Here is a 113252-nt window from a genome sequence, read left to right as displayed (position 1 = left end):
CGGTCGCTACATCTCCGCGCTGACGTTCGGCAACGTGCACGGCGTCTACAAGCCCGGCAACGTCAAGCTGCGCCCCGAGCTTCTCGGCGAGATCCAGGAGGGCATCGCCGCGAAGTTCGGCACCGGCCCGAAGCCGCTGGACCTCGTGTTCCACGGCGGCAGCGGCTCGACCGACGAGGAGATCGCGCTGGCGGTCGCCAACGGCGTCGTCAAGATGAACATCGACACCGACACCCAGTACGCCTTCACCCGCTCCGTCGCGGGCTTCATGTTCGCGAACTACGACGGCGTGCTGAAGGTCGACGGCGAGGTGGGCAACAAGAAGGCCTACGACCCGCGCGCGTGGGGCAAGATCGCGGAGTCGGCGATGGCCGCTCGCGTCGTCGAGGCCACCCGGCAGCTCGGCTCGCACGGCAAGTCCCTCGCCGCGTAGCGCCACCCGCGCAGCGGATCACCGGATGCCCCGGCCCGGCCCTCTCGGGGGGCTCGGGTCGGGGCATCCGTCGTCCGGATCAGTCGGCGCCGGCCACATCGGCCCGCATGAGGACCTTGCCCGAGTTCACCGAACGGATCTCCACCGCCGCGATCTCGTCGGGGCTGAGGGCGGTCCCCGCGCTCAGCCGCGCGGTGGCGCCCGGCAGTGCCTGCCAGCTCGACACCTCGCTCGTCGTGCCGTCGACGGCGGTCACGATCAGCGCATAGGGCCAGCCCTCGCTCCCCTCGCCGTCGGTCTCGCCGTAGCTGCACACCATCTCGATGCGCGTGCCCCACGCGACGCCGGTGAGTTCGACCGTCGCCGTCACCGGCACGTCGACCACAGGCTCGAGCGCGATCACCCGGGCGGGCGCGGGCGACACGATCGACGTCGTCACCGCCAGCACCACGGCGACGATCACCGCGGCGGCGGCGGTCAGTCCGCCGATCCACCAGCCGCGGCGGCGGCGTGCCTGTCGCGTCCCGATGTCGATGACGCGGGCCCGGGAGGCGGCATCCGGCTCCTCCTCGACGACCACGGCCACCGGTGCGGAGGCGAGCATCGAGTCGGCGCGCTCGGCCGCGACCCGCGACAGCAGGCCGATCGTCGGCGCCACGTCCGCGATCGCACCGCGGCAGAGATCGCACTGCTCGAGATGCGTCTCGAATGCTCGTCGATCGGCCGGGCTCAGCGCCCCGAGGACGTAGGCGGCGTCCCAGTCGGCGAAGCGTGCGTGCTCGGCGTTCATCGCGTCACCCCCTTCTCCTGCAGTGCGAGCCGCAGGGCCCGCAGGCCGTAGTGGAGGCGCGACTTGACGGTGCCCTCCGGGATCTCCAGCTCGGCGGCCATCTCGGCGACCGTGAGTGCACGGAAGTAGGCGCGGATGACGACCGCGCGGTGGTCCACCGAGAGCGCGGCGAGCGCCTCTTCGATGAGGATCGTCTCGAACAGGGCATCGGTCGCGTCGGCCTGGACCCTCTCGGGCACGTCGTCGACGACGATCTCGCGGCGTCGGCGCGCGCTGCGCACGTCGTCGATCACGAGGTGCCGCGCGACCGTGAACATCCACGAGCGGGTCGTGGCCGGTTCCTGCGCGAGGATGCGCGGGGTGCGCCACGCCCGCAGGAGCGTCTCCTGCACGACGTCGTCTGCGCCCGCACGATCGCCGGTGAGGTGCACGACGTAGCGCCACACCGGACCCGCATGCGCGTCGTACAGCGCGGCGAGTCGCTCCGCATCGTCAGCCGTCATGTCCACCTCCCGCAGGAGACACGAGGACCGGCATCGGAGAGTTCACCCGCGGGCGTTCGCCCTCGCTTCCCCGAGTATGGGGCTAGCGGATGCTGCTCACCAGCGCATCCCACACCGCAGGGTCGTTCATGAGGGGCACGAGCATGAGCGTCGCCGACACGAAGGTGAAGACGACGCCACCGACCAGCGGGATCCACCAGCTGATTCGACCGCGCCGCAGGCTCATCCACGACAGGGCCGCCGTCACCAGCCATCCGACCGCGAGCACGAAGGCCGCCGCGATGCCCCAGGGACGCCCCGCGGCCGGGTCGGACAGCTCCGCGTCGACACCGAGGATGCCGAACATCGTCTCGGCGTAGGACGCATAGTCGATCAGCGCCGGGAACGACGAGATCACGGTGACGAGTCCGTAGGCCAGGAGGGCGAACGTGACGATGCGGTCGATCGGCCGCGACCGACGGGTGCCCGCCTCCGCCGGCGTGGCGACCGGCTGAACCGCCGGTGCCGGGGCGACCGGCTCGTCGAGCACCGGGGCGGGCTCGTACACCTGCCCGATGTCGGGCTGCGCGATCCGCGCCCGCTGCTCCTCGGGAGTCGCGTACTCGCCGTACTGCGGGCGCGGGCGCGGGTCGGGGGTGGCGGTCATGCCCGACCCCGCCCGCCGAGGGCGCGGTCGTCGCGCTTGCCCGCGGCATCCTGGCGGAGCTCCTTGGGGAGCGAGAACAGGAGGTCCTCCTCGGCGGTGCGCACCTCTTCGACATCGCGGTACCCGGCGCCGGCGAGATCGGCGAGGACCTCGTGAACGAGCACCTCGGGCACGGACGCGCCGCTGGTGACGCCGACGGTCCCGACTCCGTCGAGCCAGGCCTGGTCGATCTCGTCGGCGTAGTCGACGCGATACGCGGCCTTGGCACCGTATTCGAGGGCGACCTCGACCAGTCGCACGCTGTTGGACGAGTTCGCGGAACCCACCACGATCACGAGATCGGCGTCCTTGGCGACCTTCTTGATCGCGACCTGGCGATTCTGGGTGGCGTAGCAGATGTCGTCCGACGGCGGGTCCTGGAGCTGCGGGAAGCGCACGCGCAGGCGACGGACCGTCTCCATCGTCTCGTCGACGGAGAGGGTCGTCTGCGACAGCCAGACGACCTTCGACGGGTCGCGCACCTCGATGGTGTCCGCCTCGTCGGGAGAATTCACGACCGTCACATGATCGGGCGCCTCCCCCGCGGTGCCCTCGACCTCCTCATGACCTTCGTGGCCGATGAGCAGGATCTCGAAATCGTCGCGCGCGAACCGCACGGCCTCGCGATGCACCTTGGTCACGAGCGGGCAGGTCGCGTCGATGGCGAGCAGGCCGCGATCGGATGCCGCGCTCACCACCGCGGGCGACACCCCGTGCGCACTGAACACGACGTGCGCGCCTTCGGGGACTTCGTCCACCTCCTCGACGAAGATGGCGCCCTTGCTCTCCAGCTCGGTGACGACGTGGATGTTGTGGACGATCTGCTTGCGCACGTAGACGGGAGCGCCGTAGCGCTCGAGGGCCTTCTCGACGGCGATGACCGCCCGGTCGACACCGGCGCAATAGCCGCGCGGCGCGGCCAGGAGCACCCGCTTCTGTCCCTGGACAGGGATATCCTGGAGACGTTCACGCCGCCGCGGCACGCGCGGTACGGGCATGCTCACAGGTCGGTTCCCCACAGTGCTGCTGCTCACCCCACGAGTCTACGGGCGGCCGCTGTGCGCGGGCCGAGCGACGACATCCGGTCACGAGAGGACTTGATGACGACCTTCCAGCCCGAGCAGGTGCCCGGCGAGGCTCCGCCCGCCGATTCGGTGCGTCCGAAGGACTCCACACCGCAGATGCCGACGTCGGTGGCGCGGCTCAACGAGACCATCCGGGGATTCATCCAGACGTGGGGCTCCGTGTGGGTCGAAGGCGAGATCACGTCGTGGAATCAGCGCGGCGGGAATGTCTTCGGGCGGCTCAAGGACAACGTCACCGACTCCACGATCGCGTTTCGCATCTGGTCCTCCACCCGCGACCGCCTCCCCACCGATCTCAAGGTGGGCGACCACGTCGTCGCGTGTGTGAAGGCCGACTTCTTCGTCAAGACCGGCGACTTCAGCTTCGGCGTGTCGGCCATGCGCCACGTGGGCCTGGGCGATCAGCTCGAGAAGCTCGAGCGCCTCCGTGCGCAGCTGCGGGCGGAGGGACTGTTCGATCCCGCACGCAAGCGGCCGCTGCCCTTCCTGCCGCACACGATCGGGCTCATCACCGGCGAGAACTCGGATGCCGAGAAGGACGTCCACCGCAATGCCGAGCTGCGCTGGCCGCAGGTGCGCTTCCGCACCAAGTACGCGGCCGTGCAGGGCGAGCGCTGCGTGCCGGAGACCATCGCCGCACTCAAGGCCCTCGACGCGGCGCCCGATGTCGAGGTCATCATCATCGCGCGCGGCGGCGGCGATCCGCAGACCCTCCTCGGCTTCAGCGACGAGCGGCTCGTGAGAGCCGTCGCCGCGGCATCCACTCCCGTCGTCAGCGCCATCGGCCACGAGAACGACCATCCTCTGCTCGACGACGTCGCCGATCTGCGCGCCTCGACCCCGACCGACGCCGCGAAGCGCGTGGTTCCCGATGTCGCGGAGCAGCGCGCCCTGATCGCCCAGCTGCGCTCGCGACTGACCGGACGCCTGACCCAGCGCGTCGGCCACGACATCGCCCAGCTCGAGCAGCTGCGCTCCCGGCCGGCGCTGCGCGCGCCGGAGTCGATGCTGACCGCACGATCGCACGAGATCGAGCTGCTGGTCGGCCGCGGTCGCTCCCGGGTGGACCGCGGCCTCGATGCCCAGGTCCGGCGCACCGCCGAGCTGCGCGCGACGCTGCGCGCCCTGTCGCCCGCCTCGACGCTGGCCCGCGGGTACGCCATCGCGCATCTCGCGGACGGCGTCATCGTGCGCGACGCGGCGCAGGCTCCGGCATCCGTTCCCGTCGTCGTCACCGTCGGACGCGGCTCGTTCGCCGCCCGATCCGAGGGTGAGATCGCCGAGACGGCGCCGTCCCCCGCGCACAGCGGCCCCGACGGCGGCACCGCGACGCCGATCTAGGATGGAAGCATGACCGAGTCGAGCGGAGCCGCGAGCGACATCGCCACCCTGTCGTTCGAGCAGGCCCGCGACGAGCTCGTGCGCGTCGTGGCCGAGCTCGAGCAGGGTGCGCCGACGCTCGAGCACTCCCTCGCGCTGTGGGAGCGCGGCGAAGCCCTCGCCGCCCGCTGCGACGAATGGCTCCTCGGCGCCAAGCGCCGGCTCGACGCCGCCCGGCCGGCCGCCGCGAACGCACCGGCGGAGGGGGTCTGATGGCCCAGTCGCCCCGCATCGTCGCCGAACTCGGCCGCCCCGAGACCCCCGACGAGACCGCCGCGCGCAAGGCGGAGTCGTCCCGCGTCCACCGGGCCAGCCAGAACACGCGCAACCTGGTCGCCGCGCTCATCGTCACGATCGCGGTCGTGATCGTCATCATCCTGGCCGTCCCTCGCGGCACGCCGCCCGAGGCGGCGCCGATCGACGTCGCCGCCGTCGCGCAGCAGATCTCCGCGGCCGAGGAGCGCCCGATCATCGCCCCCGACGCACCGGATTCGTGGCGCGTCAACGTCGCCGCCGTCGAGGGCGACGGCCCGCGCGCCTGGACCCTCGTCTACGCGGATGAGACCTGGTTCCTGCGCGTCGCCCAGGGCTTCGACGCCGACCCGGCATGGCCGACCCGCATGCTGTCGGGCGCGAGCACCGACGGCACCGTCTCGATCGACGGCATCGTGTGGGATCGCTACGACATCGCCGACCCCTCGCGTGCGGGCAACATCTCGGTGGCCTTGGCCACCCAGGCAGGCCCCGACACGGTCCTGATCTACGGAAGAGCCGACGAGGAGACGCTCCACCGGGCGGCCGCTGCGGCAGCGCCCGAGGTCGAGCGCCTGCGCGAGGAGGCAGAGTGAGCGAGCATCCGACGCCGCGGAGAGTGTGGCACGAGATGGCGCGGGGCAATGCCCGCTTCGTCGCCGGCGAGCCCCGCCATCCGCGACAGGACGTCGAGCGCCGCCACGACCTCGCCGCCGGCCAGCGTCCGCGCGCCGCACTGTTCGGGTGCTCGGACTCCCGACTCGCGGCAGAGATCATCTTCGACAAGGGCCTCGGCGACCTCTTCGTGGTGCGCAATGCCGGTCAGGTCATCTCCGACTCGGTCATCGGCAGCCTCGAATACGCCGTCGCGGTTCTCGACGTTCCGCTGATCGTGGTGCTCGGCCACGACGAATGCGGCGCGGTCAACGCCGCGATCGACAGCACGCGAGCGGATGCTCCTGCCCTGCCCCCTCACATCTGGCGCCAGATCGCACCCATCGTGCCCGCGGTGCGCCGCGTCGTGCGCGCGGGCTCCGTCGACGGCGTGCCGCCGATGACGATCGACCACGAGCAGGTCGGCCGCGAGCACCTGCGCGACACCGTCGGCGAGCTGCTGCATTCGTCCGAGCTCATCAGCGACGCCGTGGCCGAGGGCCGGCTCGCGATCGTGGGCGCCAACTACCGACTCGCCGAAGGAACCGCGGTCCCCGACATCATCGTCGGCGACGCCGGGGACGACGACGCCTGATCACACTCGCCACCAACGGAGGAACGACGAAGTGACCGACATCGAGTACCGCATCGAGCACGACACGATGGGTGAGGTGCGCGTCCCCAAGGACGCCCTGTACGCCGCGCAGACGCAGCGCGCCGTCGAGAACTTCCCCATCTCGGGGGATCCGCTCGAGCCCGCCCAGATCGTCGCGCTCGCGCGCATCAAGAAGGCCGCCGCACTCGCCAACAAGGAGCTCGGCACTCTCGACGGCGCGATCGCCGACGCGATCGCGCGCTCCGCCGATCGGATCATCGCGGGTGAGTTCGCCGACCAGTTCCCGATCGACGTCTACCAGACGGGCAGCGGCACCTCCTCGAACATGAACATGAACGAGGTGCTCGCGACTCTCGCGACACAGGACCTCGGTCAGCCCGTCCACCCGAACGACCACGTGAACGCGTCCCAGTCGTCCAACGACGTCTTCCCCACCTCGGTGCACATCGCGGTCACCCAGGAGCTCATCGACGATCTCATCCCCGCGCTCGACCACCTCGCCGTCGCCCTCGAGGCCAAGGCCGAGGCGTGGAAGACCGTGGTGAAGTCGGGCCGCACCCACCTCATGGACGCGACGCCGGTGACGCTCGGTCAGGAGTTCGGCGGCTACGCCCGCCAGATGCGCCTGGGCATCGAGCGCGTGCAGGCGGTGCTCCCCCGCGTCGCCGAGGTGCCGCTGGGCGGCACGGCCGTCGGCACCGGCATCAACACGCCTCTCGGATTTCCGCAGAAGGTGATCGAGCTCATCGTGAGCGACACCGAACTGCCCATCACCGAGGCCAAGGACCACTTCGAGGCCCAGGCCAACCGCGACGGGCTGGTCGAGGCATCCGGGGCCCTGCGCACCGTCGCGGTCTCGCTGACGAAGATCAACAACGACATCCGGTGGATGGGTTCGGGCCCGAACACGGGGCTCGGCGAACTGCACATCCCCGACCTGCAGCCCGGCTCCTCGATCATGCCCGGCAAGGTCAATCCCGTCGTGCCCGAGGCCACGCTCATGGTGTGCGCACGCGTGATCGGCAACGACGCGACCGTCGCCTGGGCAGGGGCATCGGGCTCGTTCGAGCTCAACGTCGCGATCCCGGTGATGGGCACCGCAGTGCTCGAGTCCATCAGCCTGCTCGCCAACGCGTCGCGCCTGCTCGCCGACAAGACGATCGACGGGCTCGAGGCGAATGTGGAGCGCACCGCCGCCTACGCGGGGATGTCGCCGTCGATCGTCACGCCGCTCAACAAGCTCATCGGCTACGAGGCGGCGGCCAAGATCGCCAAGCACTCCGTGGCCAAGGGCATCACCGTCCGCGAGGCCGTGATCGACCTCGGCTACGTCGCGCGAGGCGAACTCACACTCGAGCAGCTCGACGAGAAGCTCGACCTGCTGTCGATGACTCACCCAGGCTGAGCCCCCGCCCGTGTCGCCGAAGGCCGCGTCGCGGGATAATCGCAGGGTGGCTCGTTCGTCACCCCGCCTCATACCCGCGCGCGTCAGGATCCTGGCAGCGATCCTCGCTGTGGCGTGCGTCGGGCTGGCGATCGTGGGCAGCGTCACCTTCCTCGTGCAGCGCGAGCGCGTCATCCAGGAAGTCGACCATCGCCTCCGGGCTCAGATCGACGGTCTCCGCACGTTCGCCGACCCCACCGCGGCGGAGAGCGCGGACGGCGCGACCGACCCTGCCGACGGCGCGGCCACGGCGAGCGAGATCGTCGACGTCCGCGATTTCGACACGCTCGACGACTTTCTCCGTGCCGCCATCGCGACCTTCGTTCCGGCTCGCAATGAAGGCACCGTGGCCGTCATCGACGGCGTGCCGCGCTACCGACCGGGCACGCTGTCGGGGTTCGACGTCTCGGAGAACGCCGTCCTCATCGACCGCGCCGTCGAGGAGACCGCCGACGGCGAGACGACGCGCGGTACGGTCACGACCGAGGAAGGATCGCTCCGCTACATCGCGGTGCCGGTCTCGAAGCCGGACGACGACCGCGAGGGTCTCTACATCCGTGCGGTGGACATGGGTGCCGAGCTCGAACCGGTCACCGCGGCCATGGCCACGTACATGATCGCCGCCGTGGCCGTGCTCGCGGCGATCGGCGTGGTCGGCTGGTTCGTCACCGGACGGCTGCTCTCCCCCATCCGGCACATGCGCGAGACAGCGGACGCCATCACGATCACCGACCTGTCGCCGCGGCTGACGACCTCCGGGAACGACGACATCTCCGACCTGTCCCGCACGGTCAACTCGATGCTCGACCGCATCGAGGGGTCGGTCGACGTGCAGCGCCAGCTGCTCGACGACGTGCGGCATGAGCTGAAGACGCCCATCACCATCGTGCGCGGGCATCTCGAGCTGATGGATCCGGGTGACGCGGGCGACGTGGAGACGGCTCGGGAGATCGGCATCGCCGAGCTCGACCGGCTCGCGCGGCTCGTCGAGGACATCGACCTGCTCGCGGCGGCCGAAGGCGACTCGTATCTGATGGGCGATGTCGACGTGGCCGCGCTCACGGCGCGGGTCGGCGAGCTCGTCGCGGTCATCCCCGGGCACACCTGGACGGTGGTCGCGACGGCCAGCGGCCTCACGCGCGGCGATCCCGATCGACTCCTCCAGGCGTGGCTGCAGCTGGCCGACAATGCGGCGAAGTACACGCCCGAGGGGTCCGCCATCGAGATCGGCAGCGAGATGGAAGCCGACGGGGCTCACCTGTGGGTGCGGGACCACGGACCCGGCATCCCGCCGGCGGCCCGCCACCGCATCTTCCGGCGCTTCGACCGCGCCTCGGGCAAGCGGTCGGTCGGCGGGTCGGGCCTCGGCCTGGCGATCGTCGATGCCATCATGAAAGGCCACTCGGGCACCTGCGTCGTCACCGACACGCCCGGCGGCGGCGCGACCTTCACGATCCATCTGCCAGCCAGGGCAGCCGAGCTCCCCGCTCCGGTGCGAGCGGGCGACGTCCTTCAGCGGGAGACATCGTCATGACAAGGATCCTGATCGTCGAAGACGAGCCGCGCATCGCGTCGTTCGTGAGTCGCGGACTCGAGTCGGCCGGCTACGAGACAGTGCTCATCGAAGACGGCGCCGAGGCCCTCGCCGCGGCACTGCGCGGTGACGCCGATCTGATGCTGCTCGACGTCGGGCTGCCCACCATGGACGGATTCGAGGTGCTCCGCGAGCTCCGGGCTCGAGGCTCGGTCCTTCCGGTCATCATGCTCACCGCCCGCTCCAGCACGCGCGACACGGTCGAGGGACTCGATGCGGGCGCGAACGACTACGTGCCGAAGCCGTTCACGTTCGAAGAGCTCCTGGCCCGCGTGCGGTCGCGTCTGCGCGAGACCACCCCGCAGCTGGGCGTGGCCGTGTCGCACGGCGATGTCGTGCTCGACATCCTTGCGCGGCGTGCCACGGTCGATGGCCGCGAGATCGACCTCTCTGCGCGCGAGTTCGCCCTCGCCGAACAGTTTCTCCGCAACCCCGGCCGAGTGCTCAGCCGCGAACTGCTCCTGAGCCGGGTGTGGGGGCTGGACTTCGACCCCGGCTCGAACGTCGTCGACGTCTACGTCCGGTATCTGCGAGGCAAGCTCGGGTCGGACCACATCATCACCGTGCGGGGCGCCGGCTACCGCTGGGAGTGACGCCGCGGCCCACGAAGAAGCCCCCGGCGCTGGGGGACGCCGGGGGCTGGGAAGAGCCGGATTGGGGGATCCGGCTTCTATCGATCGCGCCACTGCTGAGAGTCGCGCGAGCGATCCTTCTTCGCGCCGTGACCGTACCCTTGGGTTCGGTCACGTGCGGTCGCACCCGCGGTCGCGGGGCGCTCCTTCGAGGAACCGGTGACGGCTCCCCAGGTCTTCTCGTCGGATGCGGTCGAGGGCGACTCCGCGCGTCCGGCGTCGGATCCGCCCGACGCACTCTGCTCTCTCCGGTCGTCGGAGTCACGGGAGCCCTCGGTCTGGACGCGGTCGGCCAGTGCGCGTTCGAGCCGCGTGATCAGAGTCTTGATCCGCTCTTCGCTCCACCCACGGCTTGCCGCCCACGCGCGCACGGGATCCCATGAGCTGGATGCCGCGGCCTGGGCGAGCGCCTCGTCGAGCGTCGGCGGGACCGACGGGCTCGCAGGCTTCGTGGGCGTCTCGGCGACCGGCGACGGGGTACTCGGCACGACCTGGGCATCGGGGGCCGGTACCACTTCCGCCTGGGAAGGCGACGGCGCGGGCTCCGCCGGAGCCTCGGACTCGACGGGCTCGGGCGACGGGGTGGGCGCCGCGGTGGCGACCGGCGTCGGTGCCTCGGCAGCGGGCTCTGTGGGAGGCGGGGCGGACACCGGCACGACGACCGGCGCGACGTCGACCGGGGATCCGTTCGAGTTCGAGAGTGCGACGGAGTTCGTGAGGGCGACGACGCAGATGACCGTGACGCTTGCGGCGACGGTGGCCATGCCACCGACAGCCAGCATCGTCCGACTCTCCACTTCGGCCTCCCCATGCCGCAGCGCCCACAATGGCACCACATCCATGGTGTCAGACCGATGATGCCGCCACGCCGGGTGGGCGTGAGACTTTCCTCATGGGGGAAAGCGATCTCCGACCCTCGCCGGAGGAAGAGGGGCCGGGATGCGGCATCCCGGCCCCTCCCCTGGACCGACGTCAGGCGAGCTCGCCGGCCTCCAGCAGATCGGTCACGAGGGCGGCGATGGCGGACCGCTCGGAGCGCGTCAGCGTGACGTGCCCGAACAGGCCGTGACCCTTGAGCGTCTCGATGACCGACGCGACGCCGTCGTGGCGACCGACGCGCAGATTGTCACGCTGTCCGACGTCGTGGGTGAGCACGACCCGGGAGTTCTGTCCCATGCGGCTCAGCACCGTCAGGAGGACGTTGCGCTCGAGCGACTGGGCCTCGTCGACGATCACGAAGGCGTCGTGGAGCGAGCGTCCGCGGATGTGCGTGAGCGGCATGACCTCCAGGAGCCCGCGCTCCACCACCTCTTCGAGCACGTTCGAGGAGACCACCGAGCCGAGCGTGTCGAAGACCGCCTGTCCCCACGGGTTCATCTTCTCGGCCTGATCGCCGGGGAGGTATCCCAGCTCCTGGCCGCCCACCGCGAAGAGCGGACGGAACACGATGATCTTGCGCTGCTGCTGTCGTTCGAGAACCGCCTCGAGTCCGGCGCACAGAGCGAGTGCGGACTTGCCGGTGCCGGCACGACCGCCGAGCGAGACGATGCCGACCTCGGGATCGGTGAGCAGGTCGATCGCGATGCGCTGCTCCGCCGAGCGGCCGTGGAGTCCGAAGACCTCGCGGTCGCCCCGCACGAGCTTGTACGCGCCGTTGCCCGTCACTCTGCCCAGGGCGGACCCGCGCTCGGAGTGGATGATGAGCCCGGTGTTCACGGGCAGCCCGCGCACATCGTCGCTCGAGGCGACCTCGCTCTCGTAGAGGTCGGAGATGTCGTCGCCCGAGACGTCGATGGTCGCGATCCCGGTCCATCCGGAGTCCACCGCCTGCTCGGCGAGATACTCCTCGGCGATGATGCCGAGAGAGGCGGCCTTCACGCGCATCGGCAGGTCCTTCGAGACGACCGTGACCTCCTGGCCGTCCGAGGCCAGGTGCATCGCGACAGCCAGGATTCGGCTGTCGTTGTCGCCCAGGCGCATGCCCGAGGGCAGCACGCCGGCGTCGGTGTTGTTGAGCTCCACGCGAAGGGTGCCGCCCTCGCCGACGGGGACCGGGAAGTCGAGTCGGCCGTGCTCCACGCGCAGCTCGTCGAGATGCCGGAGCGCCTGTCGGGCGAAGTAGCCGATCTCGGGATCGTGCCGCTTTCCCTCGAGCTCGGTGATCACCACGACGGGGATCACGACGTTGTGCTCGGCGAAGCGGAAGAACGCCCGCGGATCGCTCAGCAGCACCGAGGTGTCGAGCACGTACGTGCGGAGATCCGTATCCAGATCGTCCGGCTGCTCGACCCGCTGACTGTGCTGCTCGTGTGGTGCTCGTGTGGTCACAACCCACTCCCGCCCCGGGTGGAGAACCCGGCAGTCACGAGTCGACCTGGGTCACGAGTCGTGGTCCGAACGGCCGACTCGAACGGGCACCGTGCCCGATGTGATGAACGTACGTCCGCGTCGTGGCATCCCCGGTGCACGACACGCGCAGGAACGTGTCGGGCAGGTTAATTCCCGGATGCCGCGCCCGCGGCATCCGCCCTCACCAGACGCGCGCCGCCGAGAACGCGGCGAGCGCGTCGCCGAACAGGCGGAGCGTGTTCGCACCCGTGCCCACGTGCGGCGCGACGCGCACGAGACCCGCGCGCACGGTCACCGTGAGTCCGTGGTTGGCGAGCGAGGCGGCCAGCGGCGCGGCATCCTGCGGGGCGGGGGCGAGCGTCACGATGCCACCGCGGCGCTCCGGCTCGCGGGGCGTCAGCACGGGCACCTCATAGCGGTCCGCGAAGTACATCACGTCGCCCGTGCGGGCGGCGAGCTCGTTCTCGATCGCCGCCACTCCGACGTCGGCGATCTCGTGGAGCGACGTCGACAGCCTCGCAGCGGCCAGGCTGTCGATGCCGCTGACCGTGAAGGCACGGGCCGAGGCGGCGGGCGGCGGGACACCGTCCATCGGGAGACTGTCATCGATGCCGCGGTACCCGGACAGCACCGGCGCGATGCGCTCGAGGGCCCGCTCGCCGTACCACGCGAACCCTGTCCCGCGTCCGGCGCGAAGCCACTTGTATCCGTTTCCGCACACCACGTCGGCGGCGGTGTACTCGACATCGACCGTGCCGAAGGCCTGGACGGCGTCGACGATCAGCAGGCGGTCGCCGATGACCTCGCGGATGCCGCCGAGATCCGCCCGGAAGCCGGTCCGGAAGTCCACCAGGCTCACCGCCACCGCCTTGGTGTCGTCGGTGAGCCCCTCGCGAACGATCTCGGGGGTGATGAACCCGTCGGCCGGCTCGAGCCACTGCAGGTCGATCGTGCCCAGAGCATCGGCGGCCCGGGTCGCCGCGACGGTCAGGCTGGGGAACTCGGCGCGACCGAGGAGAAGCCCACCGGCCAGACCGTAGATCGCCTGCATGAGCCCGTACGACGTCGAGGGCTGCAGGACGACCTGCGCGGCATCCGTGCCGATCAGCGTCGCGATCAGCTCACGCGCCTCGCGCACGTGGTCCTCGACCAGATCGATGCTGCTGCGCCGACCCGAGCCGAGGAGCTCGGTGTCGGCCTGCGCCTCCGCGCGCACGGCGGGCGAGAGCGGTCCGAACGCAGCCCAGTCGAGATATCCCGGTTCCCCATCGAACGACGCCAGGAATGAATCCAGATCCGTCACGGACACAGTCTGGCACGGTCGCCGTCGCACCGGGCCGCGGTGTCAGCTGCCGTAGCGGCGGTCGCGCGAGGTGAAGTCTCGGATCGCGCGCAGGAAGTCCACTTCGCGGAGGTCGGGTCCGAGCGCCTCGACGAAGTAGAACTCCGAGTGCGCGGACTGCCACAGGAGGAAGTCGCTCAGGCGCTGCTCGCCCGACGTCCGGATGACGAGGTCCGGATCGGGCTGTCCTCCGGTGTAGAGGTGCTCGCCGATCTGCTCCGGAGTGAGGCTCGCGGCGAGCTCCTCCAGCGACCCGCCCTCACCGTCGTGCTGAGCGATGATGCTGCGCACGGCGTCGACGATCTCGCTGCGCCCCCCGTACCCCACGGCGAGGTTCACGTGGAGGCCGGAGTTGTCCTTGGTGCGCTCCTCGGCATCAGCCAGCACGCGTGCGAGCTCGGGCGGAAGCAGATCGGCCCGTCCCACGTGCTGCACCCGCCAGTCGCGCTCGAGCGACAGCTCATGCGCGAGCTCGGCGATGATCTCGATGAGATCGGAGAGCTCCTGCGAGTCCCGCTTGCGCAGGTTGTCGGTCGACAGCAGGTACAGCGAGACCACTCCGACGCCGACGTCGTCGCACCACTCGAGGAACTGGCGCATCTTCGCGGCGCCTGCCCGATGACCGTGAGCTGCCGACTCGTACCCGAGCTGCCGGGCCCAGCGCCGGTTGCCGTCGATCATCATCGCGACGTGGTGCGGCACGGCGCGGCGCTCGAGGCGACGGCGGAGCCGATTGATGTAGAGCCGGTAGAGGGGGCCTCTGCCCTCGTTCGACCGTGCGCGCGCCACACGCCTACGCTACCGCCCTGCCGATCAGCGCCCTAGCGTGGTACGCAGTCTCAGCCTCCTGGGCACTCAGTATGTTCCGGTCGCGGCATGCTCCGAGGCCTAGTCTTGGTGCATGAGTCGCCGCAGCAGAACTCCGCAGGGCCCCGAGGTTCCCGTCCTGCCCCTGATGGACGCAGCCGCCGTCGACGCCGCCAACCCCGAGCTCAAACCCACCTGGCGCGGGTGGATCCACGCGGCCACGTTCCCCGTTGCGATCGTCGCGGGCATCGTGCTCATCTCCTTCGCACAGGGGGCACCCGCCAAGACGGCGTCGGCCGTCTTCATGGCGACGTCGCTTCTCCTGTTCGGCAACTCGGCCCTCTACCACCGTTTCAACTGGGGGCCGACGACCAGGGCGGTGCTCAAGCGCATCGACCACGCGAACATCCTGCTCCTCATCGCCGGCACCTACACGCCGATCGCGGTGCTGGCGCTTCCACCGGAACAGGGCGCGATCCTGCTCGTCGTCGTGTGGTCGGGGGCCTTGGTCGGCATCCTGTTCCGCGTCTTCTGGATCAACGCGCCCCGCTGGCTCTACGTCGCGCTGTATCTCGCGCTGGGCTGGGCCGCGGTCATGTACCTGCCCGATCTGCTGCGTGCGAGCGCGATGATGATGATCCTCGTCGCGGTCGGCGGCCTGCTCTACACGGGCGGTGCGATCGTGTACGGCATGAAGCGGCCCAATCCGTGGCCCGGCCACTTCGGGTTCCACGAGATCTTCCACGTGTGCACCGTCCTGGCCTTCCTGTGCCACTGGACGGCGTGCCTCATCATCGCGCTCGAGCCGTACTCGCCGTCGCTCGGACTCCCCGGCTGATCGGGGCGGAATGACCGGTGGCGCGCGTCAGCGCTGCGGACCGTCGCCCGTGTCGATGCCCGGCTCTCCGGGATCGACGCTCTGGTCGTCGGTGTCCGTCGCCGAGGCCGCGCGGGCGGCCTGCTCCTCGGCCTCGAGCTCTTCGTTGATGTCGGCCCGGACACGACCGCGGCGGATACGACGGTTCATGTCCCACACCAGGAGGATGACGGCGATCGCGACGAAGACGATCGCCACGAACCCCCATACGCCGGGCGTCACCGTCTCGGGATCGGGGAGCGTCGGCGTCGGGCTGGGCGTCACCGTCGCCGCGGCGCGCGCCAGTGCGGCGATCGCATCGTGCATGGGAGATCCTCGTTCTGCCCGGATCGGGTCATCGGGGTGGCGACAGCCGCGCTCCGGAGCGCATAGCCTGGAATCCCAGCCTAATCTTCCGACGGACCCACGATGACGACACAGGACATGCTCGACGAGCGCTACGGCCGCACGCGGTCGCCCCGGCGCCGCTGGGTGATCGGAGCTGCTGTCGCGCTGGGAGCGATCGTGGTCGGTCTGTTCGTGTGGACGACGGTGTCGAACTCGCTGGACGCCGTCGACGTGGACACCACCGGATTCGAGGTCGTCGACGAGCACTCCGTCATCCTCAGCTTCCAGTTCACGGCGCCGATGGGCCGCTCGGTCGCGTGCGCCATCGAGGCGCAGGACGAGGAGCACGGCGTGGTGGGCTGGCGGGTCGTCGAGCTGCCTCCCTCGCAGGAGCATGCGCAGGCGTTCCGCGAGACGATTTCCACCACCGCCCCGGCCACCACCGGTTTTGTCAACGCCTGCTGGGTGACGTAGTCTGGCCCGACTGAAATCGATAGACGCCCTGGCCGGAGCCGGGGCGTTCGGTTTATCGCCAGTCCCCCGCCGACCGAAGGAGTCAGCCGTGTCGAACGACGCCCCCGTGACCTTCCTCACGCAGGATGCCTACGACCGCCTCGTCAGCGAGCTCGAGCGGCTCTCGACCACGGGTCGCGAAGAGATCGCCAAGCGCATCGAATCCGCGCGCGAAGAGGGCGACCTCAAGGAGAACGGCGGCTACCACGCCGCCAAGGACGAGCAGGGCAAGCAGGAGGCCCGCATCCGCACGCTGCAGCACCTCCTCAAGACGGCGACGGTGTCCGAAGCCCCCGAGTCCACCGGCGTCGTCGAGCCCGGCACCGTGATCACCGCCATCGTCGCCGGGGGCGAAGAGGTCTTCCTCCTCGGCAACCGTGAGATCGCCGTCGGCTCCGAGCTCGACGTCTACAGCGAGGCCTCTCCCCTGGGCGCCGCCATCCTGGGCCGCAGCGAAGGCGAGAAGACCTCGTACACCGCACCGAACGGCCGCGAGATCTCGGTCGAGATCGTCAAGGTCGAGACCTACAACGGGCAGTGACCCGTCGGGCCGCCGCCGCGCCTAGTCCTGCGTGACCGTCGGCGCGTAGCCGGCCTGCTCCAGCACGGAGATCACGTGCGCGCGGTGCTCCACGCCGCGCGTCTCGACGCTGAGCTGAAGGATCACCTCGCTGATCTGCAGTCCCTGTCCGTGGCGGGTGTGGAGCACCTCGATCACGTTGGCCCCCGCCTGCGCAAGGAGCTCGGACACGCGGGCCAGCTGACCGGGGCGGTCGGGAAGCGGGATCTGCAGCGTCATGTAGCGCCCGGATGCTGCGAGGCCGTGCGCGACGACGCGCTGCAGGAGGAGCGGATCGATGTTGCCGCCCGAGAGGACGGTGACCGTCGGGCCGGTCGCGTGCACCTTCCCGGCGAGGATGGCCGCGACACCCACGGCACCGGCCGGCTCGACGACCTGCTTGGCGCGCTCGAGCAGCACCAGGAGCGCACGGGCGATGTCGTCCTCGGTCACGGTCACGACCTCGTCCACCAGCTCGTCGATGATCGCGAAGGGAAGGTCGCCGGGTCGCGCGACGGCGATGCCGTCCGCGATGGTGGGTCGCGTGGCGACCTCGAGCGGACGCCCCGCCGCGAGCGACGCCGGGTAGGCGGCGGAATTCTCGGCCTGTACGCCGATGATGCGCACCGTGCGTCCGACGGCGGCCGCACGTGCCTTCACCGCTGCCGCCACGCCCGCCACCAGCCCGCCGCCGCCGATGCCGAGCACGACGGTGTCGAGGTCGGGCACCTCGTCCATGAGCTCGAGGCCGAGGGTGCCCTGTCCGGCGATCACGTCGGGGTGGTCGAAGGGGTGGATGAACACCGCGCCGGTCCGCTCGGCGAACTCCGCGGCCAGTCGGAGCGGCGTCTCGACCGTCGCACCCTCGAGGATGACCTCGGCGCCGTACCCTCGCGTGGCGAGGAGCTTGGGCACCGGGACGCCGAGCGGCATGAAGATCGTGGCCGCGATGCCGAGCGACTGCGCGGCGAGGGCGACGCCCTGAGCATGGTTGCCTGCGGATGCCGCGACGACGCCACGCGCGCGCTCCTCGGCGGTCAGGCGCGAGAGACGGTAGGTGGCACCGCGGATCTTGAACGACCCGGTGCGCTGGAGGTTCTCGAGCTTGAGGTGCACCGGAACGCCCAGCAGCTCGCTGAGGTGCTGTGACTCGTCCAGCGGCGTGCGCGTGATGACGCCGTCGAGGGTCGCGGCCGCGTCCTCGATATCGGCGAGGGTCGGCGGTGCCAGCGGATGAGTGGCGGGCGAGGTCGTGCTCACGGGTGGGTTCTCCTCGGGCGCGGAACAGTGCTCCAGATCAGGTCGCCCGTCGGTTTTCGACCGGTCTCCCAGGCCCGTTGACCGAGGTATACGGCGACGACGTTGACGAAGGCCGCCAAGGGCACGGCGAACAGCGCACCGGGGATGCCCGCGATCATCGCGCCGCCGGCGACGACGAGGACCACGGCGAGCGGATGCACCTTCACGGCCGAGCCCATCAGCAGCGGCTGAAGCACGTGACCCTCGAGCTGCTGGACGCCGAGGACGACGACGAGCATCCACAGCGCGATCCAGGGGCCGTTGTACACGAGCGCGAGGAAGACGGCGACGGCGCCGGTCACGACCGCGCCGACGATGGGCACGAAGGCGCCGAGGAAGACCAGCACCGCGACCGGAATGGCCAGCGGGACGCCGAGGAGGAACGCGCCGAGGCCGATGCCGACGGCGTCGATCGTCGCGACGAGCAGCTGCGTGCGCGCGTAGTTGACGACGGTCACCCAGCCGGCGCGGCCTGCGCCGTCCGCGGCCGGCCTCGCCTTGCCGGGGAAGAGCTTGAGCGCCCACCGCCAGATGCCGGCACCGTCGGCGAGGAGGCAGAGCAGGATGAAGAACGCGAGGACGCCGCCGGCCAGCACATGCCCGACGGTCGAGCCGATGGCGAGGGCGCCGGACCACAGCAGCTCGGCCTGCTGCTGCACGAAGGCCCAGCCTTGCATGAGCAGATCGTCGATCTGCCCCTCGGTGAGGTGGAGCGGACCGTCGATGAGGTACTGGCGGAAACGTTCGACCGCCTCGACCGTGCTCGCCTGGACGGATGACCACTGGCGGGCGATCTGCCAGGCCACGAGCCAGAGCAGTCCCCCCACGATCGCGATGGTTCCGACGACCACGATGACGATGGCGAGCCAGCGGGGCACGCGGTGGCGCAGCATCCAGGTGAATGCGGGCCACAGCAAGGCGGCGATGAGGATCGCCACCAGGAGCGGGATCACCAGCAGCTTGAGCTGGATGACCAGCCACACCCCCACGCCGATCGCCGCGGCGATGACCAGGAGACGCCACGAGTACGCCGTGGCGATGCGCAGCCCGCGCGGCATGCTGTCGGCGAGCTCCGTGGATACCACGCGCGTGCGGTCGCGGAGGGCGTCGAACAGCGAGCCGCGGGGCTTGTCGTCGGGGCCGCTCATTCGGCCAGTCTAGGCGCGTCGCATTCCGCGCCGGTCATGGGTCCTGCGCCCGATGGCGGCCCCGCAGAGGTGTGTCGGAGCCGCTGGCTATGCTGACCCGCGTGAAGTCGTCCCTGAGCGCGGCCGAGGCGCGCCGCATCGCCCTCGCCGCGCAGGGGTTCGCGCGGCCCCGCCCCGCCGCGGCGGGCACCCGTCAGCTCAACGTCGCGCTCGCGCGCATGGCGACACTGCAGATCGACTCCGTCAACGTCTTCGCGCGGTCGCACTACATGCCGCTGTTCTCGCGTCTCGGCCCGTACGACCCTGCCGCGCTCGACCGACTGCTCTTCGCCCATCGATCGCCGTACGTGGAGTACTGGGCGCACGTCGCCGCGTTCATCCCGGCCGCCGACTGGGGCCTGTTCCGGTTCCGCATGGACGATCTGCGCGCCAAGTACGGCACGAAGGCCGACGGCTTCTTCCAGAGCAACCGTGAGATCGTCGACTGGGTGCGGGCAGAGCTCGCCGACCGAGGACCGCTGCGGCCGGCGCAGATCGAGCACGACGCCAAGCGCGGAGCACGCGGGCCGTGGTGGGACTGGGACGTCGTGAAGAATGCGCTCGAGTATCTGTGGATGTTCGGCGAGGTCGCGATCGCCGGCCGCCGCGGCTTCGAGCGGCGCTACGGCCTGGCCGCCGACGTCATCCCGGCCGACGTGCTGGCCGCACCGGTGCCGCGGGAAGAGGCGATCCGCGAGCTCGTCCGGCGCGCGGCCGTCGCGTACGGCGTGGCGACGGCCGCCGATATCGCCGACTACTGGCGCATCGCCAACCGGCCCGCGGTGCTCGCCGCCCTCGCCGATCTGACCGATTCCGGTGAACTGCTGCCCGTCACCGTCGACGGGTGGACGGTGGCCGGACGCCCGGCGAAGGCGTGGCTGCATCGCGACGCACACGTTCCCCGCCGCGTCGATGCGACCGCGCTGCTCACCCCGTTCGACCCGGTCGTGTGGTTCCGCGATCGCGCCGAGCGCCTGTTCGACTTCGAGTACCGCATCGAGATCTACACGCCGGCCCCTCAGCGCCGATACGGCTACTACTCGCTGCCGGTGCTCGTCGGTGACGACGTGGTCGGGCGCGTCGACCTCAAGGCCGACCGTGCCGCGTCGACGCTGCGTGTGCAGTCGGCCTGGTGGGAGCACGGCCGGCCGGCCGACGCCGCGGCCCGCGTCGCGGACGAGCTCCGCGCCGCGGCGCGCTGGCAGTCGCTCGAGAGCATCTCGGTGTCGCGGTGGGGCGATGCCGTGGACGACATCGCCGACGTGCTGCCCGAGGCCTCCCGCCACGACACCGGTCCCTCCGAGCCGGTCGCGCTCGCCCCTGAGGAGCCCGCTAACGTGGAGCCGTGAAGCGCGGAGCGGTCATCGGCATCGTCGGCGTGGTCGCGGTCGCAGCCACCGCCGTCGGCATCTGGTGGTTCCTCTCACGGCCTCCCTCGGCGGAGGCGGCGGCGGACGATTACCTCCGCGCCCTCGAAGCCGGCGACTACGCGGTGATCGAGAGCATGTCGGCCTCCCCTCTCGACGACACGGTCGCGGCCGCCTTCAAGGGCGCCGAGTCTCATATCGCCGACGCGCGGGTCGTTCAGCTCGAGGCAGGGGCGGACGGCCAGGCGACGGTCCTGGCCGAGGCTCTCCTCGGCGGCGAACAGTACGACCTGGCCTTCGCCCTGAGGTCGCACGACGGACGTTGGCTTCTGACTCCGCAGTCCCTCGCCACAGTGCGCGTCGACACCACCTTCGGCGGCGCGCCGGGCGGCGGCGATTCCGTCTGGATCGGCGAGGCTCTGGTCCCGACAGGCACCGACGTCGCGATGCTGCCGGCCGCCTATGTCGTCGAGGCAGCCCCCCGCGGCATCCTCTCCGGCAGCACGACCGTCGCGGTCTCCGGTGAGGGAGATGCCGAGACTGTCACGATCGACACGGCGCTCACCGCCGAGGCCACCGCGATCGCCCAGAAGCAGCTCGACGCCTACCTCGACGCCTGCGCGGCACCGGCGGCCGACGTACCCGACCACTGCGGGCTCCGTGTGCCGTGGGCCGCCGATCTCACCTCGCTCAGCGGCATCGCGTTCCGCATCGACGAACGACCCATCCTCGAGCTGTCGGCCGACGGCAGCGGGTTCGACGCGACCGGCGGAACGATCGTGGCGACGGCCACGGGCGCGTCGCGCGCCGGGGGGACCCGGTCGTTCACGTATCGTGCAGACGACTGGGCCGTGCGGGGAACGGTCGCTTTCGTCGGCGATGAGATGGTGCTGTCGGTGCGCTGATCACGCCTCGGGCAGACCGCGGACCTCGAGCCCCAGCCAGCGCGCCAGGTCACGGATCTCGTGGTGCACGGCCTCGCTGGTCGAGAGGTCGAAGGGTGTGTCCTCGTGGATCGCATTCACCACGAGCACGCCGCTCTTGCGGTCGGCCTTCGCGTCGAGCTTGCCGACGAATCGGTCGCCGTGCAGGATCGGCAGTGCGAAATAGCCCCATCGTCGCTTCGAGGCGGGCTTGTACATCTCGAGCAGATACTCGTACTCGAACAGGTCCTCCAGGCGGCGTCGGTCGAACACGAGGCGGTCGAAGGGCGACAGGAGCGCGGTCCGGGGTGCGAAGCGATCGAGGTCGGCCAGTGCCGCCCGGTCGACCCGCCACGTACCGGAGACGCCCTGCACGGCCGCCTCCTCCCCCACGCTGGCGACGTCGACGGGCTCGACCGGCTGGGCGATGCTCTTGGCGCGGGCGATGCCCAGCGACGTCAGGCGGCGCTCCGCGCGTTCCCTCGCGGCATCCTCAGGAGCGAGGGCGGGTGCGTCGCTCGGATACACGCGTTCGGCGAGATCGAACAGACGCCCGCCGGCGTCGCGCGCGGCGATCGCCACGTCGCCGTGCAGCACCAGCATCTCGAGCATCTGCAGCGTGTTGCGGTTATTCGTCCAGCCGGACGATCGCCAGGAGACCTGCGCGGTGTCGGGGATGTCGGGCGGCCGCAGCGGACCGTCCGCGCGAAGCCGGTCGAGCACCTCCTGACGGAACACGGCGTTCGCCGTCAGCCATTCGCGCGCTTCGCGGGACTGCGGACGCACGGCCATCTCGGGACGCAGGAGCGGCAGATCGGCCATCGTGCGATAGAAGCCGCCCCACTCGAAGATCGCGCGGTCCTCCTCGACGAGCCGGGCGAGATCGGCAGGCTGGTACGGCCATCCGAGCCGCGACCAGAGGATGAGGTCGGCGCTGGGCGCGATCGCCGCAGTCGGCTCGATGTTGACGACCGTCAGGGCGTCGACGGTCTCGACGATGCCCGCGGGCCGGTCGGCGCTGAGAAGCTGAGCGCGCACCGCGATGCGACGCGCCTGCTCCCTCGTCAGCTCGAGCGTCAGAACTGCACCCTCGGCGGCTCGGAGATCGCGGCTCCGTCGATGACCTCGAAGAACTCGCGCTCATGGAACCCGAGGTTGCGGGCGAAGAGGTTGTTCGGGAAGACCTTGATCTTCGTGTTGAGCTCGCGTACGCCGCCGTTGTAGAACCGGCGGGAAGCCTGGATCTTGTCCTCGGTGTCGACGATGGACTGCTGGAGCTGCAGGAAGTTCTGACTCGCCTGCAGCTGCGGGTAGGCCTCGGCGACCGCGAACAGGGAGCGCAGCGCCTGCTGCATGTGGCCCTCGGCGACTCCCGCGGCGGCGGGACCTGCGGAGTTGAGCGTCTCCGCTCGCGCCCTCGTCACGTTCTCGAAGACCGCTTTCTCGTGCGCGGCGTACCCCTTCACCGCCTCGATGAGGTTCGGCAGCAGGTCGGCGCGGCGTTTGAGCTGGACCGTGATGTCGCTCCAGGCCTCGTCGACGCGGACGTTGAGCTGAACGAGCGAGTTGTAAGTCGCCCACAGGTAGATGCCCGCGATGACGATCAACGCCACCACGATCACCACCGGGATCAGCACTTCCCACATAACCGTGACTCCGTTCGAGGTTTCCCTCATCCTAGCCACGGCCGTGGTCGGCGCATGCGCCGGTGTCTCCGACTCTCAGCCGTTACCCACCGAGCACGCGATCGAGATAGGGATTGGCGAACAGGCGGCCGGGATCGAGCCTCTCGCGGAGGGCCGTGAAGTCGTCGAACCGGGGGTAGCGCTCTCGCAGGATCGCGGCATCCAGCGTGTGCATCTTTCCCCAGTGCGGACGGCCGTCGAACCCGAGCATGATCTGCTCGACGGCTTCGAAGTACTCGGTCGGGTCCTCGCGCCAGTACCGGTGCACGGCGATGTAGGCCGATTCGCGACCGTGGGCCGTCGAGAGCCAGCGATCGTCGCCCGCGGCGAAGCGCACCTCGACGGGGAACGAGATCCGCCAGCCGCGCTCGTCCACGAGCGCGCGCATCGCCTCGAAGGCAGGACGCACGTTCTCGACCGGAAGCGCGTACTCCATCTCTCGGAAGCGCACCGACCGTTCCGTCGCGAAGACACGGTGCGAGGCATCCGTGAACTCCCGATTGCCCCACATCTTCACCGAGAGCCGGTTGATGCCGGGGATCGTCGCGGGGATGGTCTTGGCGACGGTGCACGCCACCTGGTGCAGCCCGTTGCCGACGAGGGTGTCGTCGACCCACTTGCCCAGTGTCGGGAGCGGATGCCGCGGCGCGCTCTCCGGAAGGCGGGTATTCGTCTTGGTCATCGCCCGGTCGGTGTGCGGGAACCAGTAGAACTCGAAGTGGTCGGCCGCGGCGACGCGGTCGTCGAGGCCGTCGAGCACCGCGATCAGGTCTTCGGACTGCTCCACAGCGTGGAGGACGAACGCGGGCACGCACTGGATTGTCACCTCGACGAGGATCCCCAGCGCGCCGAGGCCGAGGGCGACAGCGGGGATGAGCTCGGCGTTCTCGTCCTCGTTCACGACGAGGAGGTCGCCGGATGCCGTCACCAGCGTCGCGCCGAGGACCTGGGTCGCGATGCCGCCGAAGCGGGCGCCCGTGCCGTGCGTTCCCGTCGAGATGGCGCCGGAGATCGACTGGCGGTCGATGTCGCCGAGGTTCTCCATCGCGAGCCCGTACGGTGCCAGAAGCGCCGGGATCTCGTGCAGACGCGTTCCCGCGCGCAGCGTGACACGCGATCGTTCGACGTCGACGTCGACGAGGCCGCTGAGGTCCGTGAGGTCGAGCAGTGCGCCGGGCGCAACGGCGATGCCGGTGAAGCTGTGCCCCGCGCCGACCGCCTTGACCGGGATTCCCTGGGCGGATGCCGCCGACACCGCACGTCGGACTGCCTCCGTCGAGCGCGGGAACTCCACCCGCCGCGGTCGCACGGACTCGGAGCGTCCCCAGTTCTGCCACGTGCCGCCCGGTCGTGTCACAGGAATGCCTTTCCCTCGCCGCGGTACGTGGGGACCTCGTCGACGATGTCCGCGCCGTCCACGACGTGGTAGCGGTCGACGCGCTCCGCGAGCTCGCCGCTCTTGGAATGCCGGAACCACACGCGGTCGCCGACCGCGAGGTCGCGCGCCGCGGCTCCCTTGAGCGGTGTCTGGACCTCTCCGGCACCCTCGCGCGGCATGGTCTGGAGTCCTGCCGGCCACACCGGCAGCGGCTGGCGCGACGCAACCGGGGGCCCCGAGGCGATCCATCCTCCTCCGAGGACCGTGGCGATGTCGTCCTGCGGCTTGCGCACCACCTCCAGCGCGAAAGCGGCGGCCGGTGCGAGATCGAAGGATCGGTAGCCGTCGAACAGGTGCCCGGCGAGCAGTCCGCTGCCCGCGGTCAGCTCGGTGACCGATTGATCGGATGCCGTGTACTCGAGCGAGCCGGTTCCCCCGCCGTTGACGAACTCGAGCGGGGCGATGTCGCGCAGCGCCGCGACGATCTCGCCGCGTCGCTCGAGCAGCTCGGCGGACGAGCGCCGCTGCATCCAACGGATCATCGCGTCGCCGGAGCCGGTCGCATCACCCTGCCCGGCGATCTGGGCCTCGTACATCATGAGTCCGACGAGCCGGAAGCCCGGACGGGCCGCGATGGCCCGGCCCAGGGCCGACACCTCGCCCGGCTCGTGCACGGGCGAGCGGAAGACGCCGATGTGGCCCAGGGCCGGTGCGCGCCAGGAGGCGTCGGCGTCGATGGCGAGCCGGATCTCGGGGCGGGTGCCCGGCGCCGCGACCGCGTCGATGAGGTCGAGCTGCGCGAGATCGTCGACCATGAGGGTCACCCGCGTGGCGGCGCGCTCGTCGGCGACGAGCGCGGCGATCGCACCGCGGTCGGCCGTCGGATAGCCCAGGACGACGTCGTCGTGGGTCTCTGCGAGCCACAGCGCCTCGGGAAGCGTGAACGCCAGGATGCCGTGATAGCCCGCCATCGCGAGCGTCGCGTCGATCGCCGCGCGCACGCGGACGGACTTGCTCGCCACCCGGATGGGCACGCCTCCGGCGCGCACCACCATGTCGAGCGCGTTGTAGCGCAGAGCGGGAAGGCTGAGGGTGGCGACGGGTCCGGAGATGCCGGACACCGCCTGGGTCAGGGCACCCCAGAAGGACGCTGGATCCTTCCAGGGCTCCGTCGCCGTGTTCGAGGACAGCAGGTCGAGGCTCATACGGCCCGCTTCGGGTGCGCGCGCATGGGCCCCAGCCTAAGCCCCGCGGCGGTCGGCATCCGACCGGCTGTGGAAGGACGGCCGGGCGAGCCGGGCGCGAGAAACGTGAGCACGTACCCCCGCTGGGGCTCGAACCCAGACTGAAGCGATTTTAAGTCGCCTGCCTCTGCCGATTGGGCTACGGGGGCGCCGCGCGAGCGGACGCCTCCACGCTACCGGTCAGCTCGCAGCGCCGGCCTTCGCGGTCTTCTTCTCTGCCTTCGCCTTGTCGGCCTCGATCGCCTCGGGCTTGTCGGCCGCCTTGCCGGCGCCGCGGGGCTCGGCGGGCGGGGTGACCGCGGGCTGGGCCGGACGCGGACGGGCCGCGAACTCCTCGAAGACGTAGCGCGGGTTCTGCACGGCCTCGAGGTTGACCATGTCGCGGCCGAGCCAGAAGTTGTTCCACCAGCCCCACAGCACGCGCCACTTGCGCTCCCACGACGGCATGGCGAGGCCGTGGTAGCCGCGGTGCGCGAGCCAGGCGATCGGTCCCGTGAGAGCGAGCTTGCCCGACTGGAAGACGCCGACCCACAGGCCCAGACCCGCGACCGCGCCCATGTTCTTGTGGAAGTACTCGCGGGGAACCTCGCCGCGGAGCACCGCGACCAGGTTCTTGGCAAGAAGCTTGGCCTGACGAACGGCGTGCTGCGCGTTGGGGACGCAGTAGCCGCCCACACCACCGCCGGACAGATCCGGCACGGCCGAGACGTCACCGGCGGCCCAGGCACCCTCGACGACCTCTTCGGCCGAGCCCACCCGCAGGTCGGTGCGCGTCCGGATGCGGCCGCGCTCCTCGACGGGCAGGTCCCCGCCGCGCACGACGGTCGGGTTGGCCATCACGCCGGCGGTCCAGATGATGAGGTCGCTCGGGATGGTCTCGCCCGTCGAGAGCTCGATGTTCCCGTCGATGGCGCCGGTCACCTGCGTGTCGAGGTGCACCGCAGCACCGCGGTGGGCGAGGTTCTTCAGCACCCATTCGCTCGTCTTCAGCGACACCTCGGGCATGATGCGGCCCATCGCCTCGACGAGGTGGAAGTGCGTGTCGTCGAAGGTGAGCTCCGGGTAGCTCTTGACCAGCGAGGACGCCAGTGAGCGGAGCTCGGCGAACACCTCGATGCCGGCGAAACCGCCACCGACCACCACCACGGTGAGGAGGCGGTCCCGCTGCGGACCGGGGGGAAGCGTCGACGCCTTGTCGAAGTTCGACATCAGACGGTCGCGGATCGCGACGGCCTCTTCGATCGTCTTGAGCCCGATCGCGTTGTCGGCGATGCCGGGGATCGGGAAGGTGCGCGAAACCGCACCGGCGGTGACCACGATCTGGTCGTACTCGAACTCGTAGGGCTCGCCCGCGATCGGGGTGATGGTGGCGACCTTGTTCGCGTGGTTGATGCCGGTGACCTTGGCCGCGACCACGCGGGTCCGCTTCAGGTGGCGGCGCAGCGCCACCACCGAGTGGCGGGCCTCGATGGAGCCCGCGGCGACCTCAGGCAGGAACGGCTGATACGTCATATAAGGCAGCGGGTCGACGACGGTGACGTCCGCCTCGCCCTTGCGCAGGTGCTTCTCGAGCTTCCAGGCCGTGTAGAAGCCTGCGTATCCGCCACCGACGATGAGGATCTTGGGCACGGTGTTGGTCACGGTTCGGAGGCTCCCCCTGTGTCAGCGGCTCGGCGCGCGGGACGCCAATCGGATGCGTCGGACAGCTGCGGTGACGCCGAGCGCCACCAGTATAGCCGCCACCGTGGCGACCGAGAGCGGCAGCGTGCCGTAGAGGACGGTGTCCCGGGAGGGGAGCAGAGGCGATGCCGCGCGCTCGAGGGCATCGGCCGGAGGCAGTGGCGCAACCTCCACGGTCTCGGCGGGTCGGGTGGGCGCCGGATCGCTCTGCGCACGACGGTAGACGCGGATCCACTCGGCCAGGCTCCCCATGGGATTCTCCGTGACCGTCGGCACCGACGCGGCCACGGCGGCCGCGGCATCCACCAGTCCGTAGCCGTACAGCGGATCGGGCACCGCGGTCGCTCCGGCGGCCGGGCGGGCCGTCTGGATGATGCGGTTGATGACGTTCTCGGCGTCGAGGCCGGGATGCGCCGCGCGGACCAGCGCGGCGACGCCGGCGACGATCGGAGCGGCGCCGCTCGTGCCGTTCCACAGCACGAGCCGCCCGTCCGCCGAGACCCCGACCAGGTTCTCGCTCGGCGCCGAGACGCCGAGAGTGATCCCCTGCGTCGATGCCTCGACGCTCGCCTTCCCGTCGGGGTCCACGCCCGCGACGGTGAGCACGCCGGGGATGGTCGCCGGAGCGCCCACGCGGGTGGTGCCGCTCCCCCGGTTGCCGGCGGCGACGATGACGACGACGTCGTGGTCCATGGCGTACAGGAACGCCTCGTCCCACGACTCGTCCCAGTCGGGGACGTTCGTGGTGAGCGACATGTTGATGACGTCTGCGCCGTTGTCGACCGACCAGTGGATGGCCTCGGCGATCTGCTCGGTGAAGCTCTTGGTGGCGGACGATCCGAAGCCCACTGACACGGACAGGAGATCGGCCTCGGGCGCCACGCCGATCATCCCGGCATCCGGACCGGTTCCGCGTCCTGCTGCGAGCGAGGCCACCCAGCTGCCGTGGTTGGAGTCGACGGCGCCGACGGGTGTGCGGCCGTCCGGGGTTCCGACGCCCGAGACATCCGTCCCGCCGACGACCGCGCCCTCGAACTCCGCCGGACCCTTGCCGATGCCGGTGTCGATCACGGCGATCCTGACGCCCTTGCCACGGGTGGTCTGCCAGGCCTTCTCGATGCCGTACTGCTCGAGCCAGTACTCCGCCGCTCGGACCGCGTCGTCCTCCGCCGCCGCCGGGACCGCACCCAGGACGGCCGCAGAGGCGGGCGCGGCACCGAGCAGGGTCAGCGCGACGGCGGACGCGGCGATCGCCGCGAGAAGGCGGCGGGTCATCCCGCCGTCCCGGGCTCGGCGCACACGCACCGCTGCGGGGACCACGAGGATCGTTCGAGCGCGCGGTCGCCGATCGGGTTCACTCCCGGGCCCGCGGCCAGGGCGTGACCGGCGAGGGCGTGCAGGCATTTGACGCGCGTCGGCATCCCACCGGCCGAGATCCCGTCGATCTCGTCGACCTCGCCGTACGCCGCACGGTCGGCGAGGTAGGACTCGTGGGCCCGCGCATAAGCGGCCTGGAGTTCTTCGTCGGCCCCGAGCTCGTCGCTCAGCTCGCGCATGATGTGCTCGGCCTCGAGCACCGACATGGCCGCCGTCGCGGCCGGGTGGGTGAGGTAGTAGAAGGTCGGGAACGGCGTGCCGTCGGGCAGGCGCGGAGAGGTCGCCACGACGGTGGGGTTGCCGCAGACGCACCGCGCGGCGATGCCCACGGCGCCCCGCGCGGGTCGGCCGAGCTGCGCGCGCAGCACGGCGAGGTCGGCGTCGCTGACAGGGGGGAACGGCACGGTCGTCACGTCGGCAAGGCTACCGGCGGCGGCTGGGACACCGCTGGACCGCGGAGCGATCGGCACGTCCCGCTTCAGGGCGTGGTCGACGGCGTGGGCTCCTGGTCGGGAACCCCGATCGTCGGCGCCTTCACGGTCTGCGAGAGCCCGGCCACGGTCACCGAGCGCACGAGCTGCGACATCCAATCGGTGCGCGTCTGCTCGACGTCCTCGCTGACCGGGGATTGCTCCTGGGGTGCGAGCTCGGGGGGCAGATCGTTGTCGACGAGGTAGACGACCTCGCCCGGGCGGACGTAGTAGAGCCGCTCGCGCGCCTGCGTCGTGATGTACGCCGGATCGCTCCAGCGCTCGCGCTGGGACTCGAGCTCGGCGACCTGTTCGCCGCTCAGCTCGACGGCGGCTTCGAGCGCCGCGATCTGCTGCCGCTGGTCGACGTAGGTGCCGATCGTGGGCACGAGCACGAATGCCGCGAGCACCACGAGACCCAGCATGATCACCATGAAGCCGGACAGTCGGATGCCGCCGAGCCACCCGCGGACATCGACCGGGCGACGCTGTGCGCGAGGCCGGGAAGGACGGGAAGGGGGAGCCGTCGTCTTCGCCACGGCTCCCCCTCTCGTCAGTGCCTAGCTCGTGAAGCGCGGGAAGGCCGCACGGCCGATGAACGTCGCCGCGTCGCCCAGCTCCTCCTCGATGCGCAGAAGCTGATTGTATTTCGCGACCCGCTCGCTGCGCGCGGGCGCGCCGCTCTTGATCTGACCCGCGCCGGTGGCCACGACCAGGTCGGCGATCGTGGTGTCCTCGGTCTCGCCCGAGCGGTGCGACAGCATCGCCGTGTAGCCCGCGCGGTGCGCCATGTCGACGGCGTCGAGCGTCTCGGACAGCGTGCCGATCTGGTTCACCTTGACCAGCAGCGAGTTCGCGACGCCGCGCTTGATGCCGTCGGCCAGGCGCGTGGGGTTGGTCACGAACAGGTCGTCGCCGACGAGCTGGGTCCGGGTGCCGAGCGCGTCGGTGAGGGCCTTCCAGTTGTCCCAGTCGTCCTCCGCGAGCGCGTCCTCGATCGTGACGATCGGGTAGTCGTTCACCAGCCCGACGTAGTACTCGGTGAGCTCGGCGGCGGTCCAGTCCTTGTTGTCGAGGCGGTAGACGCCGTCGTTGAAGAACTCGGTCGCCGCGACGTCCAGGCCGAGGGCGATGTCGCTGCCGGGCGTGAACCCGGCCTTCTCGATCGCCTTCACGAGGAAGTCGAGACCCTCGCGGTTGCTGGGGAGGTCGGGGGCGAACCCGCCCTCGTCGCCGAGGCCCGTTGCGAATCCCGCAGCCTTCAGCTCGCCCTTGAGGACGTGGTAGACCTCGGTGCCCCACCGCAGCGCCTCGGAGAACGTCTCGGCGCCGATCGGTGCGAGGAAGAACTCCTGCATGTCGATGCCGTTGTCGGCGTGCTCGCCGCCGTTGATGACGTTGAACAGCGGCACGGGAAGGATGTGCGCGTTGGGTCCGCCGAGGTAGCGGAACAGGGGCAGGTCGGCCGAGTCGGCCGCCGCCTTCGCGACCGCGAGGGACACGCCGAGGATGGCGTTCGCGCCCACGCGGCCCTTGTTGTCGGTGCCGTCGACCTCGATGAGGATCTCGTCGACGATGCGCTGCTCGCTGGCGTCGACGCCCTCGATCGCGGGGCCGAGCTCGTCGATGACGGCCGCGACCGCCTTGAGCACGCCCTTGCCGCCGTAGCGGCTCTTGTCGCCGTCACGCAGCTCGTATGCCTCGAAGGCTCCGGTCGATGCGCCGGAGGGGACGGCCGCGCGCTGGACGATCCCGTCGTCGAGAAGCACCTCCACCTCGACGGTCGGATTTCCGCGCGAGTCGAGAATCTCGCGTGCGCCTACAGCCTCGATCAATGCCACGGGAAAGCTCCTAGTTCGTGGGCGGGTGGTGATGGGGAGCGTCGTCGGTCCGCGATCGAGTCTAGTGATGGGGATGCTCGGGTCACAGGCATCCCGACATCGACCGTCGTCTCACACCACGATCGCGATCGCGACGCCGTCCCAGCCCTTGAGATCGAGCGTCTGAAGGGCCGTGGCGTCGAACCGGGGATCGCGCCCGAGCATCTCCAGCCCACGCTGCACGCCGATGATCAGCGGGTCCTCGGTCGCCGGGTTGGCCACCTCTCCCCCGCGCACGGTGTTGTCGACCACGACGACCGTCCCCGGACGCCCGAGGCGTGCGGCCCAGTCGAGGTAGATCGTGTTGGACTCCTTGTCGGCGTCGATGAAGACGAGGTCGAACGGCGCGCCGCCTTCCAGCGTGGGGAGCACGTCCGCGCCGCGGCCGAGCACGATGTCGACCTTTCCCCCCACGCCGGCGCGGTCGAGGTTCGCGCGGGCGATCTCGGCGATGCGCGGCTCCGCCTCGATCGTCACGACCCGGCCGTCCTCGGGGAGGCCACGGGCCATCCAGATCGTCGAGTACGCGCCGAGAGTGCCGATCTCGAGCACGCGCCGTGCGCCGCTGATGCGCGCGAGGAGGTGGAGGAACTTGCCGTTGACGGGCGCCACCTCGATCGCCGGAAGGCCGGCCGCGTTCTGATCGGCGACAGCGCGCTCGAGCCCCGGATCGTGCCCGATGAGGGTTTCGGTGAGGTAGGCGTCGACGCGCCGCCACTGGTCGGGGGTCGGATCGCTCATGGGCTCAGCCAACAAGCGATCCGCCCGGCTCGTCAAGAGCCGCGGTTGTGGGGTCGCCACAATCGATGTCATCCCGCGGCGGTCCGTCGGCAGGATGGGCGCATGCGAATCACACCACGCCGACTCGCCGTCGGGATGAGCCTGTGGGCGCCGAACCTGTGGAGCGGCATCCGGGTCAAGGGCTTCTCCCCGGACTGGACGCACGCGACCGTCGAACTGCACGTCAACCCGATCACGCGCAACTACGTCAAGACGGCGTTCGGCGGCTCGATGTCGGCGATGACGGACCCGTACTTCTTCATGCTGGTGATGCACCAGCTCGGTCGCGACTTCGTGGTGTGGGACACCCGCGGCGAGATCGAGTTCGTCAAGCCCGGCCGCGGCGTGCTCACCGCGCACTTCGAGGTCACACGCGAGCGCGCCCAGGAGCTGCGCGAGCGCGCCCGTGGCGGCGCGAAGGTGCTCGAGTGGTTCGAGACCGAGATCACGGATGCCGCGGGCGACGTCGTCGCACGCGTGCGGCGAGAGGTCTACGTGCGCGAGAAGAAGCGCGTGACCGAGGCTGCGCCCGCCTGACCATCCGACCTCGGCCCGACCTCAGCCCTGCGCCGTGGGCGACTCCAGCGCAGCGAGCACGGTGGGCAGCAGCGCCTCCGCGGTGCGCCGGTACCCGAGCGCGCTCGGGTGGAAGCGGTCGAGACTGAACATCTCGTCGGGCTGCGTCACGAAGAACGGGCCGACGGCGCGCCGCAGCGACACGACGTGTGCGCCCGCGCGGGCGGCCGCCTGCGCCTGCGCCTCGGCGAGCTGCCGGGACATGCGCGAACCGAGCGTGCGCAGCGGCTGCGGAACGGGCCGCAGGGCGCCGAGATCTGGACACGTGCCGACGACCACCTCGGCTCCGCGGGCGCGGAGCCGAGCGACCGTCGCCACGAGGTGCCCGGTCGCCGTGGGAATCGGCACACGATGCGTCACGTCGTTTCCGCCCACGATGACCACCGCCACATGCGGTCGGTAATCGTCGGGAAGGCCGTCGACCTGCGCGGCGAGCATCGAGGACTCCGCACCGACGACGGCCGCCGTGTGCAGGCGCACCGCGCGGTGCGTCTGGCGAGCCACGCCCTTCGCGAGCCGTGCGCCCAGCGTGTCCTTGCGACGCTCCGCGCCGAGGCCGGCTGCGATCGAGTCGCCGAAGATGGCCAGCTCGACGGGCTCACCCTCGTGCCGACGACCCCAGACGCGATCGGCGTCCATCGCGTCTTCGCCGAGCGGCTTGCCGATGCGCTTGCGCGCGATGCGTGCCTGGCGATGCAGCAGGGAACGGAATCCCGCGACGGCTGCGCCGACGACCACGACGGTCCCCGCACTCACCACGACGGCACGACGGCGGCCCATGGCCCCATCCGAGCGCGCGCAGATGAACGACCGGCGTCGCGCGGGTGACGATGCGGCGGCGCGTTCGTCAGCCGGCGAGCTCCTCGACGGCCGCCGCGATGCGACGCTCGCGCGTCTCGGGCCTCTTGGCCTCCGCGACCCCGCGCGCGAGCTCCTTGCGCCGCGAGTAGGTGAGGGCGTCGAAGGCGGCCTTCGCCCCGGCAGCCTCGAGGGCCGCCGCGAGATCCTCTGGCACGTCGACGACGCGGTCCTGCTGATCGAGGTCGATCGTCGCGTCGATCTCGTCGCCGAAGTCGACACCGAGCTGCGCACGGTTCGCCTTCGAGATGCCGATGAGGTTGCGCCCGTCCATGACGCCCAGCCGCAGCCGGGCGGAGCGATCGCCCACTCCGACGACGACGGCCGCGCGCTTGCCGCCGCCGAGTTCGGCGACCTGTTCGTCGGTGAGCTCGATCGCCGTCGCGGGCCCGAACGGCACGAGCACGGCGTGGATGCGCAGAGTCATCCCTCGATCATGGCGCAGTGCCGCGGCATCCGTCTGCGTCTCGTTCCCGCGTGCGGCCTGTGCGCGAGCGGACGCGGCCTCTCACGCGAGGGGCTTGAGCTCGAGCGAGCCGACGGCGGCCCCCGCGGTCACGGTCGCGAACGACGTGTAGCCGTCGGCGGCGGCGCGCTCGAGCAGCGCCTTGAGGTTCTTCGTGCGGTGCTCCAGCCGCACACGCGACCCCGCGGCGACGAGCCCGGACTTGTGGGCCAGCAGCTCGCTGTCGGGCACATCGCGGTCGTGCACCAGCACGATCGCCGTCGCGCCGTCGGCGTCGACCGCGTCGACGAGGTCGACGAGGCGCTCGAAGCCGATCGAGAACCCGACGGCCGGCACATCCTGGCCGAGGAACCGGCCGATCATTCCGTCGTAGCGGCCGCCGCCGCCCAGCGAGTAGTCGACCGACGGGTGGGCCAGCTCGAAGATCGTGCCGGTGTAGTAGCCCATGCCCCGCACCAGGAAGGGGTCGAACACGAGCGGGATGTCGGCAAGCCCGTCGACTCCGGCGCGCGCGGCGGCGACCGCCTCGCCGATCCCGACGAGGTGCGCGACGACCTCGGTCGGGGCGTCGGCGGGGAGGAACTTCCGGATCTGGCGCTCGCCGTACGGGTGGTACTCCATGGTCATCGGGCGCGTCAGGAACTGCTCGAACGCATCGACCGCGGATGCCGTCGCCCCGCGATCGCGCAGTTCTGCGGCGACTCCGGCGGGTCCGATCTTGTCGAGCTTGTCGATCGTGATCAGCACGCCCGGGCGCTCATCGGGCGAGAAGCCGAACGCGTCGAGCATCCAGTCGAGCACGCGCCGGTCGTTGATGCGCACGCTGCCACCCGCGAGATCCAGCGCGTCCAGCGTGTCGAGCGTGGCGACGATCAGCTCGGACTCGGCGCGGGCCGAGGCGTCCCCGATGATGTCGATGTCGCACTGCACGAACTGGCGGTAACGGCCCTTCTGCGGTCGCTCGGCGCGCCACACGGGCGCGATCTGGATCGAGCGGAACACGGCCGGCAGCTGTCCGCGATTGGTCGCGTAGAAGCGGGCCAGCGGAACGGTGAGGTCGTACCGCAGGCCGAGATCGGTGAGGAGGGCCGGATCATCGGCCGCTGCCGAGATCGCCGCGGCGTCGAGGCCGCGTCTGAGCACGTTGTACGCGAGCTTCTCGTTGTCGCCGCCGATGCCGGCGTGCAGTCGCGCGTGCTCCTCCATGACCGGCGTCTCGATCTCGTCGAAGCCGTGCGCACGGTAGCGGTCACGGATGACGGCGAGCACGCGCTCGCGCCGGGCCTTGTCGGCGGGGAGGAAGTCGCGCATGCCGCGCGGCGGGTTCACGGTTGCCACGGGTCTAGTTTCCCAGATCCGCGGGCGTGCCCTCGGCGGAGCGGATCTCGGCGGAGAGCCCCCGCAGGCGCTCGCGCAGAGCGCGCTCGGCATCCCAGCCGTGCGCACGAGCGGTCGCCGCGAGCGCGAGGAGCGCATCACCCAGCTCCGCTTCGGAGGCCGGTGCGGTCGCGGTCTCGACGTGCACGCCCACCGCTGCGCCCTTGCCCAGCAGCTTCTGCGCGAGGGCCAAGGGCGGCATCCGCTCGCTCACGCCGTCGAGGACGCTGGTGCGCGAGCTCTTCTCGACGGCTTTGGCGGCGTTCCAGTGCACGAGCACCTCTTCGGGGGTGCGCGCCACGGCATCGCCGAAGACGTGGGGATGCCGCCGCACCATCTTGTCGGTGAGGCCTCGCGCGACGTCGTCGATGTCGAACGGGTCGTCGGGATCCCGCGAGGCGATCTCGGCGTGGAAGAGGACCTGCCACAGCAGGTCGCCGAGCTCTTCGCGCAGCTCGGCCCGATCATCCTCCTCGACGGCGTCGATGAGTTCGGCACTCTCCTCCACGAGGTACGGGACCAGCGCACGATGGTCGATCTGCTGCGTCCACACGCATCGGTCCCGCACCGCGCGCATGGTGTCGGCAGCGGCGCGCAGCGGATCCGTCGGGCTCACGGCGTCGCCGGGTCCGTCGCCGGGTCCATCGCCGGCTGTGTCGCCGCCTGAGCCTGCCGCCTGTAATGCCATGCCCGCCACGATACGAGCACCCCGGCCACGATGAGGGAGATGACCGACCCGGCGAGCACGCCGAGGACCGCCTGATCTCGGATCTCGGGCATCCCGCCGAAGGCGAGCTCGGACAGCAGCAGCGACACTGTGAACCCGATGCCCCCGAGCGCGCCGGCCGCGAGCAGATCCCCGAGCCGCAGCGTCGGCGCGGCGTCGCGCGCGCCGATCCGCAGCGACACCCACCCGAACAGCGTGATGCCGATCACCTTGCCCACCGGGAGGGCGACCAGGATGCCCCAGAACGCCGGCGACAGCTCGCCCGCCGATACAGAGGGGATCGCGACGAGCGCCGCGTTGAACGCGAACAGCGGCAGCACGACCCCGTTCACCCACGGCTCCATCTCGTGGCGCACCCGCAGCGCGGGACGCTGCGCCATCGCGAGGCCGAGAGCCACTCCCGCGATGGTCGCGTGCACGCCGGACTTGTAGACGAACACCCACGCGAGGATCGCGAGAACCACGAGCGCGAGCGCGATCGGCACCCGCGCGCGTGTGTCGAGCAGGCGGCTCAGGATGCCGAAGGCCACGATCGCCACGACGGCGAGCCCGAGCATCCCGAAGTCGACGTCGCTTGTGAACAGCACGGCGATGAAGACGATGCCGACGATGTCGTCGAGGATCGCCAGGGCGAGGAGGAACACGCGGAGGGCGGGTGGCAGGCCTTTGCCGAACACCGCGAGCACGCCGAGCGCGAAGGCGATGTCGGTCGCCGTCGGGACGGGCCAGCCCGCCTGCGAAGACGAGCCCCACGCGAAGGCCAGGTAGATCGCCACCGGGACGAGCACGCCGCCGGTCGCGGCGATCGCCGGCTGGATCGCCTTGCGCGCCGAGTTGAGCTGACCCGCCGTGAGCTCGTACTGCAGTTCGACGGCGACGACGAAGAAGAACACCGCCAGCAGCCCATCGGCGATCCAGTGGCTCAGCGAGAGCTCCAGGACCCCCGGAATGCCGACGTAGAGGTGGAGGAAGTCGTCCACGGGGCCGCCGGCCGGGCTGTTCGCCACGACGAGACCTGCGGCCGCTGCGATCAGGAGCACGATCGCGGGGAAGCGCGCCGAGCGTAACAATGCCATCCGGGATCCCTTCTCCCAGGCGCCGACGGGCATCGCCGATCACCGCCGACCAGACTTCCCGGCACTCCTGCGGGCAGTCTATCGACGACACCCGTCACACGAGGCCCCACGTGACGTCGCCGAAACACCGGCGGGCTAGCGTGGATCCCATGCGTGAACTCACCCAGACCGAAGCGATCGACCTCGTCGGGCGCTTCGAGGCCGAGCAGGAGATCCCGGAGAGGATGCGCGCAGACGTGCGCATGCTCGGCTCGCTTCTCGGTCAGGTGCTCCGCGAGAGCGGATCCACCGGTCTGTACGACGACGTCGAGCGACTGCGCATCGCGACGATCCAGGCCTACACGGACGAGACACCCGAGGCGTTCGCGCGTGCGGCGTCGATCGCCGACTCGTTCACGGTGTCGCGCGCCGACGAGGTCGCCCGTGCGTTCACCGCCTATTTCCACCTCGTGAACCTCGCCGAGGAGCACCAGCGCGTGCGGATCCTGCGCGAGCGCGACGGCCGCCCCGACCGCGAGCACGCCACAGACTCCGTCGCGGCGGCGTTCATGAGTCTCGCCGCCGAGGTGGGCGACGACACCGCGCTCGAGCGCCTGCAGGCGCTGCGATTCCATCCGGTCTTCACGGCGCACCCGACCGAAGCCCGTCGCCGGGCCGTGTCGTCCAGCATCCGCCGCCTCGCCACGCTTCTCGAGGAGCACGACGCGTCGCTGCGCAACGGCGCCGACCAGCGCCGCGCAGAACGCCGCATGCTCGAAGAGGTCGACACGCTGTGGCGCACCGCCCCGCTGCGGCCGGAGAAGCCATCGCCCACCGACGAGGTGCGCGCGGTCATGGCGGTGTTCGACGAGACGCTGTACACCGCCGTCCCCCACGTGTACCGCCGTGTCGACGACGCGCTCCAGGGCCCCGCCGCGGGCGGACGCGCCCCCATCGTGCGCCCCTTCGTGCGCGTCGGGTCGTGGGTCGGCGGCGACCGCGACGGAAACCCGTTCGTGACGGCCTCCGTCACCCGCAAGGCCGCGAAGATCGCGAGCGAGCACGTGCTCCTCGGCCTCGAGCGCACCACGAGCCGCATCGGCCGCACCCTCACCCTCGACGGCACCACCACTCCGCCCAGCGACGCGCTGCTCACCCTGTGGCAGCGGCTGTCCGCCGCTGACGAAGACGCCGCGGCCGACGTCGCCAAGCGCTCCCCCGACGAGCCGCATCGCCGCATCCTGCTGCTGGTGGCCCGCAAGCTCCGGGCGACCCGCGAGGGTGACGCCGACCTCGCCTACCGCGACCCCGAGTATTTCATCGCCGACCTGCGCGTCGTGCAGGACTCCCTCGTGCAGGCGGGCGCTCCCCGGCAGGCGTACGGCCACCTGCAGCAGCTGCTGTGGCAGGTCGAGACCTACGGATTCCACCTCACCGAGCTCGAGGTGCGCCAGCACTCCGCCGTGCACGCGAAGGTGCTCGCCGAGCTCGACGCGGGCGGAGCACGCAGCGCGCAGACCGAGGAAGTGCTCGATGTCTTCCGGTCGGTCGGCTTCCTGCAGGAGCGCTACGGCCCCCGGGCCGCCGGACGCTACATCGTCTCGTTCACGCAGTCCGCCGACGATCTCGCGAACGTGCACCGGCTCGCCCGCTTCGCCGCGGGAGCCGACGGGGTCGTTCCCGTGCTCGACGTGATCCCGCTGTTCGAGACGTTCGCCGACCTCCAGGCCGCGCCGCGCATCCTCGCCGAGATCGTCGAGCATCCGGAGTTCGCCGCGCGCCTCGAGGCGACGGGCCGCCGGCTCGAGGTCATGCTCGGCTATTCGGACTCGTCCAAGGACGTCGGACCGGTCGCCGCCAACCTCGCCCTCTACGAGGCGCAGGCCGCCATCGCCGCATGGGCGCGCGAGAGCGGCATCGAGCTCACGCTCTTCCACGGCCGCGGCGGCGCCCTCGGGCGCGGCGGCGGCCCGGCGAACTCCGCGATCCTCGCGCAGCCGCCGCACTCGGTCGACGGGCGCTTCAAGCTCACCGAGCAGGGCGAGGTGATCTTCGCCCGCTACGGCGACCCCGCGATCGCGATGCGCCACATCGACCAGGTCGCCGCCGCCATCCTCCTCGCCTCCGCACCGTCCAACGAGGAGCGCAACCGCGCGGCCGCCGAACGCTACGCCCCGGTCGCCGCGACGATGGACGAGGCATCCCGCGCCCGCTTCTTCTCGCTCGTGAAGGCGCCCGGCTTCGCGCCGTGGTTCGCCCGCGTGACCCCGATGGAGGAGATCGGCCTCCTCGCGCTGGGGTCGCGCCCCGCCCGCCGCGGACTGTCGGTGGAGTCGCTCGAGGACCTGCGCGCGATCCCGTGGGTGTTCGCATGGACGCAGGCGCGCATCAACCTGGCCGGCTGGTTCGGCCTGGGCAGCGCCCTCGAGGCCGTCGGTGACGAGCCGGTGCTGCGGCGCGCGTACGACGACTGGCCGCTGTTCCGGACGCTGATCGACAACGTCGCGATGAGCCTCGCCAAGGCCGACGACCGCATCGCCCGGCACTACCTCGAGCTCGGCGACCGCGACGACCTCGCCGCGCTCGTGCGGGACGAGATGGCGCTGACGCGCTCCTGGGTGATCCGCGTCACCGGCGGCGACGAGCTGCTCGCCAACAAGCCCGTGCTGCAGCGCGCCGTCAAGATGCGCAGCCCGTACGTGGACGCGCTGTCGCTGCTGCAGCTGCGGGCGCTGCGCGCACTGCGCGATACCCCCGAGGGCGCACCCGTCGATCCGGAGCAGCAGCGCCTGCTCCTGCTGTCGGTGAGCGGCGTCGCCGCGGGCCTGCAGAACACGGGCTGACACGCGCGTCGCTGCCGTCGACGGGGGTTGCCGGGGCTACCGTGTGGGCATGGCACGTATCGTCGTCGCCGAAGTGTGTCCCCAGTGCCGGTCGCTCGATGTGCGCGCGACCGAGCCGAGGTGGTTCGCCGTGGAGTTCGCCCGGCGGGGCGAGCTCGATGACGGCTGGGTCGATCGCCTCGAGTTCGAGTGCCGCGACTGCGGCGACTTCTGGGACTGACTTCGCGAAGTCCGCTCAGTCGACGCGTCGGTCCCCGGCGTGGCGCGACAGGCCGCGCCCGTACCTCTCTGTCAGCTGCACCATGAGGTCGGGCGTCTCGCGGTCCAGTCCGAACACGTAGCCCGGGAAGTCGAGCTCCCGCTGGGCGGCCCAGATCTCCTCGTGCCGGTCCGGCGGGAGGATCTGCAGCGGGTCGCCCACCGCCACCCACGCGATCGGCACGACCGTGTCGGGCGGGAGCGTGGTGCGCAGATGCACGACGGCATTGATGCGCACTTCGCAGCGATCGCCGATGCGGGCGCCGTTGAACACGCGCGTGCCCGTGGCCAGGAACACCTCGTCGCCGACCGTCGCGCCCGAGACGCTGGCCATCGGGCCCACCAGCACGTGGTCGCCGATGTGGACCGGGTTGGTCGCGGTCGCCCGGATGAGCGCGTTCTCCATGACGATCACGTTCTGGCCCAGGGTGATGGCGCCGCCCTCCGCGGTGATGACCGCGCCGTGCAGCACCTGGCAGTCCGCGCCGATCTGGACGTCACCGCTGATCACGGCCGTCGGCGCGATCACCGCGTCGGGATGGATCCGGGGCTCGGCCCCGAGGTGCTCGAACCGCATGGCTCCTCCTGCCCGTCAGCGTAGTCCGCGTCAGCCCGTCAGCCGATAGACCGACACGTGGCCGGTGGACTCGCCGGTGAACTCCTCCCGCCGCCAGCCCGCCCAGCGGCTCTCGAGCGCGAAGCCTGCGAGACGTGCCATGAGATCCAGCTCGCTGGGCCAGATGTAGCGGTGGGGCGAGCGGCCGATGCGCGCCTCGCGACCGTCGGCGATCTCGGGGCCGAACCGCACGTGATGGGACGTGAGCCGCTGCGTCAGGGTGTCGACAGTGTCGACCAGCAGGTAGCCCGGCCGGCTGACCTCGACCGTGCCGGCGTGACCGGGGGCGAGCGCGCGCAGCTGCGGCACCCACAGCTCCACGACGAAGCGCCCGCCGGGGACGAGATGCCGAGCCGCGTTGTGGAAGCACTCGATCTGCTCGTCCTGCGTCAGCAGGTTCGAGATGGTGTTGAAGACGAGGTAGGCGAGCGTGAATCCCTCGCCGACCGACGAGGTGGCCATGTCGCCCTGCACGACGGGGATCTCGTCCTCACCGACCTTCTCGCGCAGTCGCGCGATCATCGCGTGGGAGAGCTCGATCCCGGTCACCGGCACGCCGGCCTCGTGCAGCGGGATCGCGACGCGACCGGTTCCGACGGCGAACTCCACCGCGGCGCCGCCACCGGCCAGCTCGGCCAGGGTCGCGACGGTCGGCCCGAGCACGTCGTCGGCGAACATGCCCTCGCCGGGGGTGTCGTACGCCTGGGCGACCTCGTCGTCCCACAGCCGCTGCTGATCGATCATCCCCTCATCGTGGGCGATCGCACGATGCCGGGTCAACGGCGCTCCCGACGGGCGTCGGCCGTCAGGGCGTCGGTGCGCCGTCGGCCGCCGGTGCCTCGGCCTTCTTCTCCGGCCAGAGCTGGTCGAGCAGCTGGCGCACCCACGCGATGAGATCGGCATCGGCCAGAGCCTCCCCGCCGGCTGTCGGCAGCGGCACCACGAGCGCGTCGCCGCCCGAGAGCAGCTTCGCCTTCGGGTACAGCCGCTGCAGCCGCACCCGCATCGAGTCGGGGAGGTGGGCGGGCGCTATGCGGAGGTTCGGTCCCATCGCGACCACGTCGGTGAGTCCGGTCTGGGCGGCGCGGCGTCGCAGGCGCGCCACGGCGAGCAGCCCCTCGACGTCGGCGGGGGGTTCGCCGTAGCGGTCGCTGAGCTCCTCGACGACGAGGTCGAGCGCATCGTCCTTTGCGGTGACGGATGCCGCGGCCGACAGCTTCTGGTAAGCCTCGAGGCGCAGCCGCTCGCTGTCGATGTACGAATCGGGGATGCGCGCCTGCACGGGCAGCTCGAGCCGGAGCTCCGCCGGTCCTTCGACGTCGTCGCCGCGGAACGCCGAGACCGCCTCGCCGATCATCCGCAGGTACAGGTCGAAGCCGACGCCCGCGATGTGCCCCGCCTGCTCGGCGCCGAGCAGGTTGCCGGCGCCGCGGATCTCGAGGTCCTTCAGGGCGACCTGTATGCCGCTGCCGAGGTCGTTGTTGACCGCGATCGTCTCGAGGCGATCGGCCGCGGTCTCGCTCAGCGGCTTGAGCTCGTCGTAGAGGAAGTACGCGTACGCCCGCTCGCGCGCACGGCCGACGCGACCGCGCAGCTGATGCAGCTGCGAGAGGCCGTACTTGTCGGCACGGTCGATGATGATCGTGTTGGCGTTGGCGATGTCGAGGCCGGTCTCGATGATCGTGGTCGAGACCAGCACGTCGGCTCTGCGCTCCCAGAAGTCGTCGACGACCTGCTCCAGCTGATGCTCCCCCATCTGGCCGTGCGCCACGGCGATGCGCGCCTCGGGCACGAGCTCGGCCAGGTCCGTGGCGATGCGCTGGATGGACTGCACCCGGTTGTGCACGTAGAAGATCTGTCCCTCGCGCAGCAGTTCACGCCGGATCGCCGCGGCGATCTGCTTGTCGTTGCGAGGCCCGACGAACGTGAGGATCGGATGCCGGTCCTCCGGCGGCGTCTGCAGCGTCGACATCTCGCGGATGCCGGTGACGGCCATCTCGAGGGTGCGCGGGATCGGAGTCGCGCTCATCGCGAGGATGTCGACGTTGGTCTTGAGCTTCTTGAGGGTGTCCTTGTGCTCGACGCCGAATCGCTGCTCCTCGTCGATGATCATGAGTCCGAGGTCTTTGAACAGCACCTTCTCGGTGAGGATGCGGTGGGTGCCGATCACCATGTCGACCGTGCCGTCGGCAAGGCCCGCGACGACCTCGCGCGCCTGCTTGTCGGTCTGGAAGCGGGAGAGCGCCTTCACCTTGACGGGGAAGCCTGCGAACCGCTCGGTGAACGTCTCGATGTGCTGCTTGACCAGCAGGGTGGTCGGCACCAGCATCGCGACCTGCTTGCCCTCCTGGATCGCCTTGAACGACGCGCGCACGGCGACCTCGGTCTTGCCGAACCCGACGTCGCCCGACAGGAGCCGGTCCATCGGCACCGGCTTCTCCATGTCGGCCTTGACCTCGTCGATCGTCTGCAGCTGGTCGGGGGTCTCGGCGAAAGGGAACGCCTCCTCGAGCTCGCGCTGCCAGGGCGTGTCGGGTCCGAAGGCGTAGCCCTTTGCGGCCATGCGCGCGGAGTAGAGCTTCACCAGCTCGACGGCGATGTCGCGCACGGCCTTGCGCGCACGGCCCTTCGCCGCCGCCCAGTCGCTGCCGCCCATCTTGGACAGCGCGGGCGCCTCTCCGCCGACGTAGCGGGAGAGGAGATCGAGCTGGTCGGTGGGGACCAGCAGCTTGTCGCCCGGGAAGCCGCGCTTGGACGGGGCGTATTCGATCACGAGGTATTCGCGCACGCTCTTGACCGGGTTGCGCCCACCGCTGGACACCTCGCGCTGCTGGAGTTCGACGAACCGGCCGATGCCATGGGTCACGTGCACGACGTGGTCGCCGGCCTTGAGCTGGATCGGGTCGACGACGTTCTTGCGCCGCGAGGCGAGCTTCTTCACGACGCGCTGGTCGCCGCCGATCGTGCGGCCGTAGAACTCGGTCTCGGTGAGGACGGCGAGCTTCGCGTCCGCCGCTTCGAAGCCGCGCTCCAGCACCGAGGTCACGAGGTGGGCCACACCGGGTTCAGGCGCCGAGTGGATGTCGCCGACCTTGCGCGCGGCGATCCCTCGTTCGGCGAGCACGTCGCGTGCGCGCTCGACGAGACCCGTTCCGGATGCCGCGACCACGACACGCCAGCCGTCGGCGAGGAGGGCGCCCACGTGCTCGGTCGCGCCGTCGACGTTGCCGTGGAACGAGGGCACTGCTGTCCCGGGCACACGGATCGCGGCGGCGGCCTCGAGGGCGCTGTCGATGTCGAGGAGTCCCTCGGCGGCGGCATCCGCCTCTCCCGAGTCGAAGGCGCTCAGCGACCACCACACCTGTCGTCGCGCACGAGCCGCCTCGCGGAGCGCGGGGAGCGTGAGGAAGTCGCCCGCGCCCAGATCGATGGGAGTGCTGGCACCCGCGGTGGCGGCGCTCCACGCAGCCTCGAGGAACTCGCGGTTCGTCTCGCCGAGCGTGATGGCACGCGCCACAGCGCGCTCGGGATCGACCAGCGCGACCGCGGAGCCCTCGGGCAGATAGTCCACGAGGGTCACAAGGCGGTCGGAGACAGCGGGCAGCAGCGACTCCATGCCCTCGACCGGGATGCCCTCCGACATCCGCTCGAGCATGCCGGCGAGGCTGGGGAACTCGTCCTTGAGCTGCCGGGCGCGCCCGCGCACCGCCTCGGTGAGCAGCAGTTCACGGCTCGCGATGAGCGAGACCTCGCGCACCTCACCGGGCAGGGAGCGCTGATCGGCGACGGAGAACGCCCGGATCTGGTCGACCTCGTCGCCGAAGAACTCGATGCGGTAGGGGTGGGCCGCCGTCGGCGGGAAGATGTCGAGGATGCCGCCACGCACCGCGAACTCGCCCCGGCGCGACACCATGTCGACGCGGTGGTAGGCCAGCTCGACCAGCCGGAGGACGACGTCGCCCAGTTCGTGGCCACGCTCGCCCACCGCGAGATCGATGGGCGCAACGTCGGTCAATCCCGCCGCGAGCGGCTGGATCGCGCCCCGCACCGATGCGGTGACGACGAGCGGTGTCTCGCCCGACCAGCGGCCGACACGGCCGAGGACCTCCAGTCGGTTCCCGACGATCTCGGGGCTCGGACTGAGACGCTCGTGCGGCAGCGTCTCCCACGCCGGGAAGTGCAGCACCTCGGCTCCGGGGAGCAGTGCGCCCAAGGCCGGCCCGATCGACTCGGCTCGACGCCCGGTCGGCGTGATCAGGAGGATCGCCGGGGGCCTTCCTGCGGCGCGGCGCCTCTCGAGCAGGGCGGCCAGCAGTGGGGCGTCGAGGCCCTCCACGAGGGAGAAGTCGCCGTCGACGGATGCGGCGGCCGCGGCATCCTGGAACGACGAGGCCTGTTCGAGGGCGCGCACGATCCCGGGAACTGTCACCGGACGAGTCTATGCGGTACCGCCGACACGCGAGGCTCGTCGCGGGCGCCGAGCCGACACCGAGACGACCTCGAAAGGTCGGAGTGACGGAGCCGAACGGCACGTGGGGCGGGCGTCGGACGCCTCGTAGGATGAGCGCGTGAGCGACCCCGCCGAGCAGACGAACCCGCAGCCCCCGCACGCACAGCCTCCGGCAGCCGAGGCGCCGCCGGCCCCCAGTGGGTGGGCCGCACCGAGCGCACCGCCCTTCGGAACCCCGACCGCTCCCCCGGCGCAGGCCTACGCGATGCCCGCGGGCTACGCGCCGCCTGCCGGCTATGCGCCGGGTGCGCAGCGGCCGCCGGGATCAGCTCCCGGCTACGGATCGGCCCGCGCCGCCGCTCGACCCATGGGTCGCGGCCTCGGCGTGGTGGCGCTGGTCGTCGCCGTCATCGCGACCGTCGGGGCGGCGCTCGTAGCCGCCGTCGCCGCCTTCGCCATCGGAGTGGGGACGGGGCGCGAGATCGCCCTCATGCCCCGCGGGGGCGACTTCGAGTGGGCGGCGCTCGCGCCGGTCCGCGACTCGGTCCTCCTGGCCGAGGTGGCCTTCTGGGTCGGCACGGCGCTCGGCCTGTGGGCCCTCGTGCAGGGCGTGATCGCGATGGTGAAGGATCGCGGCCGCGGCTTCGCCATCGCGGCGGTGGTGATCGCCGCGCTCGGGCCGGTGCTCTTCTTCGTCGTGCTCCAGGGCTTCCTCAGCGCGGGCTACGCCGCCGGATCCAGCATCGGAGGCTGACCCGCCCGACCTGACCGTGCCCGCCCGCGCCGGTCAGGCCCGCGGCGCGTGGTGCTTCTGCTGCGCGGCGACGAGTCCGTCGCTAACGAGCTGCTCGACAGCGTCCGCAGCATCCGCCAGCAGGATCGGGAGGTTCTTGCGCTCGCTCGCGCCGAACGGATCGAGCACCCAGTCCGCCGGGTCCTGCCGGCCGGGCGGACGACCGATCCCCACGCGGACGCGGGCGAACTCCGCCGAATCCAGAGCCTTCGCGACGTCGCGGACGCCGTTGTGACCGCCGTGCCCGCCGCCCGTCTTCAGCTTGATGGTGTCGAAGGGAATGTCGAGCTCGTCGTGCACGACCACGACGCGCGCGGGATCGACGCCGTAGAAGCTGGCGAGTCCGGCCACCGGACCCCCCGACACGTTCATGAACGTGTTCGGCTTGGCCAGGATCAGCTTCGCCGCCCCGGGACGCAGCCACGTCTCGACGACGCGCGCGTTCGCCTTGTGCGCGCGGAACGACTCGCCGCGACGCGCCGCGAGCTCGTCGACCACGAGCTGGCCCACGTTGTGCCGGGTGAGCTCGTAACGGGGTCCGGGGTTGCCCAGACCGACGATCAGCCACGCCTCTGCCATGTGCTGCCTGTCCCTTCCGACGACGAAGCCCGTCCCTTCAGTATCGGGGACGGGCTTCGACGGATGCTGCGGTGAGCCCTTACTCGGACTCGGCCTCCTTGGCCTCCTCGGCCTCCTCGGCCTGCTCGGCGGCGACCTCGGCGTCGGCAGCGGCGATCTCGTCCTCGGCGGCGAGCGTGGCCGACGGGACGGAGATCGCGATGATCAGGGTCTCGGGGTCGACCGCGAGCGAGGCGCCCTTGGGGAGCGTGAGGTCGGCGGCGGTGATGTGCGTGCCCTCCTCGAGTCCCTCGACGTCGAGCTCGATGCGCTCGGGGATGTGCGTGGCCTCGACCTCGAGCAGGACGGTGTTGGCGTCCTGGGCGGCGATCGTGCCGGGGGCGGGCTCGCCGGTGACCGTGATCGGGACGTCGACCTGGATCTTCTCGCCCTTCTTCACGACGAGGAGGTCGATGTGCTCGATGACCTGGTGCACGGGGTCCTTCTGGACGTCCTTGACCAGCGTGAGCTGGTGGGTGCCGTTGACGTCGAGCTCGAGCACGACGTTCGCGCGGCGGATGAGCAGCGCGATCTGGTGGCCCGGGAGGGCGACGTGGACGGGCTCGGTGCCGTGACCGTAGATGACGGCGGGGATCTTGCCGGCGGCGCGGAGGCGGCGGGCGTATCCCTTTCCGAAGTTCTCGCGGATCTCGGCGTGGACCTTGGTGTCGGTCTCGGTCGACATGGTTTCTCCTCGCGGGCGTGAGCCCGTTCTGATCGCGGGTCCGCGCGTGTGGCGGGCCCAGGTATGTGGGGTGTTTCAACTCGAACGCGAACGCGTGAGGAAAGCCGTGGGCCTGCTCCACTGCGTCGATCACGGATGCCGCACCCCGCCGAAACCGGCCGGTGCGAGGCATCCCTCGCCGAAGTTCGGGTACGAGTCTACCAGGGGGCCGAATAGGATGAGGAACGCACCCGATCGACCCCTGGAGGACCCGATGGAATACGGCTTTCTGTCTCACGCGCTGCTCTGGCTGATCGGGGCGATGGCCGCGGTCGGCGGTCTGCTGACGATCGGCGCGTTCTGGTCGATGGGCCGCGCGAGCTACCGCAAGGACTGAGGCCTCTCCGCCTCACATCCGACCGCGCACGGCGGTGAGAAGCGCGCTACGGGCGTGTAACACGGACGGGCCAGACTCTAGGCTGGAACCCTCCCCTTCTCGAACTCCAGGAGTGCGTGTGTCTCAGAGCGACCCCTCGGCGCAGACGAACATCTCGTCCGATCGCGACGACCAGCCCGGTTCGACGCGCGAGCACGAAGGGGCGCCGCGCCCCGAGGAAGTCTCGCGCCCGATCCCCGAGCCCACCGGCCCCGACGGGGCCTCCGCTGCCCGCGCGAACATCGGCGTCGTCGGCCTGGCGGTGATGGGGTCCAACCTCGCCCGCAACCTCGCGAGCCGCGAGGGCAACACGGTCGCGATCTACAACCGCAGTCACGAGAAGACCGACACGCTGCTCGCGGAGCACCCCGAGGCCGAATTCGTGCCCGCGTTCTCGTACGAGGAGTTCGCCGCGTCGCTGCACAAGCCGCGCACCGCGATCATCATGGTCAAGGCGGGCCGCGGCACGGATGCCGTCATCGACGCGCTCGTGGACGTGTTCGAGCCGGGCGACATCATCGTCGACGGCGGCAATGCGCTGTTCACCGACACGATCCGCCGCGAGAAGGCCGTCCGCGAGACGGGCATCAACTTCGTCGGCGCCGGCATCTCCGGCGGGGAGGAAGGGGCGCTCAACGGCCCGTCGATCATGCCCGGCGGCTCGGACGAGTCCTGGGTCACGCTCGGACCGATTCTGCGCTCGATCGCCGCCGTCGCCGAGGGCGAGCCGTGCGTCACGCACATCGGCCACGACGGCGCCGGCCATTTCGTGAAGATGGTGCACAACGGCATCGAGTACGCCGACATGCAGCTCATCGCCGAGGCCTACGATCTGATCCGCCGCGGCACCGGCAAGAGCCCCGCCGAGATCGCCGACGTGTTCGCCCAGTGGAACGGCGGCGAGCTCGAGTCCTACCTCATCGAGATCACCGCCGAGGTGCTGCGCCAGGTCGACGCCGAGACCGGCGCTCCGCTGGTCGACGTGATCCTCGACCAGGCCGGCGCAAAGGGCACCGGCGCGTGGACGGTGCAGACCGCCCTCGACCTGGGCGTTCCCGTCTCCGGCATCGCCGAAGCCGTGTTCGCGCGGTCGCTGTCCAGCCACCCCGAGCAGCGGGCCGTCTCCGGCGACCTGCCCGGCCCGGCCGAAGGCCTGTCGGTCGACGACGCCGAGGCGTTCATCGAGGACGTCCGGCTCGCGCTCTACGCCTCGAAGATCGTCGCGTACTCGCAGGGCTTCGACGAGATCCGCGCCGGAGCCGCCCAGTACGACTGGCAGATCGACCTCGGCGCCGTCTCGAAGATCTGGCGCGGCGGCTGCATCATCCGCGCGCAGTTCCTGAACCGCATCGCCGACGCCTACGCCGCGACCCCCGAACTGCCCGTCCTGCTCACCGCGCCGTACTTCGTCGAGGCCCTCGGACGCGCGCAGGCCGCCTGGCGCCGCGTCGTCCAGATCGCCGCAGGCTCCGGCATCCCGGCCCCCGCGTTCTCGTCGTCACTGGCCTACTACGACGGCCTCCGTGCGAAGCGCCTCCCCGCCGCTCTGGTGCAGGGCCAGCGCGACTTCTTCGGCGCCCACACCTACCAGCGCGTCGACAAGCCCGGCACGTTCCACACGCTGTGGTCGGGCGACCGCACCGAGATCGAGGCCGAAGACACCCACTGAGCGCAGCCGCGCCGTGCACGAAGCCCCCGCCTGCCGGCGGGGGCTTCGTCGTCTGGCCGGTCAGGCCGGGGCGATGTTGTGGTTGCGGCAGAACAGGTTCTGCGGATCGTACTGGCGCTTCACCTGGGCGAGCCGCGCCATCGCCTCGGGCGAGAACATGCGCGTGACGAGCCCCGGATCGGTGGACGGGGTGAAGTTGCCGTAGAGGGCGGCGCCGAGCGCCTCGATCGCATCCCACTCCGCCTGGATGAGGGGGCGGTTGCCGTCGTGCACGAGTCCGGGCACGTCGAACGCTCCCGCCATGGCGAACCAGGTGGCCTCGCGGGCGGGGAAGGCGGTGGCGTCCTGTGCGACGTCACCGAACGCCCCTCCGAGCGAACGCAGGAACAGCACCGACGCCGCGTTGGCCTCGCGGAAAGCCACCAGCCGCTCGATGGCCTCGTCGGTCAGGTCGCCGAGAAGGGTGTTGCCGCCGACGAACCCCGGCATGGGCTGATCGGGATCGGCGGCGGGCATCTCCATGAGGATGTCGGGATAGGAGCGCACCCCGAGCTCGGTCTCGGTGACGCCGTCGAGGGCGTACAGCGGCGCCAGCGCCGCCCGGGCGGCCGCTTCGTCGTCGCCGATCCAGCAGGCGCTGATCGTGGCGCCCGGAGGCGCGCTCGGATCCATCGGCGGGACGTGCATGTACGTGACCGTGAGCTCGCGGGGTGCGACCTTCATCGTGTCGCGAAGGGCGCGCAGCACCGGTCGGGCGTCGCCGCCGACGCCCAGGGTCGCGAACACCACGTGCGAGAGCGGGTGCGCACGGAAGTCGAACCGGGTGACGACGCCGAAATTGCCGCCCCCGCCGCGTAGCGCCCACCACAGGTCGGGGTGGGAGTCCGCGTTCACCTCGAGCACGTCGCCGCGCGCCGTCACCAGCTGCGCGCCCACCAGCTGGTCGGCGGCGAGGCCCCACGCCCGCACCATCCAGCCGATCCCGCCGCCGAGGGTGAGGCCGCCGACCCCGACCGAGGCCGTGTCGCCCGAGCTGATGCCGAGCCCGTGCTCGGCGAGCGCGTGCGCGACCGCACCCCACGTCGCGCCGCCCCCGACGTGCACGAGTGTGCCGTCGACGCGGATCTCGTCGATCGCGTCGAGGTCGAGTGTCACGCCGCCGGGCACGGCGCCCCACGCGCTGTGCCCCCCGCCGCGCACCATGACATCGAGGCGCTCGGATGCCGCGTACCGGAGCGCTGCGCGGACGTCGTCGACACTGGACGCGCGCACGATGACGGTCGGCTCGCCGATGCCGGAGTGGAAGGCGCGGGCGGCGTCCCATTCGTCGTCGCCCGGGTGCACGACCGTGCCGGTCGTGAGGTCGCTGAGGGAGATATCGGTCACCCGCGCCACGGTAACGGCCGCTGCCGACATCGCGCTACCCGTTCTAGGGTCGGAGCATGACGACCACGCGTGTGCTCTACATCGGCGGAACCGGGACCATCAGCGCGGCGTGCGTGAGGCGCAGCGTCGGGGCGGGCCACGACGTCACGGTCCTCAACCGCGGCTCCTCGCGCCGGCCGCTCCCGGACGGCGTGCGCGAGATCGTCGCCGACGTCCGCGATGCCGCCGCCGTGCGCGAGGCCGTCGGCACGACCGAGTACGACGTCGTCGCCGACTTCCTGTCGTTCACGCCGTCGCACGTGAGCACCGCCCTGAACCTGTTCGAGGCCCGCACCGGGCAGTACGTCTTCGTCAGCTCGGCATCCGCATACGAGAAGCCGCCGCGCCGTCTCCCGGTGACGGAATCGACACCGCTGCGCAACCCGTACTGGCAGTACTCGCGCGACAAGATCGCGTGCGAGGACCTGCTCGTCGCCGCCCACCGGGACCGCGGCCTGCCGGTCACGATCGTGCGGCCCTCCCACACCTACGACGCGAGCTCGATCCCGACGCTCGGCGGCTGGACGGACATCGCCCGCATGCGCGCCGGCCGGCCGGTCGTCATCCACGGCGACGGCACGAGCCTGTGGACCATCACGCACGCCGACGACTTCGCCGTCGCGTTCGCCGGGCTGCTCGGCCACCCCCAGGCCATCGGCGACGCCTTCACGATCACGGGCTCGCACGCGCCGGCGTGGAACACGATCTACGGCTGGCTGGCCGACGCGGCCGGGGTCGCGTCGCCGGACTTCGTGCACGTGGCGTCCGACACCATCGCCGCCTTCGCGCCCGAGCTCGGCCCCACGCTCATCGGCGACAAGGCGCACTCGATGATCTTCGACAACAGCAAGGTCACCGCTCTCGTGCCGGAGTCTCGCACCACGATCCTCTTCGACGAAGGTGCGCGACGGATCGTCGCGCACCACGACGCCCACCCCGAGCTGCAGCGGACCGACGAGGGCCGCGACGCGCTGTTCGATCGCATCGCGGCCCACGCCCGCACCGCCGGGTGATGCTCAGCGCGTGATGTCGCGCACCGTCCCCCGCTCGAGGCGCAGGCGTCGGCGCGCCCGCTGCGCGACGGCCGAATCGTGGGTGACCACGATGAGCGTCAGCCCCTCGGCGCACAGCCCTTCGAGCACGCCGAGGATCTCGTCGCGCATGGACTCGTCGAGGTTGCCCGTCGGCTCGTCGGCGAGAAGCACCCGCGGGCGCTTGACGATCGCACGGGCGATCGCGACGCGCTGCTGCTGACCGCCTGAGAGCTCCGCCGGCCGATGATCGGACCGGTCGTCCAGGCCGACGTGCGCGAGCGCCTCCGCCACCCGTTCGGCGCGCTCCGCGGCGGGCAGTCGCAGTGGCTCGAGCGCCATGTCGACGTTCTCGGCGGCCGTGAGCGTCGGGATGAGGTTGAACCCCTGGAACACGAACCCGATGTCGCGGGCGCGGACGTGTCCGAGCTCGGCGTCGGACGCTTTCGCGAGGTCCACGTCGCCCAGCACGACCGCCCCGTCCGTCGGTCGGTCCAGGGCGCCCAGCAGCTGCAGCAGCGTGGACTTACCGCCGCCCGTCGGACCCTGGATGGTGACGAAGTCCCCCGGGGCGATGTCGAGGTCGACGCCCGCGAGCGCCTTCACGATGCGGTCCTTCTGACGGTAGGTGCGGGTCACGCCCGCGAGCCGGTAGAGCACGGGGGACGCAGCATCCGCCCCCGCATCGAGCCCGGTGTCGATCATGGTCATGGTGCGTTCTCCTGTCATGTGCGCGGTGGCCGTCGCGTCTGCGGTGGTCGATTCGTTCATCGGATGCCTCACCCCACCGATCGCAGTGCTTCGGCCGGGCTGAGGCGAGCGGCGCGCCAGCCGCCGAACGCTCCGGCCACGAGCCCGCCGAGGACGGCGAGTCCGAGCGCGGCCGCGACGACCCAGAGGGTGACGGGCGCCTGGAGCACGATCTCGGTCGTCTGCGACGAGAGCAGGTTCCCCATGCCGCCGCCGGGGCCGACCATCGTGTCGGCACCTGGTCCGCCCGGTGTGACGGGGCCGGCCGCCGGCGACGTCGAGATCGTCGGCGAAACGAGGTTGATGATCGCGATGCCGGCGAAGCCGAGCACGAGCCCGGCGGCGCCGCCCAGAAGTCCCTGGACGAGCGATTCCCCCGCGACCTGACCGACCACGCGTCCGTTGGACCAGCCGATGGCCTTGAGCGTGCCGAACTCGCGCGTGCGGCGCGAGACTCCCGAGATCGTGAAGAGCACGGCGAGCGCGAGCGCGACGGCCAGCACGATGACGGAGAGCCAGGTGCCCAGGCTCGTGATGAGCGACGAGGCGCTGGACAGCGACCCCGACACCGTGGCGGCGAGGTCAGACTGCGAGCTCACGGTGGTCTCGGGCAGCGCCTCCTCGAGGTCCGCCTGCACGGTCGCGATCGCGTCGGACGACGCCGCCTGGACGTACACGGTGGACACGACGTCGCCGGCGCCCGAGAGCGCCTGGGCGACGTCGAGCGGGATGTAGACGTTCGCCGCCGTGTCGGCGTCGCTCGAGGTCGACGCGACGATCCCCACGACCTCGAAGTCCTCTCCGCCGACGTCGATGGCGTCGCCGACGGCGACCTCGGCGGTCGCGGCGTACGCGGCGTCGAGCACGGCGACGTTCTCTCCCGCGTCATCGGTCGCGAGGGCGCGGCCCTCGCTCACCGACACCGCCGAGAGCGGACCGACGGACGTCGTCGCCGGATCGATGCCGAGCACACTGAACGAGTCGACGCCGAACGATCCGCCGCCGAAGCCACCGCCATCGCCGCCGCCGTCCGGCGGCGCCTGGCCGGTCGTGCCGGACTCGGATCCCTCGGCCGGCCGCTGCGGCAGCTCGCCGGAGAAGGTCATGTTCGTGAGGCTGAGTGCACCGGATGCCGCCTCCACGCCGTCGACGGATGCGACGGTGTCGAGCGTGTCGGCCGCGAGCGTGGCGCGCATGGGCTCGCTGACCAGGCGCGACTGGCTCAGCTCGGTCGTGCCGTCATCCCCGGTCTCACCGCCGTCCTCGCCGAACTCGAACATCTGCCCGCGCCCTTCGCCGGGCTCCGCCATGGCTCCGGTCACGGTGAGGTCGGTGCCCACCCCGTAGACCGACTCCAGCGCCTCGGCCTGCGCGTCGCGCACCCCCGCCGCGAGCGAGTTCACGATCATCACCAGCGCGATCGCGATCGCGAGGCCGGCGGCCACGATGATCGTCTGCTTCTTGCGGCCGGCCAGCTCCCGCCGCAGATACGTTGCGTACATGGGTCTCCTCCCGGCCGGCGGGGTGCCGGCCGTCGAGGCGACGCTAGGGACGCTGTCGATGTGGGCCGCCAGCGGGAGCTATGAGGAACATATGGGCGCAGCATCCGCTCGCGCACGCGTACTCACAGCGCGCGCATAGCGCCCTCCATAGGAACCCCATAGGAACGAGAGCACAATGGGCCCATGACCAACGCCAGCCCTGCCCTTCTGCGTCCCGACGGCTCCGCACTGCGCGTGCTCGTCGTGGACGACGAGCAGATGCTCACCGACCTGCTGTCGATGGCGCTGCGGATGGAGGGCTGGGAGGTGCGCACCGCCGGGTCCGGGTTCGAGGCGCTCCAGTCCGCGCGCGAGTTCGCGCCCGACGCCATGGTGCTCGACATCATGATGCCCGACCTCGACGGGATGGCCGTGCTGCAGCGGCTGCGCCAATCCGGCGACGACGTGCCCGTGCTGTTCCTGACGGCGAAGGATGCCGTGAGCGACCGGGTCGCCGGCCTCACCGCCGGCGGCGACGACTACGTCACCAAGCCGTTCAGCCTCGAAGAGGTCGTCGCGCGCCTGCGCGGCCTCATGCGCCGCGCCGGCACCGCGCACGCCTCCGGTGCGGAGCCCATCCTGCGCGTCGCCGACCTCACTCTCAACGAGGACAGCCACGAGGTCGAGCGCAGCGGCGAGGAGATCGAGCTCACCGCCACCGAGTTCGAGCTCCTCCGTTACCTCATGCGCAACCAGCGGCGCGTGGTCTCCAAGGCGCAGATCCTCGACCGCGTCTGGAACTACGACTTCGGCGGACGCTCCAGCGTCGTCGAGCTCTACATCTCGTACCTGCGCAAGAAGATCGACCAGGGTCGGGAGCCGCTCATCCACACCGTCCGCGGTGTCGGGTACATGATCAAGGCCCCGCAGTGACCGACCTGCGCGCCGACGAGACCGCCGCGCCCAGCGCGGTTGGCGACGACGACCGCGCCGACAAGGCGGCGGATGCGCCGCGCGAGGCATCCGCTCGCCGTCCCTGGACGCTGCAGCGCAAGCTGATCGTCACAGTCGTGTCGATCACGTCGCTCATCATGGTGCTCGTCGGCGTCGCGACGAGCGCGATCCTCGGCGGTGTGCTCGAGGACGGGCTGAACACCCAGGTCAAGAACTCGCTGGAGCGCACCTCCGCGATGGTGCAGCGCCAGCTCGCGGCGGGGATGACCGCCGAGCAGATGCTCACAGAGCAGCCGCAGCAGCCCGGTTTCCTTCTCGCTGTGCAGTCGCCGGTGGGCGAGCCGACCGGTGCGGTCATGGGCGCGGACTCGTCGGTCACGCCGCTCACGGACTCCCAGATCGCCCAGCTCGCCGACGGTCTGGGCGGTGAGACGCCGCTCGTGGTCACCATCGACGATGTGGGCACCTTCCGTGTCGAGGGCCAGGCCTCACCGCAGGGAGCGGTCGTCGTGGGCATCTCGCGCGACCAGGTCGCGGCGAACATCGGGCGGATGCTCACCACGATCGGTCTTCTCACCGCGGGCGGGCTGATCCTGCTCGCCCTGGCCACCGCGTGGACGATCCGCGCGGGGCTCGCACCGCTGCGCGCTGTCGCGGACACGGCCGAGCGCGTCTCGAAGCTGCCGCTGGACCGCGGTGAGGTGACCATCGCCGAGCGCGTGCCGGCGGCGCAGGCCGACCCTCGCACCGAGATGGGACGCGTCGGCGAGGCCCTGAACACGCTGCTCGACCACGTCGACGAGTCACTCACCTCACGCCAGCGCAACGAGGAGCGCATGCGCAGCTTCGTCGCCGATGCCAGCCACGAGCTGCGGACGCCGCTGTCGTCCATCCGCGGCTACTCCGAGCTGTCGCTGCGCGCGCTGGCGAAGAACCACGCCCCGGCGACGATCGAGACGACCGAGGCGTCCCTCGAGCGCATCCAGGCGCAGTCGCTGCGCATGACGACCCTCGTCGAGGATCTGCTGCTGCTGGCCCGGCTCGATGAGGGGCAGGAGCTGGTCTACGGCACCGTGGACCTCACGCGCATCGCGGTCGAGGCGGTCGGCGACGCCCGGCCCGCCGGTCCCGACCACACGTGGGTGCTGGATGTGACCGACGAACCCGTGCAGATCGCGGGCGACACCGGCCGCCTGCATCAGGTCGTCGCGAACCTGCTCGCGAACGCGCGCACGCACACCCCCGCCGGCACGACGGTGACCGTCGCGGTCGCGCGTGTCGGCGACGGCGCCGTGCTCACCGTGCACGACGACGGACCCGGGATCGATCCGACGCTGCGCGAGGAGCTGTTCGAGCGCTTCTCACGCGGCGACCGCTCGCGGGCCCGTCAGACCGGCGGCACCGGCCTCGGGCTGTCGATCGCCCGCGCGATCGTCGACGCCCACGACGGCACGATCTCCGTGGCGAGCGAGCCGGGCGACACGACCTTCGAGGTGCGCCTGCCCGCGCGGCCCGTCGACTCGGTCTGACTTCGGCTGCGGTGCGGCCGGTGCGTAGCCCTGGCGGCTCGCAGACCCGGTCACGCTTGACTCGAGGATTCACACCCTCTCGAAATCGCATGTGACTTCGTGCTCACAGGCCATCCAGTGAGTTGCAACGCACCCGAGATCAACGGGACCTGGCGCCCGCATGCTCCCACGAGGGCCTGCGGCCATCCGTTTCCAGGGGCTACGGCTCGCATCCCCCATGTGAGTCCTGGCTCACAACTCGAGTGAGGGCCGCACGCTGCTCCGGAACCGACTGCTCTCGAGGGGTCAGTGTGACGATGAACTCACATCACCGATRTGTGAACGAGAACTCACATCACCGATATGTGAACGAGAACTCACATCACCGATATGTGAACGAGAACTCACATCACCGATATGTGAACGAGAACTCATGAACGAGAACTCACATCACCGATATGTGAACGAGAACTCACATCACCGATATGTGAACGAGAACTCACATCACCGATATGTGAACGAGAACTCACATGCCCGATATGTGAACGAGAACTCACATGCTCGAACGGGATGGTGTCGACCCTTCAGATCGGGACTGTTCCCCCGCCGCCAGGGCATCACGCCCGAAGGATGTCGACGCGGGTCAGTAGCCGCTGAAGGCGTCGGTGGTGATCGACCGCGCGTGCTCCAGGGCGGGTGCGAGGTCGGCGATCAGCCCGGCGGGCCCCGAGATGTAGGCATGGCGTGCGGCGATGTCCGGGACGACCCGCAGCAGTCCGTCGGCGTCCAGGCGCACGCCCCGGGCCCAGAGCCAGGTCGACGGGAGGTCGGCGGGCTCGTCGCGCGTGAACACAACTACGGGGACTCCGGATGCCTCGAGATCGGAGCGATACGCCAGCTCGGCGGCATCCGATGCGACGTAGACGAGCACGATGTCGCGCCCCTCGCCCGCGGCGCGGAGGTGTCGCAGCTGTGAGATGAACGGCGTCACGCCGATGCCGGCGGCCACCATGAGGATCGGTGCGCCATCGCGCTTGGGGAGCACGAAGTCGCCCCACACACCGGTGATCGCCAGCCGCTCCCCTTCGCCGACCTGCGCGAGCGCCTTCTTGTACGAGCTCTGGGGCTTCGCGGCACCGCCTTCCTTGAAGGCGACGCGCAGCAGCGGGAGGTCCTCGGGGGCCGACGCGATGCTGAACTCGCGACGCGTGCCGCGGGCGTCGGGGTGTGCGTGCGGCACCTCGAGCTCGAGGTACTGGCCGGGCACGAAGGACAGACGGTCCTGCACGTGGAAGGTCAGCTCCTGCACGGTCGGCGTCTTCACCGCCCGTGCGGAGAGGGTGAGGCGCACAGCGGTGCGCACGGCGAACGCGAACGCCACCAGGTTGCCGATGAGGAGGGCGCGTTCCTGTCCGAGGCTGATGTCCCCGATCGGGATCGGCCAGCCGGCGAGCACGCCGACGATCCCGGCGACGAGGAACTGCTGCCAGCGGCGCGGCGGCAGCGTCAGCGGCTCGGACAGCATGAACGCCCCGAGGAACAGGAACGGCGAGGACCACAGGACCTGCCAGAACACCGTCATCGCGTCGATCTCCAGGCCCGCGAGGTTGTACTGCGCGGAGGTGCGCAGCACCGCCACCGCGACCGCGACGACCAGGAACACCGCGACCACGCGGATCTTCTCGGTGCGCCACAGCACGGCGAGCCCGAGCAGGATCACCGGGGCTGCGAGCGCTGGCGTGCCCACCCACCACGCTGACGACCCGAGCGCGGGCCACACCAGGGCGAGCAGAGTCAGCACGGTCGCGCCGACGGCGGCCGGATTGAAGATGTGACGCCCGCGCCACGCCAGGACGTACTTGGAGAGGGAGGCGGCGGCGCCCGCGAGGGCGATTCCGGCGAGGGCGGTGAGATCGAGGGTCGGGCGGAGCACGAAGAGCAGGATGTGCGCCGTGATCAGCGACGACTCGATGCGCCACGGCAGCCGGAGGATCCGCTGAGCCGCGGCATCCACCCCCACGCACACCGCAGCGAGGACGGCGAGCGTGACCACCAGTTCGAGCGGATCCGGTCCGACCAGGTCGAAGAACGACAGGACGAGGGAGATGACCGCCAGTGCGGCGAGCGCGAGGTAGACCACGCGATACATCGACACGCGGCCGAGGACGGCGAAGACGCGGTTCCACACCGCCGTGAGGGTGCCGAGCACGTCAGACCGCCTCGAGGGGTCGGGCGCCGCCGGCGGGGAGGATGACGCGGATGCCGTCACCGGGCCGCACCTCTCCCCCGGCGAGGACGACGGACATGACACCGGCCAGGCGCACCGTGGCCCCCTGATCATCGACGTGCACGAGCTCCTTCATGAGTCCCTTCGAGAGGCCGTTGATCTGGGAGCAGGGGTTGCGCAGTCCGGTGAGCTCGACCACGGCGTCGTCGCCGATCGCGAGCCGCGTGCCCCGCGGAAGGCCGAGCAGGTCGATGCCGGCGGTCGTGATGTTCTCACCGAGCGCCCCGGGCTCGACGCCGTGCCCGCGCTCGGCCATGTCGGCGAACAGCTCCTCGTGCATGAGGTGCACCTGACGCAGATTCGGTGCGCCGGGATCGCGCGCCACGCGCGAGCGGTGCTGGACGGTCGCGCCGGCGTGGGCGTCGCCCTCGACCCCGTGATCGGCGACGAGCGTGATGCTCTCGCGCGTGTGTTTGCTGAAGCGGTGGGCGTCGTCGCGGGCGACGGCCACGACACGACCCGAAGAGGTCTCGGTCACCGTTCCACGCTAGCCGCTCGCGTGAAGAGGTCGGCGCGGCAGCCGGGCGACCACTCGACCCTGCCGTCGGTGGTCATGCGCACCCACTCGACGCCCCACTCGTGTGCGAGGCGGGCGCCGCCGTCGAAGAACAGCGCGGTCGCGATCGCGTCGGCGCGCATCGCCTCGGGTGCCACGGCCCACGTCGCGGCCACGGTGCGCACCGGCAGCCCGGTCCGCGCGTCGAGCACGTGGTGCAGGCCCTCGCCCCATGCGCGCCGATTCACCGCGGATGCGCACAGTGCGGCATCCGCCACCTCCCACACGCCGATCGCGCGGCGAGGATCGAACGGATGCTCCAGCCCGATCCGCTGCGTCGTGCCACGGACCGCGAGGTCACCGCCGGCGTCGACGACGACGTCTCCGGGCACGAGAGCGCACACCAGGGCGTGCACGAGGTCGACGAGACGCCCTTTGCCGAGCGCGCCGACATCGATCACTCCCGGGCCGTCGAGCGCGAGCGCGCCGCCCCGCCAGGAGAGTCGCCGCGTCCAGTCAGCGGGCGCCGCGACGGGCTCGCCGGCCGTCAGCGAATAGGCCCGGTCGTAGCCGAGGCGCTCCAACGACGCCCCGACGAGGGGGTTCACGGCGCCGTCCGTGGCGGCGGCGAGCTCGACATAGGCGTCGAGCATCGGGACCGCGTCGGCGGGGGCGTTCTCGCTGCCGCCTGCCGGCGCGAGGCGCGAGACGACCGAGTCCGGGCGGAATCGCGACCACTCGGCGTCGAAGCGCTCGACGACGCGTGAGACCGCGACGCGGCCCGGCGCATCGAGCGGCTCCGTCGTGACGATCTCCCACGCGGTGCCGATCGCCTCGAACCGCCACGTGGCGGAAGGCGGCGCGGCGAGGGCGGACATCGGCCTACGCGATCGCCTCGGACTTGATGGTCTCGATCGCCTCGTTGAAGCCGCCGCTGGTGAGCGACGACCCGGCGACGCGGCTCACCGCTATCTCGTCGATGTCCTGTCCGACGACGGCGTCCGAGATGCCGCCGATGAACTGGCCCTGGTACTGCTCGGACTCCGGTCGCGACGGGTCGCCCGAGACCTCGACCGAGGTGATGACGTCGTCCTCGAGGGTGACGGTCACGCTGATCGTCTCGACGGACTCGGGAGTGGCGTACGACCCGTCCGCGGAGTAGGTGCCGTCCGCGTACGACGAGGTGCCGGAGGAACCGCTGTCACCCGAGTCGGAGCCGGAGTTCGAACCGGTGCCGGTCGACGTGTCGGTCGCGGCGGGCGTGCAGCCGGCGAGCAGGGCGATCCCCGCGACGGCGGTGAACGTGAGACCCGCGCGGGCGGGACGGGTGGCGACGGCGGTGCGGATCATGAGCGGTCCTCCTGGGTCGTGGGTGTCGTGGTGCGCTCCGGAAGCACAGTGGCATCCTGACAGCGCGCTCTATGAGCGGCCTATGAAGGAGGTCACGATCCGTCACGACGGATCGTTCAGAATCGGGTCAGGCGGCGCCGTCGAACATGCTCGTGACGGAGCCGTCCTCGAAGACCTCGTGGATCGCCCGCGCGAGGAGCGGGGCGATCGGCAGGATCGTGAGGCTCGGGAACCGCTTCTCCTCGGGGATCGGGATCGTGTCGGTGACGACGACCTCGTCGATCGCCTCGCTCTGCAGGCGCTGCGAGGCGGGGTCGCTGAAGATCGGATGCGTCGCCGCGACGATCACGCGGACCGCGCCGCTCGCCTTGAGCGCCTCTGCGGCCTTCACGATCGTGCCGCCGGTGTCGATCATGTCGTCGACCAGAAGGCACACCCGCCCGCTCACGTCACCGACGATCTCGTTGACGGTGATCTGATTGGCGACGTTCGGATCGCGGCGCTTGTGGATGATCGCCAGCGGAGCGCCGAGGCTGTCGGACCAGGTGTCGGCCACGCGCACACGGCCGGTGTCGGGCGAGACCACCGTGAGCTTCGCGCGGTCGTCGGCGGAGAGGGTCTTCTCGAAGTACTCCAGCAGCACCGGCTTGGCGAAGAGGTGGTCGACGGGACCGTCGAAGAAGCCCTGGATCTGCGCGGCGTGCAGGTCGACGCTCATGACGCGGTCCGCGCCCGCGGTCTTGAGGAGATCGGCGACGAGGCGGGCGCTGATCGGCTCACGGCCGCGGCCCTTCTTGTCCTGACGCGAGTACGGATAGTACGGGGCGACCACGGTGATGCGCTTGGCGGATGCGCGCTTGGCCGCGTCGAGCATGATGAGCGTCTCCATGAGCCACTCGTTCACCGGCGGGCCGAAAGTCTGGATCAGGAAGAAGTCGCAGCCGCGGATGGACACCTCGAACCGCGTGAGGATCTCGCCCGACGCGAAGGTGCGGTACTCGGTGGGGACCAGCTCGGTGCCGAGATGCTCGGTCACCTCGACGGCGAGCGCGGGGTGCGAGCTGCCCCGGGCGATGACGAGCCGCTTCTTGGTCTTGGCGACCAGTCCGGGTGCGATGTCGTTATCGCGGTCGAGCTCAACGGTCTTCTTCTTGCGCCCCATCGTCCGCCTTCTGTGCGGACCGAGCCTTGGCTGCGACGTCCGCGGCCCCGGTTCCCGGTCTGTTCTTCTCGACCCACCCCTCGACATTGCGCTGAGGGGCGACGCTGAGAGCGAGGGCACCGGCCGGCACATCCTTGCGAATGACCGCTCCGGCGCCGGTCTTCGCGCCGTCTCCGATCCTAACGGGCGCGACGAAGACGTTGTGCGAGCCGGTGTGCACCTCGTCGCCGATCTCGGTGCGGTGCTTGGCCAGGTCGTCGTAGTTGGCCGTGATGGCGCCGGCGCCGAGGTTCACGCCGGTGCCGATCGTGGTGTCGCCGATGTAGGACAGGTGAGGAACCTTGCTCCGCTCGCCGATGGTCGAGTTCTTCGTCTCGACGAACGTGCCGATCTTGCCCTTGTCGCCGAGGTACGTGCCGGGGCGCAGGTAGGCGAACGGTCCGACGTTCGCGCCGGCGCCGATGACGGCGAGCGTCGCGTCGGTGCGCGTCACCACCGCGTTCTCCCCGACCTCGCAGTCGACCAGGCTCGTGTCAGGACCGACGGTCGCTCCGGCGCCGATCGAGGTCGAGCGGAGGATGTGGGTGTTCGGGAGCACCGTGACGTCGGGCGCGAGCGTCGCGGTCACGTCGATCCACGTCGTGGCGGGATCGAGGATGCTGGCTCCTTCGAGCTGCCAGCGACGCACCGTGCGCGCGTTGAGCAGGCGCGCGGCCTCGGACAGCTGCACGCGGTCGTTCACGCCCAGGGCGGCCGCAGCATCCGGCGCGCTCGACGCCGCCACGACGAGTCGAGAATCGCGCAGCAGCGCGACCACGTCCGTGAGGTACTTCTCCCCCTGCGCGTTCGCCGTTCCGACGAGCGCGAGGTGCGCGCGGAGCGCCTGTGCCTGGAAGACGTACACGCCAGCGTTGATCTCGGAGACGGATGCCTCGTCCGCCGTCGCATCCTTCTGCTCGACGATGCGCGCCACGGCGCCGTCGGCGTCGCGGATGACGCGGCCGTAGCCGGTGGCATCCTCGACGACGGCGCTCAGCACCGTCGCAGCCGCGGCACCGTCACGATGGGCACGCACGAGCGCGCCGAGCGTGTCCGCGTCGAGCAGGGGCACGTCACCGCTGAGCACCAGCACATCCCCGCCGAAGTCGTCGAGCGCGGCGAGCGCGAGCTCGACCGCACGGCCGGTCCCGGGGACCTCGTCCTGGTCGACGACGATGACGCCCGGCGCCGCCTCGACGACCGCAGCGGCCACGAGGTCGCGCTCGTGCCGCACCACGACGGCGACGGTGTCGGGCGAGAGGGCGAGGGCGGTGTCGATCACGTGGCCCACGAGGGGCCGCCCGCCGATGCGGTGCAGCACCTTCGGCAGCGAGGACTTCATGCGCGTGCCCTGGCCCGCGGCCAGCACGATCACGGCGAGACGGGTGTCGTCGGTGTTGTGGGTCATGCTCCGCCGCCAGGATTCGAACCTGGGCCTCACAGCTCCAAAGGCTGTCGTGCTGCCGTTACACCACGGCGGATCGCCGCGTCCGCGGCCGTCGTCAAGTCTGCCACGCCGCCCCACGCGGTCCCCGCTCCTCCCGCCGCGACCTCGATAATGGAGCCATGGCCAAGGAGACCGACGAGGTCGATCGCATCGTCGAGGCGTGGACCGCGCAGCGGCCCGATCTCGACTTCTCTCCCCTCGAGGTGCTGTCGCGGGTGGATCGACTCTCCCGGCATCTGGACCGGGCCCGGCGCGACGCCTTCCGGCGCAGCGAGCTGGAACCGTGGGAGTGGGACGTGCTCTCGGCGCTCCGCCGCGCGGGCGAGCCCTTCCAGTTGAGTCCGAAGCAGCTGCTGCAGCAGACCCTCGTCTCCAGCGGCACCATGACCAATCGGATCGACCGCCTCGTCGGCCGCAGGCTCGTGCGCCGCGAAGCCGATCCCGACGACGGGCGCAGCATCCTGGTCATCCTCACCGACGAGGGGAAGACGCGGGTGGATGCCGCCATCACGCGCCTCGTCGACGCCGAGGCCGTGCTGCTGGCGACGCTCTCGCGCAGCGACCGCGATCGGCTGGCGGCGCTGCTGCGCAAACTCAGCCTCGGCTTCGACGTCTGACCGTCCCCCGCCCTGCTCGCCGAGAACGCGCCCGTGTCTCGGGAAGTGCCTCCGGCGAGGACAGAAGTGCGTTCTCAGCGAGCGACTCGCCTCAGCCCATCTGCTCGGTGAGTTCGAACCAGCGCTCCTCGACGCCGTCGCGCTCGCTCTCGAGCGTCCCGATGCGCGCCATCTCGGCACCGAGGCCGACGTAGTCGGACTGGTCGTGATCGGCGAGCGCCGTGCGCGCCGACGCGATCTGCGCCTCGAGCTTCTCGAGCCGTCGCTCGAGCGCCGAGACCTCCTTCTGCACCGCGCGCAGATCCGCCCCGGTCAGCCCGGGGGCGGTGGGAGACGCGGATGCCGCGGCATCCGCTCCTCCGAGGGGAGCCGCCGAGCGCTCGCGTTCGCGCAGGCGCAGGTACTCGTCGACGCCGCCGGGGAGATGCCGGAGGTGCCCGCCGAGGATCGCGTACTGCTGGTCGGTCACGCGCTCGATGAAGTACCGGTCGTGCGAGACGACGAGGAGGGTGCCCGGCCAGGTGTCGAGGAGGTCCTCCATGGCCGCGAGCATGTCGGTGTCGAGGTCGTTCGTGGGCTCGTCGAGGATCAGCACGTTGGGCTGCTCGAGCAGGATGAGCAGCAGCTGGAGTCGGCGTTTCTGTCCGCCGGAGAGGTCTTTCACCGGAGTCGAGAGCTGGGCGCTCGAGAACCCCATGCGCTCGAGGAGCTGGCCGGGGGTCAGTTCCTGCGCCTTGGACCCGGAGCCGAACGAGTAGGTCGTGCGCAGCCCCTCGATCACGATGCGCACGGGGTCGTCCAGGTGATCCTCGAGCTCGTCCAGGCGCTGAGTGAGCGTGGCGACCTTGACCGTCTTGCCCCGCTTCACGCGACCCGACGTCGGCTCGAGATCGCCCGACACCAGGCTGAGCAGCGTCGACTTGCCCGCGCCGTTGACCCCCAGGATGCCGGTGCGCTCGCCGGGCGCGATGCGCCATTCGACGGGGTGCAGGACCTCGCGGGCCGGTCCGCCGTCGGGCGACGGATAGGTCACCGACGCATCGAGCAGGTCCACGACGTCCTTGCCCAGACGCGACACCGCGAGCGACTGCAGCTCGGTCTTGTCGCGGATCTCGGGCACATCGGAGATCAGGGCGTTCGCCGCGTCGATGCGGAACTTCGGCTTCGACGTGCGGGCCGGCGGTCCTCGGCGCAGCCACGCGAGCTCCTTGCGGGCGAGGTTCTGCCGCCGCGCCTCGATCGAGGCCGCCTGGCGGTCTCGTTCCACGCGCTGCAGGATGTACGCCGCATATCCGCCGTCGAAGGGCTCGACGATCCGGTCGTGCACCTCCCAGGTGCGGGTGCAGACCTCGTCGAGGAACCAGCGGTCGTGGGTGACGACGAGCAGGCCGCCGGCGTTCGCCGCCCAGCGGCGCTTCAGGTGCTCGGCGAGCCACGCGATCGCCTCCACGTCGAGATGGTTCGTCGGCTCATCGAGGAAGATCACGTCGTGGTCGCCGGCGAGCAGCGCCGCGAGCGCGACGCGGCGTCGCTGGCCGCCGGACAGGCCGGCGACGGGACCGTCCCACGGGATGCCGTCGAGAAGGCCCGCGATCACCTCTCGCGTGCGCGCCTCGCCGGCCCACTCGTGCTCGGGCCGGTCGCCGACGACGGTCTGCGCCACCGTGAGCGCGTCGTCGAGGGTGTCCGCCTGGTCGAGCACGCCGACGCGCACTCCGCTGCGCACCGTGACGCGGCCCGCGTCGGGTACGAGTCGGCCCGCGAGCATCGCGAGCAGGCTCGACTTGCCGTCGCCGTTGCGACCGACGATGCCGATGCGGTCGCCCTCGTCGATGCCGAGTGAAACGCCGTCGAAGACGACCTTGGTCGGGAACTCCAGATGCAGGGCCTCGGCCCCGAGAAGATGTGCCATGTCCCCTCCAGGCTAGGCGAGCGGAGCCCGCTCCCCCGCCGGCCGGCTCACGTTCCGGTCTCGAGCGTCAGTACCAGATGCTCAGACGTGGGGCCGTGTGCCACGAGAACACGCGCGCGGCAGCCGCCGCGTCGGCCGACCGCACGCGCCCCGCGGCGGCGAGGGTCGCCAGCGACACCCCGCCCAGATAGACGGCCGAGAGCTCCTCGATGCCCAGTGAGACCTCGACCGCGCCGGCGGGCGCGTCGCCCTCCCACGCGCGCACGCGGCCCGCGCCCGCCGCGTCGACCTCGAGCAGGTACCGGCCCTCGGCGTGGCCGAGGGCGTCGCTCACGTCGAGCGCGATCACTCCGGGCGCCCCGTACCGGCGCACCTCGAGCGCCGCGGCGACATCGAGGATGCGCACGTACTGGTGGTCGCGCAACGTGATGGTCGCGGCGCGCTGATCGGCGATCATCCACAGCAGCGGCTCGTCGACCGAGAGCTCGTCCGCGTTCACCTCGGCGACGAGGTCGAGCTCGAGGAGGAACCGCCACAGCGCCGCGTACGCGTCATCACCGTCGGCGAGCAGGTAGACCACCCGCACGGACGCCTTCGTGAAGTCGTCGTGGTTCTCGCGCACCGAGTACAGCGCGAGGCCCCGGACCTCGCCCGCCGCGTCGGTGTACTGGATCGCGCGCTTCTCGCCGGCCTTCTCGGCCGTGGGGGTCGTTCCTGCGATGCCGTCCCAGTGAGCCCCCGGGACGTCGATCTCGCCCGCCGTGGTCAGCCGCACGCGCTCGTGCAGGTCGGGGGCGAGCCCGCGCAGCGTCTCACGCGAGATGAAGTCCACGCGCCCGTCGGGTCGCGGTCCGATCCACGTGGCACGCCGTGTCTCGATGCGCCAGGACGCACTCGCCGCCGCGGGCGCGAAGCCGTACCGGCCGTACAGCGTCGATTCGCTCACGGTGAGCATCGCCATGGGGATGCCGGCATCCGCCGCCGCGCGCAGCTCACCCTCGAGCATCGCCCGCGCGATGCCGCGGCGCCGGTGCGTGGGAGCGACCGTCACCGCGGAGATGGCGCACGCGGGGAGGGCGGCGCCGCCCGGCACCGAGAGTTCGCCGACCCACGACGCGATGGTCGCGACCGGAGCCTCGGACACCGGAGCAGCCGGGTCGTACACGCCCGTCAGGCGCCGGTATCCCGAGCGCTCGCGCGCCGATGCGATCTGCTCCGCACTGCGCTCGCCGTCGAGGAAACCGCGGGCGACGGACTGGAGCCAGGGCGCGAAGTCGTCGCCGTCGATCGAGGTGCGTCGGTAGTCGAGGCCGCTGTCGGCCAGTCGCGCTCGCGACTGCTCGTCGACGGGCCCGGCGCGGTACGCGGAGCGGTCGGCCTCCGAGGCGGCCGTGACGCGGTCTGCGGTGGTCATCGGTGATCCTCCCGTGGGGTGGTGTTCGTCAGGTGCCGATCACGCGCGCGCCCGCCACCGGGCCGTGCACGTGGAGAGCCGGCAGGCCGGCCGCCGACAGCATGACCTGCAGCTCGAGCGCGGACTCGGGGTCGGCGGTCAGGAACGCCAGCGTAGGGCCGGACCCCGACACCATGCCGGCGAGGGCCCCCGATCGCTCGCCGAGCTCGAGCGTGTCGCGCAGCGCCGGGCGCAGCGACAGGGTGGCCGCCTGCAGGTCGTTGCGCGTGTGCTCGGCGAGCGCGACGGGATCTGCGGCGCGCAGCGCCTGGAGCACCGTGGGATCGACCGCCGGCACCTGGCCGACCGACGCGATGTCGTGCTGCGCCCGCAGGGTGTCGAGGTGTGCGTAGACCTCGGGCGTCGACAGGCCCTCGTCGGAAGGCACGACGATCCAGTCGAAGCGGCCCTTCGCCAGCGCCGGGCTCAGCTGGTCGCCGCGGCCGGTGCCGACGGCGGTGCCGCCCATGAGGGCGAACGGGACGTCGGCACCGAGCCGCGCGGCGAGCTTGTGCAGCTCGGCGGTCCCGAGGTCGGCGCCCCAGAGCGCGTCGCAGGCGACCAGGGCGGCGGCGGCATCCGCCGATCCGCCTCCCATTCCTCCGGCGACCGGCACGGCCTTCACGACGTCGAGGTGCACCCCGCCGCGATGGCCGATCCGCTGCGCGACGAGGCGCGCGGCGCGCACGGCGAGGTTGCGGTCGTCGGCCGGAACGCCGTCGACGTCGACCGAGCCGGAGATGGCGACCGTGAACTCGTCGGAGTGGCTCGCCCACACGTTCTCGTACAGGGAGACGGCCTGATAGGCCGAAGCGACGTCGTGATAGCCGTCGTCCTGAACGCCGCCGACCTCGAAGAAGAGGTTCAGCTTGCCCGGCGCCCGCACATGGACGCGGCCGTCGACGAAAGCGTGGCTCACGAGGTGGCCGAGTCCGCCCACAGGTCGACGTCGATGCCGTCCGAGAGGGCGTCGATCTGCTCGACCTCCTCGGTCGAGAACGCCGGCCCCTCGAGAGCGGCGAGGTTCTCGTCGAGCTGCGAGGGGCGCGATGCGCCGATGAGGGCCGAGGCGACCACCGGGTCGCGCAGCACCCACTGGATCGCCATCTGCGCGAGCGATTGACCGCGCTCCTTGGCGATCAGATCGAGGCCGCGCAGTGTCGCGACTCCCTTGTCGCTCAGCGGACCCTTCGGAAGCGACCCGCGCTGCTGCGCGCGGTCCGCGCTCCCGCCGCCGAGGTACTTGTCGGTGAGCAGCCCCTGCGCGAGCGGGGTGAACGCGATCGCGCCCATGCCCTCCTGCCGGAGCACGCCCGTCAGGCCGTCCTCGACCCAGCGGTTCAGGATCGAGTAGGCGGGCTGGTGGATCACGAGGGGCGTGCCCAGCGACCTGGCGACGGATGCCGCGACCGCCGTGCGCTCCGCGCTGTACGACGAGATGCCGACGTAGAGCGCCTTGCCCTGGCGGACGAGGGTGTCCAGCGCCCCGATGGTCTCCTCGATCGGGACGTCCGGGTCGACGCGGTGGGAGTAGAAGATGTCGACGTAGTCGACGCTCATGCGGCGCAGGGACTGCTCGGCGCTCGCGAGGATGTACTTGCGCGATCCGCCGTTGCCGTACGGACCGTGCCACATGTCGTAGCCGGCCTTGGACGAGAGGATGAGCTCGTCCCGGTACGGCGCGAGGTCCTCGCGCATCATGCGGCCGAAGTTCGTCTCGGCCGTGCCGTAGGGCGGGCCGTAGTTGTTGGCCAGGTCGAAATGGGTGATGCCCTTGTCGAACGCGTGACGCAGCAGCGCGCGCTGGTTGTCGAAGGGGATGTTGTCGCCGAAGTTCCACCACAGGCCCAGGGATACGGGCGGAAGCGTCAACCCAGAGGTGCCGACGCGGCGGTACTCGCGCAGGTCGTAGCGGTCGTCGGCGGCGGCGTACGGGCGGTGGAGATCTCCTCCGCCGGAGCGATAATTCGGCTGGTCGGTCACCGGTCCAGGCTAGCGGCGCCGCGGCGGCCTCGCAGGTGGCCGGCCGACACGCCGGGACAGCATGTTCGGAGCCGGCATGTCAAGGGCCTCCCGCGGAAACGTCCCCGTAACGGAGGGTGCCTAGTGTGGGGTGAGGAGGCCGCGGGTTCGCGGCATCCGCTCGTCGTCGAAGGAGGATCCGATGCCCGCACTTTCCGTCGTGCCGGCCGCGCCGGATGCCTGGTCGACCCTTCTCGACCGCCCCGACGTGATCCTCGACGGCGGCACCCTGCACCTCCTGCACGACACGGTCACGCCGGAGCAGGCCCGCACCGCCGATCTGCTCTTCACGGCGGACGTGCTCGAGCGGGCCGGGATCCGCGTCACGCTCATCCGCCACGACCGATCGGTCCCCGCCCTCGTCGTCGACGTCGACCGGCGCCACGAGGTGATGGCGGCGCTCGCCGTCGCCGGACGCGATGAGCCGCTGTACGTCAAGGGACGGCGGCGGCCGGCCCAGCGTGCGGTCGACGCCTCCGTGCCCGACGACGCCCCGGCATCGCTGCGCGTGTTCCGACCACGGCTCACCCCGGGCGGCCTGCGCTACGGCGCCCCCCTCGCGGCGCGCCTGGAGTTCTGGCGGTTCGGCGAAGAGCTCGTCGAAGCACCGCACGACAATGCCCTGACACGGCGTCTGACCCCGACCGTGGACCTCTCGCCGACCACGGTGGATCGCTACGGCCGCACGTGGCGCACGATCGACGGCATGTTCGATCCGCAGCCCGGCGAATTCACGGAGGACATCGACCTCGTCTTCTCGTGGGTGGACGGATCGGCGACCGACTTCCAGCGCCAGCGCGCCGCCCGCCTCGCCGAGTACGTCGTCGGCGAAGGGGACGAGGGCCCCGCACGCTACCGCCACGTCGACGAGCTGCGGTACGCGCTGCGCAGCGTCCACATGCACGCACCCTGGGTCCGGCGCATCTTCATCGCGACCGACTCCCCCACCCCGGCGTGGCTGCTCGACCACCCGAAGGTCACGGTGGTGCGCAGCGCGGACTTCTTCGCCGATCCGTCGGTGCTCCCGACGCACAACTCGCACGCCGTCGAGGCGCAGCTGCACCGGATCCCCGGCATCGCCGAGCACTTCCTCTACTCGAACGACGACATGTTCTTCGGCCGGATGGTCGAGCCGGAGATGTTCTTCACCCCCGCCGGCATCTCGAAGTTCGTCGAGTGCGAGGTCCGCATCGGCGCGGGCGAACCCGCGACGTACCGCAGCGGGCACGACAACGGGCTCCGCGTGAACCGGGCGCTCCTCCGCGAGAGATTCGGCCGGTCCATCGTGCGGGATCTGGAGCACTGCGCCACCCCGCTGCGCCGGAGTGTGATGGCCGAGCTCGAGGAGACCTTCGCCGCGGACTTCGCGCGGACCGCGGCATCCCGCTTCCGCTCCGCCACCGACATCTCGGTGACCAACAGCCTCTACCACTACTACGCGCTCATGACCGGACGAGCGGTGCCGACCACGCAGCCGCGCACCCGGTACGTGCAGACGACGCTCGCCGCGTCGCTGCGGCGCATGGAGCGGCTCGCCGTCCGCGGCGACGTCGACATGTTCTGCCTCAACGACGGCGGCGAGACGGAAGTGCCCGAGCAGCTGCGCACGCGCGTCGTGCGCGAGACCCTCGAGCGGATGTTCCCGGTGCGCGCACCGTGGGAGCGCGCAGAGCTCAGCGCGGCAGAGCGATCGGCTCGGTCGGCGCATCCCTCCGCGCGGCGCTGAACGGGCCCACCCCCGCCAGAGCGAGGCGGCGCTGCGCCTCGGCGGCGTCGATGTGCTCGAGCGTGCGCGGAGCGTCCACCGGCACGACCGAGTGGACGATCGTGTCGTCGAAGAGGTGCACGAGGTTGAACGCCTGCGCGCCGTCCTGAGGTCGGGTCCCTCCCGTCGGCACGGTGAGATCCTGCGCGTAGCAGGTGGAGGACGCGACCGACACCGGGATGCCCGCGAACGTGGCGAAGGTCGAGTAGTGCAGATGCCCGGCGATGATCGCCCGCACATCGGTGCCCCGGAGCACCGCGGCCAGACGCCGCTGGTCGCGCAACTCGACGCTCGCCGCGAGTGGGAGCACACTGGGCACCGGCGGATGGTGCATCGCGAGAATCGTGCCCAGCGGCGCCGGCGTCGCGAGCACGTCCGAGAGCCACGCCAGCTGCGCGTCGCGGATCTCGCCGTGATGATGGCCCGGCACGGTCGAGTCGAGGGTCACCACGCGCAGCCCGTCGAGTTCGGCGACGGCGTCGACGGGAGCCGTGCTGCCGGGTTCGTCGAGGAGCGCGCGGCGGAATCCGCTGCGGTCGTCGTGGTTGCCCATGACCCAGAGCACGCGTGCGCCGATGCGACCCGCGAAGGGTTCGACGAGCGCGCGCAGCTCGGTGTAGGCGCCGGGTTCGCCCAGGTCCGCGAGATCGCCCGTGAAGACGACGGCGTCGGGGCGGATGCCGCTAGCCTCGATCGCGGTCAGCGCCCGTGCCAGTCGCTCGGACGCGTCCACGAGGTCGAACAGGCGCGAACCCTGCGCACGCAGGTGCGTGTCGCTGAGGTGCAGCAGGACCCGCTCGGCGTGCGGGTACTCGGCGGTCGGCATGTCCCACTCCCCGCCCCGTGGTCGAGACGGGGACTTGCGGGAATGTTACCGGCGTGTTTCGTCACCCTCGGGTGAAACGCGGTGAACGCTGAGGGAACTCTGGGGGTTCAGAGGCTGCCGGCGATGCGCGCGAAGTCGTCGATCGTCAGTTCCTCGCCTCGAGCGGTGGGCGCGACCTGCGCCCGCTCCAGGACAGCGGATGCCTCGGCGGAGGTCCCTCCGAGCACCCCCGCGAGCGCCTGACGGAGCATCTTGCGGCGCTGCTGGAACGCCGCGTCGACGATCGCGAACACCCGTCGGCGCTCCTCCTCGCTCCCACGCGGCTCGGCGTCGCGGTGGAAGCCGACGAGCACGCTGTCGACGTTCGGCACGGGCCAGAAGACCTGGCGCGAGACCGTGCCGGCAAGGCGCCACCGCCCGTACCAGGCGGCCTTGACGCTCGGCGCGCCGTACACCTTCGAACCCGGCGGCGCCGCGAGGCGCTCCCCCACCTCCGCCTGCACCATGACCACGCCGCGCTCGAGGCCGGGGAAGGTCTCGAGGAAATGCAGCAGAACAGGCACCGACACGTTGTACGGCAGATTCGCGACCAGAACGGTCGGCTCGCCCGGCAGCTCGGTGACGCGGAGCGCGTCGGCGTCGACGACGGTGAGCGCGCCGTCCGGTACACCGTGGGCTGCCGCGGTCGCGGGGAGTCGCTCGGCGAGGCGGTGGTCGATCTCGACCGCGGTGACGGATGCTCCGGTCTCGAGGATCGCGAGGGTGAGCGAGCCGAGGCCCGGCCCCACCTCGACGACGCGGTCCTCGGGTCGCACCTCTGCGACATGGACGATCTTTCGCACCGTGTTCGCGTCGACCACGAAGTTCTGGCCGAGCTTCTTGGTCGGAGTGACGTCGAGGTCGGCGGCGAGCGCGCGGATCTCGGCGGCGCCGAGCAGGGTCACGGGCATGCGTTCACTGTACCCAGTGACGTCGCCGCCGCTGCTGCTGTGCGCGCGGCTCAGGCGGAGATGCGTAGAGGTGCTGGATTCAAGGGACGATCATCGGGCAAGCTTTCGGGCCGACTATTCGGGCGAGGTCGTATGCGTCATCAGCGCCCTTGCTTCATCTCCTCGCCTGTCCTGATGGAGGACCCGGCTTGCGCTCGTAGGGTCGTTGGCGATCCTCCGCACATGACTCGGCCCGGGTGCGCCCGAGCGATAGGTTGTGTGCGTGACCGTGCTACTCGACCAGGTGATCCACACGGATTACGGGCAGTTCGATCTGGGGGAGGGCGAGTTCGGGTTCGATGGCGAGGCGGATCGCTTCTTCGCCGGCCAGCTGAACGGGCTCGTCGGCGCGGCCAGCACCGGCACCGTCTACGTCCATTTCGCTCGCCGCTCCGGTGGCTCAGCAGTGCGCCTCGAGCTGCACGCCGAGGAGCCCGCCTTGAACGATTGGGAGGACGTCGTTGAGGTCTCCTCCACGCTTAGGCGCGGATCACTGCGGTGGGCTGGTTGGGCCGGCGAACCGTGTGGCGAGTGCGACGTGCCAGCCGGCGATTACCGCGTTCGAGTGAGCGCGCGTGGACGCGATGCCGGACGGGCTGATGAGTTCGCGGACGGGGTGGTCGACTTCTACCTGATCGAGCTCTGGCCGAGCGCCCTGCGGGACGACGAGATCGTTCGGGTGTCTAGCCAGGATGCCGCCTACTGGCACGACGCCTGGGGTAACCGACGCGAACGCTGACCCACCGGTGCGTGCGAGCGATGCGGTGGTCGGACGATACGACCAGCGCCGGCGCGCAACGCCAGCTACTGCGTAGGAGGTGGTTGAGTTGCGGCCGCTCGGATGAGCTCGGCGAGCGGCGCGGGGATCCGATCGAGCGGGACGGTGCAGGCGAGGAGGTGCGCGTAACGAGACTTGTTTCCACTCCTGCCGCCGAAGAAGCGTGCCAGCTGCGCTTCGACGGGCCGGTCACGTTGCGCCGGTTGATTCTGCAGACGCCGGAACGACTCAAGCTCTCCCTGCTCGGCGATGACAGCCTCGACGGCGTCATAACCGAGTGCGCGGACGAGCTCGCCCTCAAGATCCGGGTCGCACACGAAGACATGCTCGATCACGCGTTCGAAATACGCCCGCTCGTTGGCATCCACCAAACCAACGATGCTCTCGTCTCGCAGCTCGGCCGCGGCGCGGCGCACCCCGCTCGCACCTCCGATCGCCACGATCCTCGGGAGCGCGATTCCCATTCGGGTGCTGAGGACTTCCAGGACGATACGGTCGCTCTCACCCTCGACGATGATGATCGTCATCCACCAGCCCTCTCCGAAAGGTGGACACACCTGTGCGAGTCAGGTGCGGCGGCCATCGTTGCGTTCGTTGCCACGCTTGTAGTTGCCCGTCACTCGAGCCATCAGATGCTGGGGGTCACCACGTTCAACTTCGGCCAGGAACTTGGAGGCCGCCGACCCTCGCAACGTCGCCGCCAACCGACCATTGTGGCGTATCTCAACGCGTTCGCCCCGCACCGTGAACACGAATCCACTCGGTGTGCCAGCCATGGCTTCCAGCATGGCCCACACCAGCATGAACGAGGTGAGCTAGCGCCCACTGACGGACCGGCATTGGGGCCGCGATCCCCCTCACTGAGTGGGGCGCCGGTTCGTCCTCAACAGCGAATCCAAGGCTAGGAAGCGCTTCAGGGCCATACCGCCGCGAAGCGTACTCATTGGTGCAGCCGTCCGCGGCGCATTCGGTTCCGTGTGGACGGAGCGCGTGCGTGTCGCCACGCTGATGCCGAGGTGGTGGCTGGACGTTTCCTAGGCGCTGACAGCCCAGTCGTTGAATGTCGCCCATGGATGCTGCGCCTGCCGTCACCCAGTACCTTGGACTCGTGCGTGCTGTCGTGTGCCCGCGTTATGGTCACGATCTCGAGATCCGCGACCTCGATTCGCCACGTCCCGGCGACGACGAGGTGCTCGTGCGTGTCGAGGCCACGACGGTCAATCGAACGGATCACGCGACCGCCGCCGGAATTCCGCGTTTCGCGCGGGTGTTCATCGGATTGATGCGACCCCGCCAGAAGATCATGGGCACGGAGTTCGCAGGTTACGTCGTGTCCGTGGGGGCGAAGGTCACCGAGTTCGCCGTCGGCGACGCCGTCTTCGGCTTCGACAGTGGGACCCAGGCCCAGTTCCTCGCGATTCCCGAATCTGGGGCATTGGCAAAGATCCCGCGCGGCATGAGCCCCGCCGACGCCGCCCCCACGACCGAAGGCGCCCACTACGCGTTGAGCATCCTCGAGAAACTCGACGTCGGCGCCACCAGCCGCATCCTCGTCTACGGAGCGAGCGGGGCGATCGGTTCCGCAGCGGTGCAGCTTCTTCGGCAGCGGGGCGCTGCCGTCACCGCGGTGTGTGACTCTCGCGGTGTGGACCTCGTTTCGTCGCTCGGTGCGAACTCGGTCATCGACTACACCGCTACCGACTTCACTCAGACCGACGAGCGTTTCGATGCCGTCATCGACGCCGTCGGTAAGTGTCGATTCTCATCGTGCAAGCCACTCCTCAAACCAGGAGCGCCGTTCCTAACGACGGACTTTGGCTACCGAAGCGAGAACCTCCCGTTGATCCTCTCCACTCGCTGGTTCGGCAACAACCGCGTCATGTTGCCGATCCCCACGGACGCGCGCGCCCACGTTCGAATCGTGCGCGACTTGCTCGCTTCAGGCGACCTGCGCCCGGTCGTCGACAAGACGTTTGCGATGGATGACATCAACGAGGCTTACCGCTACGTCGGTTCGGCCCAGAAGCTGGGGAACGTGGTTGTCACCGTGCCCGCCTGATGGCCCGACCTCATACGTGCAGATTCTCCGGAGCGGCGTTTCCCCATCGTGACTATCGGGTCATGCAACCACGTCCTGGTCTCGTCACCGCCAGCGCAGCCTTCGCCGCCGAAAGCTGGGTTGCGGATCGGCTCACGAACACCCGTCCGGAGAGTTCTGATCGCCGACCACCAGCGCTGGCGTCGGTTCCAACCCGGCTGGGTCGGCGACAGCCAGACTCAGCACGCTGAGGGACCGTCGATTGAGCGAGTGGCCCGCAGCCGTTCAGGGCGAGGATTCGACTCCCCTCGGCGACGCCATTCGCAGGATCAGGAACGTTGCCAGCGTGGAGAAGGCCAGAGCAAGTATGTGAACGAGCGGCGCTCGCTGCCAGGCGGAGTCCACCCAGTAGAGCATCCACAGGACAAACTGCGTTACCGCTCCGGCGCCCGCGGCGATGAGCGGAGCGTGTCGTGTCTTCCCGCGCGCGGCACGATCGACGATGCGCCACGCCAGCCAGGCCATGGCGCCAATTGCGAATCCGAACGGGAGCTGCACTACAGCCCAGACCACCCACCCGCTTGAAGCGCCGAGCACCGCCGCGCCGATGCCCGCGACCGTCACCGTGACGCCAGCGCCGACCGCGCCACACATCACGAACCGACGGCCTGAGCCGCTCCGTGGGCTAACGATATCTTCTTGCGATTGCACTGATTTCCGATGGACGGTTGAGATGAGCCTCGCCTGCGCTATAGGGCACTCGCGAACCTAACGGAGGCGACGGATCGCTCAGCCTCGAATGTGGATAAGCCGGTGCGGAAGAGAGCAGACCCATGGGGAAGAGGGTCGAAGTCTCAGCGTTGCGCGTGCACGCTCGCTAGGCGACCGACTTTCGATCGGGCCGAGCAGCCCCTTCTTGTCGGCCACGAGTCGAAAGGCTCAGATGCCGCCGTAGCTGAGGAACCATCCGCTGGCGAGGAGTGAGGCGATTGCGGCGTCGGCCTCATCGAGGTTCAGGACCACGATTCGAGTCGGGTTTGACTCAGAGTCGATGAGCGCGGGGTCCTCCGGCTCGGCTGCCCAGCCGTTGGGTGTCTGCTGGGCGCCCAACGCTTGCGCTTCCGCCAGGGAGTCGCCGACGCTGATTCCGGACGCCGTGCGGATCGGGATGCCCGCGACATGGCTTCCGTCGACGCTCAGGTAGACGGACTGGCACTGGGGAAGGCACTCGTCGCTGTAGGACCGCGATATGAGTAGCCCGTCCCACTCGTACTCGGTCGTGAACTCCGCGCCCTCGAATCCGCCTGGGGTGGTCGTCTCGACGGCGTCTACACCGGCGGCGGCGCTGAGCGCCTCGGCGAAGGCCGCGGGGTCTGCGCTGTGGAAGTCGAGCAGCGCGGCGGTGTCACCCTGCTCATCGACGAGGATCAGTTCGGTTGCGCTGAGGACTACCGCGGTGAGGTCGGGTTCCGTCGTCGGTGTGGGGGTTGGCGTCGCAACGGGCGCCTCCGCTGAACGACTCGTCGTCGGGCTCGGGGCGGCGACTTCTGTAGCAGTGCAGCCCGTCAGCCCTAGGACGAGGACGGCGGCCGTCACGGCAACTGCACGGAACTTCTTCACACCGGAAGTCTCGCAGTTCTCTGGGGCGATAACGTCGTCCCGAAAGTTCCAGCCCTCCTACGTCTGCGCGATCGCTGGCACGACCTCAGGCGCGATCGGTCTGGGCGAGACCGTCACCTGGCGCGCACGCCATTTCGGCATCTGGTTCACGATGACCTCGAAGATCACAGAACTCGAGAAGCCCACGCGATTCGTTGACCAGCAGGCAAGCGGGCCTTTCAAGATCTTCGTGCACGAGCATCGTTTCGAGTCCGTGGGCGACGGATGCCGGATGACCGACACCATCACCGTCGGTTCCCCCGTCTTCGGGCGACTAGCCGAACGCGTAATCCTGGTCCCCTACTTGCGACACCTCATCACCAAGCGCAACAACCACCTGCTCGCAGAGCTCACCTAGAGCCGCCCGCTGACCGACCGGCTTGCGGACGGTCCGGTCGCCAGTCTGCGCAACTGAATCGCTTGATTGTCCAATGAGACCCGACGTCGGCCGCGGCGCGGTTGGCGCGGATGGCCGCTTGGGTGCGGGATGAGACGACGAGCTTCATGAGCAGGTTGCTGACGCGGGTGCCAGCGGTTCGTGCGTTGATGCCGAGCAGGCGTGCGAGATCACCACCACATACGCGCCCGACTGAACCGGGCCGCGGCGGACGAGGCCGTTGCGCCGGTTCGTGCAGGTTCGGGTTCAGCTCGCTGCATCGGCGCGCATCCTCCTCGCCGTCTCCATCATCTCGGGTGTCGGCTGGCCGATCGCGAAGATGTTGCCTTCGCTGTCACTGAACCACGCACTGCGCTCGCCGCCGAGCTCGGCGATCCCGTCGACGGTCTTCAGACCAGGCATGTCGTAGTCGTGGAAGACGACCCCGCGCGTGCGAAGCGCCGTCGTGTCACGATCGATGTCGTCGGTCACCAGATTGAACGCGGTGTTCTGAGCCGTACCCGCGAAGTCGGTCCGGTAGACCATGACCATGGTGCCGCCGACGTCGTAGAAGAGCGCGCCGCCTTCGTCGTCGGCGTAGACCGGGTCGCGCCCGAGGACGTCGTGCCACCACGCCTTCGCCCGGTCGATGTCCGCTGCCGGAAGGACAGCCGTCGCCATCAGATTCTCGAACATGATGATTTCCAGTCCGGAGGCGTTGTCATCCCCGTGCCGGCCCAGCTCAGCGCATCGGCGATTCGGGCGCGCGAACGTGGCCCCCGCCCGGATTGTAAACCCGCATCCGGGGCCGCGGTAGAGGTGTGCAACGTCGCCGCGCGCGCATTGTCGGCGTGACCGTCCCGGTCGCTACGCCCCGATCTGTTCGCGCGGTGCCCGTTTGACGATCGATGAGTTCTCCGGCTTCAGTTCATTTCCAAGTCACCAGGCCCAACTCATGAGCAAGGTCGACAGCACGAAGACGACCACTACTAGCGCCAGTGCGAGCAACGCGACCCAGAAGACGGGCACATGCGTCTTCCACAGGATGACCATGGTGACGAGAGCCGCCAGGAAGATGAGGGGTGGGAGCCAAGCGAGCATCCCGGCACCGACATTCATCATCAACTGATTGCACGCCGGATCTTGCGGACAGGCAGGGGCGCGGACGTTGAGGTTCGATATGACGAGCAGGATCAGGAGGATGGGGACCATGATCGCAAGGCAAGTCACCGCGGCGGGACGATCCCACGGGGGCGCGAGCCAAACTCGGCGCACAGCCGGCGAGCCGCTGCCGTGGTCGCGGCTCCTGACAGAGTTGCCCACGTCACTCCCTCGCGCACGGTGATCCCTGGCCGTCGCTGCTGAACTGGACGTTACGCGGTGACGCGGAGACCAGCAATGCCGCCGATCGGCGACCGCTCTGATCCGATGGTGCTCGAACGGTTAGGGATGGATGAGTGCAGGATCAGGTGCGCCTCAAACGCGTGGCGCTGGTCTAGTAAGTCGGCAAAGAGGGTGGCTAGGGTGACCAGAGTGAACACCACTGGCGCCATTCCGTCCGATGCGTTCTCCCTCAGAAGCCCCTACGGGCGCCGAGCGGTCGGCCTGTCGGTCGCCGCTGCCGTCGGCGGATTCCTGTTCGGCTTCGACTCGTCCGTCATCAACGGCGCCGTCGACTCCATCTCGACCGACTTCGCGCTCAACGACGTCATCACGGGGTTCGTCGTCGCGATCGCTCTCCTCGGCTGTGCCGTCGGAGCGATCATCGCGGGCAACCTGTCCGACCGCTGGGGTCGCCTGCGGGTGATGTTCCTCGGCGCGATCATGTTCTTCGTCAGCTCGATCGGCGCGGGACTCGCGTTCTCGGCATGGGATCTCGCCCTGTGGCGCGTGATCGGCGGACTCGGCATCGGCATCGCCTCGGTGATCGCGCCGGCCTACATCGCCGAGATCGCGCCCCGCCAGATCCGCGGCGGGCTGGCGTCGCTGCAGCAGCTCGCGATCACTCTCGGCATCTTCGCCGCGCTCCTGTCGGATGCGCTGCTGGCCAACACGGCCGGCGGCGCGGACGAAGTGCTGTGGCTGGGGCTCGAGGCGTGGCGCTGGATGTTCATCGTCGGCGTGATCCCGTCGGCCGTGTACGGCATCCTGTCCTTCACCCTCCCCGAATCACCGCGCTACCTGATCGCGAAGGGACGCTACGACGAGGCGCGCGAGGTCTTCGCGCGGCTCGTGCCCGAAGCGGATCTCGACCACACGATGCGCGACCTGCAGACCACCATCGAGACGGACCGGAAGAACGCCGGAGTCTCGCTGCGCGGACCCGTGCTGGGCCTTCAGCGGATCGTCTGGGTGGGCATCATCCTGTCGGTGTTCCAGCAGTTCGTGGGCATCAACGTGATCTTCTACTACTCGACGAGTCTGTGGCAGTCCGTCGGCTTCGACGAGAGCGATTCATTCACGATCAGCGTCGTCACCTCGATCACCAACGTGCTGGTCACGCTGATCGCGATCTTCCTGGTCGACCGCGTCGGAAGAAAGCCGATCCTCCTGACGGGGTCCGTGCTGATGACGCTGTCGCTCGGGCTGATGGCGGTCTCGTTCCTCTTCTCGACGACGAACGCCCAGGGTGAGGTCGAGCTCGGCGCGCCGTGGGGACCAATCGCCCTCGTCGCGGCCAACGTCTTCGTCGTCGGATTCGGAGCGTCGTGGGGACCGCTGGTGTGGGTGCTGCTCGGCGAGATCTTCCCCAGTCGCATCCGCGGCAAGGCGCTGGGAGTCGCGGCGGGCGCGCAGTGGATCGCCAACTTCCTCATCACCATCTCCTTCCCGGCGATGTCGTCGTGGTCGCTCCCCCTCACGTACGGCATGTACGCCCTCTTCGCGGCGCTGTCGTTCGTGTATGTCGCGCTGCGCATCCCCGAGACCAAGGGCATGGACATCGAGCAGACCGAGACCCTGTTCGTGCGCAAGGGATCCGCGGCCGCGCCCTGAGCCCGGGGCCGCCGGCAGCCGCGCCTAGGATGGGCGGATGCCTTCGCTCGGCGACCTGATCGCACCACGCCGACTCGGCACCGATTTCCGGTGGCTCCTCGCCTCGTCGTGGACGAGCAACCTCGGCGACGGCATCGCCCTGGCCGCGGCGCCCCTGCTGATCGCCTCGCTGACCTCCTCCCCGGTGCTCGTCGCCGCCGGCGCCATGATGCAGTTCCTGCCCTGGCTGCTCTTCGGACTGTTCGCGGGCGCCGTCGCCGACCACCACGACCGTCGGCGCCTCGTGATGCTGGCCAACGGCCTGCGCGCCCTCATCGTCTCCGTGCTGGTCGTGTTCCTCGTCACCGGTCAGGCGACCGTGTGGATGGTGCTGGCGACGGCGTTCCTCTACGGCACGGCCGAGGTGTTCGCCGACTCGGCAGGCAGCACGCTCCTCCCGATGCTCGTGAAGCCGGCCGACCTCGGCATCGGCAACGCCCGGATGCAGGCCGGCTTCCTCGTCGCCAATCAGCTCGCGGGTCCGCCGCTGGGCGCGTTCCTGTTCGCCCTCGGATCGTTCTGGCCCTTCGTGCTGCAGGTGCTGTGCGTCGCCCTCGCGGTGCTGCTCATCTCCCGCATCGCCCGCACCCCGGTGCCCGAGCATCCCGAGGCGGCCCGGGGCACCAAGGTGCACGCCATCCGCGAGGGGCTGCAGTGGCTCCGCCACAACGCCCCCGTGCGCACGCTCGTCCTCATCATCCTGGTGTTCAACATCACGTGGGCGGCACCGTGGGGCGTGCTCGTGCTCTACGCCACCGACTACCTCGGCATGGGACCGGTGGGGTACGGCGCCCTCACGACCGCCTCGGCGCTGGGCGGCATCATCGCGATCTTCAGCTTCGGCTGGCTCGAGAAGCGCGTGTCGTTCGCGACGCTCATGCGCGTGTGCCTCTCGTGCGAGGTGCTCATGCACCTCGGCTTCGCTCTGACGACCTCGCCGGTGGTCGCCTTCATCATCATGTTCGGCTTCGGGCTGTACGCGTTCATCTGGGCGACGATCTCGACGACCGTCCGGCAGCGGCTCGTGCCCCTGGACCTCCAGGGTCGCATCGCCTCGGTCAACATGGTCGGCGTCTTCGGCGGGCTCGTGATCGGTCAGTTCATCGGCGGCATCCTCGCCCAGCTGTTCGGCCCGACCGCCCCGTGGTGGTTCGCGTTCGCCGGCTCCGCCATCACCCTCGCCCTGGTGTGGCGCTCGATCGCGCACATCACCGCCGCCAAGCCCGTGCTCGACGCGGACGAGACGGACCTGATTCCGCCGGCGGACGAGCCCGGCGCCGGCGGGATGCCCCTGCCCGACTGAGACGTGCGCGGGCCGGGTGCCCCCGCACGGGAGCGCCCGGCCAGGCTCACGCCCCGGGTTCCCACGGGAGCTCGACGGTGGGCAGGATGAGGACGCGCCCGGCGAGGGCAGTCGGATGCTTCGCCATGTAGGCGGCCGCCTCCTCGATCGACTCGGCCTCGAGCAGGTCGTACCCGGCGAACCATTCCTTGAACTCCGGGAACGGACCGTCGGTGATGATGGTCCGCCCGTCCCGCACGACGACCGATTTCGCCCGGTCCGGCCCGGCGACCGCCGAACCGACGCCGACCGTGCCGGCCTCGACCCCTTCGTCGACCCAGGACTCGAGCATCCGCCGGTCCTCGTCCTGCGCGAGGGTCGCCCCGCTCGAGTCGGTCATGTGGATCACGAGGTACTGCTGAGTGGTCATTTGGATTCTCCCTGTGTGGATGCCGCGAGTTCGCCGCGGCGGCGGATGAGGTGGACAACTTCGGCGGAGTTCCCGGCGAGCTCGATCGCCCGGTCGTAGGCGGCTCTCGCGTCCGCGCGGCGACCGAGGCGGCGGAGGAGTTCGGCGCGAGTGGTGTGGAACGCGTGGTGACCGCCGAGCGGCTCCGCGAGGCGATCGATCATCGCCAGACCGGCCTCAGGCGAGTCGAGCTCCGAGACGGCGATCGCCTTGTTGAGCGTGACGATGGGGTTCGGGTCGACGCGCTCCAGCTCGCTGTAGAGGGACACGATCCGCGACCAGTCGGTGTCTCGCGCGTGCGATGCCGACGCGTGCACGGCGTTGACGGCCGACAGGAGCTGATAGCGGTCCACCCGTCCCGCCCCCCGAGCGGCGGCGTCGGTCCGCTCGCGCACGAGGGCGAGGCCCTCGGCGATGAGCGCACGGTCCCATGCCCCGCGATCCTGCTCGTCGAGGCGCACGAGCTCGCCGTCGGGCGAGACACGCGCCCCGGCACGGGCCTCGGTGAGGAGCATGAGCGCCAGCAGGCCCGTTGCGGCGGCTCTCTCGCCCGACCTCGCCGGCAGGAGGTCGCGCACCAGCCGGGCGAGCCGTATCGCCTCTCCCGTGAGATCGGGGCGGAGCGGGTCCGAGTCCGGGCCGGACGCGAGATACCCCTCGTTGAAGATGAGGTACAGCACCGCGAGCACGCCGTCGGTGCGGTCGGGCAGATCCTCCTGCTCCGGCATCCGGAACGGGAGCCGCTCCGCCTTGATCTTCGCCTTGGCACGGCTGAGCCGCTGCCCCATGGTGGTCTCCTGCACCAGGAACGCATGCGCGATCTCCGCGACGGTGAGACCCCCCACGATGCGCAGCGTGAGCGCGACGCGCGCCTCCATGGACAGAGCAGGATGGCAGCACACGAACACGAGGCGGAGCCGGTCGTCCTCGACCGCCCCGATGTCCGGGCCCTCCGAGTCGTCCGCGAGCATGAAAGCCTCCTGCTGCAGCTCGCTCCGGCGCGCCTCGCGCCGGAGCCGGTCGATCGCCTTGCGGTACGCGGTCGTGGTGATCCACGCACCGGGGTTCGGGGGGATGCCGTCAGCCGGCCAGCGCTCGACGGCCACGGCGAAGGCCTCGGCAGCCGTCTCCTCGGCGAGGTCGAGATCGCGGAAACGCCTCGCCAGACCCGCGACGACGCGCGCCCATTCATCGCGGTGCACGCCCGCGATGGCGGCGGCGACGTCGCCCGTCACGGCAGCCCGCCGTCCGCGGGCGCAGGGATCCACGCCATGGGTCGCTCCTCGTCTGTCCCGGCCGCGCGATGGCGGCCCTCATCAGATCGACGAACGGGACTCCTCCGATTCGACACCGGACGGGAAGAGAACTTCAAGAGGCCGGTATCGACGGGCTCTGTCGAATTCCGCTCGCACCGTTCGTGGCTTGTGGGAGAGGCGGATCACACGATCCGTCGACGACGAGAGGTGAGGACCGACCGTGTACAGCCAGATGAGCGCCGATGACGAACGCGAGTACGCCGACCGGATCCGAGAGGCGAGGATGTCGCATCGCCGGGAGCGCGCAGCCCGGCGGCACGCCGCGTGGAGCGGCGTGAGCGACTTCCTGCTGTCGATCCCGGCTGCGGTCGGCGTGCGCCTCGGCGGCTGACTGCGACCCGCGCGGCCGGCCGTCCCCGCGTCAGTCCTCGAACGGGCCGTAGGCCTCGAGCGTGTTGGCCGCGATCCGCGCGCACAGCTCGTCGAGGTCCGCGCCGAGCTCCTCGGCGATGAACCGCACCGTCACCGGGATCAGGTACGGCGCGTTCGGCCGGCCGCGGTGCGGAACCGGAGTGAGGAACGGAGCATCCGTCTCCACCAGGATGCGCTCGCGCGGCGTCACCGCGAGAGCATCCCGCAGATTCTGCGCGTTCTTGAAGGTGATGTTCCCCGCGAACGACAGGTAGTAGCCGTGATCGGCGGCGATGCGCGCCATGCCCTCGTCGCCCGAGAAGCAGTGGAAGACGGTGCGCTCGGGCGCGCCGACCCGTTCCAGAGTCTCGAGGACGGCGTCGTGCGCGTCCCGGTCGTGGATCTGCATCGCGACGCCGTGCTTCTTGGCGAGCCCGATGTGCGCCTCGAAGCTCTCGAACTGCGCCGGGAAGCCCTCCTCGTCGGTGCGGAAGAAGTCGAGGCCGGTCTCGCCGATCGCCCGCACCCGGGGCTGCGCCGCGAGCTCGTCGATGACGCCGATCGCCTCGGCGAGTCGTCCCGCCCGCGCGTACGCCGGGGCTTCGTTCGGGTGGATGGCGACCGCCGCGAGAATACGGGGGTGGGATGCCGCCGCCCACGCCGACCACCGGCTCGACTCGATGTCCCCGCCCGCCTGCACGACCCCGATCACGCCGACCTCGCCCGCACGGGAGAGCTGCTCGTCGAGCGAGAGGCCGACGCCGTCCTCGATCTCGAGATGCGCGTGGTTGTCGTAGACCGCCACCGCGAGCGGCGCCGGCGCGTCGGGGTAGCTCACGTCGCGCGACCCCTTCTCGCGCGTACGGACGTAATTGCTCGGGTCGGTCATCAGACCGATTGCTCGACCCGCGGGAACAGCGGCGCGAGGCCGTTCACCGAAGTGCCGGGCCGCAGCACCCCCCACGCACCCGCCTCACGGATCGGCTGGTCCACGAGACGCCCAAGCGATTCGGCCGCGCCGAGAGCGATCCACAGCTTTTCGGTCGATACGGGCATCACCGGCGACAGCAGCACCGCGAGGGCGCGGAGCCCCTCGGCGGCTGTGTAGAGCACGGTGCCCAGGCGCTCGCGCTGCGCCTCGTCCTTGGCCAGCGCCCACGGCTCGTTCTCGGTGATGTAGAGGTTCAGGGCGTCCACGATCGTCCAGATCGACGAGATCGCCTCGTCGATGCGGAAGCGCTCGATCGCGGCGTCGGCGGCGGTCGCGGCATCCGCCACCGTCTTCTGGATGCGCAGGTCGCCCTCGGTGTACGAGCCCGCCGGAGGCACGATGCCCTCGAAGTAGCGCTCGATCATCGCGGTCGTGCGCGAGGCGAGGTTGCCGAAACCGTTGGCGAGCTCCGCCTGGTAGCGCGCGGAGAGGTCCTCCCACGAGAACGAGCCGTCCTGGCCGAACGCGATCGCCGAGAGGAAGTAGAAGCGGTACGCGTCGGAGCCGAAGACGTCGGTGATCTCGGTCGGCGCGATGCCGGTGAGCTTCGACTTCGACATCTTCTCGCCGCCGACGAGCAGCCAGCCGTGCGCGAACACGCCCCGCGGCACGTCGACGCCCGCCGCCATGAGCATCGCAGGCCAGATGACGGCGTGGAAGCGCAGGATGTCCTTGCCGACGACGTGGTACGCCGGCCAGCGGCGGGCGAACTCCTCGGGGTCGCTGCCGTAGCCGACCGCCGTCGCGTAGTTCAGGAGCGCGTCGACCCACACGTAGATGACGTGCGATTCGTCCCACGGCACCGTGATGCCCCAGTCGAACGCCGACCGCGAGATCGAGAGGTCCTTCAGGCCCTGCTTCACGAACGAGACGACCTCGTTGCGCGCCGACTCGGGCCGGATGAAGTCGCTCGACGAGTAGAGCTCGAGGAGGCGGTCCTGGAACTCGCTGAGCTTGAAGAAGTAGTTCTTCTCCTGGAGCAGCTCGAGCGGCTTGGAGTGGATCGCGCACACCTTGAGGCCCTCGAAGGGGCCGGTGCCGTCGACGATCTCGGACTCGGGCTTGAACTCCTCGCAGCCGACGCAGTACAGCGCCTCGTACTCGCCCGCGTAGATGTAGCCGCGGTCGTAGATCGCCTGCACGAACTGCTTCACGCGCTCCTCGTGGCGCTCCTGCGTCGTGCGGATGAAGTCGTCGTTGGCGACGTCGAGGGTCTTCAGCAGCGGGAACCACGCCTCGCCCACGAGCTTGTCGACCCACTCCTGGGGCGTGACGCCGTTCGCCGACGCCGCACGCATCATCTTCTGACCGTGCTCGTCGGTGCCCGTCAGCATCCAGGTGTCGTCACCGGCCTGCCGGTGCCAGCGCGCGAGCGTGTCGACCGCCACGGTCGTATAGCCGTGGCCGATGTGGGGCACGTCGCTCGGGTAGTAGATCGGCGTCGTGATGTAGAAGGATCGGCCGGAAGTCACCCGAGGATTCTAGTCGGGCCGGATGCTGCGCCCGGCCGGTGTGACAGGCGGGGCCGATGCGAGGCGAGGAGCGGGCTCCTTCGTCACAATTCCGGCTGGGTCACCCTCGGACCGCGAGCGCCGCCTGATAGAGCTCACGGGACGAGTGGCCGGTGTGCGCCGACACCTCGCCCGCGGCATCCTTCAGCCGTGTGCCCGACCGCACGAGTTCGAGCACCTGCGTGACGGCGTCGGGGAAGGCGACCTCTCGCGCGGCGGCCCCGTCCACGACGATGACGAGCTCCCCACGCAGGCCGGCCTCCGCCCACGTCACGAGTTCGGCCAGCGTTCCGCGGGCGACCTCCTCGTGCAGCTTGGTCAGCTCGCGGCACACGGCGGCCCGCCGGTCGTCGCCGAACGCGACAGCCATCGCCGCCAGGGTCGCCGCCGCTCGCGTCGGCGCGTCGAAGAACACCATGGTGCGCGGCTCGGCGGCGAGCGCGCGCAGCGCGGAGGCGCGCTCCCCCGGCTTGCGCGGCACGAAGCCCTCGAAGGTGAAGCGGTCGGTCGGAAGGCCCGACACCGCGAGCGCGGTGAGCACCGCGCTCGGCCCCGGGATCACCGTCACGGCGACCCCCGCCGCCGCTGCGGCCGCCACGAGCCCGTATCCGGGGTCGCTCACGGTGGGCATGCCGGCGTCGCTGAGCACGAGCACGTCCTGGGCGCGGGCGAGCTCGACGAGTTCCGGCGCGCGGTCCTTCTCGTTGTGGTCGTGGAGCGCGATCAGTCGCGGCCGGTGCGCGACGCCGAGCCCCGCGAGGAGGCGCTGCGTCGTGCGGGTGTCCTCCGCGGCGATCACGGGCACGCTTTCGAGCGCCTCGACGAGGCGCCGCGAGGCGTCCCCGAGATTGCCGATCGGGGTCGCCGCGAGGATGATCACGGCACTCAGCCTACGGGTGGGCGGATGCCGCGACCCCGGCGCCGCCCTCGGGCTCGGGCGGGTCCTCGTGCGCGGGCTCGACCAGGTCGACGGCGGATTGCAGGCGAGCGAGGCACTCGATCACGACGCGCGCCTGCTCGGGCGTCATGTCGACGACCGCCTCGAGCAGCCGGGTGTGCATCGCGCCGAGCGTGCGGCGCACCTCGTGGTCGGTCTCGACCGTGGGGATCACGACGATGGCGCGGCGATCGGTGGGGTGCGGGGCGCGGCGCACGTGGTTCGAGCGCACGAGCCGGTCGATGATCGCCGTCGTCGACGCGGTCGATACGCCGAGATACCGCGACAGCTCTGCGGGCTGGACGATGCGTCCCTCGCGCTCGGCCTTGAGGAGGTAGCGCAGGGTCAGCAGGTCGTTCTCCCCCATCGCCATCGCGTCGCGCGTGCGCCGGCGCATCGCCGCATCCGCGGCGCGATAGAGGCGGAAGGACTCGAGGACTTCGACCGCACGACGACGTGCGGCGTCATCGTGCTCGCCGTACCAGTAGCCGCTTCCCGCTGTCACGACACGAATCATACGGATGCCGCGCCCCGCAGGCTCGCACCGGCGCAGGATCATCTCGGCAGGCCCACCTATAGTGTCACCGTGACGCACGCCGCCCCTCGCCCGGACGACAGCATGCCGGCCGTGCCGCTGCTGCCTGCGGAGCGTCCCAGCCTGTACGAGCGGTTCACCGTCAGAGTCTCGCGCGACGACGCCGCGCGGCGCCTGTACGCGTGGCTCGGGCCTGCGCTCGTCGTCGTGCTGGCCGCAGTCCTGCGCCTGTGGAACCTCGCCGCCGCGCACGACCTGATGAACCAGTTCGACGAGACCTACTACGTCAAGGACGCCTGGACGCTCCTGCAGCTGGGGTACGAGGGATCCTGGCCCTCCAACGGCAACGAGAGCTTCCTGTCGGGCGACCCGAGCGTGTTCACCGACAACGCGGCCTTCGTCATCCACCCCCCGCTCGGAAAGTGGATCATCGCGGTCGGGATGATGGTGCTCGGACCCGAGAACGGCTGGGGCTGGCGCATCACGACCGCGCTCCTGGGCACGGCCGCGGTGCTGGTGCTGATGCTGATCGCGAAGCGGCTGACCGGGTCGACGACGTTCGCCGTCGTCGCGGGGCTGCTGATGGCCGTCGACGGCATGGCGATCGCGATGAGCCGCGTCGCCCTGCTCGACACCCCGCTGCTCTTCTTCGTGCTGCTCGGGTTCCTCTTCGTGCTGCGGGACCGGGACCGCACGATGGCGCGGATCGCCGAGACGGTCGGCGCGAAATACGACGGCGACGAGCCGCCGGCGTGGGGCCCGATCCTGTGGAACCGGCCCTGGATCATCGCGGCGGGCCTCGCGCTGGGCGCGGCATCGGCCGTCAAGTGGTCGGGAGTCTGGGTGCTCGCCGGACTCGGCGTCTACCTCGTGGTGACCGACGCGCTCGCACGGCGGCGCGCGGGCGTGCTGTTCTGGCCGACCGACGCGATCCGTCAGGGCGTCGCGACCTTCGTGCTGCTCGTGCCCGCGGCATTCGCGGTGTATCTCGCCTCCTGGACGGGCTGGCTCGTCACCGATGGCGGATACGACCGGCACGCCGCCGACGCCGCCCCCGCGACCGGGCTCTGGTCGTGGGTGCCGCTGCCCCTGCAGAGCCTGTGGATCGATCACACCACGATGTTCAACGCGGCATCGCAGATCACCTCGGGCCACACGTATTCGAGCGCTGCCTGGCAGTGGCCGCTGCTGATCCGGCCGACGGGCATGTACTACCACCACGACGCGCTGGGCGTCGATGGCTGCGCCGCCGCGAACGGCTGCTCGTCGGTCATCTCGAGCATCCCGAATCCGCTCGTCTGGTACGCGGGCGTCGCTGCCGTGCTGTACCTCGCCTACCGATTCGTCATCGTGCGCGACTGGCGCCACGCCTTCGTCCTGACCGGGATCGGGCTGACCTACGTGCCGTGGCTCTTCTACCCCGAGCGCACGATCTTCCAGTTCTACACGGTGCTCGTGCTGCCGTTCATGCTGCTCGCGCTGACCTTCGCGCTGCGCGACATCGCCGGGCCACGGCATGCCGACGCCTACCGGAGGCGCACGGGACAGCGGCTGGTCTGGGTGTTCCTCGGTGTCGCCCTGCTGCTCGCCGTGTTCTGGTATCCGGTGATCTCGGCGATGCCGGTGCCGTACGACTTCTGGCGGCTGCACAACTGGCTGCCGACCTGGGTCTAGGCGTTCGCGAGCGCCGCCGGGTCGGTGACGGGCAGGCGGCAGGCGAAGTCGCGGCAGTCGAAGGCCGTCGGGCCGGCGGGTGCGGTCTTGCCCTCGAACAGGTCGAATCCGGCGGTTGCGAACGCCTGAGCCTGGCCCGGGCTGACGACGGCGAGGACATCGGCGTCGAGTGCGCGGGCGGCGAGCGCGAGCGGATGCTGCGGCTCGGCCGTCACCACCACGACCTGGCGGGGGGCGGTGGCGAGCCCCGCGGCCACGCGCAGCAGCGCGCCGTGCGCGAGGGGCTGCGCGAGTGCCGCCGCGGCGGCGCGCGCGACGATCCGCTCGGCGAGGTCGCGGTAGGCGGGGCCGGCGCCGAGGACCCAGAGGGCGAGGGCCGCCTCCGCGAGCGCGGCGGGCCCCGAGGGCTCGTCGCCGTCGGACGCGGCATCCGGAGCGCCCACGCCCTGGGCGGCGAGCACCGGATCGCCTCCGCCCGGCACCGCGAGCACCCCGTCGGGGGTCGTGCACGCGTCGACGAGCTCACGCGCGCGCACCGCGTAGGCGGGCTGTCCGGTCGCCGCGGCGAGCGCGGCGAGGCCCGTCGCGAACTGGCCGTAGTCGGCGAGGGTGGCGGGCGCCCGTGAGGGGATCTCGTCCAGCGATGCGCGGACGAGGCGGCCGTCGGCGGTGACGTTGACGGTGAGCACGGCCTCGGCCGCCCACCGCGCGGCCTCGATCCAGGACGCTTCACCCATCCGCGCTCCGGCGCGGGCGAGTGCGCCGATCGCGAGCCCGTTCCACCCCGAGATGATCTTGCCGTCGACGGCGGGACGTTCGATTCCGGCGCGGCCCGCGGCATCCCGCCCGTAGTATCCGCCCTCGCTGCGCGCACCGTCGATCCACGACTCGGAGTCCTGCGCGGCGCCGAATCCTCCCGTCGGCTGCTGCAGCACGTCCCGGAGGAAGGCGGCGATGCCCGACGCGGTCACCGTGTCGCCCTCGGCGACGGCGACGTCGAGCAGCTGCGCGTTGTCGGTCAGCATGCGCTCGAAGTGGGGCACCGACCAGTCGCGGCGTGTGGCGTAGCGGAAGAAGCCGCCCTCGACCGGGTCGCGCAGCGACGACGCGCTCATCGCCGCGAGCGCGCGCCCCGCCACGGCAGAGGCCTCGGCCGCCCGTTCCCGCACGAGCCTCGTCTGCAGGAAGCGCAGGGCCGTCGCCACCGGGAACTTCGGGGCCTCGCCCTCACCGAACCCGCCGTATTCGGGGTCTTCGCGCTCCGCGAGGGAGCGCGCTGCCGCCGCGAGCTCCTCGACGGTCGGAGGAGCGGATGCCTCGTCCCCCGCCTGCGCGCGGACCTCGGCCAGGGCTTCGACGATCGCGTCGGCTGTGCCGTCGATCTGCTCGCGGCGCTCCTCCCACGCCTCGCGCACGGCGGCGAGCACCTGACGGAACGCCGGAAGGCCGCCGCGGGGCTGGGGCGGGAAGTAGCTGCCGGCGAAGAACGGGCGCCCTTCGGGCGTCACGAAGACGGTGAGGGGCCAGCCGAGGTTCGCGGTGAACGCGGATGCGGCGGCCATGTACGCGCCGTCGACCTCGGGGTGCTCCTCTCGGTCGACCTTGATCGAGACGAATCCGGCGGAGAGCTCGGCCGCTGTCGCAGGGTCCTCGAACGACTCGCGCGCCATGACGTGGCACCAGTGGCATGTGGAATAGCCGATGGACACCAGGACGGGGACGTCGCGTGCGCGTGCCTCGGCGAACGCCTCGTCGCCCCACGGGAACCACGGGACCGGGTTTGCCGCGTGCGAGCGGAGGTACGGACTCGCGGCCTCCGTGAGGCGACGGTTCATGGCGGTGTCAGTTCACCTCGTCGGGGTGGGCGCTGACGCGTCCGGACCCGTCCGGCCGATCCATCGCGTCGATCGCGGCGATCTCGGCGTCGGTGAGTTCGAAGTCGAAGACGTCGAGGTTCTCTTCGAGCCGCTCGCGGCGCACCGACTTGGGGAAGACGATGAATCCCTTCTGCAGGTGCCAGCGCAGCACCGCCTGCGCGGGCGTCTTGTCGTGCGCCTTGGCGGCGGCGGCGACGGGCTCGGCCCCGAACAGGTCGTACTTGCCCTGCCCGAGCGGACCCCACGACTCGATGCGGACGTCGTGCTGAGCCGCCCACTCGGTGATCGCACGCTGCTGGTGGGCCGGGTGGAGCTCGATCTGGTTGACGGCGGGCACCACGCCGGTGGCGGCGACGATGCGGTCGAGGTGCGGCACCAGGTGGTTGGAGACGCCGATGCTGCGGGTGAGGCCCGCGTCGCGCAGTTCGACGAGCTTGGACCAGGCGTGGACGTAGTTGTCGTGCGCCGGGGTCGGCCAGTGCACGAGGTAAAGGTCGACCTTGTCGAGACCCAGCTTCTCGAGGCTCTCGGCGATCGCCGCCCGGGGCTCGTCGCCGTCGTGGCGGTCGTTCCACAGCTTGGTGGTGACGAAGAGCTCGTCGCGTGGGAGGTCGCTCGCGGCGATGGCGGCGCCGACGCCCTCCTCGTTGCCGTAGATCGCGGCGGTGTCGATGTGACGGTAGCCGACCTCGAGCGCCTCGCTGACAGCGCGCTCGGTGTCGGCCGGCGGCACCTTGAACACGCCGTAGCCGAGCTGGGGGATGTCGTTGCCGTCGTTGAGCTTCACGGTGGGGGTCGTTGCCATTCCTCCAGCCTAGAAGGGTCCGGCACGGGGTAGACCGGGTAGAGGCCGAGATCCGGCTCGCTCGCGCGCGGCGGAGGCTCGGTCTGCTTGCCGCGTCTGCCCCGCCTGTAGCCGCGGCCCGCACCCTTGAAGGGAACTGAGGCGTACGTGGGCGGTTCGGCGAGGGAATCATGGTCGCGGTGGTGCTCCGAATCCCAGCCGACTCGGCGTACCCACTTCTCTCGCAGCTCGTGAACCTCGTATTCGAGGGTTTCGAACCCGTCAGAGGTGAGTCGGTACCACCGCCACTGCAGCTCCGCACGGACGTCGACGAGCTGCGCGTCACGCAGCACGCGCAGGTGCTTCGAGACCGCCGTCCGTGTGATCCGAAACTCCGCACCGACGACGTGCGCCAGCTCGCCGGCGGTGTGTTCACCGCTGGCGAGGATCTCGATGATCCGCCGCCGAGCGGGTTCGGAGAGCGCTGCGAACGGGTGCACGGATCGACGGTAGAGCCGCGAGCGCCGCAGGCGTGCCAGCGTGACTGCCGGCGTGAATCACGGTGCCTGGTGGGCCGCTGTGGAGGAAAGGTGACGGCGGGCGGGCGGGCAGGCGCACGCCGCACGCACGCACTGCACCGTCCACCCTTTCGTTTTCGCATGTGAGTTCTCGTTCACACGGCCGAGTTCACCCGCCGCTGCGAGTGTGACCCGCGACTCACATGCTCGATGCGCCAGGTACTCCCCGCCCCGTCATGTGAGCACGAACTCACATGACGGATGCACGGCCCACTCTCTCGCGTGTGACCCAGAACTCACATGACGGATGCACAGCCCACACTCTCGCGTGTGACCCAGAACTCACATGCAAGAACGGGCGGCCCACCCTCTCGCGTGTGGCCCAGACTTCACATGACCGATGCACAGCCCACACTCTCGCCTGTGACCCAGAACTCACATGACGAATCCACAGCCCACACTCTCGCCTGTGACCCAGAACTCACATGACGGATGCACGGCCCACCCTCTCGCGTGTGACCCAGAACTCACATGCAAGAACGGGCAGGACGAGCGTTCGATGACGACCGGCTGCGGCGACGCGACCCGCGACGGCGGGCCGTCATACGATGGAGGGCTATGTCCGCGCCCGAACCCGTGATCTCCTATCCCCCGGAGCTGCCCGTCAGTGCCGCGCGGGACGAGATCGCGCGCGCGATCCGCGACAACCAGGTCGTGATCGTCGCCGGGGCGACCGGATCGGGCAAGACCACGCAGCTGCCGAAGATCTGCCTCGAGCTGGGCCGCACACGCATCGCGCACACGCAGCCGCGCCGGATCGCCGCGCGCACCATAGCGGAGCGCGTCGCCGAGGAGCTGCAGGTGCCGCTCGGCACGACCGTCGGCTACAAGGTGCGCTTCACCGACAAGGTGACCGAAGACACCCGCATCGCGCTCATGACCGACGGCATCCTGCTCAACGAGATCCACCGCGATCGACAGCTGCGCCGCTACGACACGATCATCGTCGACGAGGCTCACGAGCGTTCGCTCAACGTCGACTTCCTCATCGGCTACCTCACCCGCATCCTGCCGCAGCGCCCCGACCTGAAGGTCATCGTCACCAGTGCCACGATCGACCCCGAGAGCTTCGCGCGGCATTTCGCCGATCGCGACGGCAACCCCGCCCCGATCATCGAGGTCTCGGGTCGCACCTACCCGGTCGAGGTGCGATACCGGCCCGGCACCCGCCCGGCGAAGGGCGGCGACGTCGTCGAGAGCGACGACGTCGACGGCATCACGACGGCGCTGCGCGAGCTCGATCGCGAGCCGGCAGGCGACGTGCTCGTCTTCCTCCCCGGCGAGGCGGAGATCCGCGACGCGATGGATGCCGTTCGCGGAATGTACGGGAAGGATGCCGCGCCGACGGAGGTCCTGCCCCTCTACGGACGCTTGAGCTCCGCCGAGCAGCACCGCGTCTTCGAGCGCTCGGCGATCGCGGGCGTGCGCCGCCGCGTCATCCTGGCGACGAACGTCGCCGAGACCAGCCTCACCGTGCCCGGCATCCGGTACGTCGTCGACACCGGCACGGCGCGGATCTCGCGCTACAGCAATCGCAGCAAGATCCAGCGGCTCCCCATCGAGGCGATCTCGCAGGCCTCCGCGCAGCAGCGGTCCGGGCGTGCCGGACGAACGAGCCCCGGCATCGCGATCCGCCTGTACGCCGAAGACGACTTCACGAGCCGCGACGAGTTCACCGAGCCCGAGATCCTGCGCACCAGTCTGGCGTCGGTGATCCTGCAGATGCTGTCGCTGGGCTTCGGCGACATCTCGTCGTTCCCGTTCCTCACCCCGCCGGACTCGCGCGGCGTGCGGGCCGCGCTCGACCTCCTCATCGAGCTCGGCGCCGTGCGGGCGCGCGGCCGCGACGACGCACCGACCCTTACCGACCTCGGCCGCGAGATCGCCCGGCTGCCGATCGATCCGCGCTTCGCGCGCATGCTGATCGCGGCGCGCCAGACCGGCGTGCTCGGCGACGTGCTCGCGATCGTCGCCGGGCTCTCCATCCAGGACGTTCGAGAGCGACCCGAGGAGCGCCGCGAGGAGGCCGACCGCCTCCACGCCCGGTTCACCGACCCGACGAGCGACTTCCTGAGCCTGCTCAATCTGTGGAACCACCTCCAGGAGAAGCAGGCCGAACTCGGCTCCAGCGCGTTCCGCCGGCTGTGCCGCCAGGAGCATCTCAACTACGTCCGCGTGCGCGAATGGGCCGACGTCCACCGCCAGCTCAGCGCACTGCTCGGCGCCTCGCGCAAGCCCGCCGCGACGACCGCGGATCCCGACGACATCCACCGGGCGATCCTGTCCGGACTGCTGTCGCAGCTCGGCATCCTCGACGACCGTTCGACCGCCAGGGCGTCCGCGCGCGGCGGCAAGCCCGACCGCTCCGCCGAGCGCCGCTCGGCGGAGTACCTCGGCGCCCGAGGCACGCGCTTCGCGATCTTCCCCGGCTCCGGGCTCCGCAAGCAGCGACCGACGGCCGTCATGGCCGCCGAGGTGGTCGAGACGTCGCGCCTCTTCGCCCGCACGGTGGCCGCGATCGACCCGGAATGGGCGGAGCCCCTCGCCGGCGACCTCGCCAAGCGCCGGCTGAGCGAGCCGCACTGGTCGAAGGCGGCGGGCGCGGCATCCGCCTACGAGAAGGTGACCCTCTTCGGCGTCGAGATCATCCCGCGGCGCCGCGTGCAGCTGGCCCGCTTCGACCGGCCGTTCGCGCGCGAGCTGTTCCTGCGGCACGCGCTGGTGGAGGGGGAATGGGATGCCTCGGCCCTCGACAAGCGGCTGACGGCGTTCGAACGACGCAACCTCGAACTGCGCCGGCGACTCGAGAAGATCGAGGAGCGCGAGCGCCGCCGCGACATCCTCGTGGGCGACGAGGCGGTGTACCGGTTCTACGACGCGCGCATCCCCGGCGACGTGTACGACGTGCGCTCGTTCGAGGCCTGGTGGCAGGGCGCGGCCGAGCGCACGCCGCGCCTGCTCGACATGACCGAGTCCGATCTCGTCGACGAGGCCTCGCGCGGCGACGAGCGCGACTTCCCGGCCCGCTGGCAGCAGGGCGACCAGGTGCTCTCGCTCGCCTACCGCTTCGAGCCCGGCGCACCCGACGACGGCGTCACGGCCGTCGTGCCGCTCGCGCTGCTCGCCCAGCTGCGACCCGACGGGTTCGACTGGCAGGTCCCCGGAATGCGCGACGAGCTCATCACGGCTCTGCTGCGATCGCTGCCCAAGTCGATCCGGCGACACGTCGTGCCGGCGGCCGACTGGGCGTCGACGTTCGCGGGCGAGATCGCCGGGCAAGGCCCTGAGGCGAACGCGGGCCTTCCGTCCTCGGGGCTGCGCGAGGCGCTCGCCGCGCGCATCCAGCGGGTCGCGAACCAGCCCGTCACCGCTGACGACTTCGAGATGGAGCGCGTGCCCGGGCACCTGCTCGTGTCGTTCCGCGCCGTCGACGAGCGTGGTCGGGCCGTCGGCGCGGATCGCGACCTCGCCGCACTGCAGGATCGGCTCGCCGGCCGCGCCCGGGACTCGGTCGCGCGGTCGCTCGCACGAACCCCCGCACGAGAGGCCCCGGCTCCCGGCCCCGGAGCCGCCGCGGCGGGCGCCACCGCCGCGGCGGGCAGCGCCTTCGCCGAGCGCACGGGTCTCACCGAGTGGACGGTCGGCGACCTCCCCGACGTCGTCGACACGAAGGTGGCCGGCGGCGTCGTCCGGGGCTACCCGGCGATCGTCGACGAGGGATCGAGCGTCGCCCTGCGGATCGAGTCCACGCCCGAGGCGGCGGCGCAGGCCACGCGCGCCGGCGTGCGTCGCCTGCTGCTCCTCGCCGTGCCGTCGCCGACCGCCTATGTGCTCGATCACCTCACCTCCCCCGAGAAGCTCGCACTCGCGGCATCCCCCTACTCCTCCGCCAAGGCCCTCGTCGAGGACGCGCGCGTCGCCGTCGCCGACGCCGTGGTCGAGCGCACGACCACCGAAGGCACCGTCCGCACGCGCGCGGAGTTCGACGCCGTCCGCGATGCCCTGTCGGCGGTCGTGGTCGACGAGCTCTTCCAGACGGTGTCGCTGAGCGCCCGCATCCTCACGGCCTCGCGCGACGTCGAGCGCGCCGTGCGCGAGCAGAACTCGCTGACGCTGCTGGGCACGCTCAACGACGTCAAGGGACAGCTGTCGGGTCTCGTGTTCCCCGGCTTCGTGTCGCGCACGGGCACGGCACGGCTGGTCCACCTGCCGCGCTACCTGCGCGGGGCGCTCGAGCGGGTGCGCGCGCTGCCGGACAACCCGGGACGCGACCGGCAGCGCATGACCGAGTTCGAGCGGGCGGCGATCGCCTTCGCCGACGCCGGCGGCACGGCGCCCCCCGCACCGGACGCGCCCCCCGCGCTGGTGCACGCGCGCTGGCTGCTCGAGGAGTACCGCGTGAGCCTGTTCGCGCAGCAGCTGGGAACCGCAGAGCCGGTCTCGCTGCAGCGGATCCAGAAGTCGCTGCGGGAATAGCGCCCGACGGCGAGGAGGTTGCCCCTGCCATGGCCACTGCGATCGGATACACCGAGTTCGGCGGACCCGAGGTCCTGCACCCCATCGAGATCACAGCCCCCGCGCCCGGCGCCGGTCAGCTCGCGATCCGGGTCGAAGCAGCGGGGGTGAACCCCATCGACGCGAAGCTGCGGTCGGGTGCGCGTCCCTCCGGACCGATCGACGACGTGCGGCGGGTCGGATCCGACGGCGCCGGCATCGTGACCTCGGTCGGCGAGGGCGTGGACGGGTTCCGGGCCGGGGACGCGGTCGTGTTCTCGGGTGCGCGGGGCGCCTACGCGACCGATGTCGTGGTCGACGTCGCACGGGTCCACAGTCGTCCCGCACACGTCTCCGCCGCGCAGGGCGCCGCGCTCGGCATCCCGGTCGGCACCGCGTACCAGACCCTGCGCTCGCTTGCGGTCGGACCGCACGACACGCTCCTGCTCCACGCCGGATCCGGAGCCGTCGGCCAGGCCGCGATCCAATTCGCCGTGCTGTGGGGCGCGACCGTGATCGCCACGACGTCCGGGCGTCGCGCCGAGACGGTGCGGGCGCTGGGCGCGATCCCCGTGCACTATGGCGATGGCCTCGCCGATCGCGTGCGGGAGCTCGCACCGAACGGCGTGACGGTCGCGCTCGACGCGGCCGGCACCGACGAGGCGCTGGACGTCTCGGTCGAGCTCGTCGCCGACCGGAGCCGCATCGCGACCCTGGTGAGGGGACGGGATGCCGCGAGCCTCGGCATCCGCGCCTTCTCGGGCGGTTCCCCCGCCCCTCTGACGCCTCAGCAGCTCGCCTGGCGCGACGAGGCCGCGCCCGTTTCGCTGGCGCTCATCGCCGCCGGGCGGTTCGCGGTCGAGATCGGGCCGCAGGTTCCGCTCGCCGACGCCGCCGAGGCCCACCGCCTGGTCGAACGCGGAACCGACGGCAAGATCACCCTCGTCCCGTAGCGACTCCCGGGGCGCAGGTGCGCCGCGTGCCCGCCGAGCGCGCGCAACAGTACGACACACGGCGCGCGGGCCGAGGCCTCCGCCGCCGACAATGGGGGGCATGTCTGAAGCTCCGCGCTCCTTCGCGACCGCACAGGTGCAGGCGGGGTTCGAGTCGGGCATCGCCGAGAACACCGCGGTCCCGTCGATCCACCAGTCGAACGCCTTCGAGTTCCGCTCGCTCAGCGACGCGCGCGACCTGTTCGCGCTGCGCCGCGACGGCAACATCTACAGTCGTGCCGCCAATCCCACCGTGCTGGTGTTCGAGAAGCGGGTGACCGAGCTCGAAGGCGGCATCGCGGCGGCGGGCGTCGCCTCGGGACAGGCGGCCGTCGCGCTCGCCCTCCTCGCGCTCGCGAAGCAGGGCGAGCACATCGTCGCCGCCCGCCAGCTCTACGGCGGCACCGTCGACCTGCTCCAGGACACGTTCGCGGACTGGGGCATCGAGGTCAGCTTCGTCGACCAGGACGACCCGGATGCCTGGGCCGCCGCCGTGCGCCCCACCACCCGCGCGTTCTTCGCGGAGTCCATCACCAACCCCATCGCGCAGGTGCTCGACGTGCGCGCCGTCGCCGACCTCGCCCACCGCGCCGGCGTTCCGCTCGTCATCGACGCCACCGTGGCCACCCCCTACCTGCAGCGCGTGAAGGACCTCGGAGCCGACATCACCGTGCACTCGGCGACGAAGTTCCTCGGCGGCCACGGCACGTCGCTCGGCGGCGTGATCGTCGACCTCGGCACGTTCGACTTCACGGCAGAGCCGCAGCGCTGGCCGCAGCTGAACGAGACCTACCCGCGCGTCCCGGACGGGAGCCTCGTCGAGCGCTACGGCGAGACCGGCTCCCCGTACATCGCGCTCGTCAAGACCAAGTACGTCCACGACCTCGGTCCCTCGCTGTCGGCGTTCAACGCCTTCCAGCTGCTCCAGGGGCTCGAGACGCTCGACCTGCGCATCGCCCGTCACTCGGCGAGCGCGCTCGAGGTCGCGCGGTTCCTCGAGGAGCATCCTGCCGTCGCGCGCGTGCACCACCCGGGACTCGCGTCGAGCCCGTGGCATGCCAACGCCGCGGTCTACCTGCCGCGCGGCGCCAGCTCGGTGTTCGCGTTCGACCTTCACGGCACCGGGGACGTCGAAGCGGACTTCCGCGTCGTCGAGGACCTCATCGCACGGATGCGGGTCGTGAAGCTCGTGGCCAACATCGGCGACGCCCGCAGCCTCGTGGCGCATCCCGCGTCGATGACCCACAGCCACCTCTCGCCCGCACAGCTGGCCGACGCCGGCATCTCGTGGACGACCGTGCGCCTGTCGATCGGACTCGAGGACGCGCGCGACATCGTCGCCGACCTCGACCGCGCGCTGGCGGGCGTGCCCGCCGGGGAGCCTCAGCTCGCGGCGACGAGCGCACGGTAGAACCCGATCCCGCGCAGCCAGACGTCGACGCGGATGCGCTCGTTGTGCGAGTGCAGCGCGTCGCGTTCGGCGCGGGTCAGATGGAATGGCGTGAAGCGGTACACGTGGTCCGAGATCGCCGTGAACCAGCGGCTGTCGCTCGCGCCGAGCTGAAGATAGGGCGTCACCAGGACGTCGTCGCCGAGGGTCTCGCGGGCGGTCGTGGCGATGCGACGCCAAGCCTCGCCGTGCCACGGTGACACCGGCGACGGGTTGGAGCCGTGCCGCACCTCGATGTCGACCTCGGGATCGGCGATCACCCGGCGCACGCGCGCGGTCGCGCCGGCGACCGTGTCGCCCGTGAGCAGGCGGATGTTGATCGATGCCCGGGCCGTCGTGGCGAGCACGTTCTCCCCCGGGGCGCCGCTCAGCTCGGTGGCGACGGCGGTCGTGCGCACGGTCGCGTTCATCTCGGGACCGAGGCGCGAGAGCACCGCGGCCACGAGCGGTCCGGTGACGGCGAGGCTGCGCAGCAGCGAGCGCAGCGGCTGCGGCGCGTGCGGGGCGACGGTCGACAGCATCGCGCGCACCGGCGGGGCGAGGCGGGTGGGGAACGGATGCCGGTGCAGCCGGTCGACCGCGCGCGCGAGGCGCGCGGTCGCCGGCGTCGAGGGCGGCGTGGAGGCGTGCCCGCCGCCGTCGCGGGCCGTCAGCAGCAGCGTCATGACGCCGCGTTCGGCGACCCCGACCATCGCGGTCGGCACGGTCACGCCGGGGATCACGCCGTCCACGACGGCGCCACCTTCGTCGAGCACGAGGGCGGGACGGATGCCGCGGGTGCGCAGCAGCTCGACGATCGCACCGGCACCGCCGCCCGCCGTCTCCTCGTTGTGCCCGAAGGCGAGGTACACGTCTCGGGCCGGGGCGAACCCTTCGACGGCGAGCTGCTCGACGGCCTCGGCGATCGCGACGAGCGCGCCCTTGTCGTCGATCGCGCCGCGGGCGTGGATGGCGGCATCCGCTCCCTCGCCGACGATCTCGGCGGCGAACGGGTCGCCGTCCCACTCGGACTCGACGACCGGGACGACGTCGATGTGCGCCATGAGGACGAGAGGATCGGATGCCGCGGCCCCCCGCCAGCGGAACAGCAGCGAGTGGCCGTCCACGACCTCCCGCTCCAGCGAACGGTGCAGCGCGGGGTACAGCCGCTCGAGGGTCTCCTGGAATCGGCCGAACGCCGCCCAGTCGATCTCGGTCTCGTCGGCGTGCGACACGGTCGGGATGCGCAGAAGCTCGCGGAAGCGCTCGACGGGGGAAGTCACGTGCAGAGCCTAGGCGCACGGGGTCGGCGACGGTCGCTACGCTCGGGACATGACCGCTTCATCGTCCGCCCTGCGCTGGGGCATCCTCGGCCCGGGCGGCATCGCCCGAGCCTTCGCCTCCGATCTGCGCACCGCAGGCCTGGACCTCGTCGCCGTCGGGTCGCGCAGCGCCGAGTCCGCGGGCGCCTTCGCCGCAGACTTCGACGTGGCCCGCGCGCACGGCTCATACGAGGCTCTCGTGTCCGACCCCGACGTCGACATCGTCTACATCGCGACCCCGCATCCCTTCCATGCCGAGCAGGCGATCCTCGCCCTCGAGCACGGCAAGCACGTGCTGGTGGAGAAGCCCTTCACGCTCACCGGCGACGAAGCGGCCGCCGTGCGCGACGTCGCCGTCGAGCGCGGCCTGCTCGCCATGGAGGCGATGTGGACCCGCTACCTGCCGCACATGGCACGCATCCGCGAGGTCGTGGCCTCGGGAGCGCTCGGCGAGATCCGCGCGCTCCTGGCCGATCACACGCAGCGCATCTCGTCGGACCCCGCCCATCGCCTCAACGCCCTCGAGCTGGGCGGCGGCGCGCTGCTCGACCTCGGCGTGTACCCGATCTCGTTCGCGTGGGACATCCTGGGCGAGCCGCTCGCGATCACCGCCTCCGCCCGCCTGGGCGACACCGGCGCCGACACCGAGGTCGCGACCGTGATGTCGCATGTCTCCGGCGCACTGTCCACGTCGCTCTCGGCATCCCGAGCCGCCGGTCCCAACACCGCGCACATCATCGGCACCGACGCCCGCATCGACATCGACCGCGTCTGGTACAGCGCGACGTCCTTCCGCGTCGTGGACGCCGACGGCACGGTGCTCGAGGAGTACGCGTCCGACATCCAGGGGCGCGGCATGCAGTATCAGGCGATCGCGGCGGAGCAGTATCTGGCGGATGGTCTCACCGACAGCGTGGTGCTGCCGATCGACGAGACGGTCGCGATCATGTCCACCCTCGACGAGATCCGCCAGCTCGTCGGCGTCAGCTACCCCGGGGAGGAGTGAGATGCCCGACCTGCAGAACGCCCGCGTGGCCGTCTACCTCGACTTCGACAACATCGTCATGTCCTGGTACGACCGCGTCCACGGCAAGAACTCGTACGCGCGCGACCGGCAGAAGATCACCTCGGCTGCCTCGGATCCCGAGATCGCCGAGCGCCTGACCGCTGCCACGATCGACGTCGGCGCGATCATCGACTACGCCACGTCGTTCGGCACGCTCGTGCTCACGCGTGCGTACGCCGACTGGTCGTCGCCGGTCAACGCGGTGTACCGCTCGCAGCTGGTCGCGCGCGCCGTCGACCTCGTGCAGCTGTTCCCTGCGGCCGCCTACGCCAAGAACGGCGCCGACATCCGCCTCGCCGTCGACGCCGTGGAGGACATGTTCCGCCTGCCCGATCTGACCCACGTGGTGATCGTGGCCGGCGACTCCGACTACGTCCCCCTCGCCCAGCGCTGCAAGCGCCTGGGTCGCTTCGTCGTGGGCGTGGGCGTCGCGGGCTCCACGGCGAAGTCGCTCGCCGCCGCGTGCGACCAGTTCGACTCGTACGACGCTCTCCCGGGAGTCGCGGCCCCGGCCGAGGCTCGGAAGGATGCCGCTCCTCCGCGCCGTCGCGCTCGCACGTCGGGCGCAGACCCGGCCGAGGCGCTCCTCGATCGCGCCCTGCGCCTCGAGAGCGACAAGGAGGACGTGGAGTGGCAGCATGCGTCGGCCGTGAAGAGCCTCGTCAAGCGGCTCGACCCGTCGTTCTCGGAGAAGGCGCTCGGCCACAAGAGCTTCTCCGAGTTCGTGAAAGCCCATCCGTCGGTGGCCGAGGTCGACGAGTCCGGGAACATCGTCCTCGTCCGTCTCGCCGCCGACCGCCGCTGAGCCGTCTACTAGAGTGTGGGCTGTGGCACGCCGAAACCCGCCGCCAGGCTCGCAGACCTCGCTCCGCGAGGCCAATCGCGCGCGCCTGGTGGAGTCGCTGAAGCGACACGGCCGCCTCACCCAGGTCGAGCTCGCCGGCAGCACCGGCCTCTCGCCCGCGACGGTGTCGAACATCGTCAAGGAGCTCACCGCCTCGGGCATCCTCCACACGTCGTTCACCTCGCGCAGCGGACGCCGCGCGACGCTCGTCTCGCTCGCCCGCCAGCTCGGCCTCGTCGCCGGCGTGCACTTCAGCTCGCGACAGCTCCACATCGCCATCGCCGACACGGCGCGCGCGATCGTCACGCAGTCCTCGCTGCCGCTCCCGCTCGATCACCGCCACGATGCCGAGCTCGACCGGCTGAGTCTGCTGCTCGGAGACATGATGGAGTCGCTCGGCGGCTCGCTCTCGGATCTCCTCGCCGTCGGTCTCGCGCTTCCCGCACCCATCGACCCGCGCACCGGCATGGTGTCCACGCCCGGGCTCCTGCGCGGCTGGGAGGGCGTCGATGTGGCCGAGAGCCTGTCGGCGCGCATCGGGCGCCCCGTGTTCGTGGACAGCGAGGCGAACCTCGGCGGCCTCGCAGAGGCTCGCGAGGGGAACGGGCGTGAGGCGTCCTCGTCGGTGTTCATCCGCGCCGGCCACACCATCAGCGCCGGGCTGATCGTCGGCGGCGACCTGTTCCACGGCGTCAACGGCAAGGCCGGGCAGATCGGGCACGTCACCATCGACGAGAACGGGCCGATCTGCCGCTGCAGCAACCGCGGCTGCCTCGAGACCTACGCCGGAGGCCCGGCACTGATGTCGCTGTTCCCGCCGAGCGAGGGCATGCAGCGCCTCGGCGACCTGCTGCAGGCGGCGGAGGCCGGCGACGGCAGCTCCCGGCGCGTGATCGCCGACGCCGGCCGCCACATCGGCATCGCCGCGGCGAGCCTGTGCAACCTCTTCGACCCCGAGCTCATCATCATGGGCGGCGAGCTCGCACAGGCGGGCGAGATCCTGATGGCTCCCATGCGCCACTCGCTCGAGCGCACGGCGCTGACGTCGGCAGGCGGGCTCCCCGAGATCGTGGGTGCTTCGTTCGGCGAATGGGCCGAGACGCGCGGGGCGATCGCGATCGCCCTCGATCATGTGACGGTGGATGCGCAAGCACTCCCGTATTCGGCGTAGCCCATGGCGAAGTCGAGATCAGGACGCGAGGTTCTGAGGAAGGCCCTCGGGCGCGCGGCAGCCGCCACGGTCCTCGGGGCGCTGCTCGCCGCGACCGCCGTCGCGTGCAGCGGGGCCGATCCCGGCCCGTCGACCAGCGGCGGGACGGAATCGATCGCGCTGCTGCTGCCCGATGCGAAGACGGCCCGCTACGAGACGTTCGACCGCCCATTCTTCGAAGCCCGCGTCGCGGAGCTCGGCGACTACGACGTGCTGTACTCCAACGCCGACCAGGACGCCGCGAAGCAGCAGCAGCAGGCCGAGTCGGCGCTCGCGGCGGGCGCCGGGGTGCTGGTGCTCGATGCCGTGGACGCCAACGCCGCCGTGAGCATCGTCCGCTCCGCGAATGCGAAGGGCGTCCCGGTGATCTCGTACGACCGCCTCATCGCGGGCGGAGACCTCGCGTACTACATCTCGTTCGACAACGAGAAGGTCGGAGTTCTGCAGGCGACCGAGTTCGTCGACGCGATCCAGGATGCCGGGGGCGGCGGCATCCTGATGGTCAACGGCTCCCCCACCGACAGCAACGCCGCCCTGTTCCGCAAGGGAGCCCACAGTCTCATCGACGAGAGCGGGCTCGAGGTTCTCGCCGAGTACTCCACGCCCGATTGGAGCCCCGACAAGGCGCAGGAGTGGGTCGCCGGACAGATCGCCCAGTACGGCGACCGGATCGTCGGGGTGTACGCCGCCAACGACGGTACGGCGGGCGGTGCCGTGGCAGCACTCAAGGCCGCGAACGTCGAGCCGTTCCCGATCGTCACCGGACAGGATGCCGAGCTCGCGGCGCTCCAGCGCATCGTGACGGGCGACCAGCACATGACCGTCTACAAGGCGATCAAGCCGCAGGCCGAGCTCGCGGCGGAGGTGGCGGTGGCGCTCCTGCACGGCGAGGAGGTCACCGCGCCCATGGAGATCGACGGCGTGCCGACGACGCTCCTCGATCCGGTGGCCGTGACCGTCGACAACATCCTCGAGACGGTCGTCGCCGACGGCTTCTGGACCGTCGAGGACATCTGCACGCCCGCGTACGTCGATGCGTGCGAAGCCGCGGGCATCAGGTAGGGTCCTGACCTTGGCGAGGAGGGCATGACCGGATGTCGATGACACAGCCGCGCGCGGGGCGACCGCGCGAGCGCGTGCTCACCATGCGCGGGATCGGCAAGCACTTCGGTGCGGTCAAAGCCCTGACCGACGTGGACTTCTGGGTCAACGAGGGGGAGGTAGTGGCCCTCGTCGGGGACAACGGCGCCGGCAAGTCGACCCTGGTGAAGGTGCTCGCCGGGGTGCACGCGCCCGACGCCGGCACGATCGAGTTCGACGGCGCGGTCGTGGACATCCCGAGCCCCGCCGACGCTCAGGAGCTCGGCATCGCCACCGTCTTCCAGGATCTCGCGCTGTGCGACAACCTCGATGTGGTCGCCAACCTCTGGCTCGGCCGCGAGCTCGTGGAGGGCGGCGCGCTCGACGAAGTCGACATGGAGCAGCGCACGTGGACACTCCTGCGCGAGCTGTCGGCGAAGATCCCGTCCGTGCGCATCCCGGTCGCCTCGCTCTCGGGGGGTCAGCGCCAGACGGTCGCGATCGCCCGCTCGCTCATCGGCGACCCGCGGGTCGTGATCCTGGACGAGCCGACGGCGGCCCTCGGCGTCGCTCAGACCGCCGAGGTGCTCAACCTCATCGAGCGCCTGCGCGAGCGCGGACACGGGGTGATCCTCATCAGCCACAACATGGCCGATGTGATGGCGGTCGCAGACCGCGCCGTCGTGCTGCGGCTCGGGCGCAACAACGGCGTGTACAACGTGGCCGAGGTGACGAGCGGGACGCTCATCGCGGCGATCACCGGCGCCGCCGACAACGTGGCAGCCCGGCGGGCGGCCGAACGTCCCGCCCCCCGCACCACGCCCGTGCCCGACCCGGTGGACGAGACCGATCCCGCCCACGAGCACGGCGCCGAGATCATCCGCATCCCGCGTGACCGCCCTCGCCGCACCGCCGACCCGAAGGGCGACCGATCGTGAGCCGCGAGGTCATTCCCGGAACCGAGGACGCGGACGTCCGTCTGCTCAGCGTCGCCGGGCTCCGTGGCGCGGTCGAGTCGGTCATCACCCGGATCCGCGGCGGAGACCTCGGCGCCGCACCGGTCGTGGGCGGGCTCATCGTGATCTGGCTCGTGTTCCAGGCCCTGAACCCTGTGTTCCTCTCGAGCGAGAACCTCGGGAATCTCACGATGCAATGCGCGGCGATCGGCACGATCGCGCTCGGTGTCGTGCTCGTGCTGCTGCTGGGCGAGATCGACCTGTCCGTCGGGTCGGTGTCGGGGCTCGCGGCTGCCGTCCTGGCCGTGACCTTCGTGCAGCTGAGCTGGCCGCTGGCGCTGGCCCTCGTCGCGGGCATCGCGATCGGATGCCTCGTCGGCCTCCTGTACGGATTCCTCTACACCCGCTTCGGCCTGCCGAGCTTCGTGATCACGCTCGCCGGCCTCCTGGGATTCCTGGGGCTGCAGCTCTGGGTGCTCGGCGACACCGGCACGATCGGACTCGGGTTCGACTCGTGGATCGTCGAGTTCGCGCAGGACTGGTTCCTGCCGCACTGGGCGGCGTATCTCCTGGTGGTCCTGTCCGTGGGCGCGTACGCGTGGGTGCTGCTGCGCCGCGCGCGGCGGCGCACGGCGGCGAACCTCGCGAGCCAGAGCAATCTCGAGATCGGGCTGCGCAGCGGTGCTCTGCTGCTCTTCCTGCTCCTCACGACCTGGTACCTGAACCTGCACCGGGGCGTCGGCGTGATGTTCGTGTTCTTCATCGCGCTCGTCGTGGCCATGAACCTGGTGCTGACCCGCACGCGCTGGGGGCGGGCGGTGTACGCGGTCGGCGGCTCCGTCGAGGCGGCGCGCCGCGCCGGCATCCGCGTCGATCGCATCTACCTCTCGGTGTTCATGATGTGCTCGACCCTGGCCGCGGTCGGCGGCATCCTCGCCGCGGCGCGCCTGGGGTCGGCGGGTCAGAGCTCCGGCACCGGCGACGTCAATCTCAACGCCATCGCCGCGGCCGTGATCGGCGGCGCGAGCCTCTTCGGCGGGCGCGGCACCGCCTTCTCCGCCCTGCTCGGGATCATCGTGATCCAGTCGATCTCGTCGGGCCTGACGCTGCTCACCCTCGACTCCTCCGTGCAGTTCATGATCACCGGCATCGTGCTCGTGCTGGCCGTGATCGTCGACTCGATCTCGCGACGCACGCGCGCCGCGACAGGGCGCGCCTGACCCGTCGTGCATTCATAGGGCAAACCCGCCTGCGTTCGCTGGGAGCGGTCCCGCATAGGCGTCTGCGCATTGTGCCCCATCCCGAGGCGTGATGCTCGCATTGTGCACCGCGAGGCAACGTATCGTGGAACGCCGACGGGTGAACGGATGCATCTTCGACGGGCGTTGCGAAAGCGTTACGTTCAAGACTTGACGCCAAGAACAGAGGCGGAAAGGATCTGATCAAGCGCGAAGTGCAGCAGGAACGAACCTGGGGCTCGCGCACTTCAATGACGAAAGGCGAATGATGAAGAAGTCTTCACTCCTCGCCGTGGCCGCCCTCACGGGTGCGGCTGCGGTGATGCTTGCGGGTTGTGCCGGCGGTTCCGGCGGCACCCCGAGCGAGAGCGGCGGCGGAGATGCCGAGGCCGGCCGCGCCTGCGTGATTCTCCCTGACGCGGCCTCGTCGCCGCGCTGGGAGAACTTCGACGCGAAGTACCTGCAGGAGGGCCTCGAGGCTGCCGGCTTCGAGACCGACATCCAGAACGCTCTGGGTGACGTCAACAAGTACGCGACCATCGCCGACCAGCAGCTCTCTCAGGGCTGTGGCGTAATGCTGCTCGTCGACTACCAGGGCGCCGCCGAGGCCGTGGCCACCAAGGCCAAGGCTGAGGGCATCCCGGTCATCGCGTACGACCGTCCGTTCGCGGGCGCCGACTACTACGTGTCCTTCGACAACGTCGAGGTCGGCCGCATGGAGGGCCAGACGGTCCTCGACGGGCTCGAGGCCGCAGGCGTCGACCCGGCCGAGGCCACCGTCGTCTACATGGGCGGAGACCCGACCGACGGCAACGCCGCGATGTTCAAGGAAGGCGCTGTCGAGGTCATGGAGGCCGCGGGCATCACTCCGGCCGCCGAGCCCCCGGGCGTGTGGGACCAGGCCAAGTCGCAGACCAACTTCGAGCAGGCCCTCACCGGTCTGGGCGGTCAGGTCGACGGCGTCTGGGTCGCGAACGACACCAACGCCGCCGGTGTGATCAAGGTCCTCCAGGACAACAACCTGAAGGGCGTGGCCGTCTCCGGTCAGGACGCGAACGTCGCGGGCCTGCAGAACATCCTCCTCGGCTGGCAGACCGCCACGGTCTACAAGCCCGTGAAGGACGAGGCCGAGGCCGCTGTCGCCACCGCGATCGCACTGCTCAACGGCGAGACGCCCGACGCCGGCGCCGAGCTGGAGGACGGCACGCCGTACGTCCAGGTCACGCCGATCCTGGTCGGACCGGACAACGTCAAGGACGTCATCGCCGCCGGCGACGCATCGTTCGACGACGTCTGCACGCCGGATGTCGCGGCAGCCTGCGAAGAGTACGGGGTCACCGAGTAAGTTATCGGTCAAGCCGCGGGGGCGTCGCGTCATCGGGCGCGGCGCCCCTGCGCCTGTACCGGCACTTCGCAAGGAAGCGAGTATGTCAGAGACGATCACAGCCACAGAGCCGATCATCGAGTTGGTCGGCGTCAAGAAGTCTTTCGGTCCGGTCAGCGTCCTCAAGGGCGTCGACCTCAAAGTGTTCCCCGGCAAGGTGACCGCCCTGGTGGGCGACAACGGTGCCGGCAAGTCCACGCTCATCAAGGGTCTCGCGGGCGTGCAGCCGTATGACGAGGGCGAAGTCCTCATCGACGGCGCGCATCGCGACCTGCACGCGCCGAGGGATGCCGCGGGCCTGGGCATCGAGGTCGTGTACCAGGACCTCGCCCTGTGCGACAACCTCGACATCGTCCAGAACATGTTCCTCGGTCGCGAGGAGACCTCCGCCGGGACGTTCGACGAGGGGCGCATGGAGAAGGACGCGTCCGACACGCTGCGCTCGCTCTCGGTGCGCACCGTGAAGTCGGTGCGGCAGAAGGTGTCCAGCCTGTCCGGCGGTCAGCGTCAGACGGTCGCAATTGCGCGTGCCGTGCTGAAGAAGGCGCGCGTGGTGATCCTCGACGAGCCCACCGCAGCTCTCGGCGTCGCGCAGACCGAGCAGGTGCTGAACCTGGTCAAGCGACTGTCCGACCAAGGCGTGGCGGTGATCCTCATCAGCCACAACCTCGCGGACGTGTTCGAGGTCGCCGACGACATCGCCGTGCTGTATCTGGGTCAGATGGTGGCGCAGATCCCCGTGTCCGAGACCACCCGCGACGACGTCGTCGGGTACATCACCGGAACCAAGACCCTGGGCGACGTCAACATCGTCGACACGTCCACGCTTCGCACCGAGGAGGGGGCGGTATGAGCAGCAACGCGACCCGTACGGAGGCCGCACCCGACCCGATCGCCAGCGACCTCATCGGCAGCGGAGTCGAGGGGGGCGTGGCCGATCAGGCGCGCGCCTGGTGGCAGCGCGTCCGCAGCGGTGACATGGGCGCCCTGCCCGCCATCGGCGGCCTCGTGGTCCTCAGCATCCTGTTCACGGCACTCAGTCCGTTCTTCCTCACCGAGCGCAACTTCGCGAACCTCCTCAACCAGGCCGCCACCCTCGTGGTGCTCGGCATGGCGCTGGTGTTCGTGCTGCTCCTGGGCGAGATCGACCTGTCGGCCGGTGTCACCGGCGGCGTGGGCATGGCTTTGTTCGTCGTGCTGAACTCCCAGTTCAACGTCCCGTGGCCGCTCGCCCTGCTGATCGGATTCGGCTTCGGGTTCCTGATCGGCGCGCTCATAGGCTTCTTCGTCGCGAGGGTGGGAATTCCATCGTTCGTCGTGACACTGGGCCTGTTCCTCGGACTGCAGGGACTCGCGCTGGTCATCATCGGACCGGGCGGACTGTTCCGCGTCGAGGTTCCCGAGCTCATCGCCCTGCAGAACGGCAACCTCCCCGTGTGGGGCGGCTGGGTGATGCTCGCGATCATGATCCTGGTCTCGGCTGCGACCTCGTTCTGGGACCGCGCGCGGCGCACACGGGCAGGAGTGCCGAACCGCGCGCTCTCGCTGGTGTGGATCAAGCTCGGCGTGATCGCCGTCATCGGCGGCGCGGTGGTCTTCATCCTCAACCAGGACCGCGGCCAGTCGGTCAACGCGGTACAGGGCGTGCCCAACGTCGTGCCGATCGTGCTCGTCATCCTCTGGATCGGCACGTTCGTCCTCGACCGCACGAAGTTCGGACGGTACATCTACGCCATCGGCGGCAACGCCGAGGCGGCGCGGCGCTCCGGCGTGAAGGTGCGCTGGATCAAGTGGTGGGCGTTCGTCATCTGTTCGTCCCTCGCGGTGTTCTCGGCGCTGCTGAGCGTGTCGCGCGTCGGCACGGTGGACGCGACCGTCGGACGCGACATCGTCCTCTCCGGGGTGGCCGCGGCCGTCGTCGGCGGCGTGAGCCTCTTCGGCGGCAAGGGCCGGCTCATGCACGCGGCGATCGGCGCCCTCGTGATCGCGACGATCACGAACGGCCTCGGCCTGCTGAACCTCCCGGCGGGCGTGAACCTGCTCGTCACCGGCGCCGTGCTGATCCTGGCCGCAACCGTCGACGCGCTCTCGCGCCTCCGCGGCAACGGCGTGCGCACGTAGCCGAAGATCGCATGAGAGGGCGCCGGGCGGGAGATCCGCCCGGCGCCCTTTCGCGTCGCACCCTTTTCGTGCGGTGCCGCGTTTCGCGCGGTGCCGCGCTCCTCGCCACCGTGTCGAGAAATGAGGAGACACGCCGCGCCCAGTCGTTCTCGGTCAGCGCGGCGGTCGATTCTCCCTCATTCCTCGTCGCCAGGAGCTGCTCGCCACCGTGTCGAGAAATCAGGAGAAACGCGGCCCAGTCCCTCTCCGTCGCTCCTCGCCACCGTGTCGAGAAATCAGGAGACGCGCCGCGCCTAGTCCCGCTCCGTCGGCGCGCCGGTCGATTCTTCCTCATTCCTCGTCGCCAGGAGCTCCTCGACCCAGGCGGGAACGAGCTCCCCCGCCCGGCCCGACCGGGCATCGTCGAAGGGGACGAGCGCGTCGCTCGGCTCGAGGTTGAGTTCGACGGTCCACGCTCCCCACGCGGCGGCGAGGGCGGCGTAGCCGGCAGCGGGATAGACGGCGCCGGACGTGCCGATCGAGGCGAACACATCGCACGCAGCGAGGGCCTGTTCGATGCGGTCGAGCTCGTACGGCATCTCACCGAACCAGACCACGTCGGGGCGCAGCATCCGCTCACCGCACGCCGGACACGGCGGACGCGGTTCGAGATCCGCGTCCCACACCGGACGGGCGCCGCAGCCCGCGCACAGCGCCCGGCGCAGCTCGCCGTGCATGTGCACGAGATTGCTCGTTCCCGCGCGCTCGTGCAGGTCGTCCACGTTCTGCGTCACGACCAGCAGGTCCTCGCCGAACGCTCCCTCGAGGCGCGCGAGTGCGCGGTGGGCGGCGTTGGGGACGACGGATGCCACAGCCCGCCGACGCGCGTCGTAGAAGCGCTGCACCAGGTCGGGGTCGCGCGCGAAGCCCTCCGGCGTCGCGACGTCGTCGACGTCATGCCCCTCCCACAGCCCGTCGGCGTCGCGGAACGTCGGGACGCCGCTCTCGGCAGAGATTCCGGCCCCGGTGAGCACGACGATGCGCATGACACCAGTGTGCCGCCGCGCTGCGACGCGAGGCTCAGCCGCGCAGGAGCGCGCGCAGTGCGGCGATCGTGTCAGCCTCTTCCGGCCGCTTGTCGGGCCGGTACCCCTTGGCGCGTGCGAAACGCAGGGCGACGCCGCCCGGGTATCGCGTCGAGCGCTGCACGCCGTCGATCGCGACCTCGACGACGGTCTCGGGGCGCACGTGCACGGCGTACGCGGAGCGGTGGGTCTCGATCGTCGGGAAGTGTGCGGTCTGCCAGCGCAGCAGCTCGTCGGTCAGTCCCTTGAACGTCTTCCCCACCATCACGAACCCGCCGGGCTCGCCGAACGCGCCATCGGGATCACGCGCGCCGAGGTGCAGGTTCGACAGCATGCCCTGCCGCCGGCCCGAGCCCCACTCGACCGCGAGCACCACGAGGTCGAACGTGAGCACGGGTTTGACCTTGAGCCAGCTCTTCCCTCGGCGACCGGCGGCGTAGGGAGAGTCGACGCCCTTCACCATGACGCCTTCGTGACCGGCGGCGAGCGCCTCGCGCGAGAACTCCTCGGCGCGCTGCGGATCGGTCGTGATGATTCCCGGCATGCGGGCGGCGCCCGCGACCTGCTCGAGCAGCTCGAGCCGCGTCGCGAGGGGCTCGTCGATGAGATCGCGGCCGTCGAGGTGGAGGATGTCGAAGAACCACGGCCGCAGCACCACCGACGCGGCCCCCTCGGAGCCGAAGCGCGCCATGGTGTCCTGGAACGGGCGCGGCCCGCCGTCCTCGTCGAGCGACAGCGTCTCGCCGTCGAGGATCACGCGCTGGGCGGGCAGGGCGCGCACCGCCTCGACGATCTCGGGCACGCGATGCGTGATGTCGGCCAGGCTTCGTG

At 70.6% G+C, this 113252-nt stretch carries 107 protein-coding genes and 2 tRNA genes (2 of these 109 running past the window's edge); 43 read left to right on the top strand and 66 right to left on the bottom strand.

Features of this window, described 5'->3' with window-relative positions; genetic code table 11:
- A protein-coding gene (gene fbaA / locus ASD93_RS03995) for a class II fructose-bisphosphate aldolase (RefSeq protein ID WP_056118843.1) crosses the window boundary here: on the top strand, positions 1–433 show its 3' end. It extends 599 nt beyond the left edge of the window; the window shows 433 of its 1032 coding nt (coding positions 600–1032); its start codon lies off the left edge, out of view; the stop codon is at positions 431–433.
- A gap of 79 nt (positions 434–512) precedes the next feature.
- Here fbaA and ASD93_RS03990 read toward each other — a convergent pair whose 3' ends face one another.
- The 4 genes from ASD93_RS03990 to ASD93_RS03975 form a co-directional block, all read right to left on the bottom strand.
- Positions 513–1223 (bottom strand): anti-sigma factor family protein, encoded by a 711-nt coding sequence (locus ASD93_RS03990; protein ID WP_056118840.1) that lies wholly within the window; start codon positions 1221–1223, stop codon positions 513–515.
- Positions 1220–1726: a sigma-70 family RNA polymerase sigma factor gene (locus ASD93_RS03985; RefSeq protein WP_056119210.1), complete on the bottom strand. Its 507-nt coding sequence runs from the start codon at positions 1724–1726 to the stop codon at positions 1220–1222. The genes ASD93_RS03990 and ASD93_RS03985 overlap by 4 nt, the downstream gene beginning before the upstream one ends.
- An 82-nt stretch (positions 1727–1808) precedes the next feature.
- Positions 1809–2372, bottom strand: coding sequence for a DUF6264 family protein (locus ASD93_RS03980; protein ID WP_056118838.1), 564 nt, complete (start codon positions 2370–2372; stop codon positions 1809–1811).
- Positions 2369–3409: a 4-hydroxy-3-methylbut-2-enyl diphosphate reductase gene (locus ASD93_RS03975; protein ID WP_056118835.1), complete on the bottom strand. Its 1041-nt coding sequence runs from the start codon at positions 3407–3409 to the stop codon at positions 2369–2371. The genes ASD93_RS03980 and ASD93_RS03975 overlap by 4 nt, the downstream gene beginning before the upstream one ends.
- A gap of 102 nt (positions 3410–3511) precedes the next feature.
- Here ASD93_RS03975 and xseA point away from each other — a divergent pair, with 102 nt between their 5' ends.
- Genes xseA through ASD93_RS03940 form a run of 7 tightly spaced genes read left to right on the top strand, consistent with a single transcriptional unit; the run spans position 3512 to position 10029 of the window.
- A complete protein-coding gene (xseA, locus tag ASD93_RS03970; protein WP_056118831.1) occupies positions 3512–4837 on the top strand; it encodes an exodeoxyribonuclease VII large subunit in 1326 nt (441 codons plus the stop codon).
- Between the two features lie 9 nt (positions 4838–4846).
- The gene (locus ASD93_RS03965; RefSeq protein ID WP_056118829.1) at positions 4847–5089 is read left to right on the top strand and encodes an exodeoxyribonuclease VII small subunit; all 243 of its coding nucleotides are present in this window, start codon (positions 4847–4849) and stop codon (positions 5087–5089) included.
- Positions 5089–5724, top strand: a complete 636-nt coding sequence (locus tag ASD93_RS03960) for a DUF4245 family protein (protein ID WP_056118826.1) — start codon at positions 5089–5091, stop codon at positions 5722–5724. Before ASD93_RS03965 ends, ASD93_RS03960 begins: the two co-directional genes overlap by 1 nt.
- A gap of 35 nt (positions 5725–5759) precedes the next feature.
- Positions 5760–6377: a carbonic anhydrase gene (locus tag ASD93_RS03955; protein WP_082569171.1), complete on the top strand. Its 618-nt coding sequence runs from the start codon at positions 5760–5762 to the stop codon at positions 6375–6377.
- 31 nt (positions 6378–6408) lie between these two features.
- The gene (locus ASD93_RS03950; RefSeq protein WP_056118820.1) at positions 6409–7803 is read left to right on the top strand and encodes a class II fumarate hydratase; all 1395 of its coding nucleotides are present in this window, start codon (positions 6409–6411) and stop codon (positions 7801–7803) included.
- A gap of 46 nt (positions 7804–7849) precedes the next feature.
- The gene (locus tag ASD93_RS16020) at positions 7850–9376 is read left to right on the top strand and encodes a sensor histidine kinase (protein ID WP_056118817.1); all 1527 of its coding nucleotides are present in this window, start codon (positions 7850–7852) and stop codon (positions 9374–9376) included.
- On the top strand, positions 9373–10029 hold the full coding sequence (locus ASD93_RS03940) for a response regulator transcription factor (RefSeq protein WP_056118814.1): 657 nt from the start codon (positions 9373–9375) through the stop codon (positions 10027–10029). Before ASD93_RS16020 ends, ASD93_RS03940 begins: the two co-directional genes overlap by 4 nt.
- A 77-nt stretch (positions 10030–10106) precedes the next feature.
- Here the strand turns inward: ASD93_RS03940 and ASD93_RS03935 are convergent, their stop codons facing one another.
- The 4 genes from ASD93_RS03935 to ASD93_RS03920 form a co-directional block, all read right to left on the bottom strand.
- The gene (locus tag ASD93_RS03935; protein ID WP_157536853.1) at positions 10107–10850 is read right to left on the bottom strand and encodes a hypothetical protein; all 744 of its coding nucleotides are present in this window, start codon (positions 10848–10850) and stop codon (positions 10107–10109) included.
- Positions 10851–11040: 190 nt separating this feature from the next.
- Positions 11041–12396 (bottom strand): PhoH family protein, encoded by a 1356-nt coding sequence (locus tag ASD93_RS03930; protein WP_056118807.1) that lies wholly within the window; start codon positions 12394–12396, stop codon positions 11041–11043.
- 202 nt (positions 12397–12598) lie between these two features.
- A complete protein-coding gene (locus ASD93_RS03925) occupies positions 12599–13720 on the bottom strand; it encodes an aminotransferase class V-fold PLP-dependent enzyme (RefSeq protein ID WP_056118804.1) in 1122 nt (373 codons plus the stop codon).
- Positions 13721–13762: 42 nt separating this feature from the next.
- A complete protein-coding gene (locus ASD93_RS03920) occupies positions 13763–14548 on the bottom strand; it encodes an isoprenyl transferase (protein ID WP_056118802.1) in 786 nt (261 codons plus the stop codon).
- 112 nt (positions 14549–14660) lie between these two features.
- On the opposite strand from ASD93_RS03920, the gene trhA reads away from it, so the two are divergent.
- On the top strand, positions 14661–15404 hold the full coding sequence (trhA, locus tag ASD93_RS03915) for a PAQR family membrane homeostasis protein TrhA (RefSeq protein WP_056118799.1): 744 nt from the start codon (positions 14661–14663) through the stop codon (positions 15402–15404).
- Between the two features lie 27 nt (positions 15405–15431).
- On the opposite strand, the gene ASD93_RS03910 is transcribed toward trhA, so the two are convergent.
- The gene (locus tag ASD93_RS03910) at positions 15432–15749 is read right to left on the bottom strand and encodes a hypothetical protein (RefSeq protein ID WP_056118797.1); all 318 of its coding nucleotides are present in this window, start codon (positions 15747–15749) and stop codon (positions 15432–15434) included.
- Positions 15750–15851: 102 nt separating this feature from the next.
- Between ASD93_RS03910 and ASD93_RS03905 the strand changes: the two genes are divergently transcribed.
- Both ASD93_RS03905 and greA read left to right on the top strand, forming a co-directional pair.
- Complete coding sequence (locus tag ASD93_RS03905; protein ID WP_056118794.1) at positions 15852–16244, top strand: DUF4307 domain-containing protein; 393 nt, start codon at positions 15852–15854, stop codon at positions 16242–16244.
- Positions 16245–16332: 88 nt separating this feature from the next.
- Positions 16333–16824: a transcription elongation factor GreA gene (greA, locus tag ASD93_RS03900; RefSeq protein WP_056118791.1), complete on the top strand. Its 492-nt coding sequence runs from the start codon at positions 16333–16335 to the stop codon at positions 16822–16824.
- A 21-nt stretch (positions 16825–16845) separates the two neighbouring features.
- Here the strand turns inward: greA and ilvA are convergent, their stop codons facing one another.
- Positions 16846–18102, bottom strand: a complete 1257-nt coding sequence (ilvA, locus tag ASD93_RS03895) for a threonine ammonia-lyase (protein ID WP_056118790.1) — start codon at positions 18100–18102, stop codon at positions 16846–16848.
- Complete coding sequence (locus tag ASD93_RS03890) at positions 18099–19289, bottom strand: AI-2E family transporter (protein WP_056118787.1); 1191 nt, start codon at positions 19287–19289, stop codon at positions 18099–18101. Before ASD93_RS03890 ends, ilvA begins: the two co-directional genes overlap by 4 nt.
- Before the next feature lie 101 nt (positions 19290–19390).
- Between ASD93_RS03890 and ASD93_RS03885 the strand changes: the two genes are divergently transcribed.
- Together ASD93_RS03885 and ASD93_RS03880 are read left to right on the top strand one after the other, a co-directional pair.
- Positions 19391–20677 carry a winged helix-turn-helix domain-containing protein gene (locus ASD93_RS03885; protein ID WP_235566865.1) on the top strand — a complete coding sequence of 429 codons (1287 nt, stop codon included), beginning with the start codon at positions 19391–19393 and terminating at the stop codon, positions 20675–20677.
- Positions 20674–21600 (top strand): hypothetical protein, encoded by a 927-nt coding sequence (locus ASD93_RS03880; RefSeq protein ID WP_056118780.1) that lies wholly within the window; start codon positions 20674–20676, stop codon positions 21598–21600. Before ASD93_RS03885 ends, ASD93_RS03880 begins: the two co-directional genes overlap by 4 nt.
- Here ASD93_RS03880 and ASD93_RS03875 read toward each other — a convergent pair whose 3' ends face one another.
- The 11 genes from ASD93_RS03875 to ASD93_RS03825 all read right to left on the bottom strand — a co-directional run bounded on the left by ASD93_RS03875 (position 21601) and on the right by ASD93_RS03825 (position 32073).
- Positions 21601–22656: a DNA glycosylase AlkZ-like family protein gene (locus ASD93_RS03875; protein ID WP_414843689.1), complete on the bottom strand. Its 1056-nt coding sequence runs from the start codon at positions 22654–22656 to the stop codon at positions 21601–21603. It lies immediately after the preceding gene.
- A gap of 38 nt (positions 22657–22694) precedes the next feature.
- Positions 22695–23264 (bottom strand): LemA family protein, encoded by a 570-nt coding sequence (locus tag ASD93_RS03870; protein ID WP_056118773.1) that lies wholly within the window; start codon positions 23262–23264, stop codon positions 22695–22697.
- Positions 23265–23346: 82 nt separating this feature from the next.
- Entirely contained in the window at positions 23347–24660 is a 1314-nt protein-coding gene (locus ASD93_RS03865; RefSeq protein WP_056118770.1) for a D-arabinono-1,4-lactone oxidase, read from the bottom strand.
- A complete protein-coding gene (locus tag ASD93_RS03860; RefSeq protein WP_056118767.1) occupies positions 24657–25886 on the bottom strand; it encodes an alanine racemase in 1230 nt (409 codons plus the stop codon). The genes ASD93_RS03865 and ASD93_RS03860 overlap by 4 nt, the downstream gene beginning before the upstream one ends.
- Positions 25887–26000: 114 nt before the next feature.
- Positions 26001–26074, bottom strand: a tRNA-Leu gene (locus tag ASD93_RS03855).
- A 31-nt stretch (positions 26075–26105) separates the two neighbouring features.
- Positions 26106–27554: an NAD(P)/FAD-dependent oxidoreductase gene (locus tag ASD93_RS03850; protein ID WP_056119207.1), complete on the bottom strand. Its 1449-nt coding sequence runs from the start codon at positions 27552–27554 to the stop codon at positions 26106–26108.
- A 33-nt stretch (positions 27555–27587) separates the two neighbouring features.
- Entirely contained in the window at positions 27588–28880 is a 1293-nt protein-coding gene (locus tag ASD93_RS03845; protein ID WP_056119204.1) for a S8 family serine peptidase, read from the bottom strand.
- Complete coding sequence (locus ASD93_RS03840; RefSeq protein WP_056118763.1) at positions 28877–29395, bottom strand: DUF501 domain-containing protein; 519 nt, start codon at positions 29393–29395, stop codon at positions 28877–28879. Before ASD93_RS03840 ends, ASD93_RS03845 begins: the two co-directional genes overlap by 4 nt.
- 65 nt (positions 29396–29460) lie before the next feature.
- Positions 29461–29991, bottom strand: a complete 531-nt coding sequence (locus tag ASD93_RS03835) for an FtsB family cell division protein (protein ID WP_235566864.1) — start codon at positions 29989–29991, stop codon at positions 29461–29463.
- 21 nt (positions 29992–30012) lie between these two features.
- On the bottom strand, positions 30013–31293 hold the full coding sequence (gene eno / locus ASD93_RS03830) for a phosphopyruvate hydratase (protein WP_056118757.1): 1281 nt from the start codon (positions 31291–31293) through the stop codon (positions 30013–30015).
- Between the two features lie 111 nt (positions 31294–31404).
- Positions 31405–32073: an O-methyltransferase gene (locus tag ASD93_RS03825; protein ID WP_056118755.1), complete on the bottom strand. Its 669-nt coding sequence runs from the start codon at positions 32071–32073 to the stop codon at positions 31405–31407.
- A gap of 102 nt (positions 32074–32175) precedes the next feature.
- Between ASD93_RS03825 and ASD93_RS03820 the strand changes: the two genes are divergently transcribed.
- On the top strand, positions 32176–32649 hold the full coding sequence (locus tag ASD93_RS03820) for a DUF4442 domain-containing protein (protein ID WP_056118750.1): 474 nt from the start codon (positions 32176–32178) through the stop codon (positions 32647–32649).
- A gap of 21 nt (positions 32650–32670) precedes the next feature.
- On the opposite strand, the gene ASD93_RS03815 is transcribed toward ASD93_RS03820, so the two are convergent.
- The 5 genes from ASD93_RS03815 to nhaA form a co-directional block, all read right to left on the bottom strand.
- On the bottom strand, positions 32671–33468 hold the full coding sequence (locus ASD93_RS03815; RefSeq protein WP_056118747.1) for an SGNH/GDSL hydrolase family protein: 798 nt from the start codon (positions 33466–33468) through the stop codon (positions 32671–32673).
- Positions 33469–33535: 67 nt separating this feature from the next.
- Positions 33536–33973 carry a YdeI/OmpD-associated family protein gene (locus ASD93_RS03810; RefSeq protein ID WP_056118744.1) on the bottom strand — a complete coding sequence of 146 codons (438 nt, stop codon included), beginning with the start codon at positions 33971–33973 and terminating at the stop codon, positions 33536–33538.
- Positions 33974–34054: 81 nt separating this feature from the next.
- On the bottom strand, positions 34055–35323 hold the full coding sequence (locus tag ASD93_RS03805) for a histidine--tRNA ligase (protein WP_056119201.1): 1269 nt from the start codon (positions 35321–35323) through the stop codon (positions 34055–34057).
- A 31-nt stretch (positions 35324–35354) separates the two neighbouring features.
- Positions 35355–35966: a MazG nucleotide pyrophosphohydrolase domain-containing protein gene (locus ASD93_RS03800; protein WP_056119197.1), complete on the bottom strand. Its 612-nt coding sequence runs from the start codon at positions 35964–35966 to the stop codon at positions 35355–35357.
- Positions 35967–36001: 35 nt separating this feature from the next.
- Positions 36002–37192, bottom strand: a complete 1191-nt coding sequence (gene nhaA / locus ASD93_RS03795; RefSeq protein WP_056119194.1) for a Na+/H+ antiporter NhaA — start codon at positions 37190–37192, stop codon at positions 36002–36004.
- A 149-nt stretch (positions 37193–37341) separates the two neighbouring features.
- On the opposite strand from nhaA, the gene ASD93_RS03790 reads away from it, so the two are divergent.
- Together ASD93_RS03790 and ASD93_RS15860 are read left to right on the top strand one after the other, a co-directional pair.
- Positions 37342–40014 carry a phosphoenolpyruvate carboxylase gene (locus ASD93_RS03790; protein ID WP_056118742.1) on the top strand — a complete coding sequence of 891 codons (2673 nt, stop codon included), beginning with the start codon at positions 37342–37344 and terminating at the stop codon, positions 40012–40014.
- Positions 40015–40063: 49 nt separating this feature from the next.
- On the top strand, positions 40064–40234 hold the full coding sequence (locus ASD93_RS15860; RefSeq protein ID WP_157536852.1) for a hypothetical protein: 171 nt from the start codon (positions 40064–40066) through the stop codon (positions 40232–40234).
- 15 nt (positions 40235–40249) lie between these two features.
- Here the strand turns inward: ASD93_RS15860 and ASD93_RS03785 are convergent, their stop codons facing one another.
- From ASD93_RS03785 to mfd, 3 genes are all read right to left on the bottom strand, one after another.
- A complete protein-coding gene (locus ASD93_RS03785) occupies positions 40250–40849 on the bottom strand; it encodes a gamma carbonic anhydrase family protein (RefSeq protein WP_056118740.1) in 600 nt (199 codons plus the stop codon).
- A 30-nt stretch (positions 40850–40879) separates the two neighbouring features.
- Complete coding sequence (locus ASD93_RS03780; RefSeq protein ID WP_056118737.1) at positions 40880–41632, bottom strand: class I SAM-dependent DNA methyltransferase; 753 nt, start codon at positions 41630–41632, stop codon at positions 40880–40882.
- A gap of 61 nt (positions 41633–41693) precedes the next feature.
- On the bottom strand, positions 41694–45317 hold the full coding sequence (gene mfd, locus ASD93_RS03775) for a transcription-repair coupling factor (RefSeq protein ID WP_200950574.1): 3624 nt from the start codon (positions 45315–45317) through the stop codon (positions 41694–41696).
- 139 nt (positions 45318–45456) lie between these two features.
- On the opposite strand from mfd, the gene ASD93_RS03770 reads away from it, so the two are divergent.
- Entirely contained in the window at positions 45457–46092 is a 636-nt protein-coding gene (locus tag ASD93_RS03770) for a hypothetical protein (RefSeq protein WP_056118734.1), read from the top strand.
- Between the two features lie 33 nt (positions 46093–46125).
- On the opposite strand, the gene pth is transcribed toward ASD93_RS03770, so the two are convergent.
- Both pth and ASD93_RS03760 read right to left on the bottom strand, forming a co-directional pair.
- Positions 46126–46710: an aminoacyl-tRNA hydrolase gene (gene pth / locus ASD93_RS03765; RefSeq protein WP_056118730.1), complete on the bottom strand. Its 585-nt coding sequence runs from the start codon at positions 46708–46710 to the stop codon at positions 46126–46128.
- Positions 46711–46789: 79 nt separating this feature from the next.
- A complete protein-coding gene (locus ASD93_RS03760) occupies positions 46790–47434 on the bottom strand; it encodes a 50S ribosomal protein L25/general stress protein Ctc (protein WP_056118727.1) in 645 nt (214 codons plus the stop codon).
- Positions 47435–47687: 253 nt separating this feature from the next.
- Between ASD93_RS03760 and ASD93_RS16230 the strand changes: the two genes are divergently transcribed.
- Together ASD93_RS16230 and gndA are read left to right on the top strand one after the other, a co-directional pair.
- Positions 47688–47810 (top strand): hypothetical protein, encoded by a 123-nt coding sequence (locus tag ASD93_RS16230; RefSeq protein WP_268777946.1) that lies wholly within the window; start codon positions 47688–47690, stop codon positions 47808–47810.
- 232 nt (positions 47811–48042) lie between these two features.
- Complete coding sequence (gndA, locus tag ASD93_RS03755; protein ID WP_268777947.1) at positions 48043–49518, top strand: NADP-dependent phosphogluconate dehydrogenase; 1476 nt, start codon at positions 48043–48045, stop codon at positions 49516–49518.
- Positions 49519–49578: 60 nt separating this feature from the next.
- Here gndA and ASD93_RS03750 read toward each other — a convergent pair whose 3' ends face one another.
- The gene (locus ASD93_RS03750; protein ID WP_235566863.1) at positions 49579–50904 is read right to left on the bottom strand and encodes an FAD-binding oxidoreductase; all 1326 of its coding nucleotides are present in this window, start codon (positions 50902–50904) and stop codon (positions 49579–49581) included.
- Positions 50905–50960: 56 nt separating this feature from the next.
- Here ASD93_RS03750 and ASD93_RS03745 point away from each other — a divergent pair, with 56 nt between their 5' ends.
- A complete protein-coding gene (locus ASD93_RS03745; protein ID WP_056118721.1) occupies positions 50961–51956 on the top strand; it encodes an NAD-dependent epimerase/dehydratase family protein in 996 nt (331 codons plus the stop codon).
- A gap of 3 nt (positions 51957–51959) precedes the next feature.
- On the opposite strand, the gene ASD93_RS03740 is transcribed toward ASD93_RS03745, so the two are convergent.
- A complete protein-coding gene (locus ASD93_RS03740; protein WP_056119185.1) occupies positions 51960–52685 on the bottom strand; it encodes an ABC transporter ATP-binding protein in 726 nt (241 codons plus the stop codon).
- Positions 52686–52753: 68 nt separating this feature from the next.
- A complete protein-coding gene (locus ASD93_RS03735; protein WP_056118718.1) occupies positions 52754–54226 on the bottom strand; it encodes an ABC transporter permease in 1473 nt (490 codons plus the stop codon).
- A gap of 183 nt (positions 54227–54409) precedes the next feature.
- On the opposite strand from ASD93_RS03735, the gene ASD93_RS03730 reads away from it, so the two are divergent.
- Together ASD93_RS03730 and ASD93_RS03725 are read left to right on the top strand one after the other, a co-directional pair.
- Positions 54410–55138, top strand: a complete 729-nt coding sequence (locus tag ASD93_RS03730; protein WP_056118715.1) for a response regulator transcription factor — start codon at positions 54410–54412, stop codon at positions 55136–55138.
- A complete protein-coding gene (locus ASD93_RS03725) occupies positions 55135–56688 on the top strand; it encodes a sensor histidine kinase (protein ID WP_321163616.1) in 1554 nt (517 codons plus the stop codon). Before ASD93_RS03730 ends, ASD93_RS03725 begins: the two co-directional genes overlap by 4 nt.
- Before the next feature lie 622 nt (positions 56689–57310).
- On the opposite strand, the gene ASD93_RS03720 is transcribed toward ASD93_RS03725, so the two are convergent.
- From ASD93_RS03720 to ASD93_RS03690, 7 genes are all read right to left on the bottom strand, one after another.
- Positions 57311–58876, bottom strand: coding sequence for an FAD-dependent oxidoreductase (locus tag ASD93_RS03720; protein WP_056118712.1), 1566 nt, complete (start codon positions 58874–58876; stop codon positions 57311–57313).
- A gap of 1 nt (position 58877) precedes the next feature.
- Positions 58878–59432: an MOSC domain-containing protein gene (locus tag ASD93_RS03715; protein ID WP_056118709.1), complete on the bottom strand. Its 555-nt coding sequence runs from the start codon at positions 59430–59432 to the stop codon at positions 58878–58880.
- The gene (locus ASD93_RS03710) at positions 59429–60328 is read right to left on the bottom strand and encodes an FAD:protein FMN transferase (RefSeq protein WP_056118707.1); all 900 of its coding nucleotides are present in this window, start codon (positions 60326–60328) and stop codon (positions 59429–59431) included. Before ASD93_RS03710 ends, ASD93_RS03715 begins: the two co-directional genes overlap by 4 nt.
- 4 nt (positions 60329–60332) lie before the next feature.
- Positions 60333–60800 (bottom strand): FMN-binding protein, encoded by a 468-nt coding sequence (locus ASD93_RS03705; protein ID WP_056118703.1) that lies wholly within the window; start codon positions 60798–60800, stop codon positions 60333–60335.
- A 127-nt stretch (positions 60801–60927) separates the two neighbouring features.
- On the bottom strand, positions 60928–61962 hold the full coding sequence (locus ASD93_RS03700; protein ID WP_056118700.1) for a ribose-phosphate diphosphokinase: 1035 nt from the start codon (positions 61960–61962) through the stop codon (positions 60928–60930).
- Positions 61937–63409, bottom strand: a complete 1473-nt coding sequence (gene glmU / locus ASD93_RS03695; RefSeq protein WP_056119179.1) for a bifunctional UDP-N-acetylglucosamine diphosphorylase/glucosamine-1-phosphate N-acetyltransferase GlmU — start codon at positions 63407–63409, stop codon at positions 61937–61939. The genes ASD93_RS03700 and glmU overlap by 26 nt, the downstream gene beginning before the upstream one ends.
- Before the next feature lies 1 nt (position 63410).
- Positions 63411–63482 (bottom strand) — tRNA-Gln (locus ASD93_RS03690).
- A gap of 85 nt (positions 63483–63567) precedes the next feature.
- Between ASD93_RS03690 and ASD93_RS03685 the strand changes: the two genes are divergently transcribed.
- On the top strand, positions 63568–64065 hold the full coding sequence (locus tag ASD93_RS03685) for a MarR family winged helix-turn-helix transcriptional regulator (protein ID WP_056118697.1): 498 nt from the start codon (positions 63568–63570) through the stop codon (positions 64063–64065).
- A gap of 91 nt (positions 64066–64156) precedes the next feature.
- Here ASD93_RS03685 and ASD93_RS03680 read toward each other — a convergent pair whose 3' ends face one another.
- From ASD93_RS03680 to ASD93_RS03665, 4 genes are all read right to left on the bottom strand, one after another.
- Entirely contained in the window at positions 64157–65977 is a 1821-nt protein-coding gene (locus ASD93_RS03680; protein WP_056118694.1) for an ABC-F family ATP-binding cassette domain-containing protein, read from the bottom strand.
- 67 nt (positions 65978–66044) lie between these two features.
- Complete coding sequence (locus ASD93_RS03675) at positions 66045–67391, bottom strand: GNAT family N-acetyltransferase (RefSeq protein WP_056118689.1); 1347 nt, start codon at positions 67389–67391, stop codon at positions 66045–66047.
- A gap of 28 nt (positions 67392–67419) precedes the next feature.
- Positions 67420–68349, bottom strand: coding sequence for a 4-(cytidine 5'-diphospho)-2-C-methyl-D-erythritol kinase (locus tag ASD93_RS03670; RefSeq protein ID WP_056119176.1), 930 nt, complete (start codon positions 68347–68349; stop codon positions 67420–67422).
- Positions 68346–69413, bottom strand: coding sequence for an aldo/keto reductase (locus tag ASD93_RS03665; RefSeq protein WP_056118687.1), 1068 nt, complete (start codon positions 69411–69413; stop codon positions 68346–68348). The genes ASD93_RS03670 and ASD93_RS03665 overlap by 4 nt, the downstream gene beginning before the upstream one ends.
- A 181-nt stretch (positions 69414–69594) precedes the next feature.
- Here ASD93_RS03665 and ASD93_RS03660 point away from each other — a divergent pair, with 181 nt between their 5' ends.
- On the top strand, positions 69595–71178 hold the full coding sequence (locus ASD93_RS03660) for a stealth conserved region 3 domain-containing protein (RefSeq protein ID WP_056118684.1): 1584 nt from the start codon (positions 69595–69597) through the stop codon (positions 71176–71178).
- Here the strand turns inward: ASD93_RS03660 and ASD93_RS03655 are convergent.
- Together ASD93_RS03655 and rsmA are read right to left on the bottom strand one after the other, a co-directional pair.
- Positions 71126–72043 carry a phosphodiesterase gene (locus tag ASD93_RS03655; protein WP_056118683.1) on the bottom strand — a complete coding sequence of 306 codons (918 nt, stop codon included), beginning with the start codon at positions 72041–72043 and terminating at the stop codon, positions 71126–71128. The genes ASD93_RS03660 and ASD93_RS03655 overlap by 53 nt on opposite strands.
- 107 nt (positions 72044–72150) lie before the next feature.
- Positions 72151–72993: a 16S rRNA (adenine(1518)-N(6)/adenine(1519)-N(6))-dimethyltransferase RsmA gene (rsmA, locus tag ASD93_RS03650; protein ID WP_056118681.1), complete on the bottom strand. Its 843-nt coding sequence runs from the start codon at positions 72991–72993 to the stop codon at positions 72151–72153.
- 262 nt (positions 72994–73255) lie between these two features.
- Between rsmA and ASD93_RS03645 the strand changes: the two genes are divergently transcribed.
- Complete coding sequence (locus tag ASD93_RS03645; protein ID WP_056118679.1) at positions 73256–73771, top strand: hypothetical protein; 516 nt, start codon at positions 73256–73258, stop codon at positions 73769–73771.
- Between the two features lie 65 nt (positions 73772–73836).
- On the opposite strand, the gene ASD93_RS03640 is transcribed toward ASD93_RS03645, so the two are convergent.
- Together ASD93_RS03640 and ASD93_RS15670 are read right to left on the bottom strand one after the other, a co-directional pair.
- Positions 73837–74337: a hypothetical protein gene (locus tag ASD93_RS03640; protein ID WP_056118676.1), complete on the bottom strand. Its 501-nt coding sequence runs from the start codon at positions 74335–74337 to the stop codon at positions 73837–73839.
- A gap of 39 nt (positions 74338–74376) precedes the next feature.
- Complete coding sequence (locus ASD93_RS15670) at positions 74377–74598, bottom strand: hypothetical protein (protein WP_235566862.1); 222 nt, start codon at positions 74596–74598, stop codon at positions 74377–74379.
- Between the two features lie 281 nt (positions 74599–74879).
- On the opposite strand from ASD93_RS15670, the gene ASD93_RS03635 reads away from it, so the two are divergent.
- Positions 74880–75869: an NAD(P)-dependent alcohol dehydrogenase gene (locus ASD93_RS03635; RefSeq protein ID WP_056118674.1), complete on the top strand. Its 990-nt coding sequence runs from the start codon at positions 74880–74882 to the stop codon at positions 75867–75869.
- A 264-nt stretch (positions 75870–76133) separates the two neighbouring features.
- Here ASD93_RS03635 and ASD93_RS03630 read toward each other — a convergent pair whose 3' ends face one another.
- Together ASD93_RS03630 and ASD93_RS03625 are read right to left on the bottom strand one after the other, a co-directional pair.
- A complete protein-coding gene (locus ASD93_RS03630; RefSeq protein WP_157536851.1) occupies positions 76134–76472 on the bottom strand; it encodes a hypothetical protein in 339 nt (112 codons plus the stop codon).
- Positions 76473–76787: 315 nt separating this feature from the next.
- Complete coding sequence (locus tag ASD93_RS03625) at positions 76788–77468, bottom strand: hypothetical protein (protein ID WP_162253374.1); 681 nt, start codon at positions 77466–77468, stop codon at positions 76788–76790.
- Positions 77469–77619: 151 nt separating this feature from the next.
- On the opposite strand from ASD93_RS03625, the gene ASD93_RS03620 reads away from it, so the two are divergent.
- Positions 77620–77865 carry an SRPBCC family protein gene (locus tag ASD93_RS03620; protein WP_235566861.1) on the top strand — a complete coding sequence of 82 codons (246 nt, stop codon included), beginning with the start codon at positions 77620–77622 and terminating at the stop codon, positions 77863–77865.
- 285 nt (positions 77866–78150) lie between these two features.
- Here the strand turns inward: ASD93_RS03620 and ASD93_RS03615 are convergent, their stop codons facing one another.
- Both ASD93_RS03615 and ASD93_RS03610 read right to left on the bottom strand, forming a co-directional pair.
- Positions 78151–78564, bottom strand: a complete 414-nt coding sequence (locus tag ASD93_RS03615; RefSeq protein ID WP_200950573.1) for a VOC family protein — start codon at positions 78562–78564, stop codon at positions 78151–78153.
- Positions 78565–78822: 258 nt separating this feature from the next.
- Positions 78823–79095, bottom strand: coding sequence for a hypothetical protein (locus tag ASD93_RS03610; protein ID WP_157536850.1), 273 nt, complete (start codon positions 79093–79095; stop codon positions 78823–78825).
- Between the two features lie 321 nt (positions 79096–79416).
- Between ASD93_RS03610 and ASD93_RS03605 the strand changes: the two genes are divergently transcribed.
- A complete protein-coding gene (locus tag ASD93_RS03605; RefSeq protein WP_056118661.1) occupies positions 79417–80877 on the top strand; it encodes a sugar porter family MFS transporter in 1461 nt (486 codons plus the stop codon).
- Positions 80878–80914: 37 nt separating this feature from the next.
- On the top strand, positions 80915–82219 hold the full coding sequence (locus tag ASD93_RS03600; protein ID WP_056118658.1) for an MFS transporter: 1305 nt from the start codon (positions 80915–80917) through the stop codon (positions 82217–82219).
- 46 nt (positions 82220–82265) lie between these two features.
- On the opposite strand, the gene ASD93_RS03595 is transcribed toward ASD93_RS03600, so the two are convergent.
- Together ASD93_RS03595 and ASD93_RS03590 are read right to left on the bottom strand one after the other, a co-directional pair.
- Positions 82266–82628 (bottom strand): YciI family protein, encoded by a 363-nt coding sequence (locus ASD93_RS03595; protein ID WP_056118655.1) that lies wholly within the window; start codon positions 82626–82628, stop codon positions 82266–82268.
- Positions 82625–83902: an RNA polymerase sigma factor gene (locus ASD93_RS03590; protein ID WP_056118652.1), complete on the bottom strand. Its 1278-nt coding sequence runs from the start codon at positions 83900–83902 to the stop codon at positions 82625–82627. The genes ASD93_RS03595 and ASD93_RS03590 overlap by 4 nt, the downstream gene beginning before the upstream one ends.
- A 253-nt stretch (positions 83903–84155) precedes the next feature.
- Between ASD93_RS03590 and ASD93_RS15855 the strand changes: the two genes are divergently transcribed.
- The gene (locus ASD93_RS15855) at positions 84156–84314 is read left to right on the top strand and encodes a hypothetical protein (RefSeq protein WP_157536849.1); all 159 of its coding nucleotides are present in this window, start codon (positions 84156–84158) and stop codon (positions 84312–84314) included.
- A gap of 30 nt (positions 84315–84344) precedes the next feature.
- On the opposite strand, the gene ASD93_RS03585 is transcribed toward ASD93_RS15855, so the two are convergent.
- The 4 genes from ASD93_RS03585 to ASD93_RS03570 form a co-directional block, all read right to left on the bottom strand.
- The gene (locus tag ASD93_RS03585; RefSeq protein WP_056118650.1) at positions 84345–85223 is read right to left on the bottom strand and encodes a TatD family hydrolase; all 879 of its coding nucleotides are present in this window, start codon (positions 85221–85223) and stop codon (positions 84345–84347) included.
- Positions 85223–86797, bottom strand: a complete 1575-nt coding sequence (gene metG, locus ASD93_RS03580) for a methionine--tRNA ligase (protein ID WP_056118646.1) — start codon at positions 86795–86797, stop codon at positions 85223–85225. Before metG ends, ASD93_RS03585 begins: the two co-directional genes overlap by 1 nt.
- A gap of 100 nt (positions 86798–86897) precedes the next feature.
- Positions 86898–87716, bottom strand: coding sequence for a 16S rRNA (cytidine(1402)-2'-O)-methyltransferase (gene rsmI, locus ASD93_RS03575; RefSeq protein ID WP_056118644.1), 819 nt, complete (start codon positions 87714–87716; stop codon positions 86898–86900).
- Positions 87717–87726: 10 nt separating this feature from the next.
- Positions 87727–88278 carry a MarR family winged helix-turn-helix transcriptional regulator gene (locus tag ASD93_RS03570; RefSeq protein ID WP_235566860.1) on the bottom strand — a complete coding sequence of 184 codons (552 nt, stop codon included), beginning with the start codon at positions 88276–88278 and terminating at the stop codon, positions 87727–87729.
- Between the two features lie 81 nt (positions 88279–88359).
- On the opposite strand from ASD93_RS03570, the gene ASD93_RS03565 reads away from it, so the two are divergent.
- The gene (locus ASD93_RS03565; protein WP_235566859.1) at positions 88360–89982 is read left to right on the top strand and encodes a dolichyl-phosphate-mannose--protein mannosyltransferase; all 1623 of its coding nucleotides are present in this window, start codon (positions 88360–88362) and stop codon (positions 89980–89982) included.
- Here ASD93_RS03565 and ASD93_RS03560 read toward each other — a convergent pair.
- From ASD93_RS03560 to ASD93_RS03550, 3 genes are read right to left on the bottom strand one after another with little or no spacing between them, the layout of a single operon-like run.
- Entirely contained in the window at positions 89979–91817 is a 1839-nt protein-coding gene (locus ASD93_RS03560) for a thioredoxin domain-containing protein (RefSeq protein WP_056118639.1), read from the bottom strand. The two genes, ASD93_RS03565 and ASD93_RS03560, sit on opposite strands and share 4 nt — an antisense overlap.
- 7 nt (positions 91818–91824) lie before the next feature.
- Positions 91825–92664, bottom strand: coding sequence for an aldo/keto reductase (locus tag ASD93_RS03555; protein ID WP_056118634.1), 840 nt, complete (start codon positions 92662–92664; stop codon positions 91825–91827).
- Positions 92643–93143, bottom strand: a complete 501-nt coding sequence (locus ASD93_RS03550) for an ArsR/SmtB family transcription factor (protein ID WP_056118631.1) — start codon at positions 93141–93143, stop codon at positions 92643–92645. Before ASD93_RS03550 ends, ASD93_RS03555 begins: the two co-directional genes overlap by 22 nt.
- A 636-nt stretch (positions 93144–93779) precedes the next feature.
- Here ASD93_RS03550 and hrpA point away from each other — a divergent pair.
- The 3 genes from hrpA (at position 93780) to ASD93_RS03535 (ending at position 100118) form a co-directional block, all read left to right on the top strand.
- Complete coding sequence (gene hrpA, locus ASD93_RS03545) at positions 93780–97697, top strand: ATP-dependent RNA helicase HrpA (RefSeq protein ID WP_056118628.1); 3918 nt, start codon at positions 93780–93782, stop codon at positions 97695–97697.
- A gap of 29 nt (positions 97698–97726) precedes the next feature.
- Complete coding sequence (locus ASD93_RS03540; protein ID WP_056118625.1) at positions 97727–98668, top strand: quinone oxidoreductase family protein; 942 nt, start codon at positions 97727–97729, stop codon at positions 98666–98668.
- 100 nt (positions 98669–98768) lie between these two features.
- Positions 98769–100118 (top strand): O-acetylhomoserine aminocarboxypropyltransferase/cysteine synthase family protein, encoded by a 1350-nt coding sequence (locus ASD93_RS03535; RefSeq protein WP_056118623.1) that lies wholly within the window; start codon positions 98769–98771, stop codon positions 100116–100118.
- Here ASD93_RS03535 and ASD93_RS03530 read toward each other — a convergent pair.
- Complete coding sequence (locus ASD93_RS03530; RefSeq protein WP_056118620.1) at positions 100091–101419, bottom strand: M20/M25/M40 family metallo-hydrolase; 1329 nt, start codon at positions 101417–101419, stop codon at positions 100091–100093. The two genes, ASD93_RS03535 and ASD93_RS03530, sit on opposite strands and share 28 nt — an antisense overlap.
- 49 nt (positions 101420–101468) lie before the next feature.
- Between ASD93_RS03530 and ASD93_RS03525 the strand changes: the two genes are divergently transcribed.
- The 9 genes from ASD93_RS03525 (at position 101469) to ASD93_RS03485 (ending at position 111357) form a co-directional block, all read left to right on the top strand.
- On the top strand, positions 101469–102464 hold the full coding sequence (locus ASD93_RS03525; protein ID WP_056118617.1) for a Gfo/Idh/MocA family protein: 996 nt from the start codon (positions 101469–101471) through the stop codon (positions 102462–102464).
- Position 102465: 1 nt separating this feature from the next.
- On the top strand, positions 102466–103329 hold the full coding sequence (locus ASD93_RS03520; protein ID WP_056118615.1) for an NYN domain-containing protein: 864 nt from the start codon (positions 102466–102468) through the stop codon (positions 103327–103329).
- A 22-nt stretch (positions 103330–103351) separates the two neighbouring features.
- Positions 103352–104539: an ROK family transcriptional regulator gene (locus ASD93_RS03515; RefSeq protein WP_056118612.1), complete on the top strand. Its 1188-nt coding sequence runs from the start codon at positions 103352–103354 to the stop codon at positions 104537–104539.
- 3 nt (positions 104540–104542) lie between these two features.
- Positions 104543–105640 carry a sugar ABC transporter substrate-binding protein gene (locus tag ASD93_RS03510; protein WP_082569136.1) on the top strand — a complete coding sequence of 366 codons (1098 nt, stop codon included), beginning with the start codon at positions 104543–104545 and terminating at the stop codon, positions 105638–105640.
- Between the two features lie 32 nt (positions 105641–105672).
- Entirely contained in the window at positions 105673–106596 is a 924-nt protein-coding gene (locus ASD93_RS03505; protein WP_082569135.1) for an ATP-binding cassette domain-containing protein, read from the top strand.
- 41 nt (positions 106597–106637) lie between these two features.
- Positions 106638–107834 (top strand): sugar ABC transporter permease, encoded by a 1197-nt coding sequence (locus ASD93_RS03500; RefSeq protein ID WP_200950584.1) that lies wholly within the window; start codon positions 106638–106640, stop codon positions 107832–107834.
- 286 nt (positions 107835–108120) lie between these two features.
- Positions 108121–109197 carry a sugar ABC transporter substrate-binding protein gene (locus ASD93_RS03495; RefSeq protein ID WP_056119165.1) on the top strand — a complete coding sequence of 359 codons (1077 nt, stop codon included), beginning with the start codon at positions 108121–108123 and terminating at the stop codon, positions 109195–109197.
- An 82-nt stretch (positions 109198–109279) separates the two neighbouring features.
- A complete protein-coding gene (locus tag ASD93_RS03490) occupies positions 109280–110089 on the top strand; it encodes an ATP-binding cassette domain-containing protein (protein WP_056118608.1) in 810 nt (269 codons plus the stop codon).
- Positions 110086–111357, top strand: coding sequence for a sugar ABC transporter permease (locus tag ASD93_RS03485; protein WP_056118605.1), 1272 nt, complete (start codon positions 110086–110088; stop codon positions 111355–111357). The genes ASD93_RS03490 and ASD93_RS03485 overlap by 4 nt, the downstream gene beginning before the upstream one ends.
- A gap of 293 nt (positions 111358–111650) precedes the next feature.
- Here the strand turns inward: ASD93_RS03485 and ASD93_RS03480 are convergent, their stop codons facing one another.
- Complete coding sequence (locus ASD93_RS03480; protein WP_056118602.1) at positions 111651–112382, bottom strand: NAD-dependent deacylase; 732 nt, start codon at positions 112380–112382, stop codon at positions 111651–111653.
- Between the two features lie 34 nt (positions 112383–112416).
- On the bottom strand, positions 112417–113252 hold the 3' portion of the coding sequence (locus tag ASD93_RS03475) for an ATP-dependent DNA ligase (RefSeq protein WP_056118600.1). 691 nt of this gene lie beyond the right edge of the window; 836 of the gene's 1527 nt are visible here — the last part of the coding sequence; its start codon lies beyond the right edge, outside the window; the stop codon is at positions 112417–112419.

This window comes from Microbacterium sp. Root180 (genome assembly GCF_001428485.1).
Classification (GTDB): domain Bacteria; phylum Actinomycetota; class Actinomycetes; order Actinomycetales; family Microbacteriaceae; genus Microbacterium.
Note: the sequence above shows the minus strand (reverse complement) of the source record. Positions and strands in the feature narration are given on the sequence as shown.

Excerpts from the sequence above, each read along its gene's own strand:
- ASD93_RS03990 (WP_056118840.1), bottom strand. The coding sequence starts at position 1,223 with ATGAACGCCGAGCACGCACGCTTCGCCGACTGGGACGCCGCCTACGTC.
- ASD93_RS03985 (WP_056119210.1), bottom strand. The coding sequence starts at position 1,726 with ATGACGGCTGACGATGCGGAGCGACTCGCCGCGCTGTACGACGCGCAT.
- ASD93_RS03980 (WP_056118838.1), bottom strand. The coding sequence starts at position 2,372 with ATGACCGCCACCCCCGACCCGCGCCCGCGCCCGCAGTACGGCGAGTAC.
- ASD93_RS03975 (WP_056118835.1), bottom strand. The coding sequence starts at position 3,409 with ATGCCCGTACCGCGCGTGCCGCGGCGGCGTGAACGTCTCCAGGATATC.
- xseA (WP_056118831.1), top strand. The coding sequence starts at position 3,512 with ATGACGACCTTCCAGCCCGAGCAGGTGCCCGGCGAGGCTCCGCCCGCC.
- ASD93_RS03965 (WP_056118829.1), top strand. The coding sequence starts at position 4,847 with ATGACCGAGTCGAGCGGAGCCGCGAGCGACATCGCCACCCTGTCGTTC.
- ASD93_RS03960 (WP_056118826.1), top strand. The coding sequence starts at position 5,089 with ATGGCCCAGTCGCCCCGCATCGTCGCCGAACTCGGCCGCCCCGAGACC.
- ASD93_RS03955 (WP_082569171.1), top strand. The coding sequence starts at position 5,760 with ATGGCGCGGGGCAATGCCCGCTTCGTCGCCGGCGAGCCCCGCCATCCG.
- ASD93_RS03940 (WP_056118814.1), top strand. The coding sequence starts at position 9,373 with ATGACAAGGATCCTGATCGTCGAAGACGAGCCGCGCATCGCGTCGTTC.
- ASD93_RS03935 (WP_157536853.1), bottom strand. The coding sequence starts at position 10,850 with ATGCTGGCTGTCGGTGGCATGGCCACCGTCGCCGCAAGCGTCACGGTC.
- trhA (WP_056118799.1), top strand. The coding sequence starts at position 14,661 with ATGAGTCGCCGCAGCAGAACTCCGCAGGGCCCCGAGGTTCCCGTCCTG.
- ASD93_RS03910 (WP_056118797.1), bottom strand. The coding sequence starts at position 15,749 with ATGCACGATGCGATCGCCGCACTGGCGCGCGCCGCGGCGACGGTGACG.
- ASD93_RS03905 (WP_056118794.1), top strand. The coding sequence starts at position 15,852 with ATGACGACACAGGACATGCTCGACGAGCGCTACGGCCGCACGCGGTCG.
- ASD93_RS03890 (WP_056118787.1), bottom strand. The coding sequence starts at position 19,289 with ATGAGCGGCCCCGACGACAAGCCCCGCGGCTCGCTGTTCGACGCCCTC.
- ASD93_RS03870 (WP_056118773.1), bottom strand. The coding sequence starts at position 23,264 with ATGTGGGAAGTGCTGATCCCGGTGGTGATCGTGGTGGCGTTGATCGTC.
- ASD93_RS03860 (WP_056118767.1), bottom strand. The coding sequence starts at position 25,886 with ATGAGCCTCGACCTGCTGTCCTCGAACACGGCGACGGAGCCCTGGAAG.
- ASD93_RS03845 (WP_056119204.1), bottom strand. The coding sequence starts at position 28,880 with ATGACCCGCCGCCTTCTCGCGGCGATCGCCGCGTCCGCCGTCGCGCTG.
- ASD93_RS03825 (WP_056118755.1), bottom strand. The coding sequence starts at position 32,073 with ATGAGCGATCCGACCCCCGACCAGTGGCGGCGCGTCGACGCCTACCTC.
- ASD93_RS03820 (WP_056118750.1), top strand. The coding sequence starts at position 32,176 with ATGCGAATCACACCACGCCGACTCGCCGTCGGGATGAGCCTGTGGGCG.
- ASD93_RS03815 (WP_056118747.1), bottom strand. The coding sequence starts at position 33,468 with ATGGGCCGCCGTCGTGCCGTCGTGGTGAGTGCGGGGACCGTCGTGGTC.
- ASD93_RS03810 (WP_056118744.1), bottom strand. The coding sequence starts at position 33,973 with ATGACTCTGCGCATCCACGCCGTGCTCGTGCCGTTCGGGCCCGCGACG.
- ASD93_RS03805 (WP_056119201.1), bottom strand. The coding sequence starts at position 35,323 with ATGCGCGACTTCCTCCCCGCCGACAAGGCCCGGCGCGAGCGCGTGCTC.
- ASD93_RS03800 (WP_056119197.1), bottom strand. The coding sequence starts at position 35,966 with ATGCGCGCGGTGCGGGACCGATGCGTGTGGACGCAGCAGATCGACCAT.
- nhaA (WP_056119194.1), bottom strand. The coding sequence starts at position 37,192 with ATGGCATTGTTACGCTCGGCGCGCTTCCCCGCGATCGTGCTCCTGATC.
- ASD93_RS03790 (WP_056118742.1), top strand. The coding sequence starts at position 37,342 with ATGCGTGAACTCACCCAGACCGAAGCGATCGACCTCGTCGGGCGCTTC.
- ASD93_RS15860 (WP_157536852.1), top strand. The coding sequence starts at position 40,064 with ATGGCACGTATCGTCGTCGCCGAAGTGTGTCCCCAGTGCCGGTCGCTC.
- ASD93_RS03785 (WP_056118740.1), bottom strand. The coding sequence starts at position 40,849 with ATGCGGTTCGAGCACCTCGGGGCCGAGCCCCGGATCCATCCCGACGCG.
- ASD93_RS03780 (WP_056118737.1), bottom strand. The coding sequence starts at position 41,632 with ATGATCGATCAGCAGCGGCTGTGGGACGACGAGGTCGCCCAGGCGTAC.
- pth (WP_056118730.1), bottom strand. The coding sequence starts at position 46,710 with ATGGCAGAGGCGTGGCTGATCGTCGGTCTGGGCAACCCCGGACCCCGT.
- ASD93_RS03760 (WP_056118727.1), bottom strand. The coding sequence starts at position 47,434 with ATGTCGACCGAGACCGACACCAAGGTCCACGCCGAGATCCGCGAGAAC.
- ASD93_RS16230 (WP_268777946.1), top strand. The coding sequence starts at position 47,688 with ATGGAATACGGCTTTCTGTCTCACGCGCTGCTCTGGCTGATCGGGGCG.
- ASD93_RS03745 (WP_056118721.1), top strand. The coding sequence starts at position 50,961 with ATGACGACCACGCGTGTGCTCTACATCGGCGGAACCGGGACCATCAGC.
- ASD93_RS03740 (WP_056119185.1), bottom strand. The coding sequence starts at position 52,685 with ATGACCATGATCGACACCGGGCTCGATGCGGGGGCGGATGCTGCGTCC.
- ASD93_RS03735 (WP_056118718.1), bottom strand. The coding sequence starts at position 54,226 with ATGTACGCAACGTATCTGCGGCGGGAGCTGGCCGGCCGCAAGAAGCAG.
- ASD93_RS03730 (WP_056118715.1), top strand. The coding sequence starts at position 54,410 with ATGACCAACGCCAGCCCTGCCCTTCTGCGTCCCGACGGCTCCGCACTG.
- ASD93_RS03710 (WP_056118707.1), bottom strand. The coding sequence starts at position 60,328 with ATGTCCGCCCTCGCCGCGCCGCCTTCCGCCACGTGGCGGTTCGAGGCG.
- ASD93_RS03705 (WP_056118703.1), bottom strand. The coding sequence starts at position 60,800 with ATGATCCGCACCGCCGTCGCCACCCGTCCCGCCCGCGCGGGTCTCACG.
- ASD93_RS03700 (WP_056118700.1), bottom strand. The coding sequence starts at position 61,962 with ATGGGGCGCAAGAAGAAGACCGTTGAGCTCGACCGCGATAACGACATC.
- glmU (WP_056119179.1), bottom strand. The coding sequence starts at position 63,409 with ATGACCCACAACACCGACGACACCCGTCTCGCCGTGATCGTGCTGGCC.
- ASD93_RS03685 (WP_056118697.1), top strand. The coding sequence starts at position 63,568 with ATGGCCAAGGAGACCGACGAGGTCGATCGCATCGTCGAGGCGTGGACC.
- ASD93_RS03680 (WP_056118694.1), bottom strand. The coding sequence starts at position 65,977 with ATGGCACATCTTCTCGGGGCCGAGGCCCTGCATCTGGAGTTCCCGACC.
- ASD93_RS03675 (WP_056118689.1), bottom strand. The coding sequence starts at position 67,391 with ATGACCACCGCAGACCGCGTCACGGCCGCCTCGGAGGCCGACCGCTCC.
- ASD93_RS03660 (WP_056118684.1), top strand. The coding sequence starts at position 69,595 with ATGCCCGCACTTTCCGTCGTGCCGGCCGCGCCGGATGCCTGGTCGACC.
- ASD93_RS03655 (WP_056118683.1), bottom strand. The coding sequence starts at position 72,043 with ATGCCGACCGCCGAGTACCCGCACGCCGAGCGGGTCCTGCTGCACCTC.
- rsmA (WP_056118681.1), bottom strand. The coding sequence starts at position 72,993 with ATGCCCGTGACCCTGCTCGGCGCCGCCGAGATCCGCGCGCTCGCCGCC.
- ASD93_RS03640 (WP_056118676.1), bottom strand. The coding sequence starts at position 74,337 with ATGACGATCATCATCGTCGAGGGTGAGAGCGACCGTATCGTCCTGGAA.
- ASD93_RS15670 (WP_235566862.1), bottom strand. The coding sequence starts at position 74,598 with ATGCTGGAAGCCATGGCTGGCACACCGAGTGGATTCGTGTTCACGGTG.
- ASD93_RS03635 (WP_056118674.1), top strand. The coding sequence starts at position 74,880 with ATGGATGCTGCGCCTGCCGTCACCCAGTACCTTGGACTCGTGCGTGCT.
- ASD93_RS03620 (WP_235566861.1), top strand. The coding sequence starts at position 77,620 with ATGACCTCGAAGATCACAGAACTCGAGAAGCCCACGCGATTCGTTGAC.
- ASD93_RS03615 (WP_200950573.1), bottom strand. The coding sequence starts at position 78,564 with ATGGCGACGGCTGTCCTTCCGGCAGCGGACATCGACCGGGCGAAGGCG.
- ASD93_RS03610 (WP_157536850.1), bottom strand. The coding sequence starts at position 79,095 with ATGGTCCCCATCCTCCTGATCCTGCTCGTCATATCGAACCTCAACGTC.
- ASD93_RS03600 (WP_056118658.1), top strand. The coding sequence starts at position 80,915 with ATGCCTTCGCTCGGCGACCTGATCGCACCACGCCGACTCGGCACCGAT.
- ASD93_RS03595 (WP_056118655.1), bottom strand. The coding sequence starts at position 82,628 with ATGACCACTCAGCAGTACCTCGTGATCCACATGACCGACTCGAGCGGG.
- ASD93_RS15855 (WP_157536849.1), top strand. The coding sequence starts at position 84,156 with ATGAGCGCCGATGACGAACGCGAGTACGCCGACCGGATCCGAGAGGCG.
- ASD93_RS03585 (WP_056118650.1), bottom strand. The coding sequence starts at position 85,223 with ATGACCGACCCGAGCAATTACGTCCGTACGCGCGAGAAGGGGTCGCGC.
- ASD93_RS03560 (WP_056118639.1), bottom strand. The coding sequence starts at position 91,817 with ATGAACCGTCGCCTCACGGAGGCCGCGAGTCCGTACCTCCGCTCGCAC.
- ASD93_RS03555 (WP_056118634.1), bottom strand. The coding sequence starts at position 92,664 with ATGGCAACGACCCCCACCGTGAAGCTCAACGACGGCAACGACATCCCC.
- hrpA (WP_056118628.1), top strand. The coding sequence starts at position 93,780 with ATGTCCGCGCCCGAACCCGTGATCTCCTATCCCCCGGAGCTGCCCGTC.
- ASD93_RS03540 (WP_056118625.1), top strand. The coding sequence starts at position 97,727 with ATGGCCACTGCGATCGGATACACCGAGTTCGGCGGACCCGAGGTCCTG.
- ASD93_RS03535 (WP_056118623.1), top strand. The coding sequence starts at position 98,769 with ATGTCTGAAGCTCCGCGCTCCTTCGCGACCGCACAGGTGCAGGCGGGG.
- ASD93_RS03525 (WP_056118617.1), top strand. The coding sequence starts at position 101,469 with ATGACCGCTTCATCGTCCGCCCTGCGCTGGGGCATCCTCGGCCCGGGC.
- ASD93_RS03520 (WP_056118615.1), top strand. The coding sequence starts at position 102,466 with ATGCCCGACCTGCAGAACGCCCGCGTGGCCGTCTACCTCGACTTCGAC.
- ASD93_RS03510 (WP_082569136.1), top strand. The coding sequence starts at position 104,543 with ATGGCGAAGTCGAGATCAGGACGCGAGGTTCTGAGGAAGGCCCTCGGG.
- ASD93_RS03505 (WP_082569135.1), top strand. The coding sequence starts at position 105,673 with ATGTCGATGACACAGCCGCGCGCGGGGCGACCGCGCGAGCGCGTGCTC.
- ASD93_RS03495 (WP_056119165.1), top strand. The coding sequence starts at position 108,121 with ATGAAGAAGTCTTCACTCCTCGCCGTGGCCGCCCTCACGGGTGCGGCT.
- ASD93_RS03490 (WP_056118608.1), top strand. The coding sequence starts at position 109,280 with ATGTCAGAGACGATCACAGCCACAGAGCCGATCATCGAGTTGGTCGGC.
- ASD93_RS03485 (WP_056118605.1), top strand. The coding sequence starts at position 110,086 with ATGAGCAGCAACGCGACCCGTACGGAGGCCGCACCCGACCCGATCGCC.
- ASD93_RS03480 (WP_056118602.1), bottom strand. The coding sequence starts at position 112,382 with ATGCGCATCGTCGTGCTCACCGGGGCCGGAATCTCTGCCGAGAGCGGC.